Genomic DNA, 115343 nt, shown 5'->3' on the forward strand with positions numbered 1-115343 from the left:
TCTCGCATCCCAGGGCATAAGCGACTCCATAAACGGGTTCTTATGCCTCAGTTGTAAGTGTCTACCATGTCCCCGAACAAGTGTTCACTATGTCCCCGGACCGTACACCCCAGGGGAGAGGGTGTAATTGTTCCCTCTCCCTGTGGGAGAGGGTTAGGGTGAGGGCATCAGGCAGCGCAGTCGTTGCCTGATAGCCATTAACACCTCCTCCTCGTTTGTCCTGATTTCGTTATTCCAGAACCGTAGTATTTCCCAGCCGTTCGCATTCAAAAATTCAGTACGACGTGAATCATAGGTTTCGTTATTCTGATGTTGGCCACCGTCCAGCTCGATAATCAGCTTTGCCTTAAAACAGGCAAAATCCACGATATATGCACCAATCGGCATCTGGCGGCGAAACTTATAGCCAAAGAAGCGGCGTCCCCTGAGTAAATACCAGAGACGTAACTCTTCGGGCGTCATTTGTTTACGGAGTTGTTTTGATTTTTCCATCCCCATACTCTGCCAGCCTTTCCCTTAGCCGGCAGAACGGGATGCGAAATCCTGAATCAGCCTTCAGGAATCTTCAGCGAGGAACAGCTCAAGAAGGGAGTTTAAGAACAGCTTGCCGTGCTCGGTGATCTGCCAGCATTCCGCACTCTCGGTGAGATACCCCTTTGCCAGCGCTTCGTCAATCTGCGGACGAATCACCGATTCCGCCAGGCCGGTGTACAGCGAAAACTCCGCGCGCGGCGCGGCTTCCAGCAGGCGGAAACGGTTCATAAAGAACTCAAACGGCTTATCCGCCGCCTCAACGTCGTGCTGACGCTCAAGGTAGCGTCCTTCCATAAATCCGCGCGGGTGGCGGGTTTTGGCGGTGCGAAGGATGCGACCATCCGGGAAGGTCACCTTGCCGTGGGCGCCGCAGCCAATCCCCAGATAATCACCAAAACGCCAGTAGTTCAGGTTGTGCTGACACTGGAAGCCCGGCTTCGCGTAGGCGGACGTTTCATACTGCTGATACCCGGCAGCGGTCAAAAGCTTGTGGCCCTGCTCGAAGATATCCCACAGCGCGTCGTCATCCGGCAGCACCGGCGGGCGGGAGCCGAACAGCGTGTTTGGCTCGATGGTGAGCTGATACCACGACAAATGCGGCGGGTTCAGTTCAATTGCCTGGCGCAGATCGTCCAGCGCCTCTTCCAGCGACTGATCCGGCAGACCATGCATCAAATCGAGGTTAAAGCTGCGCAGCCCAAGCCCCGTTGCCAGGTTCGCCGCGCGCTTCGCCTCTTCCGGGCCGTGAATGCGACCCAGACGCTTCAGCTTCGGCTCGCTAAAGCTCTGCACGCCGATGGAGATGCGGTTCACGCCCGCGCGCTGATACTCGACAAAACGGTCGGTCTCAACGGTGCCGGGGTTGGCTTCCATCGTAATTTCCGCATCCGCCGCCAGGTTCAGGCGCGCACGCACGCCGTCCAGCAGCGTCTGCATTGCCGGGCCTGACAGCAGGCTCGGCGTACCGCCACCAATGAAAATGGTCTTAACTTCACGTCCCTGTGCGTACGGCACATCGGCGTCCAGGTCGGCCAGCAGATGCGCGACGTAGTCATCGTGCGGCACTTCGCCCTTCAGCGCGTGCGAATTGAAATCGCAGTACGGGCATTTCTGCACGCACCACGGGATATGAATATAAAGACTCAGAGGCGGCAAATTAGCCATTATGCAGTGCTTCCAGTAACAGTTTCAGCGCGCGTCCACGGTGGGAAATCGCACTTTTCTCTTCGCGGGTCAGTTCCGCAGCGGTTTTGCCCTCGGTCGGGACAAAGAAAATCGGGTCGTAGCCAAAGCCGCCGTTGCCCGCCGCTTCACGGGTAATCACGCCCGGCCAGCTGCCGTGACAGACAATCGGCGTCGGGTCTTCTGCATGACGCATGTAGACCAGCACGCAGTGGAACTGCGCGGTACGCTGTTCGTCGGGAACGTCCTTCAGGGCCACGAGCAGCTTTTCCAGATTCTGCTGGTCGGTGGCGTCCACCCCGGAATAGCGCGCGGAGTAAATCCCCGGCGCACCGCCGAGAAAATCCACGGCCAGACCGGAGTCGTCGGCAATCGCGGGCAGGCCGGTTACCTGCGCCGCATGGCGCGCTTTCAGAATGGCGTTTTCGATAAACGTCAGGCCCGTCTCTTCGGCGGACTCCACGCCCAACTCGGTCTGAGCCACCACGTCCAGCCCAAAATCATTTAATAGCGAGGCCAGCTCGCGCACTTTACCGGCGTTACCGGTCGCGAGAACAACTTTCTGCATGGTTTAGTCCTGTTCTGTCAGAGCCGCGACTTCCGTCGGGATAGATTGCGGATTAAGGATTTTTACCTGTTTATGCCGCCCAAGTTCACCTTTTTCAATGATGACCTGGCTTTTGGCGACGCGAAACTGTTTTGCCAGATATTTGGTCAGATGCGCGTTCGCCTGGCCATCGACCGGTGGGGCGGTGATGGCGACCTTTAGCTCGTCGCCATGCAGCCCAACAATACTGTCACGGCTGGCTTTCGGCTGAATATACAGCCGTAAAACCAGCCCGTCGGTGCAGGTGCTTACTGCACTCATAGCGCCATCCACAGCCCCGGCAGCAGCATATCGCCCGTAGACTGGAGCAGTTCGGCGATCCCCATGTTGATCACATAGAGCAGCAGCACCAGGATCATCGGGGAGAAGTCGATGCCGCCCATGGACGGGAGCAGGTTACGGATCGGACGCAGCAGCGGCTCGGCCAGCTGAATCAAGGCGTACTCTACCGGGCTACGTCCCTGGCTTACCCAGCTCATGATCGCCATCACCAGCAGTACCCAGAAGATCAGCAAACCGACGGTTTTGATCAGAATCAGAACGGCGGCAATCCAGATAATCGGCTGGAAGGTAATGACCATAAACAGCACGATGGCTTTGAGCACGCTCAGAATAAACGCCACCAGCAGCGAAGCGCTGTCGATGGGGCCCATGGCCGGGATAATACGGCGCAGCGGTCCGACAACAGGTTGCGTGATTTTCACGACAAACTGGGAGAACGGATTGTAAAAGTCACAGCGGGCCCACTGCATCCAGACGCGCAGCAAAAGCGCCATCGTGTACAGCTCAATGACCGTTGAGAGCAGGAAAGTCAACGTCTTCATGGCGTTCCTCAGGTTTCCTTATTATTTGGTGTAGTCGCGCGCACCGAAAATGGCTGTGCCGATGCGCACCATAGTGCTGCCTGCCGCGATGGCGGCTTCCATATCATCCGACATGCCCAGTGAAAGCGTGTCTACCGTTTCATAGCGCGCTTTAAGCGCCTCAAATGCTACAGCCATTTGCTGTGCCACGGCAAACTGCCTTTCATAACTTGACTCAGGTGCCGGAATGGCCATCAGCCCGCGCAGGGTTAAGCGCGGCAGGGCGGCCACCTCTGCGGCCAGCGCATCCAGCTCGCTCAGCGCAATGCCGGACTTGCTGTTTTCATCACTGATGTTGATTTGAATCAGCACGTTAAGCGCAGGCATCTCCGCCGGGCGCTGGTCGCTCAGACGGGAAGCAATACGCAGACGGTCGATGGTATGGCACCAGTCAAAGTGCTCTGCTACCAGACGGCTTTTGTTCGACTGCAGGGGACCAATAAAGTGCCATTGCAGATCGGACGTCTCCTGCTCCTGGAAGTAGCGAATTTTATCCACTCCTTCCTGCACGTAGTTTTCGCCAAACGCCCGGTGACCTGCAGCAATCGCTTCTGCGATGGCGCTCGCAGGCTTGGTTTTGCTGACTGCAAGCAACGTAATTTCTTCTGAAGCACGGCCGCAACGCGTTGCAGCGGCTGAGATTTTGTCCCGGACCTGTGCCAGGTTATGCGCAATGTCGTTCATTTTCCGAGGAGTAGTCTATGGATGTGGAAGAAATTGTGGCCCTTAGTGTAAAGCATAACGTCTCCGATCTACACCTGTGCAGTGATTCACCACCGCGCTGGCGCAGATTGGGCCGCCTTGAGCCGGCCCCGTTTCCGCCGCCGGATGTCGGGGCGTTGCTAAAGGCGTGGCTCAACGACGAACAGCAGGGCGCATGGTGGGCAAACGGGCAGGTCGATTTTGCCGTGACGGTCGCAGGAGACCAGCGTCTGCGCGGCAGTGCGTTTAAGCAGATGAAGGGCATCTCCGTTACCCTGCGGCTGTTACCGCGTTCCTGTCCGCAGCTCCCTTCGCTTGGGGTGCCGCGCGCTATTCCCGAACTGTTGTCCAGCGACAACGGGTTGATTCTGGTAACGGGAGCGACCGGCAGCGGTAAATCCACCACGCTGGCCGCAATGGTCGACTTCCTCAACCGCCATACTGACGGCCATATCCTCACGCTTGAAGATCCGGTGGAGTTTATGTACCAGAGTGAACGTTGCCTGATTCAGCAGCGGGAGATAGGCCAGCACAGCCCGTCATTTGCAGAAGCGCTGCGCAGTGCGTTACGCGAGGACCCGGACGTTATTTTGCTGGGGGAGTTGCGCGACAGCGAAACGATCCGCCTGGCGCTTACGGCGGCGGAGACCGGGCATCTGGTGCTGGCGACGCTGCACACGCGCGGGGCAGCACAGGCGATTGAACGGCTGATCGATACGTTCCCGGCGCAGGAGAAAGATCCGGTGCGTAACCAGCTGGCTGGCAGCCTGCGGGCAGTGCTGGCGCAAAAGCTGCTTCCCGATCTTCAGGGCGGGCGCGTCGCGCTGTACGAGCTGCTGGTAAACACCGCGGCGGCGGCGAATCTGATTCGTGAGGGGAAGACGTGGCAGTTGCCCGGCATCATTCAAACCGGCCAGCAGGCGGGAATGCAGAACTTTGACCAGAGCCTGGCGGAGAGACGGGCACAGGGGCGGCTGTAGGCCCCTGCGTTAAAAGCCCTGTTCGAAGTAGCTTTCGAGGATGATAACGGCTGAAGCGGAGTCTACGCTGCCTTTGTTGAGCGCCCGGAAGCCACCGTGTTCAAACAGGCCTGCACGCGCTTCGACGGTGCTGAGACGCTCGTCGTGAAGCTTCACGGAGACGCCAAAGCGGCCATGGATTTTATTGGCGAATTTACGCGCGCGGGCGGTAAGCGGTTGCTCGGTGCCGTCCATGTTCAGCGGCAGGCCGACAATCACGTCGTCCGGCTGCCACTCTTTGAGCAGGCGCTCAATAAGGTTCCAGTCCGGCGTGCCGTCGTTAGCTTTCAGCGCCGTGAGCGGGCGGGCGGTGCCGGTGATCCGTTGACCCACGGCGACGCCGATGCTTTTGGTGCCGAAGTCGAAGGCGAGAAGGGTGCCGCTCATTACGCGTGCCCCGCTACGCCAGGCATGGTCAGAATATCAATGCCAATCAGCTTTGCCGCGTCACGCCAGCGATCGGCAATAGGGGTTTTAAACAGAATATTCATGTCCGCAGGTGCGGTAAGCCAGGCGTTATCGAGGATCTCTTGCTCAAGCTGGCCTTTCTCCCACGACGAATAGCCCAGCGCCACCAGCACTTCGGAAGGCTGCTCAGCGGTGCCCAGCGTTTCAAGCACGTCGCGCGAGGTGGTGATCACGGTGTTATCGGAGATGCGAATGCTGGAAGAGAATACCGGCGGGGTATGCAGGATAAAGCCGCGATCTTCGGCAAGAGGTCCACCCAGCATCACCGGTTTATCAAGCCGGATTTCCGGCAGGCGCGCTTCAGCCGAGATTTTCAGCTTGTCCAGAATCCCTTCAACCTGCAGGTTTTCCAGCGGTTTGTTGATGATAATACCCATCGCGCCGTCTTCATTGTATTCACAAATATAAACCACGGCGCGGCGAAAAATCGGATCCTGGAGAGCAGGCATGGCAATAAGAAAGTGATGCTGTAAATTCATTGTCAGAGGTACTGTTTCCTGGTTTAAAAAGCGACAGCGCCCAGTATGGGGATAAACCCAGGCGCTGTCACAGTTTATTTCTGTAAACGTTTTTCGATAGCGTCCATCAGCATTCCGGTGATCGAGATCGGGAACTCCGCTTCGATTTCGCGAATGCAGGTTGGGCTGGTGACGTTAACTTCAGTCAGGCGATCGCCGATGATATCCAGGCCAACGAAGATCAGGCCTTTGGCTTTCAGCGTTGGGCCAACGCGGCGGGCAATTTCCCAGTCGCTTTCGGTTAGCGGGCGCGGCTCGCCGCGGCCACCTGCCGCCAGGTTACCGCGGGTTTCGCCACCCTGTGGGATACGCGCCAGGCAGTAAGGCACCGGCTCACCGTCCACGACCAGCACGCGCTTATCGCCATCTTTGATCGCTGGAATATAGTTTTGCGCCATGCAGTAACGCGTGCCCAGCTCGGTCAGCGTTTCGGCAATCACGCCAATGTTCGGGTCGCCGTTCTTCACGCGGAAAATAGACGCGCCGCCCATGCCGTCCAGCGGCTTCATGATGATGTCGCCGTGCTTCTGCCAGAATTCTTTCAGCTGCGCTTTGCTGCGGGTGACCAGCGTTTCCGGCGTCAGGTCAGAGAACCAGGCGGTGTAAAGCTTCTCGTTGCAGTCGCGCAGGCTCTGCGGCTTGTTGACGATCAGCGTCCCTTTCTCTTCGGCACGCTCAAGGATGTAGGTGCTATAGATGTATTCGGTGTCAAACGGCGGATCTTTACGCATCAGGATGACGTTGAGGTCGGCCAGGGCAATGTCCTGCTCGGTGCCGAATTCGTACCATTTGTCGTAGTTCTGCTCGACGTTAACGATGCGGGTGCGTGCGCGGGCTTCACCGTTGATCAGATAAAGATCGTTCATCTCCATATAGTGGAGCTCATAGCCACGACGCTGCGCTTCCAGCAGCATGGCGAAGCTGGAGTCTTTCTTGATGTTAATGTTTGCGATGGGATCCATCACGATGCCGAGCTTTATCATGTTCTTCTCCGTTAATACTTCAACCCAGATCGCCAAACCGTACCTGTAGCGCGGTTATGGCCGTGAGTGCCGTTGTCTCAGTGCGCAGAACGCGAGGTCCCAACAGAATATCAGTAAACTGGTAGCGCGCCGTCATCGCAATTTCGTCCGCCGACAGGCCGCCTTCGGGACCAATCAGCAGGCGTACGCGCTCAACGGGCAGCGGCAGCGTATTGATGCTGGCGCTGGCGCGCGGATGAAGATTGAGCTTCAGCCCGCTATCCTCTTCTGCACACCAGTCCTCCAGATCCATCGCCGGGCGGATCTCCGGAATACGGTTGCGGCCGCTCTGTTCGCAGGCCGCAATGGCGATTTTCTGCCACTGCTGGATCTTTTTGTTCAGACGTTCCGCATCCAGTTTAACGCCACAGCGCTCGGAAAAAAGTGGCGTAATGAGGCTTACACCCAGCTCAATGGATTTTTGAATGGTGAACTCCATCTTTTCTCCGCGCGACATCACCTGCCCAAGGTGGATGTGCAGCGGCGATTCACGGTCGTCCACTTCGCCGCGCAAGACATTCACATGCACGCTTTTTTTATCCGCCCGCGTGATTTCCGCGTCGAAAACCTGATTAGAGCCGTCGAACAACTGTATTGCCTGGCCAGCCCCCATGCGCAGCACGCGGCCAACGTGGTTAGCGGCGTCGTCAGACAGGGCGATTTCGCGGCCTGCGGTAATCAGTTCAGGGTGGTAAATGCGGGGAATGCGCATAGTCAAAAATTCCATATGTCATGCGGTATAAGCGAATTGCCGTAGTGTAGGTTAGCTCTTTTGCGCCTGGCAAGCCCGCTGGACGTAAGGGTTATGATTCCCCTGGACTCTGGCGATACGTTCGTCGCGCTGGCATTCCCATTCCGTCACCGGATACTGCTTATCCCAGGCATTGAACAGCTGCGTCTGCTGGCGTGAAAGGTTGAGGTCATAACGGTCACGCATGTAGAAGTAGGTGCGGGCGATGCTGCCGCGCGCGCGGGCAGGGGGCTCGGCGACTTTCTCTTTGAAATCTACCTTCATACCGCACTGGCCGTACTGGCCTTCGCCACCGTTCCACTGGCTGTACATGAAATTGCCGCGGTCGCCGTTCACTTCACCTACCGCAGGCTGCAGGTTATGCATGTCGCTTTCCATCTGGCGATAAACCGGATCTTTGGCGCAGTTTTTACGACCGCCGTCCTGCCAGCACTGGCGCTGGTGACCAAACTGCCAGGCCGGAACGACATGCTCCCACTCGATGCGGCTGGCGCGGTTTTCGTTTTTACGCACCTTATAGCCGCAGGATTCGAGGTCAACGACCCCTTTTTTGCCCTGCCAGTTAATTTTGCAGCCGCAGTAGAAATCGCCCGGCACATCGGCGTTCACCTTAACGCCTGCTGCCTTGGCCTGGGAAAAACTGTTGATACCGTCGGCCAGGGCCTGACCGGAAAGCGCCGTCGCCAGAAAAGCGACCGCGACAGAAACATTACGGGACATCTTACACTCCGTGTCAAAACGAGCCCGCAACGTAACGAATGTTGTTCCTGTATGCAATCAGTCAGATCAGGAAAGTTCCTGAAAGTTCAGGTGATTACTCTGCAATCAGCGGTTCGCCGCATTTGACGCAGCGGTAGGTCGCCTCGCCGCGCACCACGCGGTTATGGCGGCGGACGGTAAGCTGGTGCTGCTGGCACTGGCAGCGGTAGGGGAAGGTATTGCGGCGTACCGATTCCAGCTCGAACTGATGGGTACGGCGCGCCGGAACGCCGAGCACCGCCTCCATCATCCATTTCCACTCTTTTCCATGCGGCGCGACGCGGCCAAAATGCTTCCATACCAGAAGGTGCGCCAGCTCGTGCGGTACCACTTCTTCAATAAACGCCTGCTGGTTTTCCATCATCAGCACCGGGTTCAGGCGGATCTCGTACGATTCCAGCCAGGCGGTGCCGGCTGCGGTGCCGCGCTGCTGATAGACCAGCTTCGGTTCAGGGTAATTGCGGCCGAGTTTCAGATTCGCCTGGGCAAGTTTTTCCCGCAGGCTGCGCATAACGGCTTGCTGAATGGCGATGGGGAGACGGGGAGCTTTCATAGGGGCAGAGCATAAAGCGGGAAGCGGGGAGGCGCAAGAGGCGCCTCCCGCAAGAGGATTAGTCGTGGGCGCCGATTTCGCGCAGCGGACGACCTTTCATCAGGTTACGTTCAATATGTTCCAGAGAAACATGTTTGGTTTCTGGAACCAGCCAGATGGTCAGCACAATAAAGAAGATATTCAGACCGGCGTAGACCCAGAAGGTGTTGGCATTGCCCAGGGTGTTGAGCATGGTCAGGAACGTTGCGCCGACGATCATGTTGGCAATCCAGTTGGTTGCGGTAGAGCAGGTGATACCAAAATCACGCCCTTTCAGCGGCTGGATTTCAGAGCACAGTACCCAAATCAGCGGACCGGCGCTCATCGCAAACCCGACGATAAACATCAGCAGCATGCCCACCGCGAAGTACTGGGCGGTTGGGGAGTGAATGCCCACATGCATCATGGTGCCGAGGACGCCCATGCCCGTCGCCATCACCAGGAAGCCCAGGGTCAGGGTTGGCTTACGACCCCAGCGGTCCACCAGGCCGATGGCGATAAAGGTCGCCAGCACGTTGGTCAGGCCCACGATGACGGTCCCCCACATCTGCTCGGTGGTGTTGGTGTAACCCGCCAGTTCAAAGATTTTTGGCGCGTAGTACATGATGACGTTCATCCCGGTGAACTGCTGCATCACCTGCAGCAGCACGCCGAGGAACACCGCCCGACGGAAGTTGCTGTTCTCTTTAAACAGCGCCCAGCCGGACTGTTTTACCTTCAGGCTTTCGCGGATCTCTTCCAGTTCGTTTTTCGCTTCCGCGCTGGTATCGCGCAGGCGGAGCAGCACGCGTTCGGCATCAACGAAGCGGCGCTTGGCGGCAAACCAGCGCGGGCTGTCCGGCAGGAAGAAGACGCCAATCAGCAGCAGAATGGCCGGGATGATGATCACGCCGAGCATCCAGCGCCATGCGCCGCTGTAGCTGAACGCGGTATCGGACAGGTAAGCGCCGAGAATACCGATGGTGATCATCAGCTGGTACATGGAAATCATACTGCCGCGGATTTTCTCCGGCGCAATTTCGGAGAGGTAGAGCGGGGCGGTGTAAGACGCCACGCCCACCGCAAGGCCCAGCAGCACGCGGGAAAGAATAAGCACTTCAACGTTAGGGGCGGCAGCGGAGAAGAGCGAACCGGCGACGAAGAGAATCGCACCGATCATCAGGCTCTTTTTGCGTCCGAGCTTGAAGGAGAGCCAGCCGCTGCCGACGGCCCCAACGGCCGCACCGAACATCATGGAGCTAACCACCCATTCCTGGGTATGCGCGTTAATCTGGAATTCGTCTGCGATGAAGGGAAGAGCGCCGGCAATGACGCCGATATCCAGGCCAAAGAGTAATCCTGCCAGGGCGGCGAGGAAGCAGACGAAGAAAGTCATCGCCTTGTTGGACGTACGCCCCTGTTTTTTATTGTCAGGCATTATGCCCTCCAGTTGGGTTATCAGTTTTATTGATGATAAGGGTAGGTGAGCGACCCGTAAAAATATGTGAGATTAATCACAATGGTGTAATCGGTTACACTAACGTGCAACCGTAAAAATTATTAAAGCTTTGAAAATATAGAGGTAAACGAGGTGATGCGCATCGCGTTTGTTTGAATTTCAGACTTAACTGAAAGGAAATGTAACAGCAGAAGAAAGGCGAACATGCAAAGAGATTATTCTGAAAGCGGAGTGGTGCCGGTGCGGTGTAATCGCTTTCAGTTGTGCGGCTTTAGCCGCCACCCGACATAAAAAAAGCCAGCACAAAGGCTGGCCTGTTTAATACTCTCGGCTGTCGATTACTTCAGACCGGCAGCCTCACGCAGCAGAGCGGCTTTGTCGGTTTTTTCCCATGGGAAATGTTCACGACCAAAGTGACCGTATGCAGCGGTTTCCTGGTAGATTGGGTGCAGCAGATCCAGCATCTGAATCAGGCCGTATGGACGCAGGTCGAAGAACTCGCGCACCAGCAGGGTCAGCTGTTCTGAAGGCACTTTTTCAGTACCGAAGGTTTCCACCATGATGGAGGTTGGCTCAGCCACGCCGATAGCGTAGGAAACCTGAATCTCACAGCGGTCGGCCAGGCCGGCAGCAACGATGTTTTTCGCCACATAACGTGCAGCGTACGCGGCAGAACGGTCAACTTTAGACGGATCTTTACCGGAGAACGCGCCGCCACCGTGACGCGCCATGCCGCCGTAGGTATCAACGATGATTTTACGACCGGTCAGGCCGCAGTCGCCCATTGGGCCGCCGATAACAAAGCGTCCGGTTGGGTTGATGAAGAATTTGGTTGCTGAGCTCAGCCATTCGGTCGGCAGAACCGGCTTGATGATCTCTTCCATCACTGCTTCCTGCAGGGATTTCTGATCGATCTCTTCGGCATGCTGGGTAGACAGCACCACCGCGTCAATACCGACGATTTTGCCGTCGTCGTACTGGAAGGTGACCTGGCTTTTCGCATCCGGGCGCAGCCACGGCAGGGTGCCGTTTTTACGCACTTCAGCCTGACGCTGCACCAGACGGTGTGCGTAGGTCACAGGTGCTGGCATCAGCACGTCGGTTTCGTTGGTTGCATAACCGAACATCAGGCCCTGGTCGCCCGCGCCCTGTTCCAGCGGATCGGCACGGTCAACGCCCTGGTTAATGTCCGGAGACTGCTTGCCAATCGCGCTCAGTACCGCGCAGGAGTTGGCATCAAAGCCCATATCAGAATGCACATAGCCGATCTCACGCACCGTGTTACGGGTGATCTCTTCGATATCAACCCATGCGCTGGTGGTGATCTCACCGCCAACCAGAACCATGCCGGTTTTGACATAGGTTTCACACGCTACGCGCGCTTTAGGATCCTGCGCCAGGATCGCATCCAGCACCGCATCGGAGATTTGGTCAGCAATTTTATCAGGATGTCCTTCTGATACGGACTCGGACGTAAACAGGTGTTTTGCCATGTTTTATTTCACCTAAGAGGAATTTGGTTAGCTCAAGCTGCTGTGTGGAATAGCCAAAGGAGATAATTCTACCAAGGCCTGCAGGTTTTTGACACTGGCAGTATGAGTGTTAATCAGTATAGATGGATTAACATCTGGATGGCTATTTTAGGTCACTTCTTCGCCCGATTTCCAGTTTTTTTTGATTCATCTCTCACTGCGTTGAAATGGCTGCTGGAAATTTTTCCTGACGCTGCTGGCAACACGCGTATTTTTGTTTTGCTTTTTAGCCCCCTTCTCGGTATAAAACGCGGCGCGCGGCTCATATAAAATCAGCGCTCGATGAATACATCGTGTCGCCACTTCCAGCCGGGTTAAGCAGTGAACTTTTAGCTTTGGCTTGGGGTCCGTTTCATCAGAGGCGGCCGTGGAGGTGATACGAGATAATGAACCATCGTTTTCCGCTAATTCAGCGCTGCCGTTCTGGCGCGCCATTGATTCCCGCAACCCGCATTTCTAGTCTGCAAACCTGCCGATGTTATACCCATCTCGGCGCTTCTCAGGATTCAAGGGCCGGTTACGCTCTGTGAAAACTGAACAAGGGCGCTCTTGTTAATACAAGAGTTTTCTCGTGGTTTCGCCGAACCTTGTCATACAGAGTTCGGATACGTGTTTTACAATGATATGAATAAGAAACCGGTCGCACGGTCTGGATTTCAGCATACTCTGCTGGGAAACGGAGCCGTTTATGGGTTGTTATCGCCGTATAACGCTGCGATAGTAGTCAACTGTTTTACACTTAATACAAAGAGTTGAGGTTCGCTATGTCTGACGACATGTCTTCTTTTTCGCCTTCGTCAGCGGGCGAACAGGGTGTACTACGTTCTATGCAGGAGGTTGCGATGAGCTCCCAGGAAGCCAGCAAGATGCTGCGCACTTACAATATTGCCTGGTGGGGCAATAACTACTACGACGTCAACGAGCTGGGCCACATCAGCGTCTGCCCGGACCCGGACGTCCCTGAAGCGCGCGTGGATCTCGCTAAGCTGGTGAAAGCCCGTGAAGCGCAGGGCCAGCGTTTGCCTGCACTGTTCTGCTTCCCGCAGATCCTGCAACATCGCCTGCGTTCCATTAACGCCGCGTTCAAGCGCGCGCGTGAATCCTACGGCTATAAAGGCGACTACTTCCTGGTTTACCCGATCAAGGTGAACCAGCACCGCCGCGTAATCGAATCCCTGATCCACTCCGGCGAACCGCTGGGACTGGAAGCAGGCTCCAAAGCGGAGCTGATGGCGGTTCTGGCGCACGCGGGCATGACCCGGTCGGTGATCGTCTGTAACGGCTATAAAGACCGCGAATACATTCGTCTGGCGCTGATTGGCGAGAAGATGGGCCACAAGGTCTATCTGGTTATCGAGAAGATGACCGAAATTGCCATCGTGCTGGAAGAAGCCGAGCGTTTGAACGTCATTCCGCGCCTTGGCGTACGTGCGCGTCTGGCGTCGCAGGGTTCCGGTAAATGGCAGTCTTCCGGCGGTGAAAAATCCAAGTTCGGCCTCGCGGCGAACCAGGTGCTGCAGCTGGTGGAAATCCTGCGCGAGCGCGGTCGTCTGGACAGCATTCAGCTGCTGCACTTCCACCTCGGCTCGCAGATGGCCAATATTCGCGACATCGCCACCGGCGTGCGTGAATCCGCGCGTTTCTACGTTGAGCTGCACAAGCTTGGCGTGAATATACAGTGCTTCGACGTGGGCGGTGGCCTGGGCGTGGACTACGAAGGAACCCGCTCGCAGTCCGACTGCTCGGTGAACTACGGCCTGAACGAATATGCCAACAACATCATCTGGGCGATTGGCGATGCCTGTGAAGAGCACGGCCTGCCGCACCCGACGGTGATTACCGAATCTGGCCGCGCGGTTACCGCGCACCATACGGTGCTGGTGTCTAATATCATTGGCGTTGAGCGCAGCGAAATCACCGAAGCGACGCCTCCGCAAGATGATGCCCCACGTTCCCTGCAAAGCATGTGGGAAACCTGGCAGGAGATGCACGAGCCGGGCACGCGCCGTTCCCTGCGCGAATGGCTGCACGACAGCCAGATGGATCTGCACGATATCCACGTCGGCTACTCGTCAGGCACCTTCAGCCTGCAGGAGCGCGCGTGGGCGGAGCAGCTCTATCTGAATATGTGCCATGAAGTGCAGAAACAGCTCGACCCGAGCAACCGCGCGCATCGTCCGATTATCGACGAGTTGCAGGAGCGTATGGCGGACAAAATGTACGTCAACTTCTCCCTGTTCCAGTCGATGCCGGATGCCTGGGGTATCGACCAGCTGTTCCCGGTTCTGCCGCTGGAAGGGCTGAACCACGCCCCGGAACGTCGCGCAGTGCTGCTGGACATCACCTGTGACTCTGACGGCGCGATTGACCACTACGTTGACGGTGACGGTATCGCAACGACGATGCCAATGCCGGAGTACGATCCGGAGAACCCGCCAATGCTGGGCTTCTTTATGGTGGGTGCGTATCAGGAGATCCTCGGCAACATGCACAACCTGTTCGGCGATACCGAAGCGGTTGACGTGTTTGTCTTCCCTGACGGCAGCGTCGAGGTTGAGCTGTCCGATGAAGGGGACACCGTGGCGGACATGCTGGAATACGTGCAGCTGGATCCGAAAAAACTGCTCACCCAGTTCCGCGACCAGGTGAAAAACACCGGTCTGGACGATGCCTTGCAGCAGCAGTTCCTGGAAGAGTTTGAAGCGGGTCTGTACGGGTACACCTACCTGGAAGACGAGTAGTAAAACCTCCCTCTCCCGGTGGGAGAGGGTTGGGGTGAGGGCATCAGACCGCACAATGCCCTATACTCACTTGAACCCGTATGAATTACCGGCGATAATTCGCCCCAATATGCGATTTACGAATCAATCCCTTCCTCGTCGGGTTTAACGACGCGGAGGGGATTTTTTTTCATCTGTTTTTAATGTATCGACGTTAAAAGAGGTCAGGACATGAGCACTTTAGGTCATCAGTACGATAACTCTCTGGTATCTAACGCGTTTGGTTTTTTACGCCTTCCAATGAACTTCCAGCCGTACGACAGCGATGCGGACTGGGTGATCACCGGCGTACCGTTCGACATGGCAACCTCCGGTCGTGCGGGTGGTCGTCACGGCCCGGCGGCAATCCGTCAGGTTTCCACCAACCTGGCCTGGGAGCACAACCGCTTCCCGTGGAACTTCGACATGCGCGAGCGCCTGAACGTGGTGGACTGCGGTGACCTGGTGTACGCCTTCGGCGACGCGCGCGAAATGAGCGAAAAATTGCAGGCGCACGCAGAGAAGCTGCTGGCGGCCGGCAAGCGCATGCTCTCCTTCGGCGGTGACCACTTTGTCACTCTGCCGCTGCTGCGCGCTCACGCGAAGCACTTCGGTAAAATGGCGCTGGTGCACTTCGATGCGCATACCGATACCTACGCGAACGGCTGCGAGTTCGACCACGGCACCATGTTCTACACCGCGCCGAAAGAAGGCCTGATCGATCCGAACCACTCCGTGCAGATCGGCATCCGTACCGAGTTCGACAAAGACAACGGTTTCACCGTGCTGGACGCCGGCCAGGTGAACGATCGCGGCGTGGACGATATTCTGGCTCAGGTTAAGCAGATCGTCGGCGATATGCCTGTATACCTGACCTTCGATATCGACTGCCTGGATCCGGCATTTGCACCGGGTACTGGTACGCCGGTGATTGGCGGCCTGACGTCAGACCGCGCCATCAAGCTGGTACGTGGCCTGAAGGATCTGAACATCGTTGGGATGGACGTGGTAGAAGTGGCGCCAGCCTATGACCAGTCCGAAATCACCGCGCTTGCCGCGGCGACCCTGGCGCTGGAAATGCTCTACATCCAGGCCGCGAAAAAAGGCGAATAAGCCTTACGCGCTGATTGCTGCTGCGCGACGCATGCGCAGCAGCAACATTCCCCCGGCAAGCAGGTTGATTACCTGCGAGACGACCAGCACCGAAAAGCCTGAGCTGACCGACCCTACCGACCTCATCACCATCCCCATCAGCAGCGGAATAAACGCCGCGCAGATATTGCCGATCCCGTTGATAATGCCGTAAGCGCTGCCCACCGCTTCCCGCGCGGCGTGATGCTGGATCACCGCCGGAATAGCCGCCCCCTGTAGCCCCCAGAAGATATTCGCCGAGAGCATAAACAGCGCCAGCCAGGCAGGCTGATGGCTGAGCATCAGCGCGACCACGGACAGCGCCGTCAGCGCGCCGCCCACCACAAACAGCATTGGCGCCTGTTCCGGGCGCATTCTGTCGAGCAGCACCCCGCCGAGGAACTTCGAGCCCAGGCTCAGCAGGAAGGGAATGGCCGCAAGCATGCCCGTGGCGTGCAGCGAGAAATGATGCTCGTCGCGCAGCCACGCGGGCAGCCAGGCGCTGCTCCCCCAGAGATAGCTCAGGGTGGCAATCTCCACCAGCAGGATCCACCCGAGCAGCGGCGTTTGCCAGGCCAGCGAAAACGTCTCTGTAAAGCCCGGTTTTTTGATTTTCTCCGCACCCCGCGGCGCGGGCAGGAAGCGCCAGACAAGGCCGCCACCCAGCACCAGATTTAATACCGCCAGGGCATAAAACGATCCGGCCCAGCCGAGATGCGCCATCAGCCACGTTACCAGCGGAAAGCCCACGGCCAGCCCGAGCGAGACGCCCAGCGCGGTCACGGCGTTGGGTTTGCCGATCTCCTGCGCGCTAAAGTGATCGCTGATGAAGCGCGTTTTCAGCGAAAAGAGCGGCCCCTCAGCGATCCCCAGGATCGTGCGCGCGACGAGCATGCCCATCAGCGATCCGAGCAGCGGTGAAATGGCGCATACCGCTGCCCACATCGCTATGCTGATCAATAATCCCTGTCGATAATGGAGTTTGCTTTCAATAACCGGAGTTAATAATAAAGCTGAAAATCCATAACCCAGCAGAAAACAGGTCATAAGCATTCCCTGTAACATTCTGTTTTCATTTAGCTGAAAATGCTGAGCAAATTCCGGGTTTAAAATCATTACAGAAATATTCACCCGGTCAACGTAGGAAATAATAATCAGTAATAACAGTGCCACTGTGCCTTGCCATCTTGCCGTCATAACGCCTGCCTTATGTTTTCGCTTATTTCTATTTTTATGCGCGTGATTGTCACGTGGGTAAAATGGTTCACCTGTGAAACTCATTGTTTATTAAAGAAAAAATAAAACTAAGTTTCACAGGTGAAACACCATAATTTTCCCTTCTTTTATTTTTAAGGAACAAAAAGAAAAGAAGTCAATCACTGTTTATTAAAATTTAAGGCCATCGATAAATCGTATTCTTTCACACCGAAATAATGAAAATTTCATATCGCTGCATTTTTTCGTGATCCTTTGCACACTTAGTTAATTAATTGCCGTTTGATTAACAAATTCGTCACATTACGGCTTGACGAAACATTCATCGCTTTTATATTGACCGTATTAAATAAGAAACAGAGTTTCATATATGAAACAAAAGCCTGGAGGATCGTGATGAGCTGGATAGGCGTATGTGACGCAGAACAAGTACAGGAAGATTTCCCTTTTAGCGGCAACGTCGACGGTAAAGAGATCGGCGTGTATTTGATTGACGGTGAATATTACGCGCTGGAAGACGTATGCCCCCACGCCTATGCCCTGCTGAGCCAGGGCTTCGTGGAGGACGGCAAGGTGGAATGCCCGCTGCACGAGGCGGTATTTGACGTCAAAACCGGTCAGTGCCTGCACGGCCCCGGCGGGCGCAACCTCAACCGCTACCCGGTTCGGGTTTTTGAAAACCAGATTCAGATTACCTTCGTCGAGGAGACCGTGGCATGAGCGACACCCTGAACTACAACCCGGCGCTGCCGGAAAGCCGTCAGTTTGCCCCACCGGCTGAGGGCGGTAACGGTGCGATCCATAAGCCGGGTGATTACCAGAACCTGATCTGGCAGACCCGCAGCCGCGAGCCGGAACGCTGGGAAGTGAACCTCATCGCCACGCTGGAAGATCTCTTCGAGCAGGGGGTTGAAACCTTACCGGAGCTGGTGAACGGGCTGAACGCGGTGCGCATGCACGATCAGCAGGGCGAGCCGTGGAGCGAGGCCAGCTTCCAGGCATTCTTACAGGTTAACGGCTACTGAGGGCAACGCGATGACGACTACCGTACAACACTATCTCGATAAAGGTCTGCGCGGCCTCTGGTATCCGGTGCTGGCGAGCTGGGAGGTGCAGTCTGCACCGGTGGGCATTACCCGCCTGGGCGAACAGATTGTGGTCTGGCGCAACAAAGACGGCCAGGTGCGGGCGCTGGAGGACCGCTGTCCGCACCGCGGCGCACGCCTGTCGATGGGCTGGAACCTTGGCGACCGCATTGCCTGCTGGTATCACGGCGTGGAGGTCGCGGGCAACGGCGAGGTGAAAGACGTGCCCGCCGTGGACAAATGCCCGCTGGTCGGCCAGCAGTGCGTGCGCAGCTACAACGTGCAGGAGGCGCACGGCGCAATCTTCCTGTGGTTTGGCGTCACCGCGGACCAGCAGCCGGACGAGCTGACCTTCCCGGACGAGCTCGCCGATACGGACAGCTTCAGCAACTTCCTCTGCACCGCCGCGTGGAAATGCAATTACCAGTACGCGCTGGAAAACGTGATGGACCCGATGCACGGCACCTATCTGCACTCCTCCTCGCACTCGATGGCTGAAGGGGATCGCAAGGCCGACATGGTGCTCCAGCCGACCAAAACCGGCTTTATTTTTGAGAAGAAAGGGCAGAGCGGCGTCAACTTTGACTGGGTGGAGCTGGGCAACAGCGGCACCTGCTGGATGCGCCTCTCCATTCCGTACAAGAAGCGCTTCGGGCCGGGCGGCCACTTCTTTATCGTCGGCATGGTGGTGCCGGAAGATAACGACAACTGCCGCGTCTTCTTCTGGCGCATTCGCCGGGTGCAGGGCTGGCAGCGCGACATGTGGCGCTTCATGTACCGCAACCGTCTGGAAAAACTGCATTGGGAAGTGCTGGAGCAGGACCGCGTGGTGCTGGAAAGCCTGGCGCCAAACGCCCGCGACCATGAATACCTTTATCAGCACGACGTCGGCCTCTCGCGCCTGCGCCGCATGATGCAAAAGGCCGCCAAAGAGCAACTGGCGATGCGCGAAGAACAGCAGGGAGCCGCCTGATGAACGGGCTGCTGAGCGGCAAACGCATCGTCATAACCGGCGCCGCGCGCGGGCTGGGCTTTCACTTTGCCAAAGCCTGCGCGGAGCAGGGCGCGGCGGTGGTGATGTGCGACATCCTCAAGGGTGAGCTGGCCGAAAGCGCCCACGCCCTGAGCGAGCGGGGCTATGCGATCGAATCGCACGTTATCGATCTGGCCGATCCACAGTCCATTGAGCAGGTGTTCAGCGCGATTGGCGAGCAGGGTCAGATCGATGGCCTGGTGAACAACGCGGCGATGGCGACGGGCGTCGGCGGCAAAAATATGCTCGATTACGATCCGGATCTCTGGGATCGGGTGATGAGCGTCAACGTCAAAGGCACCTGGCTGGTAACGCGCGCCGCGGTGCCGCTGCTGTGCGAGGGGGCGGGCATCGTGAACGTCGCGTCCGACACCGCGCTGTGGGGTGCGCCGCGCCTGATGGCCTACGTCGCCAGTAAGGGCGCCGTGATTGCCATGACCCGCTCAATGGCGCGCGAACTGGGCGAAAAGCGTATACGCATTAATGCCATCGCGCCGGGGTTAACCCGCGTCGAGGCGACCGAATATGTTCCGGCCGAGCGCCATCAGCTCTACGAGAATGGCCGCGCGTTAACCGGCGCGCAGCAGCCGGAAGACGTCACCGGCAGCGTGGTCTGGCTGTTAAGCGATCTGTCGCGGTTTATCACCGGGCAGCTGATCCCGGTCAACGGCGGTTTTGTCTTTAACTAAGGTGTAGCGATTATGGCAAACGATCAGGAAGTGAAGTATCTGGTGCCGGGGCTGGAGCGCGGTTTACAGCTGCTGTTGGCCTTTGGCGAGCAGCATCGCGATCTGACCTTTGCCGAGCTGCACCGGCTGGTGGATATGCCGAAGGCGACCGCCTATCGCGTGGTGCAGACGCTGGAGTACATGGGCTTTCTGGAGCGCAACGCGCGCACCAATACCTTTTCGCTGGGCATGAACGTGCTGCGTCTCGGCTTTGAGTACATCGCCTCGCTGGACGTGGCGCAGGTCGGCCAGCCGGTGATTGAGCAGCTGCGCGACGTGAGCCAGTGCAGCAGCCATCTGGCGATCCGCGACGGGCGCGACATTATCTACATCGCCCGCGTCAGCGCCGCCGGGTCGCGCATCAACCAGGTCAGCATTGGCACCCGCCTGCCGGTGCACTGCACCTCGCTGGGCCGCATGCTGCTGACCGATATTTCCCGCGCCGATTTCGAACAGTTGTTCCCGCACGAGCGCCTGCCGGGCAACACGCCGGGGCAGCTTCACGACCGCGAGGCCCTGTGGCAGATGGTGCAGCAGGACAAAGCCCGCGGGTTTGTCATCGGCGAATCCTTCTTCCGCCACGGCATCTCCTCCATCGTCTACCCGGTGTATGACCGAAGCGGACGCGTGGCGGCGGTGGTCAGCATTCTGGTGCCGTCGGAGGAGATCCCGCAGACCGACCGCGAGCGGCTGCAAAACGAGGTTCGCCTCGCGGCGGATAAAATTTCTGGCTTCTTAGGCTATTTGTCACAGGCCAGCTAAATCAGTGAGTTAACGTCAGGCGCTTGACTGCGTCGGGCATGTTTTACGCCCAATTTGGGCCAGATGAGGCAACGAACGATGAGTGTAACCGGAATTGAAAAGCTGGAATTTGGCGTGGAAGACCTGACGCACTGCGCCAAATTTATGCGTGATTTTGGCCTGACGGGCGATGCCAGCGGCCAGCGTTTTACCACCCTGAGCGGCGCGCGCGTGGAGCTGAACCCCATCGACAGCCCCGACCTGCCGCCGGCGTTTGAAGCGGGCAACACCCTGCGCCGCATGACCTGGGCGGTTGCCGCACAGTCCGATCTCGACGCGCTGCGCCCGAAGCTTGCGCAGCAGCCCGGCTTTCGCGAAGTGGGCGACGCGCTGGAATGCCTCGATCCGAACGGCATGACCCTGCGCGTGCAGGTCAGCCAGCAGACCGACGTGGAGCTGAACGTTGAGCCGATCAACCAGTGGGGCGATGCCCGCCGTATCGACACGCCCAGCCCGGTTTACGATCGCGCGCAGCCGATCAACGTCGGGCACGTGGTGTTCTTCGTGGAGGAGCTGGCGGCGGTGGAGAAATTCTACCGCGAGGTGCTCGGCTTCCAGGTTTCGGACCGCTACATCAACCGCGCCGTGTTCCTGCGCTGCGGGGCGCGCGGCGGACATCACAACCTGTTCCTGCTGCAACTGCCGAACCGCAAGCGCGGCCTCAACCACGTGGCCTTCACCGTGCGCGACATCCACGAGGTGATCGGCGGCGGTATCGCGATGAATAAAAATGAATGGAGCACCTTTATCGGGCCGGGCCGCCATCCGGTGTCGTCGGCCTATTTCTGGTACGTCAATAGCCCGACCGGCGGCGCGTTTGAGTATTACACCAACGACGACTATCTGACCGAAAACTGGCAGCCGCGCGAGCTGGAGCACTCCCTGGTCTCCTTTACCGAATGGGCGGTAGAAGGCGGGATTGACCACGACACCCGCCGTCAGCAGAAAAAGCCGGAGGCGGTATGACGTCGCGCATTGTCATTATCGGCGGCGGTCAGGCGGGCGGCTGGGCGGCGAAAACCCTGCGCGACGAGGGCTTCGACGGCGAGATCTGCGTGGTGGCGGAAGAGGAGTGGGATTTCTACGAACGTCCGCCGCTGTCGAAAGCGTCTCTGCTGGAGCCGGACGCGGCGCTCCCGCGGCTGTTTAGCGAAGAAGCACAGCAGGCGCTGAACCTGACCTGGTACCGCCCGCTGCGTGCTGAATCAGTCGATCGTGAAGAGAAAACCGTGCGTTTAAGCAACGGCGAACGTCTTAGTTACAACATTCTTTTAATGGCCACCGGCGGGCGGGCGCGCCTGCCTTCGCAGGCGTGGGCGGCGCATCCGCAGGTCTACACTCTGCGCCACTGGCAGGATGCGCAGCGCCTGAAGGCGCGTCTGGCGGAAAGTAAAAGACTGGCGATTGTCGGCGGCGGCTGGATCGGCCTTGAGATTGCCGCTTCCGCACGCAAAAGCGGCGTAGCGGTCACGCTGTTCGAGCAGCAGCCCGCGCTGTGCATGCGCTCGGTGAGCGGCGAGGTGTCGCAGCGCTTAGAGGCCATCCACCGCGAGCAGGGGGTGGAGATCCGTACTGGCTGCGGCGCGCTGGAGCTGGAGGACGATAACGGCCTGCCGGTCATCCACTGCGACGGCCAGCGTGAAACCTTTGATGCGGTGGTGGTGGGGATCGGCGTCGATCTCAATCTGGAGCTGGCGCGCGATGCGGGACTTCGCACCGAGCGGGGGATCGTGGTGGACGCCCAGGGACGCACGTCCGATCCGTTCATCTTTGCCGCAGGCGACGTGGCGCAGCACCATCACTACGGCCTGTGCATTCAGTCCTGGGCCTTCGCCCAGAATCAGGCGGTGGCGACGGCGAAAGCGATGCTTAACCCCGATGCGCCAGGCTACGACGACGCGCCGTGGCTGTGGTCGGATCAATATCAGCACAACATCCAGATCCTCGGCATTCCGCAGCCGGGCAGCCGAACGATAGTGCGTGAAGAGGCGCTGTACTTCTCGCTGGACGACAACGGTCGGCTAACGCAGCTGGTGGCGTTCAACGATGCGCGCACCGTCAAGCTGGCGAAGCGCTGGATGGCGGCGGGGCGGGACCTGTCGGACGTACCGCTCGCCGACCCGACTTTTTCACTGATGTCACTGCGATAGCTAACCCGCACCCGTAGGGGGAGACATGACCACATTAGAGACCAACACCGCGCCCGTTGAGGCGAGCGGTGAGGGAACCCGCACGCCTGAAAAAGCGGTACGCTGGGCCATCCCGCTGTCGCTGCTGGCCTGCGTGCTGCTGGCGTTCTTCGACAAAATCAGCATTGCGGCGCTCTTTTCCGACACCCATTTCCAGCAGGCGATGGGCATCGATTTTGACACCACGCGCCTCGGCATTCTGATGAGCGCCTTCCTGCTGAGCTACGGCTTTTCGTCGGTATTTTTGAGCGGTTTAGGCGACAAAATCGCGCCGCTGCGCCTGCTCACCGGGATGATGGCGATCTGGTGCGTGCTGATGGTGGCGATGGGCTTTACCCATAACTACACGCTGATGATCGTCCTGCGTATTCTGCTGGGCGTGGCGGAAGGACCGCTGTTCCCGCTGGCCTTCGCCATTGTACGCCACAACTTCCCGCAGCATTTGCAGGCGCGCGCCACCATGCTGTGGCTGCTGGGCACCCCGGTGGGCGCGGCGATTGGTTTCCCGCTCTCCCTCTGGCTGCTAAACACCTTTGGCTGGCAGAGCACTTTCTTTGTGATGGCCATGCTTACCGTGCCGGTGCTTATCTTTGTGCGCGTTGGCCTGCGCGGGATCCGCCTGGAGGCAAAACCCGGTACCTCGCAGGCATCACAGGACGAGCGGCGCGCCGCACGGCGCGAGCTGTTTGTCAGCCCGCACTTCTGGATCATCTGCATCTTTAACATCGCTTTCCTGACCTACCTGTGGGGCATCAACGGCTGGTTGCCTGGCTACTTAATTAAGGGCAAAGGCATCCACCTGGAGCATGCGGGCTGGCTGTCGTCGATGCCGTTCATCGCCATGCTGGCAGGGGAAGTGATTGGCGCGTGGCTCTCTGACCGGGTCGATAAGCGCGCGGCGGCCTGCTTTATCTCGATGGCGGGGGCGGCGGTAGGCCTGGCGGCGGTGATGCACCTCGACACCCCGCTTGCCATCATCGCGGCGATGAGCTTCAGCACCTTTATGTGGGGCACCGGCGCACCCAACATTTTCGCTCTGCTGGCGAAGGCCACCCATCCCCGGGTGAGCGCCACGGCGGGCGGTATCTTCAACGGGCTGGGAAACTTTGCGGGCGCGCTGTCGCCGGCGGTGATGGGCGCGCTGATCGCTTTCACCCACAGCATGGATTCCGGGCTGATTTTTCTGGCGGTGATGGCGGCGGTGGGCTGCGTCCTGTTACTGCCGCTGCTGAGACGTTACTGAGGAGAGTGTCATGACTGATTCAACCGTAACCAACAAAACAGGCATCAAACCTGACCACCTGACGATGGAAGAGTGGGTCGAGTCGCGCATCGCGCGCTTCGAAGGCCGTAAATACGACTGGAACGCGCTGAAGTTCCAGGCCGATTTTGACCCGAAATACCGCCGGGCGCAGATGCGCTACATCGGCACCGGCGCAACTGGCGTGGCGAACGACACCAATACCGTGCAGGCGGACCATTTTACTTTCTCCACCATGGTGCTGCCGTCGAAGTGCGAAGGGCCGCTGCACCTGCACGACGACGTGGAGGAGGTGTTCTTCATGCTCAAAGGGCAGATCACGCTGATGATCCAGGACGGCGACAACTACACCGAAACCGTGCTGCGCGAGCGTGACCTGATCTCCGTCCCGCCGGGCATCTATCGCGGCCTGTTTAACCACGGGGAAGAAGAGGCGCTGATGTGCGTCATGCTGGGAACCAACAAGCCGGAAATCCCGACCTATCCCTCCGATCATCCGCTCTCAAAAGTGAAGCGGAACTAAGGAGGCGACATGACGGGTTTTCGTGAACAGGGAAGCGGCATCCCGCTGATGCTGCTGCATGGGATCAGCTCTGGCGCTGCGTCCTGGCATAAGCAGATGGCGCTGGAGGGCTTTCGCGTGCTGGCGTGGGACATGCCCGGTTACGGCGAAAGCCCGATGCTGGCGGTTGAGCGGGCGAACGCCGGAGATTACGCCGACGCGCTGGCGGCGATGCTCGACCGCGCAGGCGTCTGGCAGGCGGTACTGGTGGGCCATTCCCTGGGGGCGCTGGTGGCCAGCGCGTTTGCGGCGAAGTTCCCTGAACGCGTCATTCATCTGGTGCTGGCGGACGCCGCGCAGGGCTACGGTAATGCCGCGCCGGCGCAGCGAGAGCAGGTCTGGCGTAATCGCGAGCAGCAGATGGCGCTCGGCGGCGACATCCTCGCGCAGACCCGCGCCGCGAAGCTGCTGCGCCCCGGCGCGCGCGCAGAAGATATCGCCACCGTCGCGGCGGGCATGCGCAGGCTGCGCCCGGAAGGCTACCTCGCTGCCGCGTGGATGCTGGCGCATGACGACATTCACGGCTGGCTTAAGCGTTACGCCGGCAATTTTGAAGTCTGGTGCGGCGAGCAGGACGCGATCACGCAGCCCGAGCTGGTACAGGGGCTGGCGCTGCGCTACGGCATGCCGTTTACCGCGATTCCGCAGGCCGGACACGCGAGCTATCTCGATAACGACGCGTTTTTTAATCAACAGCTTTTACGCATTAACGAAGAGGTGCGCGATGAATGCACACATTGACGGCCGCGTAGCGGTCGTTACCGGCGGTTCGTCCGGCATTGGCTTTGAAACGCTGCGCCTGCTGCTGGGCGAAGGGGCGAGAGTCGCCTTCTGTGGCCGCGACCCGGACCGGCTCGCCAGCGCCCATGCGACGCTGCAAAACGACTATCCTGACGGGGAAATTTTCTCATACCGCTGCGACGTGCTGAACGCCGACGAGGTGCAGGCCTTCGCAGATGCGGTGCAGGCGCGCTTTGGCGCGGCGGATATGCTGATCAACAACGCCGGTCAGGGCTACGTGGCGCACTTCCATGACACCCCGCGCGAGGCGTGGCTGCACGAAGCCGAACTTAAACTGTTTGGCGTCATTAATCCGGTGCAGGCGTTTCAGCCGCTGCTGGAACGGTCCGATATCGCCTCCATCACCTGCGTGAACTCCCTGCTGGCGCTTCAGCCGGAAGAGCACATGATCGCCACGTCGGCAGCCCGCGCCGCGCTGCTGAACATGACGCTGACGCTCTCGAAAGAGCTGGTAGGCAAAGGGATTCGCGTCAATTCCATATTGCTCGGTATGGTCGAGTCCGGCCAGTGGCAGCGCCGCTTTGAAAGCCGGGCGGATAAAAGCCAGAGCTGGCCGGAGTGGACGGCGGAGATCGCGCGCAAGCGCGGCATTCCGATGGCGCGCCTCGGCAAGCCGCAGGAGCCCGCGCAGGCGCTGCTGTTTCTCGCCTCGCCGCTGGCCTCGTTTACCACCGGCGCGGCGCTGGACGTTTCCGGCGGCTTTTGCCGCCATCTGTAAGGACGCATCATGAAAAAGGTAATGTTAATTGGTTATGGCGCCATGGCGCAGGCGGTGATTGAGCGTCTGCCCGCCGGCGTGGCTATCGGCTGGATCGTGGCGCGCGCGTCTCACCATGCCGCCATTCGCGACCAGTTTGGCGATGCGGTCGAGGCGCTGACCTCGCCGATGGCGTGCGCACAAACGCCCGATCTGGTGCTGGAGTGCGCCAGCCAGCAGGCGGTTGCGCAGTACGGCGAAGCGATTCTGCGCCGCGGCTGGCATCTGGCGGTCATTTCCACCGGCGCGCTGGCGGACAGCGCGCTGGAGCAGCGCCTGCTCGCGGCGGGCGGAAAACTGACGCTGCTTTCCGGGGCGGTCGCCGGCATCGACGGGCTTGCGGCGGCGAAGGAGGGCGGGCTTGAGCGCGTCACCTATCAGTCGCGTAAAAGCCCGGCCAGCTGGCGCGGCAGCTATGCCGAGCAGCTTATCGATCTTAACGCGGTCTCAGAGGCGAAGGTCTTTTTTGAAGGGAGCGCCCGCGAGGCGGCGCGGCTGTTTCCGGCGAATGCCAACGTGGCGGCGACCGTGGCGCTCGGCGGCGTCGGGATGGATGAAACCCGCGTGCAGCTGATGGTTGACCCGGCAACGAAACGTAACACCCACACGCTGCACGTAGAAGGGCTGTTTGGCGAATTCCATCTGGAGCTGAGCGGGCTGCCGCTGGCGTCTAACCCTAAAACCTCCACCCTGGCGGCACTCAGCGCGGTGCGCGCCTGCCGCGAGCTGGCCCTGAGCTGAGGAGTGACGATGGACGATCTGAAGATTTTTATCGGCGGTCAGTGGCGACGCGGCGGCGGTAACCCGATGCAGAGCCACTTCCCGGCTGACGGGTCGCTCAATGCGACGCTGACCGCGGCAAACCTTGACGATCTGCACGACGCGATCGAGGCCGGCGAGCGCGCGTGGCGCGATCCCGCCTGGCGCAACAGCCTGCCGCACGTGCGGGCGAAGATCTTGCACAAGGTGGCGGATCTGATTGACTCCCGCGCTGACGAGCTGGCGCAGATGCAGAGCCGGGATAACGGCAAGCCGCTGGCGGAGGCGCGCGGGCTGGTGATGAGCGCGGCGGGAACGGCCCGCTACTTCGCCGCCGCCTGCGAGCTGCTGGAAGGGGAGCTGCCCACGCCGCGCCAGCCGGATCTGCTGACGCTAAGCCGCTATGAGCCGCTCGGCGTGGTGGCGGCCATCACGCCGTGGAACTCGCCCATTGCCAGCGAGATGCAGAAGGTCGCCCCGGCCATCGCCGCCGGGAACGCGGTGATCCTCAAGCCTGCCGAAGCCACGCCGCTGATGGCGCTGGAGCTGGCGCGCATTTTTGAACAGGCCGGGCTGCCCGCCGGGCTGCTGAGCGTGCTGCCGGGCAAAGGCTCGGTGATTGGCGACGCGCTGGCGCGCCATCCCCGCGTGCGAAAAATTTCCTTTACCGGCGGCACCGCCACGGGCCGCCATCTGGCGCACGTGGCTGCGGAAAAGCTTATTCCGGCGTCGCTGGAGCTGGGCGGTAAATCCCCGACCATCGTGCTGGAGGATGCCGACGTTGAGCAGGCCGCGCGCGGGATCTGCTACGGCATTTTCAGCTCAGCAGGGCAGGCGTGCATCGCCGGGTCCCGGCTGTTTATCCACGAAAGCCTGTACGCGCCGCTGATGGCGCGGCTGCTGGAATTAACTCGCGGGCTGCGCGTAGGGCACCCCTTCACTGACGGCGTGCACGTTGGGCCGCTGATCAATGAGAAACATCGCCAGAGCGTGCAGGAATACGTCGAGCTGGCGAAGCGCGAGGGGGGCCGGGTGCTGTGCGGCGGGGAGATCCCGGCAGATCCGGCGCTGGCAAACGGCAGCTTCTTCCAGCCGACCATTATCGAAGGGCTGACGAACGGCGCCCGCGCCTGCCAGGAGGAGATCTTCGGCCCGGTGCTGGTGGCGATGCCGTTTCGCGATGAAGCGGCGTTGATCCGCGAGGCGAACGACTCGGTTTACGGCCTGGCGGCAGGGATCTGGACCCGCGACACCGGGCGGGCGCTGCGCCTGAGCGAGCAGCTGGAGGCCGGTACGGTGTGGATCAACACCTACAAAGTTTTTGCGATTTCGACCCCGTTCGGGGGCTTTAAAGAGAGCGGTCTGGGCCGCGAAAAGGGCATTCAGGGGCTGAAAGCCTGGATGCAGCAAAAGAGCATTTATCTGGCGACGGGTAACAGCGTCAACCACTGGTGCGACTGAGAAAGGGTGAGCAATGAGCGAAATGATAACCGTCGGCGACGCCATCGCCAGAACGCTGGAGCAGTATCAGGTTGAGGCCCTCTACGGCGTCATCTCCATTCACAACCTGCCGATCGCGGACGCGGTAGGGCAGCGGGGCAAAATCCGCTTCGTGCCCGCGCGCGGCGAGGCGGGTTCCGTCACCATGGCCGACGCCCACGGGCGGTTTTCCGGCCTCGGCGTGGCGCTGACCAGCACCGGCGCGGGGGCGGGGAACGCGGTAGGCGCGCTGGTGGAGGCGATGAACGCCTGCACGCCGCTGCTGCATTTAACCGGACAGGTTGAAAAGGCCTGGCTGGATGCCGACACCGGGTTTATCCACGAGACCCGCGACCAGCTGACCTTCCTGAAGGCCAGTTCAAAACGGGCGTACCGCATCAGCAATGCCAGCCAGGCGATGGCCATCCTGCATAAAGCGATTCAGGAGGCGCAGACGCCGCCGTGCGGGCCGGTCTCCGTGGAAATCCCGATTGATATTCAGGGGGCTAAAATTCCGCTGTCTCTGGTGACCGCACCGGTGAAACCGGCTTCGGTTGCAGCTGTGGATCCCGCGATGGTGGATGCTTTATGGGCGCAGCTCAGGCAGGCTAAACAGCCGCTGCTGTGGCTGGGCGGCGGGGCGCTGGGAAGCGCTGACGCGGTGAAAAAACTGGCGGATGCGGGCATGACGGTGATCTCCAGCACCCACGCGCGCGGCGTGCTGCCGGACGGCCATCGTGCCAGCCTGCGGGCGTTCCACAACTCGCCGTCGGTTGAGGCGCTGATTGCACAGTGTGATTTTACGCTGGTCGCCGGTTCTCGCCTGCGCAGCAACGAAACCCGCTCCTGGACGCTGGAGTTGCCGTCTCCGCGGGTGCAGATAGATATCGACCCGGCGGCGGCGAGCCGTAACTACCTGATGGATAACACGCTGGTAGCCGACTGTTCAGCGCTGCTTGGCGCGCTGGCTGAAAAAGCGCAGGGCCGCGAGTGGGGCAACGCCCAGTGGGACGCGCAGGTGCAGCTGGTGGTCTCGCAGGCTGAACAGGGCCTGCGCGAGCAGTGCGGCGCCTATGCGAAGCTCAACGACGCCATTGAAAAAGCCCTGCCGCAGGACGGCCTGCTGGTGCGCGATATCACCGTTTCCGGCAGCCTGTGGGGCAGTCGTCTGTTCCGCGCTAACGGTCCGCTGATGAACATTCACTCTCTGGCCGGGGCGATTGGTATGGGGCTGCCGATGGCGATTGGTACCGCGATTGCTAACCCACAGCGTAAGGTGGTGGGGCTGGTGGGCGACGGTGGCCTGAGCTTGAATTTAGGCGAGCTGGCGACGCTTGCGCAGGAGAAAGCTAACGTGACGCTGCTGATCATGAACGACGGGGGCTACGGCGTGATGCGCGGCATTCAGGATAAGTACTTCGGCGGGCGACAGTATTATAACGAACTGCATACGCCGGACTTTACCCTGCTGGCACAGGCAATTGGCCTGCAGGCGTGGAGCGTTGAGCGGGCAGAGGATTTTGAAGCCGTGATGACGGAGGCGCTGGCGATGCCGGGACCGTCGGTAGTGGAAGTGCGGATGGGGCAGATTGGCGCGCTGAAGTTTGCCGGGCCGCCGCAGAAAACGCTTTACTAGCTGTTTTCCCTCTCCCACGGGGAGAGGGAGAAAACAGTAGTCCGGGTAAGGCGAAGCCGCCACCCGGCTTGTTTTATCAGAACACGTTAAACGGGTATTCCACGTAAGCGCGGATCTCGTCCCCGCCCACGTTATAGTCGCTGGCGTTGCTGGAGACGCGCAGCACGGAGTAGCGCAGTTTCAGCTTCAGATCTTTCGCCGGGCCGTCCTGCACCTGGTACTGGATCTGGTTAAACCACTCGTGCTCTTTGCCGTTGCTGGTTTCAGACGTCTTAATGTTGTCGCCGCGCACGTAGGCGGTGGTCCAGCTCAGGCCCGGCAGGCCGAGTCCGCCGAAGTCCAGGCCGTAGGATGCCTGCCATGAGCGCTCGTCTTCACCGTTAAAGTCAGACCAGTAGGAGTTCGCCAGCCAGATGGTGTTGCCGCCGTCACCCACGCCGCCCTTGTCGCGATAGCCGCCGTAGTTATAGCCGGTGCTGCCGCTGCTCTGCTGGTACGCCACTTTGAACGTGTGAATATCCCAGATGTAGCTCGCCGCCAGGCTCCAGATGGTGTTGCTGCGGCCCGTGTCGAGGCTGTCAGCGTAGCCCTGATCCAGACGCGAGTTATAGCCGTTAAAGTCGAGCACCAGCTGCTGCCCGGTGCTGAACGGCTGTTTGTAATTCAGCCCCAGGTACTGTTTGTTCATCACCTCTTCGTTATGAGAGGCGTATAGCGCGCCGCTGAACTGGTCGTTGAACTGGTAGCTTGCGCCACCGAAAGTCAGGCTTTTCAGGCCGCTGTCGTGGCGGTCGTCGCTTTTACGCTGCTCGTCGGTGAAATAACCGGCGTTCACTTCCAGGCCGTCGAGCTCTTTCGAGGTCAGCATGGCACCGGTGTAGCTTTCAAACAGCAGGCGGGAGCTGTCGGCGTTAACGATAGGCAGTTCAGGACGCTGGTTACCGTAGCTCAGCACGGTATTCGAGATCCGCATTTTGGCGGTAGCGCCAAATTTCGCTAAATCGGATTTGGCCCGGCCATCGTCTTCCTGTTTAAAGAAGTCGATACCGCCCGCGCCGCTCTTGCCGCGACCGCCGTCCAGGCGCACGCCGTACTGCGCGATGCCGTCCACGCCAAAGCCCACCAGCCCTTCGGTATAGCCGGATTCAAAGGTGGCGATGATGCCCTGACCCCATTCGGCTTTATCCTGCTGGCCCTGATGGTAGTCACGGCTGATATACGCATTGCGTAAAAACAGGTCTAAATGACTGTCGTCGATAAAACCCTTGCTGTCAGATTGCTGGCTTGCAGCGGCGGGTAATGCGGCGAATAAACTTAAAGCAATTAACGATAATTCTTTTTTCACGGAGGGAACGTCTCTGTCTTAATATATTAAATTGAATTACTGCGCGTTTGATAATTACCGGAAAGATTAACGATTGCAATAAATATGTGACCAGACGTTTCAGCCGGAAAGGGTAGATTTGACGGGGCTTTCAGAGGTGTTACCGATACGTGCGATTTAGTTAGCAATTCATGCGAAATAAAAAGGAGGCAAAATTGCCTCCTTCCAAAATTATTTAATTCCGTCAGCGGCCATTCGGTCGCGAATATGCTGTGCGCGCGCTTCTGAGGCCGGGTGATCGTCAAACATGGAGCTCTGGCGACCCGCTTCCAGTTTTGCCAGCTTTTCGAAGCTGGTGGCTAAACCGGATGGATTAATACCGCGTTTGCGCAACAGATCGTAGGAGTAGTCGTCCGCTTCGGACTCCTGACGCTGCGAGAACTGGGAGTTAACCAGTTTTTCACCTACGTCACCAAGCTGCGACTGGGACAGGCTGCCAACGATGCCGCCCGCAGAGGCCGCCGCCGCGCGAATGGCGTTGGTGCCTAAGGCAACCTGCATCCCTTTCTTCACGTGGCCGAGCGCAACGTGACCCATTTCATGACCGATAACCGCTTCCACTTCGTTGTCGGTCATCATATCCATCAGCCCGCTGTAGACGCGGATACAGCCGTTAGCCATCGCGAAGGCGTTGACGTCTTTCGCCATGTAAACCTTGTAGTTCACCGGCTGGCCGTTGATGTTATCGCCGAGCGCGGAAGCAATCTTATTCAGACGCTGTGTGTAGGTACTGTCAGCCGGCGCAAGCGTGGCTTTTCCGTCCATATCTTTACAGGCCTGATCGCTCAGCGCTTTAACCTGCGCGTCGCTCAGGGAGTAGGCCTGAAAGGCTTCTGCACCTGAGGTCATCAGACCGTTAGAGTCCATATTCTGACAGCCGCTCAGCACGAGCGTTGTACCCAGGGCCAGCACTATTGCACGCATTTTCATGAGGTTGCTTCCGTACTCGTTAAACTGAATAAAATCCGAAAAGTGCCCCCGCAACGAAGCCGGGGCGGGATAAGTATAAGGAATATCTACAGGCGCGGGCGAGCAGATTGCGCAACATGCGAGCATGATCCAGAGATTTCTTAACCTGCAAAAGAATGGTCCATGTACATGCCCTGCGGCTTGGGTTACATTGTTGGCACTTTTTTCCGGCGTAGCCCAAAACGCGCTGTCGTCAAGGGCATGGCCTTTAACAGTCCGATCTGGAGTTAAAATGTCCTCACGTAAAGAGCTTGCTAATGCTATTCGTGCGCTGAGCATGGACGCAGTACAGAAAGCCAAATCCGGCCACCCGGGTGCCCCTATGGGTATGGCTGATATCGCCGAAGTCCTGTGGCGTGATTTCCTTAACCACAACCCGCAGAACCCGGCATGGGCTGACCGCGACCGTTTCGTGCTGTCTAACGGCCACGGCTCTATGCTGATCTACAGCCTGCTGCACCTCACCGGCTACGATCTGCCAATCGAAGAGCTGAAAAACTTCCGTCAGCTGCACTCCAAAACTCCAGGTCACCCGGAAGTGGGCTACACCGCTGGCGTAGAAACCACCACCGGCCCGCTGGGTCAGGGCATTGCTAACGCTGTGGGTATGGCGATTGCCGAGAAGACCCTGGCGGCGCAGTTCAACCGTCCTGGCCATGACATCGTTGACCACTTCACCTACGCTTTCCTGGGCGACGGCTGCATGATGGAAGGCATTTCTCACGAAGTGTGCTCCCTGGCTGGTACCCTGAAGCTGGGCAAACTGGTGGCGTTCTACGACGACAACGGTATCTCCATCGACGGTCACGTTGAAGGCTGGTTCACCGACGACACCGCGGCACGTTTCGAAGCCTACGGCTGGCACGTTGTGCGTGGTGTTGATGGCCACGATGCTGACTCGATTAAACGTGCAGTAGAAGAAGCTCGCGCAGTCACCGACAAACCGTCCCTGCTGATGTGCAAAACCATCATCGGCTTCGGTTCTCCGAACAAAGCGGGCACCCATGACTCCCACGGCGCACCGCTGGGCGACGCGGAAATCGCACTGACCCGTGAAGCACTGGGCTGGAAACACCCTGCCTTCGAAATCCCGTCTGAGATCTATGCTCAGTGGGATGCTAAAGAAGTGGGCCAGGCGAAAGAAGCGGCCTGGAACGAGAAATTCGCTGCCTATGCGAAGGCGTTCCCACAGGAAGCGGCTGAATTCACCCGTCGTATGAAAGGCGATATGCCGTCTGACTTCGACGCGAAAGCCAACGAATTCATCACGAAGCTGCAGGCGAACCCGTCTAAAATCGCCAGCCGTAAAGCATCTCAGAATGCGATTGAAGCGTTCGGTCCGCTGCTTCCAGAATTCCTGGGCGGCTCCGCTGACCTGGCGCCTTCTAACCTGACCCTGTGGTCTGGTTCTAAGCCAATCAACGAAGACATTGCCGGTAACTACATCCATTACGGTGTACGTGAGTTCGGTATGACCGCTATCGCTAACGGTATCGCTCTGCACGGTGGTTTCCTGCCGTACACCTCTACCTTCCTGATGTTCGTGGAATATGCACGTAACGCTGTGCGTATGGCTGCGCTGATGAAACAGCGTCAGGTGATGGTCTACACCCATGACTCCATCGGTCTGGGCGAAGATGGTCCAACTCACCAGCCGGTAGAGCAGGTAGCTTCCCTGCGCGTAACCCCGAACATGAGCACATGGCGTCCATGTGACCAGGTTGAATCTGCGGTGGCGTGGAAATACGGCGTTGAGCGTCAGGACGGCCCGACCGCGCTGATCCTCTCCCGTCAGAACCTGGCGCAGCAGGAGCGTACCCCTGAGCAGCTGGCAAACATTGCCCGCGGTGGCTACGTGCTGAAAGATTGCGCGGGCCAGCCTGAGCTGATCTTCATCGCGACCGGTTCTGAAGTTGAACTGGCTGTAGCAGCATGGGAAAAACTGACTGCCGAAGGCGTGAAGGCGCGCGTGGTCTCCATGCCGTCTACCGATGCGTTCGACAAGCAGGATGCGGCTTACCGTGAATCTGTACTGCCTAAAGCGGTTTCCGCTCGCGTGGCGGTGGAAGCGGGTATTGCTGACTACTGGTTCAAATACGTGGGTCTGAACGGCGCTATCGTCGGTATGACCACCTTCGGTGAGTCTGCTCCGGCAGAACAGCTGTTCGAAGAGTTCGGCTTCACCGTTGAGAACGTGGTCGCTAAGGCGAAAGAACTGCTGTAATCGCCGTTTTGCCCGGTGGCGCTTACGCTGACCGGGCCTACAAATGGCTCAAAAGTAGGCCGGGTAAGCGCTAGCGCTTACCCGGCTTTTTTGCGTCATTATTCCAACGAAAATGTGACGCAAGTCATATAGCTCGCTTATTCATCTGGACAGACATTCCTTTTATTCCCCGATTCGCTTATTCTTGCTGAAGCGTTTCAGTCGATTAAATGTTCGACAATTGACCAATCAATCGCAGTTTGTGATAGCAAAGATTCCCCTTCGGGCGTCGCTGGATTACTCTTTCAGCCACCTCAAACTCAGGGATTGCTTTGCAGGAGATCTATGACCGTACGCGTAGCGATTAATGGCTTCGGTCGCATCGGGCGTAATGTGGTTCGTGCTTTGTATGAATCCGGACGTCGGGCGGAAATCACCGTGGTGGCAATCAATGAACTGGCGGATGCTGCTGGCATGGCGCATTTATTGAAGTATGACACCAGCCACGGACGCTTCGCTTGGGATGTGCGCCAGGAAAGAGATCAGCTTTTTGTGGGTGATGACGCTATTCGTGTGCTGCATGAGAACAGCATTTCCGGGCTACCCTGGCGTGAACTGGGTGTAGATGTCGTGCTTGACTGTACCGGTGTGTATGGCAACCGCGAACACGGCGAAGCGCATCTGACAGCAGGCGCGAAAAAAGTCCTGTTTTCTCATCCCGGAAGTAACGACCTCGACGCGACCGTCGTGTTTGGCGTCAACCAGCATGAGCTGCAAGCCGAGCACCGCATTGTTTCCAACGCCTCCTGCACCACCAACTGCATTATTCCGGTCATCAAACTGTTAGACGATGCGTATGGCATTGAATCCGGCACCGTAACCACGATTCACTCCGCCATGCACGATCAGCAGGTTATCGACGCCTATCACCCGGATTTACGACGCACTCGCGCGGCGAGCCAGTCAATCATCCCGGTGGACACGAAATTGGCTGCAGGGATCACCCGAATTTTCCCGCAGTTTAATGACCGTTTCGAAGCGATTGCCGTGCGTGTTCCGACGATAAACGTCACCGCAATCGATCTTAGCGTGACGGTGAAAAAACCGGTAAAAGCCTGTGAAGTCAACCTGTTGCTGCAAAAAGCGGCACAGGGAGCATTTCATGGTATAGTTGACTATACGGAATTACCGTTGGTCTCAGTAGATTTTAACCACGACCCTCACAGCGCCATCGTGGATGGCACGCAGACGCGAGTCAGTGGTGCGCACCTTATCAAGACGCTGGTCTGGTGTGATAACGAATGGGGCTTTGCTAACCGAATGCTCGACACCACGTTAGCCATGGCCGCAAAAGGTTTCAGGTAGAGCGCACCTTGCGCTTGCAAAACTTTAAGAATCAACGAGAGGATTCACCATGTCTGTAATTAAGATGACCGATCTGGATCTGGCAGGTAAACGCGTTTTCATCCGTGCCGATCTGAACGTACCGGTTAAAGATGGCAAAGTGACCAGCGACGCGCGTATCCGTGCATCTCTGCCAACCATTGAACTGGCTCTGAAGCAGGGCGCTAAAGTGATGGTCACCTCCCACCTGGGCCGTCCAACTGAAGGCGAGTACAACGAAGAGTTCTCTCTGCTGCCGGTTGTTAATTACCTGAAAGACAAACTGTCCAACCCGGTTCGCCTGGTGAAAGATTACCTGGACGGCGTAGACGTTGCCGAAGGTGAGCTGGTTGTTCTGGAAAACGTTCGCTTCAACAAAGGCGAAAAGAAAGACGACGAAACCCTGTCCAAAAAATACGCTGCACTGTGCGACGTATTCGTGATGGATGCATTCGGTACTGCGCACCGTGCGCAGGCATCTACCCACGGTATCGGTAAATTCGCAGACGTCGCGTGTGCGGGTCCTCTGCTGGCTGACGAACTGGAAGCACTGGGTAAAGCACTGAAAGAACCTGCTCGTCCAATGGTCGCTATCGTTGGTGGTTCTAAAGTGTCTACCAAACTGACCGTTCTGGATTCCCTGTCTAAAATCGCTGACCAGCTGATCGTTGGCGGTGGTATTGCGAACACCTTCGTTGCCGCTCAGGGCCACAACGTGGGTAAATCCCTGTACGAAGCAGACCTGGTTGACGAAGCCAAACGCCTGCTGGGTACCTGTGATATCCCGGTTCCAACTGACGTTCGCGTGGCGACCGAGTTCTCCGAAACCGCAACCGCGACCCTGAAATCAGTAAACGACATCAAAGACGAAGAGCAGATTCTGGACCTGGGCGACGTTTCTGCACAGAAACTGGCTGAAATCCTGAAAAACGCAAAAACTATCCTGTGGAACGGTCCTGTTGGCGTGTTCGAATTCCCGAACTTCCGCAAAGGGACTGAAATCGTGGCTAACGCAATCGCAGACAGCGAAGCGTTCTCTATCGCAGGCGGTGGTGACACCCTGGCAGCAATCGACCTGTTCGGTATCGCTGACAAGATCTCCTACATCTCCACTGGTGGCGGCGCATTCCTCGAATTCGTGGAAGGCAAAGTACTGCCAGCAGTAGCAATGCTCGAAGAGCGCGCTAAGAAGTAAGCCATTCAAGGGCAGGGAAACCTGCCCAATTTTCAGCGCGCTTTTAAGAGCTCGCACCTTTTCTAACGGCCGAAGATACAGGACTAAGCAACATGTCTAAAATTTTTGATTTCGTAAAACCTGGCGTTATCACTGGTGATGACGTACAGAAAGTGTTCCAGGTAGCTAAAGAAAACAACTTCGCTCTGCCAGCAGTTAACTGCGTAGGTACCGACTCCATCAACGCCGTACTGGAAACCGCTGCAAAAGTTAAAGCACCGGTTATCGTTCAGTTCTCTAACGGCGGCGCTGCGTTCATCGCAGGTAAAGGCGTGAAAACTGACATTCCTCAGGGTGCTGCTATCCTGGGCGCTATCTCTGGTGCGCACCACGTTCACCAGATGGCTGAACACTACGGTGTTCCAGTTATCCTGCACACTGACCACTGCGCGAAGAAACTGCTGCCGTGGATCGACGGTCTGCTGGACGCGGGTGAAAAACACTTCGCGGCAACCGGTAAGCCACTGTTCTCTTCTCACATGATCGACCTGTCTGAAGAGTCACTGCACGAAAACATCGAGATCTGCTCTAAGTACCTGGCGCGCATGGCCAAAATGGACATGACCCTGGAAATCGAACTGGGTTGCACCGGTGGTGAAGAAGACGGCGTGGACAACAGCCACATGGACGCTTCTGCCCTGTACACCCAGCCAGAAGACGTTGATTACGCTTACACCGAGCTGAGCAAAATCAGCCCACGCTTCACCATTGCAGCGTCCTTCGGTAACGTGCACGGCGTTTATAAGCCAGGTAACGTGGTTCTGACCCCGACCATCCTGCGCGATTCTCAGGAATACGTTTCCAAGAAACACAACCTGCCGCACAACAGCCTGAACTTCGTCTTCCACGGCGGTTCCGGTTCTTCTGCTCAGGAAATCAAAGACTCCGTAAGCTACGGCGTAGTGAAAATGAACATCGATACCGACACCCAGTGGGCAACCTGGGACGGTATCCTGCAGTACTACAAAGCGAACGAAGCTTACCTGCAGGGCCAGCTGGGCAACCCGAAAGGCGAAGACCAGCCGAACAAGAAATACTACGATCCACGCGTATGGCTGCGCGCTGCTCAGACGTCCATGGTGACCCGTCTGGAGCAGGCTTTCAAAGAACTGAACGCAATCGACGTTCTGTAATTTGAGCTGCTGACAGCATCAGAAGGCCCGCAAATGCGGGCCTTTTTTTATGTTTTTTCAATACCCTGTCAGACCTGTTTTTGTGATCTGTTTGGCAAAGCCGGTGCTTTTTGTTTACCCTTTACTGACCTGCCTGTCTCCATGGGGGATGGATTTTGTGTTTTGGTTTAACAAAAGGAAGAATAAATGGAACAACTCGATGTTGTAGACAGCATCAATAACGCCGGCAACTGGCTGGTGCGCAACCAGGCCCTGCTGCTGAGCTATGCCGTGAACATTGTCGCGGCGATTGCCATCATCATCGTCGGGATGATCGTGGCGCGTATCGTGTCGAACGCCGTCAACCGTGTGATGGTCGCGCGACACATTGACGCCACGGTGGCTGACTTCCTCTCCGCACTGGTGCGCTACGGCATCATTGCCTTTACGCTGATTGCCGCGCTGGGACGTGTTGGGGTGCAAACCGCCTCCGTGATTGCCGTTCTTGGTGCCGCCGGTCTGGCCATTGGTCTGGCACTGCAGGGCTCGCTTTCAAACCTGGCGGCGGGCGTACTGCTGGTGACTTTCCGTCCGTTCCGTTCCGGTGAATATGTTGACCTTGGCGGCATCGCCGGTACCGTGTTGCAGGTACAGATTTTCTCTACCACCCTGCGTACCGTCGATGGTCGTATTGTGGTGGTACCGAACGGGAAAATCATTGCGGGCAATATCATTAACTTCTCCCGCGAGCCGGTGCGTCGTAACGAGCTCATCATCAGCGTGGCGTATGATTCCGATATCGATCAGGTGAAGTCGCTGATCGCGAATATCATCGCCTCTGACGACCGCATTCTGAAGGACCGCGAGCAGACGGTTCGCCTGAACGAACTGGGTGCTTCCTCAATTAACTTCGTGGTGCGTATCTGGAGCAAAAGCAGCGATCTGCAAAACGTTTACTGGGATGTGCTGGAGCGCATCAAGCGCGATTTCGACGCCAACGGCATCAGCTTCCCTTACCCGCAGATGGACGTAAACGTCAAAAAAGTCAAAGAAGCAGAATAACGTCACCCGTAGGCCCGGTAAGCGCTCGCGCCACCGGGCTTTACTTTTATAAGCTCCGCTAATACCCAATTAATATTATCCATTTCCTCTAATGTGATTCGCGCAGTATAGTCAGCCTCCAGAACAACACTGCGAGAAAATCGTCATGCTATCTTATTATTTTCAAGGGCTTGCCTTAGGTGCGGCCATGATTTTACCCCTCGGCCCGCAAAACGCCTTCGTGATGAATCAGGGCATTCGTCGCCAGTATCATCTGATGATTGCCCTGCTGTGCGCGGTGAGCGATCTGCTGCTGATTTGCGCCGGCATTTTTGGCGGCAGCGCGCTGCTGATGCAGTCCCCCTGGCTGCTGGCGCTGGTGACCTGGGGCGGCGTGGCGTTTCTGCTGTGGTACGGATTCGGTGCCCTGAAAACGGCGATGAGCAGCAACATTGAGCTGGCAAGCGCCGAAGTGATGAAGCAGGGCCGCTGGAAGATTATCGTCACCATGCTGGCGGTCACCTGGCTAAATCCGCACGTCTACCTCGACACCTTCGTAGTGCTGGGCAGCCTGGGCGGACAGCTGGACGTTGAGCCGAAACGCTGGTTTGCGCTCGGCACGGTTAGCGCCTCTTTCCTCTGGTTCTTCGGTCTCGCCATTCTGGCGGCATGGCTGGCGCCTCGTCTGCGGACTGCCAAAGCCCAGCGCATTATTAATACCCTGGTGGGGCTGGTGATGTGGTTTATTGCTTTTCAGCTGGCAAAAGAGGGCATTCACCACGTCCAGGAATTGTTCAACTAATCCTTGTCTTATGGACAACTGAGCAAGACCCGCTAAGCTTGCTGGCATGAGCCCTGTTGTTAGGGCACTCTTCGCAACATGGAGGAATGACAGTGAAGTTTAAAGTGATGGCCCTCGCGGCATTAGTAAGTTTCGGTGCGGTGTCGGCGCAGGCAAGTGAACTGCCGGATGGCCCGCACATCGTCACGTCAGGCACCGCAAGCGTGGACGCGGTACCGGATGTTGCAACCCTGGCAATTGAAGTGAACGTGGCGGCGAAAGATGCCGCTTCCGCTAAAAAACAGGCAGACGATCGTGTTGCGCAATATCTCTCTTTCCTGGAACAGAACGGTGTTGCTAAAAAAGACATCAGCTCTGCGAACCTGCGTACCCAGCCCGATTACGACTACCAGAACGGCAAAAGTATCCTGAAAGGCTATCGCGCCGTGCGCACTGTGGAAGTGACCGTGCGTCAGCTGGACAAGCTGAACTCTCTGCTGGACGGTGCGCTTAAGGCCGGCCTGAACGAAATCCGTTCCGTGTCGCTGGGCGTTGCGCAACCGGAGAAATACAAAGACGAAGCGCGTAAAGCGGCGATTGATGATGCCATTCATCAGGCGGAACAGCTGGCGTCTGGCTTCAAGAGCAAGCTTGGTCCGGTATACAGCGTGCGTTACCACGTCTCAAACTACCAGCCAAGCCCGATGGTTCGGATGATGAAGGCGGACGCCGCGCCGGTTTCTGCTCAGGAAACCTACGAGCAGCCAACGATTCAGTTCGACGATCAGGTTGATGTGGTGTTCCAGCTGGAACCCGTTGCAGCACAGCCGAAACCTGCACAATAATCAATAGGCCGGGTAAGGCGTAGCCGCCACCCGGCTTTTCATTTTAATCCTGTCTCAACACCTTATGTCCAAACGCCAGCAGCGCATCAGTCACGTTGCGCATCATGCGGCTTTCTGGCGCAAAACGGTGCCAGTACAGCATCCGGCGCTGATACAGCCCCGGCGTCAGGTCAATCAGCTCACCGCTTTTCAACTCTTTCTCAATCTGTAAATGCGGGATCATGCAGCAGGTGGTGCCCTGACGCGCCAGCTGCACAAAGGCTTCGGACGAGTTAACGATATGACACGGCACGCTGCCCGGCGGCAGGTCGAAGTTTTGCTGCAAAAACGCCTGGTGCATATCGTCCAGATGGTCGAACGCCACGGCAGGCGCCTTCAGCAGCGCGGCGCGGGTGACGCCATTCGGGAAGTAGCGCTCCGCAAAGGCTTTTGAACCGACAAACAGGTAGTCGAGCGCGCCCAGCTGATCGACAAGACAGCTTGGCAGGGCCTGAGGCTGGATACTGACCGCCCCAACTACTTCGCCGCGACGCAGGCGCTCCTGGGTGCGGGTTTCATCTTCGACCTGAAGATTCAGGCGGATAGGGGAGTCGGCCAGCACCGGCGCAAGGGCCGGCAGCAGCCAGGTCGCCAGACTGTCGGCGTTCACCGCCAGCGAGAGCAGCAGCGGCGTGGAACCCGTTTGTTCGTCACCCAGCCACTCGTCTTCCAGCAGTTCAACCTGACGCAGCAGGGCGAGAAGCTTTTGCCCTTGCTCCGTTGGGCGCGGCGGTACGGTACGCACCAGCAGCGGCTGCCCGAACATGTTTTCAAGCTGTTTGATACGCTGTGATACGGCGGACTGGGTGATGCACAGCTTTTGCGCTGCGCGCTCAAAGCCGCGTTCACGAATAACTGCATCAAGTGCCTGTAGTGTTCTGTAGTCCGGACGTTTCATTGCTCTGGCTGACTCCTTAATTTTGCTTAATCTGCACTATGACACAATTTTCCCTTCCTGGCAGACGAAATCCATTCGACGTGTTCTATAATGCGCCCTGAGTTTTCACACCACAGGCAAAACGATCATGACGCAGGATGAACTGAAAAAAGCAGTAGGATGGGCCGCTCTCCAGTACGTACAGCCAGGGACCATTGTCGGTGTTGGTACGGGGTCAACGGCGGCGCACTTTATCGATGCACTGGGCACGATGAAGGGGCAGATCGAGGGCGCGGTTTCCAGCTCCGATGCGTCCACGGAAAAGCTGAAAAGCCTCGGCATTACCGTTTTCGATCTCAACGAAGTGGATCGTCTGGGCATTTACGTTGATGGCGCGGATGAAATCAACGGCCATATGCAGATGATCAAAGGCGGCGGCGCGGCGCTGACCCGTGAAAAGATCATCGCCTCCGTGGCGGACAAGTTCATCTGCATCGCGGATGCCTCCAAGCAGGTCGACATTCTGGGTAATTTCCCGCTGCCGGTTGAAGTGATCCCGATGGCGCGCAGTGCGGTTGCCCGTCAGCTGGTGAAGCTGGGCGGCCGTCCGGAATACCGTCAGGGCGTGGTCACCGACAACGGTAACGTCATCCTCGATGTTCACGGTCTGGAGATTCTCGACGCGATTGCGCTGGAAAACGCCATCAACGGCATTCCAGGCGTCGTCACCGTAGGGTTATTTGCCAACCGCGGCGCGGATGTGGCGCTGATCGGTACGGCTGACGGTGTGAAAACCATCGTAAAATGATCTGATGGGGGGAGTGCTCCCCCCGCTAAAAAATTTTTGAAAAGCTAAATTTGGTGACTTGTGTCACGCTTTTCCGCCTCTTTTGCCGATCCTGCCACGTTTGTAAATTTCCTCAGCATTTTACTCTGTCATTTTGCCCTGTATGACTTTTCTTCAGAGTGCCGACGCAAACGTTCATATTGCTGCAATAGTTTTTTTTGATATGTTGGCTACAGCGGATTTCAATCCAGCACAACATCAGTTCAGATAAAAACAGGGTCGGGGAAATGGCAAAGGTATCACTGGAGAAAGACAAGATTAAATTCCTGCTGGTCGAGGGCGTGCATCAGAAAGCGCTTGATAGCCTTCGTGCGGCGGGTTACACCAACATCGAATTTCACAAAGGCGCGCTGGACACGGAAGAGCTGAAAGCCGCCATCCGTGATGCCCACTTCATTGGCCTGCGATCCCGTACCCATCTGACTGAAGACGTGATTGCCGCGGCAGAAAAGCTGGTTGCTATTGGCTGTTTCTGCATCGGCACCAACCAGGTCGACCTGAACGCTGCCGCAAAACGCGGTATCCCGGTCTTTAACGCCCCATTCTCTAACACCCGTTCCGTGGCGGAGCTGGTGATTGGCGAGCTGCTGCTGCTGCTGCGCGGTATCCCGGAAGCTAACGCCAAAGCGCACCGTGGCGTGTGGAACAAACTGGCCGCGGGCTCATACGAAGCCCGTGGTAAAAAGTTGGGTATCATCGGCTACGGCCACATCGGTACCCAACTGGGGATCCTGGCGGAATCGCTGGGGATGCACGTCTACTTCTACGATATCGAAAGCAAGCTGCCGCTGGGTAACGCGACGCAGGTACAGCATCTTTCTGACCTGCTGAACATGAGCGATGTGGTCAGTCTGCACGTGCCGGAAAACGCCTCCACCAAAAACATGATGGGCGCGGAAGAGCTGGCGCTGATGAAGCCGGGATCTCTGCTGATCAACGCCGCGCGTGGTACGGTGGTCGATATCCCTGCGCTGTGCGATGCGCTGAAGCGTAAGCATCTGGCGGGGGCGGCCATCGACGTGTTCCCGACGGAACCGGCCACCAACAGCGATCCGTTTAACTCTCCGCTGTGCGAATTCGACAACGTGATCCTGACGCCGCACATCGGCGGTTCTACTCAGGAAGCGCAGGAGAATATCGGTCTGGAAGTGGCGGGTAAGCTGAGCAAATATTCCGACAACGGTTCAACGCTTTCTGCGGTGAACTTCCCGGAAGTGTCTCTGCCGCTGCACGGCGGTCGTCGTCTGCTGCACATCCACGAAAACCGTCCTGGCGTGCTGACCGCCATCAACCAGATTTTTGCCGAGCAGAGCGTTAACATTGCCGCCCAGTATCTGCAAACCAACTCGCAGATGGGTTATGTGGTTATCGATATTGAAGCCGATGAAGATGTTGCTGAGAAAGCGCTGCAGAGCATGAAGGCCATACCGGGAACGATTCGCGCGCGTCTGTTGTACTGATGGTGCGGTCTGTGGTGTCGGGTGGCGGCTACGCCTTACCCGACCTACGTTGAGCTTTTGTAGGCCGGGTAAGCGCAAGCGCCACCCGGCTTTATGCTACCAAAGCCACGTTTTACCTGGCGTTACCACCGCCGGCAGCGGCACATCCCATTTCTCCACCGGCAACGCCTCCACGCACTGACAATCATGCGCGTAGCCTACCGGCTGCAGCCTGTACTGCTGCCAGTTTTGCAGCGTTCGGTCATAGAACCCCCCGCCCATGCCTAATCGCTGGCCTTGCTCATCAAACGCCACCAGCGGCGTAATCAGCACGTCCAGCTCGGACAGCGGTAATACGTCGCGCACGTCGAGTTTCGGCTCGGTAATTTTCAGACGATTCACCACCAGCTCGCTGTGCGGATGGTAGTGCAGAAACAGCAGATTGCCCCGGCTGAACGGATGCAGTACCGGCAGGTAAACTTTTTTCCCGGCGCGCCAGAGCTGGTCGATAAGCGGCTGGGTGTCCAGCTCGCCGTCAAACGAGAGAAACAGCGCGACGGTGTTTGCCATCACCACGGGCGGATAGGCCATCATGCGGGCAGCGGCCTGCTGCGCAAAGTGTGCTTGTTGTTCGGACGTCAGGGCGCGACGACGCTGGCGAATGAGCTGACGGATGGCCTGGCGTGAAGCAGAAACTTCAGGGAATTGAGTCATGGTAGTCGGTAGAAGAAGAGAGAGGGAATCTCCGAGATGCCGCCGCAGGCTGTAACCCTTGAACCCTTGGTTCAAGGTGAATGTGTCGTCATAGTTTTAAGGCTTCTCGGACGAACCGAGCATGCTCACCAACCATGGAGCGCCACATTCTTGTGGTATGAAATATCGGCTCAGGGGACTGGCCCGCTTGCAAACATCTCAGAGAAATTTTGTCTTCACAGTTACTCTACCATAGTCAACTGCGAAGTGTTATTCAAACTTTGGTCCCGGTCTTTCGGGATTGCGACCTTGATCAAGCAACGCCTGTTCAATGGTCTGCTGGAGCATTTTAATGCGCTGCTCCATGCTAGCCGCGTAATCGCGGGTCTTCGCTTTTTCCTGAGTCAGTTCATAGCTGATGTTCAACGCGGCGATGAAAACCAGCTGCTCAGTATTTGTGACTCTAGTGCGTTCTTTTAGATCTTGCAACCGCTGATTCAAATCGTCCGCAGCCTGATTCAAAGCATCCCTTTGTTCAGGCGGACAATTCACTCGCAGTGAACGGCCAAAAATCTGGAGATCGACGGGTTGTGCAGACATGCCACCTTCCTGCTGATTGACTGCGCTGCCTTCGCTTACTGCCCCGGGGGCTGCGAAGGGGCGACACTATAGCTACCCTGATGTGAAGATACAAGCCCTTTTCTGGTATCACCAGGGTCCAAAGTGGTAGCATATCATGAATATCCTCCCTTTGATGACGAATGCGTATGTCTATACAGAACGAAATGCCTGGTTACAAGGATTTAAACCAGTTACTGAACCAGCAGGGAGTCGGTCTTACCCCTGCCGAAATGCACGGTCTGATCAGCGGCATACTGTGCGGCGGAAACAGCGACAGCTCATGGCAGCCGCTGATCCACGACCTCACCAACGAAGGGCTGGCGTTTGGCCACGAACTGGCGGAAGCGCTGCGAAAAATGCACGCGGCAACCAGCGATTCGCTGGAAGACGATGGCTTCCTTTTTCAGCTTTATCTGCCTGAAGGCGACGATGTCAGCGTCTTTGATCGCGCCGATGCGCTCGCGGGGTGGGTAAACCACTATCTGCTTGGCCTGGGCGTCACCCAGCCTAAGCTTGATAAAGTTACCGGCGAAGCGGGTGAAGCGATTGACGATCTGCGCAACATCGCCCAGCTTGGCTACGATGAAGAGGAAGATCAGGAAGAGCTGGAAATGTCTCTCGAAGAGATCATCGAGTACGTGCGCGTGGCGGCGCTGCTGTGCCACGACAACTTTACGCGCTCGCAGCCGACCGCGCCGGAAGTTCGCAAGCCAACCTTACATTAAGAAAAATAACGCACAGGAGGGTGTCATGGTTATCTCGCAACAAGAGTATTTGCGCCGTCGTCAGGCGCTGCTGGCAAACATGCAGCCGGGAAGCGCGGCGCTGATTTTTGCCGCGCCGGAAGTGACGCGCAGCGCCGACAGCGAATACCCCTATCGCCAGAGCAGCGATTTCTGGTACTTCACCGGCTTCAACGAGCCGGAAGCGGTGCTGGTGCTGATTAAGAGCAATGACACCCACAACCACAGCGTGATTTTCAACCGCGTACGAGACTTAACCGCTGAGATTTGGTTTGGCCGCCGCTTAGGGCAAGAGGCCGCCCCGGAAAAGCTGGGCGTTGACCGCGCGCTGGCGTTTAGCGAAATCAACCAGCAGCTCTATCAGCTGCTTAATGGCCTCGACGTGCTCTACCACGCGCAGGGCGAATACGCCTACGCCGATGAGATTGTTTTCAACGCGTTGGAAAAACTGCGTAAAGGCTCGCGGCAGAACCTGTCCGCGCCCGCCACCCTCACGGACTGGCGTCCGGTGGTGCACGAGATGCGTCTTTTCAAATCTGAAGAAGAGCTGAACGTGCTGCGCCGTGCGGGCGAAATCAGCGCCCTGGCGCACACCCGCGCGATGGAAAAATGTCGTCCCGGAATGTTTGAATACCAGCTGGAAGGCGAAATTCACCACGAATTTAACCGCCACGGCGCGCGTTATCCCTCCTACAACACCATCGTTGGCGGCGGGGAAAACGGCTGCATTCTGCACTACACCGAAAACGAAAGCGCGCTGCGCGACGGCGATCTGGTGCTGATTGACGCCGGTTGCGAATATCAGGGCTACGCGGGCGACATCACGCGTACCTTCCCGGTGAACGGCAAGTTTTCGCCAGCGCAGCGGGCGATTTATGACATCGTTCTCGAATCACTCGAGACGGCGCTGACGCTGTATCGCCCGGGCACCTCCATTCAGGAAGTGACCGGTGAGGTGGTGCGTATCATGATTACCGGGCTGGTTAAGCTTGGGATCCTCAAAGGGGATGTCGATACCCTGATTACCGAGAATGCTCACCGCCCGTACTTTATGCACGGCCTGAGCCACTGGCTGGGGCTGGACGTGCACGACGTGGGCGCGTACGGCCCTGAACGTTCGCGCGTGCTTGAACCGGGCATGGTGCTCACCGTCGAGCCGGGCCTGTACATCGCGCCGGATGCCGACGTGCCAGAGGAATACCGCGGAATTGGCATTCGTATTGAAGACGACATCGTCATCACCGAAACCGGCAACGAAAACCTGACCGCGAGCGTGGTGAAAAAAGCGGACGATATCGAGGCGCTGATGGCAGCGGCGCGCGTATGAGCGTGATTATCGTTGGCGGCGGCATGACTGGCGCCACGCTGGCGTTAGCCATCTCGCATTTGACGAAGGGGCAGCTTCCGGTACATCTGGTTGAAGCCGTCGCGCCGCAGGCGAAGAATCACCCTGGGTTTGATTCCCGCGCCATTGCCCTGGCGCAGGGCACCTGCCAGCAGCTATCCCGCATTGGCATCTGGCAGGCCATCGCCGACTGCGCTACCGCCATTAATACCGTGCACGTGAGCGATCGCGGTCATGCCGGGTTTGTGATGCTGGATGCCCATGATTACCGTATTGATGCGCTGGGTCAGGTCGTTGAACTGCACGATATTGGCCTGCGCCTGTTCCGCCTGTTGCATGACGCGCCGGGCGTCACGCTGCACTGCCCGGCACGCGTTGCCAGCTTCACCCGCAGTGAAGATGCGGTCAGCGTAACGCTGGACAATGGCACCGTGCTCGACGGACAGCTTCTGGTGGCGGCTGACGGGTCGCGCTCGGCGCTCGGCACCCAGTGCGGCGTAGCGTGGCGGCAGCAGCCTTACGGGCAGGTCGCAGTCATCGCGAACGTCTCGACCGCAGCAGAACACAACGGCCGGGCGTTTGAGCGCTTCACCCAGCACGGCCCGCTGGCGATGCTGCCGATGACGGGCGGGCGCTGCTCGCTGGTCTGGTGCCACCCGCAGGAAAAGGCCGAAGAGGTTAAATCCTGGTCCGACGAACGTTTTTGTACCGAGCTGCAGAAAGCCTTTGGCTGGCGGCTGGGGCGTATTACCCATGCCGGGAAACGTGCGGTCTATCCGCTGTCGTTAACCACGGCATCACAGTCTGTTTCTCACCGCGTGGCGCTGGTCGGCAACGCGGCGCAAACCCTCCACCCCATCGCCGGGCAGGGCTTTAACCTCGGCCTGCGGGATGTGATGAGCCTGGCCGAAACGCTTTCGCAGGCGTGGAGCGAACAAAAAGACTGTGGCGCTTACCCGGTGCTAAGCCATTACCAGACGCGACGTCAGGCTGATAAAGAGGCGACAATTGGCGTCACCGACGGCTTAGTCCATCTCTTTGCCAATCGCTGGGCGCCGCTGGTTGTTGGTCGCAACCTCGGGCTGATGGCGATGGAACTGTTCATTCCGGCACGTGACGTGCTGGCGCAGCGGACCCTGGGTTGGGTCGCGCGTTAAGGAGTTATCACTGTGCAAAATGTTGATGTTGCCATCGTTGGCGGCGGAATGGTTGGGCTGGCGCTGGCCTGTGGATTACAGGGCAGCGGCCTGCGCGTGGCCGTGCTGGAGCAAAAGCAGCCCCAGCCTGTCCCATCAGATGCCCCGCCGGAACTCCGCGTGTCGGCGATTAACGCGGCCAGCGAAAAGCTTTTGACGCGTCTCGGCGTCTGGTCAGATATCGTCGCCCAGCGCGCCAGCTGCTATCACGGCATGGAAGTGTGGGACAAGGACAGCTTTGGCCATATTGCCTTTGATGATGAAAGCATGGGCTATAGCCATCTGGGGCACATCGTTGAAAACGCGGTGATCCACCACGCGCTGTGGCAGAAAGCAGAGCAGTGCAGCGACGTGACGCTGGTTGCGCCTGCGCAGATCCATCAGGTGGCATGGGGCGAAAACGAGGCGTTTATCACCCTGCAAAGCGGCGACATGCTGACCGCGCGTCTGGTGGTCGGTGCCGACGGCGCTAACTCCTGGCTGCGCAGCAAGGCCGATATCCCGCTGACGTACTGGGATTACCGCCATCATGCGATGGTGGCAACGATCCGTACTGAAGAGCCGCACGGCGGCGTTGCGCGGCAGATTTTCCACAACGACGGCATACTGGCGTTTCTGCCGCTTGCCGATCCGCACCAGTGCTCGATTGTCTGGTCCCTGGTGCCGGAGAAAGCGCAGCAGATGCAGGATGCGACGCCGGAGGCCTTTAACCAGGCGCTGTGCGTGGCGTTTGATAACCGCCTTGGCCTGTGCACGCTTGAAAGCGAGCGGCTGGTTTTCCCGTTAACCGGCCGCTACGCGCGTCAGTTTGCCGCGCACCGTCTGGCGCTGGTGGGGGATGCGGCCCATACCATTCATCCGCTGGCCGGGCAGGGCGTTAACCTCGGCTTTATGGACGCGGCGGAACTGGTGGAAGAACTGCGTCGCCTGCACCGTGAAGGTAAAGATATCGGCCAGCATCTGTATCTGCGTCGCTACGAGCGCAGCCGCAAGCACAGTGCGGCGATGATGCTGGCAGGAATGCAGGGCTTCCGCGAGCTGTTTGCCGGGGCAAATCCGGCGAAAAAACTGCTGCGCGATATCGGCCTCAAGCTGGCCGACACCCTTCCCGGCGTCAAACCTCAACTTCTTCGTCAGGCAATGGGTCTTAACGATCTTCCCGACTGGTTACGCTAATCTCGATCCCCGTCACACTTTATTTTCCCGGCCTCTGCGCCGGGGAAATCCCCTCGTTTGAAATATTCTAATTCCACGCCATTTTTCGCATTAGTTATTCTCATGTCGTGATTTTTACGTGACGGAAATTCGGCCCGTTTTTCCGCACGAAATATCACCATGTGCTAAATCCTGTTAGTTCATTGTTAATTTTGTGCGGGGTTAATCGCATTTTTCCAGTGAATAACTCTGTAGGCTTTTCAGCGTTTTTTGGTCATAAGCTAATGTGATGACCCGTTTTAACTTATGGTTAACCGCCGGTTTCGGTGGTAAGTTCAGGTAAAAGAGAACGTTTGCGTCGGCATTCGGGAACGAGGCCGATACCGGGTTTCACGGTGAATTTTTCAACGAGGACAAGATGGCTCAACAGACTCCTTTGTACGAACAGCACGTGTTATGCGGCGCCCGCATGGTGGACTTCCATGGCTGGATGATGCCGCTGCACTACGGCTCGCAGATTGATGAGCACCACGCGGTGCGCACCGATGCCGGTATGTTCGACGTGTCCCACATGACGATTGTCGATCTGCACGGTAGCCGCACCCGGGAGTTTTTGCGTTATCTGCTGGCAAACGACGTCGCCAAACTGAAGACGCCGGGTAAAGCGCTCTATACCGGCATGCTCAATGCCTCGGGCGGCGTGATTGACGACCTTATCGTCTACTACTTCACCGAAGATTTCTTCCGCCTCGTTGTAAACTCCGCCACCCGCGAAAAAGACCTCTCCTGGATCACCCAACACGCCGAACCTTATGCCGTCGACATCACCGTCCGTGACGATCTTTCGCTGATCGCCGTGCAGGGGCCGAACGCGCAGGCAAAAGCCGCCTCTCTCTTTAACGACGAGCAGCGCACCGCCACCGAAGGCATGAAGCCGTTCTTCGGCGTGCAGGCGGGGGATCTGTTTATCGCCACCACCGGCTATACCGGTGAAGCGGGCTACGAAATTGCGATGCCGAACGAGAAAGCTGCCGATTTCTGGCGTGCGCTGGTAGAAGCGGGCGTGAAGCCTGCGGGTCTGGGCGCGCGCGATACGCTGCGTCTGGAAGCGGGCATGAACCTCTACGGTCAGGAAATGGATGAAGGCGTCTCTCCGCTGGCGGCCAACATGGGCTGGACCATCGCGTGGGAACCGGCTGACCGTGATTTTATTGGCCGTGAAGCGCTGGAGATGCAGCGCGAGAAGGGCACCGAACAGCTGGTGGGACTGGTGATGAAGGAAAAAGGCGTGCTGCGCGGCGAGCTGCCGGTGCGCTTTACCGATGCTGACGGCAATCATCGCGAAGGCGTGATCACCAGCGGTACCTTCTCCCCGACGCTGGGCTACAGTATTGCACTGGCACGCGTGCCGGCAGGCATTGGCGACACGGCGGTAGTGCAAATCCGCAACCGCGAAATGCCGGTCCACGTGACCAAACCGATTTTTGTTCGCGCCGGTAAGCCGGTCGCCTAACTATTTTTATCAGGAGAACTTCAATGAGCAATGTGCCAGCAGAACTGAAATACAGCAAAGAACACGAGTGGCTGCGCAAAGAGGCGGACGGCACTTACACCGTAGGGATCACCGAGCACGCGCAGGAGCTGCTGGGCGACATGGTGTTTGTTGACCTGCCTGACGTGGGCACGACTGTTAGCGCGGGCGACGACTGCGCCGTGGCGGAGTCCGTAAAAGCGGCGTCTGACATCTACGCACCGGTAAGCGGTGAGATTGTTGCGGTCAACGACGCGCTGAGCGATTCGCCAGAGCTGGTCAACAGCGAGCCTTATGAAGGCGGCTGGATCTTCAAGATCAAAGCCAGCGACGAATCGCAAGTTGCCGCGCTGCTGGATGCAACCGCGTACGAAGCACTACTGGAAGACGAATAACGTTGTGCCGGATGGCGCTGCGCTTATCCGCCTTACAGGGCCCGGTAAGCGGTAGCGCCACCGGGCAACAGCGTTACAGATAACTACGATTCACTGCACGTATCAGGAACCATCGCTCATGACACAGACTTTAAGCCAGCTTGAAAACCGTGGCGCCTTCATTGAACGTCACATTGGGCCGGATGCTCAGCAACAGCAGGAGATGCTGAAGACGGTTGGCGCGGATTCATTAGACGCACTGATCGGCCAGATTGTGCCAAAAGACATCCAGCTTGCCACGCCGCCTCAGGTAGGGGAAGCCACCACGGAGTTCGCCGCGCTGGCGGAGCTGAAGGCTATTGCAGGCCTCAACAAGCGCTATAAGTCTTACATTGGCATGGGCTACACCAACGTGCAGTTACCGCCGGTTATCCTGCGCAACATGCTGGAAAACCCGGGCTGGTACACCGCTTACACCCCTTATCAGCCAGAAGTCTCCCAGGGGCGTCTGGAAGCGCTGCTGAACTTCCAGCAGGTGACGCTGGATCTGACCGGTATGGATATCGCTTCCGCCTCTCTGCTGGATGAAGCGACCGCCGCTGCCGAAGCGATGGCGATGGCAAAACGCGTAAGCAAGCTGAAAAATGCTAACCGCTTCTTCGTGGCGGCGGACGTGCATCCCCAGACGCTGGACGTGGTGCGCACCCGTGCAGAAACCTTCGGTTTTGAGGTGATCGTCGACGACGCCGACAAAGTGCTGGATCACCAGGACGTCTTCGGCGTGCTGCTGCAGCAGGTGGGTACCACCGGCGAAGTTCACGACTACGGCGCGCTGATTGCCGAGCTGAAATCCCGCAAAGTGGTTGTCAGCGTTGCCGCCGATTTTATGGCGCTGGTGCTGCTGACGGCGCCGGGCAAACAGGGCGCGGATATTGTATTCGGCTCCGCGCAGCGCTTCGGCGTGCCGATGGGCTACGGCGGCCCGCACGCGGCGTTCTTCGGCGCGAAAGATGAATTCAAACGCTCCATGCCAGGCCGTATCATTGGCGTGTCAAAAGATGCTGCCGGTAATACCGCGCTGCGCATGGCGATGCAGACCCGCGAGCAGCATATCCGCCGCGAGAAAGCGAACTCCAACATCTGTACTTCCCAGGTACTGCTGGCAAACATCGCCAGCCTGTATGCGGTATTCCACGGTCCGGCTGGCCTGAAGCGCATTGCCAGCCGCATTCACCGCCTGGCCGATATTCTGGCCTGCGGCCTGCAGCAGAAGGGCCTCAAGCTGCGCCACGCGCACTACTTCGACACCCTGTGCGTGGAAGTGGCAGACAAAGCCGCCGTGCTGGCGCGCGCGAATGCAGCAGAAATCAACCTGCGCAGCGACATCCACAACGCGGTCGGCATTACGCTGGATGAAAGCACCACTCGCGACGATATCCTGAACCTGTTCAGCGTGTTGCTGGGCGACGCTCACGGTCTGGACGTTGATACGCTCGACAAAGAGGTCGCGCTCGACAGCCGCTCCATTCAGGAAAGCATGCTGCGCAATGACGCGATCCTGACTCACCCGGTGTTCAATCGCTATCACAGCGAAACCGAGATGATGCGCTATATGCACTCTCTGGAGCGCAAGGATTTGGCGCTGAACCAGGCGATGATCCCGCTGGGCTCCTGCACCATGAAGCTGAACGCCGCGGCAGAGATGATCCCGATTACCTGGCCTGAATTCTCCGAACTGCACCCGTTCTGCCCGCCAGAACAGGCGGAAGGCTATCACATGATGATCAACCAGCTTTCAGACTGGCTGGTGAAGCTGACCGGTTACGACGCGCTCTGCATGCAGCCGAACTCCGGCGCGCAGGGTGAATACGCGGGCCTGCTGGCGATCCGTCACTATCACGAAAGCCGTAACGAAGGTCACCGCGATATCTGCCTGATCCCAAGCTCCGCCCACGGCACCAACCCGGCCTCAGCCCAGATGGCGGGCATGGAAGTGGTGGTGGTCGCGTGCGATAAGAACGGCAACATCGATTTGGCCGACCTGCGTGCGAAAGCCGAGCAGGCGGGCGACAAGCTCTCCTGCATCATGGTGACCTACCCGTCCACCCACGGCGTGTACGAAGAGACCATCCGTGAAGTGTGCGAAGTGGTGCACCAGTTTGGCGGTCAGGTATACCTCGACGGCGCGAACATGAACGCTCAGGTGGGCATTACCTCTCCGGGCTTTATCGGCGCGGACGTGTCGCACCTGAACCTGCATAAAACCTTCTGCATTCCGCACGGTGGTGGCGGCCCGGGCATGGGACCAATCGGCGTGAAAGCGCACCTGGCGCCGTTTGTGCCGGGCCACAGCGTGGTGCAGATTGAAGGCATGCTGACCCGTCAGGGCGCGGTCTCTGCGGCACCGTTCGGTAGCGCATCAATCCTGCCAATCAGCTGGATGTACATCCGCATGATGGGCGCGGAAGGGCTGAAGCAGGCGAGCCAGGTGGCTATTCTGAACGCCAACTACATTGCGACTCGCCTGAAGTCTGCCTTCCCGGTGCTCTATACCGGCCGCGACGGTCGCGTGGCGCACGAGTGCATTCTGGATATTCGTCCGCTGAAAGAGCAGACCGGCATCAGCGAGCTGGATATCGCCAAGCGTCTGATCGACTACGGCTTCCACGCGCCAACCATGTCGTTCCCGGTTGCGGGGACGCTGATGGTGGAGCCGACCGAGTCTGAAAGCAAAGCCGAGCTGGACCGCTTTATCGACGCGATGCTGGCCATCCGCATGGAGATCGACCGCGTGCAGGACGGCGAATGGACGCTGGAAGATAACCCGCTGGTCAACGCCCCGCATACCCAGCACGAGATGGTGGCAGAGTGGAACCACGGTTACTCCCGCGAGCTGGCCGTCTTCCCGGCTGGCGTGGCAAACAAATACTGGCCGACCGTGAAGCGTCTTGATGACGTTTACGGCGACCGTAATCTGTTCTGCTCCTGCGTGCCGATGAGCGAATACCAGTAATTATTTGCCATACTGTAGGCCGGGTAAGCGTAAGCGCCACCCGGCTTTTTTTTATCTGGAGGTTGTGAATGGCAATTGCACTGGTCACCGGCGCGAGCCGGGGCATTGGGAAAGCCACCGCGCTGCAGCTGGCGCGTGAAGGCTACACCGTGGCGGTGAACTATCACCACAACATTAAAGCCGCGACGGACGTTATCAATCAGATCGTTGAGGCCGGCGGTAAAGCGTTTGCCGTGCGTGCGGACATCAGCGATGAAGCTCAGGTGCTGGCGATGTTTGACAGCATCGATCGTGAAGGTGAGCCGCTTCGCGCGCTGGTCAATAATGCAGGCATTCTCTTTGAGCAATCCACCATTGAGAATCTGTCCGCAGAGCGCATTAACCGCGTGCTGGCGACCAACGTCACGGGCTACTTCCTCTGCTGTCGTGAAGCGGTGAAACGCATGTCCATCAAGCATGGCGGCAAGGGCGGGGCGATTGTGAATGTCTCTTCCGCCGCGTCTCGTCTGGGCGCGCCGGGTGAGTATGTCGATTACGCTGCTTCCAAAGGCGCGGTAGATTCGCTGACAACCGGGCTATCGCTGGAAGTGGCGGCGCAGGGTATTCGCGTGAACTGCGTGCGGCCTGGGCTGATTTATACCGATATCCATGCTTCCGGCGGAGAGCCGGGGCGAGTGGATCGCGTGAAATCGTTACTGCCGATGCAGCGCGGCGGCCAGCCGGAAGAGGTCGCGCAGGCGATTGTCTGGCTGCTGAGCGAGAAGGCGTCTTACGTGACGGGCAGTTTTATTGAGCTGGCTGGTGGGAAGTAACCCTCTCCCAAAAGGGAGAGGGAACGGCACCCGGCGTTAAAGTTTCTCGCCGTTGCTGGCAATCACGCCTTTATACCACTCGAAGCTCTTCTTACGGGAGCGAGACATGTCGCCCGTGCCGTCGTCGTGCTTGTTGACGTAGATAAAGCCGTAGCGCTTGCTGTACTGACCGGTGGTGAATGACACGCAGTCGATGCAGCCCCACGGCGTATAGCCCATCAGATCCACGCCATCGTGCGTGACGGCTTTGATCATCTCCTCCACGTGGGCACGCAGGTAGTCGATGCGATAGTCATCGATGATGCTGCCGTCTTCTTCCACCTTGTCGTAGGCACCGAACCCGTTCTCAACGATAAACAGCGGTTTCTGATAACGCTCGTACAGTTCGCACAGGGAATAGCGCAGGCCCACCGGGTCAATCTGCCAGCCCCAGTCGGACGCCTTCACGTGCGGGTTCGGCACGCTGCCTTCAAAGCCGGAAATGGCGTCACCTGTGCCGCCTTCCGCCTTCACCGCGTTGGTCATGTAGTAGCTGAAGCCTAAGTAGTCGCAGGTACCTTCACGCAGGATCTGCTCGTCGCCCGCCTCCATTTTGATGGAAAAGCCGCGGCGCTCCCACTCGTTCAGCACGTAGGACGGGTAGTAACCACGCAACTGGACGTCGGTAAAGACATAGCGCTCGCGCATGGATTCCTGAGCGAACATCACGTCTTCCGGCTTGCAGGAGAACGGATAGAGCGCCACCATCGCCAGCATGCAGCCAACTTTCATCTCCGGGTTGATGCGGCGCGCGGCTTTCACCGCCAGGGCGCTGGCCACAAACTGGTGGTGCAGCACCTGGTACATGGTCTCTTCCGGGTTGTCATGTTCGGTGTAGACCACGCCCGAGCAGCAGTAGCCGAACAGCGGGGCGCGCCAGTTGCGCTGGTTGTTGATTTCGTTGAAGGTCATCCAGTATTTGACCTTGTGCTTGTAGCGCTCAAACACCACTTCCGCGAAGCGCACGAAGAAATCGACCACTTTGCGGTTGGTCCAGCTACCATACTCCTGCACCAGGTGGAGCGGCATTTCGAAGTGGGAGAGGGTGATCACCGGTTCGATGTTGTACTTCAGCAGCTCATCGAACATGTCGTCGTAAAACTTCAGCCCTTCTTCGTTTGGCTGCGTTTCGTCACCTTTCGGGAAGATGCGCGTCCAGGCGATAGAGGTACGGAAACACTTGAAGCCCATCTCGGCAAATAGCTTGATGTCTTCTTTATAGTGGCCGTGGAAGTCGATGGCTTCGTGGTTTGGGTAGTATTTACCCGGCACCACCTCCTGCGTGATTTCGCGGGGCACGCCGTGTGCGCCGCCGGTCAGCACGTCGCAAATGCTTGGCCCTTTGCCGCCTTTGTTCCAGCCGCCTTCAACCTGATGAGCGGCAACAGCGCCGCCCCATAAAAAATCTTTCGGTAAGGTTATTTTTTTCATCGCTGCTATTCTCATTAAATGGCTTATTGGCATTGAGTCTAGCAAAGCGAAATTGAATGTCACGATATAACAATTTGCGAAAATTGTGATTTGTCACATCGAAAAAACAGGGTGTTTTATTCCGTCAGTTTTTTCGCCAGCTTGCGTCCGAGAGATTCCAGAATATAAATGACGGGAATTTGCGTGGTGATATCGTAGACGCCGCCAATTCGCGTCTGGGGAACGTGCCAGGAGAGATTAAAGTCCGCCAGTTTTGCCAGGCGCGAGTGCTCGTGGCTGGTGATAGAGAGCACCTTGCAGTGATGCAGGCTGAACTGGCTGGCGAAGCGCAGGATCTCCTCGGTTTCGCCCGAGACGGAGAGCACAATCGCCAGCGCATTTTTCGCCATATCATTGGTGACCGGGAAATAAGGGTCATCAATATGATTACTGAATTTACCAATATTTGAAAAGAAGCGTGCGCCATATTTGGCCAAAGAGCCTGACGTGCCCGCCCCGACAAATATAATTCGCTCGGAAGACAAAATGATTTTTACCGCGTCATTTAATAGCGCGTCGAACTCTTCATTATTCACGCTTTTAAAGAAGCTGATAATTTCGCTGGCGCCGAAATTCGCCTGCTGGGGCTCGTTCTGCTCAAGATAGAGCTTAAAGCGCACGCGAAATTCAGAATACCCTTCGCAGTTGAGCTTGCGGCAAAAGCGCAGGATAGTGGTGGTTGAGACGCCGGCCGCATCCGCCAGCTCGCGGATGGTCATGTACATCACTTTGTCCCGGTTTTTGATGACATAGTTGTAGACCATCATTTCCAGGTTATTGAGACTGGCAATGGCGGAGTGGGTGAACATACTCACAGTGGCAAAACTCTCATTCAGACCTCATTTATCCATCATATCATGCAGCCAGACGGCAGGAGCCAATTTTATGCCATTGATTAGTAACGCTTAAATTTTTATGTGAACAAATGTCAGGTGAATTGTTCGCTTATGTTTTTGATTTTTATTATAAAAATTTACCTTAAAATTATTTTAGCTAACAGGTGTTCACTGGAATCATTCTCAGTTAGCATAGTCATGCGATGAATAATCATCTTTAGTTTTCCCGGAGTTTAGTATGGCGAGCAGACCATTAATCGCACAGGGATATTCGCTGGCTGAGGAAGTAGCCAACAGCATCAGCCACGGCATTGGCCTGGTGTTTGGGATTGTCGGTTTAGTGTTATTGCTGGTACAGGCGGTGGATACCAATGCCAGCGCGATGGCCATTACCAGCTATAGCCTGTATGGCGGAAGTATGATCCTGCTGTTCCTGGCCTCGACGCTCTATCACGCGATTCCGCATCAGCGGGCCAAAATATGGCTTAAGAAATTTGACCACTGCGCTATCTATCTGCTGATTGCGGGTACCTATACGCCTTTCCTGCTGGTGGGGCTAAACTCACCGCTGTCGCGCGGCCTGATGATTGTTATCTGGAGCCTGGCGCTGCTGGGGATCCTGTTTAAGCTGACCATTGCGCACCGGTTTAAAGTGTTGTCGCTGGTCACCTATCTGACGATGGGCTGGCTGTCGCTGATTGTGGTGTATCAGCTGGCGATTAAGCTGGCGGTCGGCGGGGTAACGCTGCTGGCGGTGGGCGGTGTGGTCTACTCGCTGGGCGTTATTTTCTACGTCTGCAAGCGCATCCCATACAACCATGCCATCTGGCACGGCTTTGTGCTGGGCGGCAGCGTGTGCCACTTTTTGGCGATTTATTTGTACGTGGGGCAGGTTTAGTTTGTTGTCGGGTGGCGGCTTCGCCTTACCCGACCTGGATTTGCACCCGTAGGCCCGGTAAGCGCAGCGCCACCGGGCGATACAGCATCACTCTTCCAGTGAATACGGTAGCGGCTCAATACTCAACGTATTCGCGTCGTCGCGCACGCGGAACACGCTGTCCGCTTCCATGTCGTTGTTCATTACAGCCTGTACCAAAAGACGGCCATCGTCCAGTTGGACTGCGGCTAACACGGTACCGGTGCGGCGCCAGTTGTCGCCCATCTTCAGTTCTAAATCTTCACCTGCTTCCGGTACGCGGCTGGCATGGCCTGCCAGTGTCCACAACGCGCGTTTGTTTGCCCCACGGAATTTTGCACGCGCGACCATTTCCTGACCGGTGTAGCAGCCTTTTTTAAAGCTGATGCCCCCCAGCGCCTGCAGGTTAGTTGCCTGAGGAATAAACTGCGCGCTGTTGGCTGCGTCAATTACAGGCAGACCCGCTTCGATGTTCAGCGCCAGCCACTGCTGGCTGTTGTTGAGCTGCGCTTCGCCGCGCAGCGCCTCGGTCACGCGTTCGGCTGTTGCGGCATCCGTAACTAACAGGAAGCGCTCTGCCGGGTGTTCAAACCACAGGATGGAAGTCGCGCCCTCGCTGACCACCTGTTTTTCTGCATCCGGCAGTTCAGCAAACAGGTTTTTCAGCGCCGCACGCGCCTGGAAGCCCGCCACGCCCAGCAGAACATGTTCGTCGTCCGGGGCGATGGTGACTTTGGAAAAGACCGCGTATTTTTTCAGTTCTTTGAGCTGCGCATCGCGCAGGCTGCGGCGCTCAATAAAGGCAAAACCGTCCTGACGGCGGAAGAGACGCAGGTTGCTCCACATTTTGCCCTTAGGATCGCAGTGCGCGGCCAGCAGATGCTGGTGTTCAGTCAACTGCGCAACATCCGCAGTCACCTGACCCTGCAAGTATTTTTCGGCGTCGGCGCCGGAGAGGGTTGCCAGCGCCCAGTCATCAAGAGAAATAAGCGTCAGCGGCAGACGCGCAGAGGCGGCGGGCTGGCGCGGAGAAAATGGTGTAAAGGCCATAACGGTATCCTGAATTGCTTAACGCTTTGATAATGCCTAATGGTAAAAGAGCCTGCAGGCATTGCAAGCGCTTTCAGCAGACCATTTGTGCCATAAACGGGTTATGCGTAGCGCTACGCAAAATAGTGTAATCCGCTGTCTATGTAGGGATTATTCTGGAAGCCAGCTCGTCAAACGCAATATTCCAGTAATGAAACGGTCAAAAACACGTTACACTAGCTGGTGTCCCCGTAGAGAAATTAAGAATAGAAAACGGGGTACCGACTGTGCCAAACGTAATGCAGGAAACTGAACATGGATATTAACAACAAGGCCCGTATTCACTGGGCATGCCGTCGCGGAATGCGTGAACTTGATATTTCCATCATGCCTTTCTTCGAATATGAGTACGACAGCTTAAGCGATGATGATAAGCGTCTGTTTGTTCGCCTGCTTGAGTCTGACGATCCGGATTTATTCAACTGGCTGATGAACCACGGCAAACCCGCCGACACCGAGTTGCAACGGATGGTGCAATTAATTCAAACACGGAATCGGGAACGTGGTCCTGTGGCAATCTGATCTTCGCGTCTCGTGGCGCTCGCAGTGGATGTCTTTATTGCTCCACGGGCTGGTTGCGGCCATCGTTTTACTCATGCCGTGGCCGCTCAGCTATACGCCGCTGTGGCTGCTATTACTTTCGTTTGTTGTTTTTGACAGCGTACGCAGCCAGCGTCGCATTAACGCGCGTCAGGGCGAGATTAAGCTGCTGATGGATTCCCGCCTGCGCTGGCAGGGAAAAGAGTGGGATATTCTCGGTGTGCCCTGGATGCTTAACGCCGGGATGATGCTACGGTTACGCAAAGTGGGGGGCGGACGTTGCCAGCACCTGTGGCTGGCGGCGGACAGTATGGACGCATCAGAATGGCGGGATCTGCGCCGGATGTTGCTGCAACAGCCGACGCAGGAGTAACGCGCGTTAGCTGAATTTTTCTGCCATTTCGCCGAGGATCTGCTCGCACCAGGCCTGCAGGCGCTCGTCGCTGAGATCGTACTGATTGGTTTCATCCAGCGCGAGCCCGACAAACAGCTCGCCATCGGCAATAATCGGCTTTTTACTGGTGAATTCATACCCTTCGGTTGGCCAGTAGCCGATAAACGCCGCCCCTTTTGGTGCCAGCTTATCGTGCAGCATGCCGAGTGCGTCCAGGAACCATTCGCCGTAGCCTAACTGGTCACCCATGCCGTACATCGCAATAATTTTACCGTCGAAATTGACAGAATCGAGCTGATCCCAGATGGCTTCCCAGTCTTCCTGTATCTCACCAAAGTCCCAGGTTGGGATGCCCAGAATCAGCACATCGTACTGCTCCATCAAGGCGACCGAGTCATCTTTCAGGTTATGCAACGTCACCAGTTCCGGGCCAATGATGTCGCGAATTTTCTCCGCCGCCATTTCGGTGTAGCAGGTGCTGGAACCATAGAACAGACCAATATTCATCGCGTAACTATCTCAATTCTTGCTATGACTTTGCGCGTAGTGTACCAGAAACCGGTCGCAATCAGGCATAATGGCCTGACTGCAAAATCAAAGGGGCTGATGTGGAAAAGGATCTCGCACTCGTTGAACAGTTTCTCGACGCGCTGTGGCTGGAGAAAAATCTGGCCGAGAATACCCTCAGTGCCTACCGGCGCGATCTCACCATGCTGGTGGAGTGGCTGGCGCGTCGGGAGCTATCGCTTGCGAGCGCGCAAAGCGACGACCTGCAGGCGCTGCTCGCTGAACGCGTAGAAGGGGGGTACAAAGCCACCAGCTCTGCACGCTTGCTCAGCGCCATGCGTCGGCTTTTCCAGCATCTTTATCGGGAGAAGATTCGCGAAGACGATCCCAGCGCGCTGCTGGCGTCCCCGAAACTCCCGCAGCGGCTGCCGAAAGATCTCAGCGAAGCACAAGTTGAGAGATTATTACAGTCACCGGCTGTTGACCTGCCGCTGGAGTTACGCGATAAAGCCATGCTTGAGCTATTGTATGCTACCGGCTTGCGCGTTTCGGAACTGGTTGGCCTGACGATGAGCGACATCAGCATGCGTCAGGGCGTAGTGCGCGTCATCGGTAAAGGAAACAAGGAAAGGCTGGTTCCGCTGGGAGAAGAGGCGGTTTACTGGCTGGAGACGTATCTTGAGCATGGTCGCCCCTGGCTGCTCAATGGCGCGTCTATCGACGTCCTGTTTCCGAGCCAGCGCGCGCAGCAAATGACGCGACAAACGTTCTGGCATCGCATTAAGCATTACGCCACACTGGCGGGTATCGACAGTGAAAAGCTTTCGCCGCACGTATTGCGTCACGCCTTCGCGACGCATCTGTTAAACCACGGCGCAGATTTACGCGTGGTGCAGATGCTGCTGGGACACAGCGATCTTTCAACGACGCAAATTTACACCCATGTCGCGACGGAACGCCTGCGGCAGCTACACCAACAGCACCACCCTCGTGCGTGAGTGCCGACAAATTGTAACAGGATCAATTATGAAAAAGTCTTTCGCGCTGTTCACCCTGCTGGCAGCCTCATTTACCGGCTTCGCCCATGCGGATGACGCCGCCATCAAACAGTCTCTGGCTAAGCTTGGCGTCACCAGCAGCGACATCCAGCCTGCGCCGGTTGCCGGTATGAAAACCGTACTGACCAACAGCGGCGTGCTGTACGTCACCGAAGATGGCAAACACTTTATTCAGGGACCGCTGTACGACGTGAGCGGTGCGCAGCCGGTGAACGTTACCAACCAGCTGCTGATGAAAAACCTGAACGCGCTCGAAAAAGAGATGATCGTCTATAAAGCGGCGCAGGAAAAACATGTGATTACCGTCTTCACCGACATCACCTGTGGCTACTGCCACAAGTTGCATGAACAGATGAAAGACTATAACGCGCTGGGCATTACCGTGCGTTACCTGGCCTTCCCGCGCGCAGGCGTACAGAGCAAGCCAGAGCAGGACATGAAAGCGATCTGGTGTGCCAAAGACCGCAACAAAGCGTTTGATGACGCGATGAACGGTAAAGACGTTAAGCCTGCCTCCTGCGACATCGACATTGCTAACCACTACGCGCTGGGCGTGCAGTTTGGCGTGAGCGGTACGCCAGCGATTGTCCTGAGTAATGGCTATGTTGTTCCGGGCTATCAGGGACCGAAAGAGATGAAAGAGTTCCTCGACGCGCACCAGAAACAGTTTGGTGGTAAATAATTCGCGTGAAAGCCCCCATCAAATTGCGCCGCCGCGAGGCGGTTGAACACGTTGATTTACCGGACGATCTCCCGCCGCTGCTAAAGCGCCTCTACGCCAGCCGCGGCGTGCGTCGCGCAGAGGATCTTGAGCGCAGCGTGAAAGGGATGCTGCCCTGGCAGCAGCTGAACGGTATCGAGAAAGCTACCGAAATGCTCTACAACGCGCTTCGTGAGGGAACGCGCATTGTGGTGGTAGGGGATTTCGACGCCGACGGCGCAACCAGCACCGCCCTGAGCGTGCTCAGCCTGCGCGCGCTGGGCTGCGATAATGTCACCTATCTGGTGCCGAACCGCTTTGAAGACGGCTATGGCCTCAGCCCGGAGGTGGTCGATCAGGCCCATGCCCGCGGTGCGCAGATGATCATGACCGTAGACAACGGGATCTCCTCCCATGCGGGCGTCGATCATGCTCACGCTTTGGGGATCCCGGTGCTGGTCACCGATCATCACCTGCCCGGCGATACGCTCCCCGCAGCAGAAGCGATTATTAACCCCAACCTGCGCGACTGCGATTTCCCGTCGAAATCCCTCGCCGGCGTGGGCGTGGCGTTTTATCTAATGCTGGCGTTGCGTACTCTCTTACGCGATAAGGGCTGGTTCGAATCCCGCGGCATTGCCGTTCCAAACCTGGCCGAATACCTCGACCTGGTGGCGCTGGGCACCGTGGCGGACGTGGTACCTCTTGATGCCAATAACCGCATTTTGACCTGGCAGGGCTTAAGCCGTATTCGCGCGGGCAAGTGCCGTCCCGGAATTAAGGCGCTGCTGGAGATTGCCAACCGCGATCCGCTTAAGCTAGCGGCAAGCGACCTGGGCTTTGCCCTCGGGCCGCGTCTGAACGCTGCCGGAAGGCTGGACGATATGTCCGTCGGCGTGGCGCTGCTGCTGTGCGACAACATCGGTGAAGCGCGCGTGCTGGCCAACGAGCTGGACGCCCTGAACCAGACCCGTAAAGAGATTGAGCAGGGGATGCAGGCCGAAGCGCTGACCCTGTGCGAAAAACTTGAGCGCAGCGGCGATACGCTGCCGGGCGGGCTGGCAATGTACCACCCCGAGTGGCATCAGGGCGTGGTCGGCATTCTGGCGTCGCGCATTAAAGAGCGCTTCCACCGCCCGGTGATTGCGTTTGCGCCTGCGGGTGACGGCACGCTGAAAGGCTCTGGCCGTTCGATTCAGGGGCTGCACATGCGCGATGCGCTGGAGCGTCTGGATACGCTTTACCCGGGTCTGATGATCAAGTTCGGCGGCCACGCGATGGCGGCAGGCTTGTCGCTGGAAGAGGCAAAGTTCGACGAGTTCCAGCGCCTGTTTGGCGAGCTGGTCACCGAGTGGATTGACCCGGCGCTGCTGCAGGGCGAAGTGGTCTCTGACGGTGAGCTGTCTGTCTCCGAAATGACGATGGAGGTCGCGCAGATGCTGCGCGATGCCGGTCCATGGGGGCAGATGTTCCCGGAACCGCTGTTCGACGGGCGATTCCGTCTGCTGCAGCAGCGTATCGTCGGTGAACGCCACCTGAAAGTGATGGTCGAGCCCGTGGGCGGCGGACCGCTGCTGGACGGCATCGCCTTCAACGTTGACACCTCCATCTGGCCGGACAACGGCGTGCGCGAGGTCGAGCTGGCGTACAAACTGGATATCAACGAGTTTCGCGGTAACCGCACCCTTCAGATCATCATCGACAATATCTGGCCAATTTAGCGGCAGTAATCTCTATAAAAAAGGGCGTGGATTCGGTACAATCCCGCTCTTATCACCGCATTTTGACAAGTCCATAAAAGAAAACAGACCATGTTTGAAATTAATCCGGTAAAAAACCGTATTCAGGACCTCACGGAGCGCTCTGACGTTCTTAGGGGGTATCTTTGACTACGATGCCAAGAAAGAGCGTCTTGAAGAAGTAAACGCCGAGCTGGAACAGCCGGACGTCTGGAACGAACCTGAACGCGCACAGGCGCTGGGTAAAGAGCGTTCCTCTCTCGAAGCTATCGTAGATACGTTGGATCAAATGGCCCAGGGGCTGGAAGATGTTTCCGGTTTGCTGGAGCTGGCCGTCGAAGCCGACGACGAAGAAACCTTTAACGAAGCCGTGGCAGAACTCGACGGGCTGGAAGAGAAGCTGGCACAGCTGGAATTCCGTCGCATGTTCTCCGGCGAATACGACAGCGCTGACTGCTATCTCGATATTCAGGCAGGTTCTGGCGGTACCGAAGCGCAGGACTGGGCCAGCATGCTGACGCGTATGTATCTGCGTTGGGCGGAAGCGCGCGGCTTCAAAACCGAAATTATCGAAGAGTCTGAAGGTGAAGTGGCCGGTATTAAATCCGTCACTATCAAGATCATTGGCGACTACGCCTACGGCTGGCTGCGTACCGAAACCGGCGTTCACCGCCTGGTGCGTAAGAGTCCGTTTGACTCCGGTGGCCGTCGTCATACCTCCTTCAGCTCTGCGTTTGTTTACCCGGAAGTTGACGAAGATATCGATATCGAAATTAACCCGGCGGACCTGCGCATTGACGTTTACCGCGCGTCCGGCGCGGGCGGTCAACACGTTAACCGTACGGAATCTGCGGTGCGTATTACCCACATTCCAACCGGGCTGGTAACACAGTGCCAGAACGACCGTTCCCAGCATAAGAACAAAGACCAGGCCATGAAGCAGATGAAAGCGAAGCTTTATGAGCTGGAGATGCAGAAGAAAAATGCTGAGAAACAGGCGATGGAAGACAACAAGTCCGACATCGGTTGGGGCAGCCAGATCCGTTCTTACGTCCTTGATGACTCCCGCATCAAAGACCTGCGTACCGGGGTTGAAACCCGCAACACGCAGGCGGTGCTGGACGGCAGCCTGGACCAATTTATCGAAGCAAGTTTGAAAGCAGGGTTATGAGGAACCAACATGTCTGAACAACAAGCACAGGGCGCTGACGCGGTAGTCGATCTTAACAACGAACTGAAAACCCGCCGCGAGAAGCTGGCAGCGCTGCGCGAGCAGGGCGTGCCGTTCCCGAACGATTTTCGTCGTGATCACACCTCAGACCAACTGCACGCTGACTTCGACGGTAAAGAGAACGAAGAGCTGGAAGCGCTGAACATCGAAGTGGCCGTTGCAGGCCGTATGATGACCCGTCGCATCATGGGTAAAGCCTCCTTCGTGACCTTGCAGGACGTGGGTGGTCGTATTCAGCTGTACGTTTCCCGCGACGACCTGCCGGAAGGCATCTACAACGAGCAGTTTAAGAAGTGGGACCTGGGCGATATCCTGGGCGCGAAAGGTAAACTGTTTAAAACCAAAACCGGTGAACTGTCTATCCACTGCACCGAGCTGCGTCTGCTGACCAAAGCCCTGCGCCCGCTGCCGGACAAGTTCCACGGCCTGCAGGATCAGGAAGCGCGCTACCGTCAGCGTTACCTGGATCTCATCTCTAACGATGAATCCCGCAAGACCTTCAAAATTCGCTCCCAGATCATGGCCGGTATTCGCCAGTTCATGGTCAACCGCGACTTTATGGAAGTGGAAACCCCGATGATGCAGGTGATCCCTGGCGGCGCGTCTGCGCGTCCGTTCATCACCCATCACAACGCCCTGGACCTGGACATGTACCTGCGTATCGCGCCGGAACTGTACCTGAAGCGTCTGGTGGTCGGTGGTTTCGACCGCGTGTTTGAAATCAACCGTAACTTCCGTAACGAAGGTATCTCCGTTCGCCATAACCCAGAGTTCACCATGATGGAACTCTATATGGCGTACGCGGACTACAAAGACCTGATCGAGCTGACCGAATCCCTGTTCCGTACCCTGGCGCAGGACATTCTGGGCACCACGCAGGTTCCTTACGGTGAAGAAGTCTTCGACTTCGGCAAGCCGTTCGAAAAACTGACCATGCGCGAAGCGATCAAGAAATACCGTCCGGAAACCAACATGGCGGATCTGGATAACTTCGACTCTGCGAAGGCCATCGCTGAAAGCATCGGCATCAAGGTTGAGAAGAGCTGGGGTCTGGGCCGCATCGTGACCGAGATCTTCGAAGAAGTGGCCGAAGCGCACCTGATTCAGCCGACCTTCATTACCGAATACCCGGCGGAAGTCTCTCCGCTGGCGCGTCGTAATGACGAGAACCCGGAAATCACCGACCGTTTCGAATTCTTCATCGGCGGCCGTGAAATCGGCAACGGCTTTAGCGAGCTGAACGATGCGGAAGACCAGGCGCAGCGTTTCCAGGATCAGGTTGACGCGAAAGCAGCAGGCGATGACGAAGCGATGTTCTTCGACGAAGACTATGTGACCGCGCTGGAGCACGGCCTGCCGCCAACTGCAGGTCTGGGTATTGGTATCGACCGTATGGTGATGCTGTTCACCAACAGCCACACCATTCGTGACGTGATCCTGTTCCCGGCAATGCGCCCGGTGAAATAAGGCGTTACGTTGCTAAAAAAGCCCCGAAAGGGGCTTTTTTATTGCGCCGCGAACGCTCTCAGCGCGTCTCGCGCGACCGTTGCTTCCTGCACCATCCACGGGCTAAAGCTCCATGGGGCGGCGTCCAGCGCGCGGAATAACGACTCCAGCGTCACCCATTCAAATGCCATCACTTCATCATGGTTAATTCGCAGTTCGCTGGTGACGCGGGCAGCGAAGACCGGGCAAATCTCGTTTTCCACGATCCCGGAAGGATCCGTTTCGCGGTAGCGGAATTCTGAGGCAACAGGCGTAATCGCAGTAATTTCTGCGCCAATCTCATCGCGGCAGCGACGGATAATTGCCTCTTCCGTCCGTTCACCAGATTGAGGGTGACCGCAGACGGAGTTCGTCCAGACGCCCGGCCAGGCTTTTTTACTTAGTGCGCGTCGGGTTACCAGACACTCGCCTTCGGCGTTAAACAGCCAGGATGAGAACGCCAGATGCAGCGGGGTTTGGGCAGTATGCGCGGCGTATTTTTCCTGAGTGCCAATCACCATTCCCTGGTCATTAACCAAAATAACGTGTTCTTGAATACTCATTCATGCTCCAGTGCCAACGATGCGGATGGTTCTGCACCATCAACAGGGAGCATTATACGGCAATCTTATACGAACGGTTTGTTTCCAGGAGCGGAAAAGGGCTGACCCATATCTCTCCGGGCTGGTATCATAGTGCGCCATTCACGCTGACCGAGGATCTGTTTTGTTTGCAGGAAGCCTGACGAGAAACCCCATCATCGCCATCTTTTGCCTGACGCTGACGCTATTCCTGGCTGGCTGTTCAGGAAGCAAATCGTCGGATATGGGTAGCTATTCCGGTGCGGTCTATACCGTTAAGCGCGGGGATACGCTGTACCGGATTTCGCGCGCAACGGGGACCAGCGTGAAGGATCTGGCGCGCCTGAATAACATCTCTCCGCCGTACACCATCGAAGTCGGGCAAAAGCTCAAGGTGAACGGCAGTTCGTCCTCGGGCAAAAAATCCTCATCGAAAGGCAAAACCGCCAAAGTGACGCCGTCCTATCAGGTACCGCAATCGTCATGGCCGCCGGTTGGACAGCGCTGCTGGATTTGGCCTGCCAGCGGTAAAGTGGTCGCCCCTTACTCACTCTCTGAAGGTGGCAACAAGGGTATTGATATCGCCGCTGCGCGCGGTACGCCGGTTTATGCCTCCGGGGCAGGGAAGGTGGTTTATGTGGGTAACCAGCTTCGCGGCTACGGTAACCTCATCATGATTAAGCATGGCGAAGATTACATCACCGCCTACGCGCATAACGACACGATGCTGGTCAACAACGGCCAGAACGTGAAGGCGGGGCAGAAGATAGCCACCATGGGCAGCACCGGTACCGATTCGGTGAAGCTGCACTTCCAGATCCGCTATAAGGCGACGGCCATCGATCCGCAGCGTTACCTTCCTGCGCCCGGCAGCAAACCGAAGTGCTAAGTGATTATTTAATCGCCGGTTAGTTGTGAAGAGGCTTGTATGAAGGTGCGTAAGGTCTATAATGCCTTACGCACCTCAAAGCGGGCGTAGTTCAATGGTAGAACGAGAGCTTCCCAAGCTCTATACGAGGGTTCGATTCCCTTCGCCCGCTCCAGATCTCCTGATAAAGCAATAAGTTATAACTTATCAGTTAGTTACGTAGCCCTGCTTTAGCAGGTACAACTTAAACTACCCATTGTTCTACGCCCGTACCTGTCGCATGATTGGTCTGTGGTACAAGGGAGCATATCTTCACGCTGGCGGTGGTTCCTGGTTCTTAACGCGACAGCACAACAACGAACAAAAAGCCGCATACCTGGCATAACTCCCGAACAGATTGATCATACGCATTTAAGCCCGATGTGTGGCCCTATGAGCCACGTGAACAGGTGAATAGTAATGCCCCGGTAGCTACAGATCCGGCTCTGCCAGCGCTTCGCTCACGCTCCGAAAGGTACACGAGCACCCTGATAAGGTGTGATCCCTCTGAACACTGATGTTTTCGCCTAACGGCTCCGCTTGACTCCTTACCACTAACGGGGCTTTATGGTTGCTATTGTCTGAAGTCTAAGCTATTCAATGGGTTTGGTATCCAGTGCTTGTTATGCCAAACTTTTATTGTGGTATGTATTTTGTGTCACCTTGATGGAAGGTGGTTTTTCAAGGTATGTTGCCAGCCTTCACTCGTTTTGTTTTTTTGCTTTTTTTTACTTTCTGTTTAATCTCCTTTAGTAAAGGTTCTGTATGTAGCTTGGAAAGTTCGCTGAAGATCCTGTCCTTCAGTGAAGCAGAAATTTGTGTCATTTGATAATTTCTTCCAGCCAGTGTCACATAGTTCTTATATACTCGGCACACAGCCCCATTGAACATGAATTCAATTATTGGCATATTTTCCTCTACGTTATTTCTGTTAAAAATCTTTGTTTGAAATTGCATCTTTCCACGCTGCGGGGATTTGCTCCCATCTCTGACGATACCGAGCTTTGACAAGTGGTGAGGGATGGTCTGATTCTGAAACATCATAACCACGAGCCTTTAGTCCTTTTTTCGCTTTCTGGGCCTGTTTCCCTACCAAAATTATGGTTTTCAGGTTGGGTAGTAATGGTAGTAGCTCATCTAGAATTTCAATGCCTTTACGGACATGTAGAGCCTGGTATGCTCTTGAGTTATCCCAAGCAGGAATGGTATTCCAAAGCAGCGTTCGTTTTCTATCCAAGCCTATACTTTGCATAAAGCAAAAAATTGCTTTGGCCGTGTCATCGTTATTATCACGTGAAATAAAACCAGAACCACCGTTTCTAAAGTCAGTTTGGGGGCCTGGTTTCTCGAAAAGGAAAATAAATTCGGCATTGATCCCACCATCTAAAGGATCAAAGTCAGGGATGAATACATTGTCACCAAGTCTTTCACGTAGGCTTTCGACATACGCTGTTAACGGCTGTATATGAGGAGCTGTGAGTAGGCTCTGTCTGTGGCATATGTTTGATTCATATTTGAGTGATTTTGGTTCCGTTGGAAGAACTGACTCCACAAACATTTTCAACCCCCATGGATACTTCGACTCTTTCTTGAGTCAGTTTACATCTTCCTGCTTAAAATATCCCCGGTTCTATTGGTGATCTGTTGAGTGGAACAATTAGCACCATAATAATTTCACGGGATCTCTGGCGAATATCATAGCGCTGCCAGTGAGTTACACAGGTTTGCTTGTGTTGCAATTTGCCTCGCAATTTTACAACAGGCGAAACACTGTCTTCCTGTAGTAAAAAGCCTTAATTTAAGGTAATACAGTATTGTAGTTTAATATATTATGGCATTTTATAACATCATGGAAAGGGGGATAAGATGGCGAACATAGGTTTCATCAGGGTAACAGCCTGATAAATTAATTTATGCGTAATATACTTTACTCATATTAATTACCGGAATGTATGGGCTCGAATGAGAATGGTCAGAATTTATATACAATGCGAAACCCGGAACGGCCTATTTCCTTTTTAAGTTTCGTAATTATTTAGAAATAATAAGTGTTTATTGCTGTGTTAAGAATAATCATTAATGAAATGATGCGTAAAAAGGCAAGGTTATTCAGGTTTTAATGGTCTTTTCTCCGTGGTTTTTCATGGGTTTTAAAGCAAGCACCAATAAATATCAGTTATATATCACTAATGTTCTGAGGGGAAATCCAAAAATAAACAAAATTTCTTTTTACTCATCCTTTTCCATCTGATATCACTTCTCCCTCATACTTGTCTGAGCCATGACCGCTGTAGTCTATAATGGCTATTACCCAACGCTAAAAGGTGGTGTCATGAATATTTTACCTCCCGTTCGGCCTGAACAATCTATTGAACGTCTTACTGCCATCCTTGAGCCGATCGCGGAAAAAGTGAAGCTCGTGCCGCGTAAACGGATCACCTGGAAACACAAAGGCCACCAGCAAATGTATCTTTTTCAGGAGGGTGAGCTTTCTTTGCTGCGGGCATCTGATGGTCTGCTCCTGGTGACCGTTTTTGAGCCTCATCTGTTCGGCATTGCCGAGATGATTCAGCCGACACAGGGGCATATTTTACGTGCAGAAAGAGAGTCTATCATTTTACGTGCTGATGCAGATGAAGCAGCTACGCTATTTCGTCAACAGGGCGTCTGGGAAGATGTTGCGGCCTTGCTGTCGTATCATACGGCGTATCTCATTTATCGTGATGCGCAGGTCGTGCAGCAACGTACCTATTCCGTGATTCGCAGTTATTTGCAGGAAATGGTATTATTGCCCGAAGAGGCGCGTATGCGAATCAGCATTCTGGAATATATTCAGGATCGTACGCTTCTTTCACGCAGCAGTATTCTCAACGTATTATCAGCCCTTAAGCAAGGTCAATATATCGCATTTAAGCGCGGCGGGTATTTAATGGAATTGGGAGATTTACCGGAGTCGTTCTAAATTTAAAATTAAACAGAAAAGTATTTCACGTTGTTCTCGTTTGTCGATATCGTTTGCTCACTGAAACTATTCAACGGAGTAAACGGGATTTGTATGAAGAAGACACTTTTTGCATTAATTATTGCTAACGCATTCACTGCCACAACTGCATTTGCAGCTGCGGATACAGGTACATGGTACAGCGGGGCTAAATTCGGCTGGTCACACTATTTTGACGCCAGCACCGGTTCAAAAGCGAGCGATAATAACAGTGGCTCCAGCCAGTATAATATCGATCATAATAACGTCGGTGGCGGGGTTTACGCTGGCTATCAGATGACACCCTGGCTGGCAGTAGAAGGTGGTTACGATTATTTAGGAAATATGCAGATTAAAGGCAATCATAGTGCGGGCGCACAAATGAAAAGCCAGGGGCTGCAGATGTCCTTAAAAGCCAGCTATGCCGTGACCGACAGCTGGGATATCTATGGGCGCGCCGGTGCGATGGCATATCGGGCAGAATCTGATGTAAGTGGTCACAATCGTTTCGATACAGGCGTTCGCCCGCTTGCCGCGGTGGGGACGGAGTATGCGTTCAACAAAAATTTGGCTGGTCGCCTCGAATATCAATGGGTAAGCAATGTGGGTAATGCCAACCAGATTGGCGTCAGCAGCGACGTAAGCTCCGTAACAGCAGGCCTGACATGGCGATTTGGACAGCACGATTGATCGTTGTTAGCCTCTCAATGATAAAAGCCCGACTGCTTAGCAGTTGGGCTTTTTGGTATTTAAGTAACTAAAGGATCAAGAGCAAGTTTAATCTTTTGCAGGCCAGTAACGTTTTTGTCTTTCAGGTATTGCTGATTAATCATTTCAAGCTGTTCTAGTTTTGTCAGCGAGGCGTAGACTGGCTGAACGGGACTATCTTTGGTAAAAATATCCTTCGCGGTAGCGTGCTGTAAATACTTTGATTTCAGTTGTGCCGATAATCTGTCTATCTGTACTTTATTCTCCTGATAAAGCGCTGCAATATGCGAGGCCGGAATGGAAGGCGGTTTATCTCCCGGTAGAACTAGCGGAACCTGCAGATGATGTATCTGTTCAACCTTATCCGGATGAGATGCGCTGCAGGCGGTAACTAAATTGAGGCTGAACAGCGCCAGTAATAATGACCGTGTCTTCATTGGACAACTCAGGGTTAATAAGCGGAACGGACATTATCGTAAACAACAGGAAGATCTTCAGAGTAAACTTGTTTAATTTTAAATAACTTAGCGGGTATGTTTAACAACGGCGTAGACATAAACGGTTGTTCACGCTGTTAAAGTAAAACAGGCTGCAGTACGCAGCCTTTTTTATCAGTTTTTCGGGAACACCCAAACATGCTTCTCCGGCAGTGAAAGATGGCAGTGCTGCGGATCCCGAACCTCATGCCCGTACGCGCGAATGACAAAATCATCTCCCGGCGTGCGGAACAGGTACTCCCAGCGGTCGCCAAGATACATGCTGGTGAGCAGCGGCAGCTCAAGCTGATTTTCCCCTGGCCCCTCAACCACCGCCACGCGCTCGACCCGGATCACCGCCGTAGCGTCATTACCGCTCTGTACCCCTTCGCCCGCCTGGCCCCACAGCACCCAGCCTTTCCCTTCGATACGCGCTCTGCCGTCGCGCACTTCGGTGACCTTGCCGTGCAGGCGGTTGTTGCTGCCCATAAACTCTGCGGTAAACAGCGTTTTCGGCGAGCCGTACATCTCCTGCGGCGTGCCCTGTTGCTCAATTTTGCCGTTGTTAAGCAGCAGGATGCGGTCGGATATGGACATCGCTTCGTTCTGGTCGTGCGTCACCATCAGCGCGGATAACCCGAGCTTGATAATCAGCTCGCGCAGGAACACGCGGGCCTCTTCGCGCAGCTTGGCGTCGAGGTTGGAAAGCGGCTCGTCCAGCAAAATCACCGGTGGGTTGTACACCAGCGCCCGGCCAATCGCCACGCGCTGCTGTTGCCCGCCGGAGAGCTGGTGCGGGTGACGTTTGCCAAGATGGCCCAGACCCAGCTGGTCCAGTACGTCCTGTACGCGCTGCTGGATCTCTTTGGCCGGAACTTTACGCAGCTTGAGCGGATAGGCCACGTTCTCAAACACGGTTTTGTGCGGCCACAGGGCATAGGACTGGAACACCAGCCCCAGGTTACGCTCTTCTGCCGGGATCTCACTGCGCGGCGTGCCGTCGTAAACTTTATTGTTGCCAATGACAATCGACCCCTGCGTCGGTTTTTCCAGACCCGCGACGGCACGCAGCAGGGTGGTTTTACCACTGCCGGAGGGGCCTAACAGTGAGACCACTTCGCCGCGCTTCAGGTTCATGGAGACACCTTTTAAAACAGGATTGTCGCCGTAGGTTAAGTGCAGATCGTCAACCGCTAATTCAATCATGTATTTTCACTCCGAAACGAAGGGCAATGCCCAGACCTACCACGACCAGCAGGATGTTAATGAAAGAGAGCGCCGCCACGATATCAATGGCACCCGCGGCCCAGAGGGAAACCAGCATTGAACCGATGGTCTCCGTGCCGGGGGAAAGCAGATACACACCCGTTGAGTATTCGCGCTCAAAGATCAGAAACATCAGCAGCCACGAACCAATAAGACCGTAGCGGGAGAGGGGAATGGTCACATGACGGGTGATCTGCCCGCGCGTCGCCCCGGTGCTGCGCGCGGCTTCTTCAAGCTCTGGCCCCACCTGCAGCAGCGTGGAAGAGATAAGCCTCAGCCCGTAAGCCATCCACACCACGGTATAGGCCAGCCAGACGCTGAAAATGGTGCTGCGCAGCGAACGCAGCCAGACGATGACGTTCTCGCGCATCCAGTCGGTCCATGCGAACCCGGAAAGCCAGCCGGATTTCAGCGAGTTGTCCAGCCACATCGGCAGGAACAGGAACACCCACAGGAACGCCAGACCGGCAAGCAGGCCAGGCACGGCGCGCGGCACCAGCACGCTGTAGTCCAGGAAGCGCGTGGTGTTATCCGGTTTACGGTGCATCGCAATCCCGACGAACAGGTAGCACGCCACGGCCAGCGCGCCGCCAATCACCCCAATTGCCATGGAGTTGACGATGGCGCGCAGCAGGTTGGGCTGTGCCCAGATGGTGCGGAAAGTGCTCAGCGAAAGCTCATCCCACAGCGAAACGCCCACACCCCAGTTGGAGATAAACGCGCGCAGCACCACGCCGAGCAGCGGCACGCCGATGGTGACGGTGAGCCAGAAGGCAACCACCGCCCCGGCAACCCAGCGCCATTTGCCCAGCGGTAACGCGCGAGCCTGTGAGGCTTTCCCTTTCATAGTGACGAAGCGGTTGGCGGTGCGCATCAGACGACGCTGGAGCATCACCAGCGGGATGGTGATGCAAATCAGCACCACGGCAACCGCCGCCATCAGGTGATATGATGGTGTGCCGAGCTTGTTTGTCAGCTGGTACAGGTAGGTTGCCAGCACCATATTGCCTTCCGGATCGCCGAGCACCAGCATCAGGCCAAACACTTCCAGCCCGAGGAAGAACAGCAGCACGATGGCGTACAGGATCGACGGGCGCACCATCGGCAGGCTGACGGAGGTCATCACCTGCAGCGGAGAGGCACCCGCAATGCGCGCGGCTTCTTCCACATCAGAGCCGACGCTGCGCAGCGCGGATGAAATATAGAGATAGGCATGCGGCACGTGCGTCAGGCCAGCAATGACCACGATGCTCGACATATCGTAGATGTTCCACGGCACAAAGCCGATCAGCGCCTGCGCCCACAGGGACAGAAAGCCCACGGGACCGGCAGCCACCACATAGCCAAAGCCGAGCACCATCGGCGATACGAAAATGGGTACCAGGATCAGCGGTTCAATCAGGCGGCGGCCGGGCAGGTCGGTGCGAACCATCAGAAACGCCAGCACGCCACCCAGCGGAATGGCGATGATGACCAGCCCGAAGGCGAGAATAAAGCCGCTTCTCAGGGCCTTATAGAAATCAGGGTCGGTGAAGATAAAGCCAAATGATTCAAGGCTCCACTCTTTTGCCGGAGAAAAGAACGGAGCGGACAGGAAGCTCTGTATCACGATAAATGACAGCGGCGTGTAGATAACCAGAGCGGTTATCAGCACGACGATGCCGCGCGGCAGGCTTTGCCACTTTCTGCGTAATGTATTCATGGGGTATCCCTGGTGTTGCAGCCCAATAAAACGAACTCAGTCGACAGGGAGCGCGACGGCGTGCGCCGCGCCCGAACGCTTATTTGGCGGCGGCTGCACGCCACTCTTTGATGTACTCCAGGCGTTTTTTCGGCTGCAGGTACTCCAGCAGCGTTTCATCAACCGGGATCGGCTTCAGCGCGTTACCGAGGATTTTGGTCAGGCCGTCAATATCATTTTTGCCTTCGATATCGTTACGGATGGAGGGAATATCCGCCTGACTGGCCAGAATGCTTTGCCCTTTTTCAGACAGCACATAGTCCAGCCACAGTTTTGCCGCATTGCTGTTTTGCGCCTGCTGGCTGATGAACGACACGCGCGAGAGCACCAGCGTGTAATCTTTCGGGTACGAAATGCCGAGAGAAGGATCGTTCTTCGCACGGGCTTCAGCATAGGATCCGAGGATGTTAAAGCCGATCAGGTTTTCACCGGAGGAAACCCTCTCCATCATGGTGCCCGTTGATGACTGCACCGCTAAGCCGCCTTTGGCGACGTCGGCCAGGGTTTTAAAGTAGTTTGGATCGGCCTTGTGATCCTGCACGGAAAGCATAAAGCCAAGACCCGATTTTTCGATGTCGTAGGTGGTGACTTTGCTCTTGAATTTGTCCGTCTGGCTGGCAATCAGCTTCGCCAGCGCGGCGTGAGAATCCGGCACGTCGCCAGCCGGGATCAGGCGCTTGTTGTAGATAAAGACCACTGGCTCATAGGTGGTGCCGTATGCCTTATCTTTCCAGACTGCCCATTTCGGCAGCTGACTTTGCTCCGGCGATTTGTACTCCATGGCGTAGTCGGTGGCGAGTTTCAGCCCGGTGTCCATTGAGGAGCTCCAGACCACGTCGCCGCTACCGCCACCGGAGGCCTGTTCGCTGATAAAACGGTTGTACAGCTCGGTGCTGTTCATGTCGTTGTATTCAACTTTGATGCCAGGGTAGGTTTTTTCGAAGCCCGCAATCAGCGGCCCGGCGGCTTTGGTGTCGGTGGTGGAGTAAATCACCACCTTGCCCTCTTTGGTGGCGGCATCGACAACTTTTTGATACTCAGCAGGATAGCCCTGCGGCAGGGCAGAGAGTGCAGAAGCAGAGAACAGGACAGTAGCGGTAAGCAGAGAAATTCGGAACGTGTTCGACATTATAGTTAACCTTTTAGTTACATTTGAGGAACTAATTGTCAACATAGCGTAAAGCGCGCCTCCGACAATAGGGAGGCGCGGGCAATGATTCCGAAGTGTGACTGTCACCATCGTTTCAGCAATTAACACCATAAAATCCGCGAACGTTTGCCTGCGAACGGTTTCGGATTACGGTTTATCGTCGGCTTTGCGGTATAGCCGCCGTGGATGACCAATATTGCCATACAGCATTTCGACGATGATTAACCCGCTCTCCACGCAGTATTCCAGGTAGCGACGCCCCGTGGTTTTGCTGATCCCCACGTTTTCCACCACCTCTTCAACCGACATCGCGCTGTCGGGATGTTCGGCGAACAGGCGTTTAATCCTTTCCAGCGTTTGGGGTTCAATGCCCTTTGTCGACGGCGTAATGGAGGCTTCCGCGGCAGGCAGATTAAACAGACGATCCAGCGCGTGCTGGTCGACCACCTTCACCTGCTGCACGGTGTGGACGAAGCGCATAAACCGCTCCAGCGAGGCGTGCAGGCGCTGGAAAAAGACGGGCTTGATCAGGTAGTCAAACGCGCCGCTGCGCATGGCATGGCTGCAGGTCTGCATATCGCTGGCGGCGGTGATGAAGATCACCGAGCATTCATAGCTTTTCAGCAGCGGGTTATCGATGAGCTCCACGCCTTTACCGTCCGGGAGATAGTTGTCCAGCAGGATAAGCCGCGGCTGATGCTGACGAATCAGGCGGCATGCCTGCTCAATCGACGCGGCGATGCCCACCACGCGCAAGTGAAAATTCTGCTCGATATACTCGCGATGCAGTTCCGCCAGGTGCGGTTCATCTTCAACGATCACAACGTCAAGTGGTTGGGTCATGCTGTTGTCCATTGGGAATAAACACAGAAAAAATGGTGCCCTGCGGCGTGTTGTCGGCGATCTCTATACTGCCGCCCGCTTTCCTGATATAGCCTGCCACCAGAAACAGGCCAATACCGTGCTCGGTACCCACAATGTCGTTTTCACTTTCCGGTTTGCTGCTGAACCCCTGGCGGAAAATGTGTGGCTTCACCGCCTCATCCACACCGCAGCCTTTGTCTGCCACCTCGATCAACAACTCCTGGTTGCGGTCAGAAATGTAGAGTTCCACCGGCGCGGGGACCGGTGCCTTAAGGGTCGCGTCCACCGCGTTATCCAGCAGGTTACCAATAATGGACATCAGCTCCGTTTCGTTGAGCGTGCCGGGCATGCGGGTGAGCTGGCAGGCGGGATCAAAAAGCAGTTCAACGCCTTTTTCGCGTGCGCTGACGTATTTTCCTAACAGCAGCCCGCACAGGGCCGGAGAGACAAAATGGGCGGAGACAAAATCCAGCACGCGCTGCGCGCCTTCTGACTGCACCTGGATGTAACGGATCGCCTCGTCATAATGTTTCATCTGCAGCAGCCCCACCAGCGTGGCGGTCCAGTTCAGCTGCTCGTGGCGCATAATGCGCAGGTTGTCCGCATAGCGCTTGATCTGGCTCAGTTGGCTGCTGAGGGTGTTAATGTCGTTTTTGTCGCGAAAGCTGTACACCCAGCCGCTTTCAACGCCGGGTTCGACCTCAATCGCCACGCGGTTAACAATCACCTCTCGCTGGTTAAGCACTGCGATTTGGTCGTGGCGACCAGCGCTTACCGAGGCGTAGCGCTGGGATAAAAAGCCCGGCGACGTCTGCAGAACGTCTTCCAGCGGTTTGCCGATAAGTTCTTTCTCACTTTGATGAATATCGAGCATCTCCCTGGCTGCCCGGTTAATTAAAATCAGCCGCTTCTCTTCATTGATGGCAAATACCCCCTCGTACATGGCTTCTAATAGCGCGCGTTGCTGCAAAACCAGCTGGGCGATATCTTTCGGCTCAAGGCGGAACATCTGCTTTTTAAGATTGCGGGTAAACAGCCAGGAGAAAATAAACAGCAACAGCAGAAGGGCAATACCGTACAGTCCAGCCTGCCAGAGAATGCGGGCGTTAATATTGGCGATATACGAGGTCAGATAGCCGACCGAGACGATGCCAATGACCTGATGCTGCGCATTAAAGATTGGCGCTTTGCTGCGCAGCGACACCCCAATCCCGCCCTGACGCACGGAAATAATGGTTTTGCCTTTTAACACCTCCGCATTATCCCCTCCAATCATCGGTAAATTAATGCGCTCCGGTGATTCCGAATGATAAAGGTGCTGTTCCCGGGTATCGCCAATCACAATATAGCTGGCATCGCTTTCGGCACGCAGCGGCTGTATTAAGCGGGCGATACCGGGGATATCTCTGGCTGCCACCATTTCCGCCAGACCCGGTATCAGGGCGATTTCACTGGCCTGAACCCGGGCGCGCTGGCCCAAATCGTGGTGTAGCTGTCGGTCAATAAAATGAAACAGGATCGTTCCCAGCAGAACTAACAGCAGGCAGGAGAAGCACACCAGCGCTAAAAACAGCTTTACCTGAAAAGAGAGTCTGCGTTTCATTCAACCTGTGCTAGCCCTATGAAAGTGAGAGATTTGCGGAGCCTGACATGTGCCAATAGCGGACGCAATCTGGCGAGAAAAGAGTTGTGACCTGGCTTTTCGTTTTCGGCGTTATAGCCATCAGGATCCCGTAAGGCTATGCTTCATTCAGCAAGATAATAATTACAGAGGCAATGTCATGGATAAAGAACTACTGGATGCGGGGTACCGGGCCTATACCGGCGAGAAAATTGACGTTTACTTTAATACCGGGATCTGCAAACACTCAGGTAACTGCGTGCGTGGGAGCGCAAAGCTGTTTAATCTGAAACGTAAGCCGTGGATCATTCCCGATGAAGTGGACGTTGAAACGGTTGTACGCGTGATTGATACCTGCCCGAGCGGTGCGCTGAAGTATCGCCAAAAATAAGCGAGGAACCATGGATATTCTGGAAGGCCATAACAAGTTTTACGTGAATGATGAGAACGGCAACCAGGTCGCAGAGATTGTCTTCGTGCCGACCGGCGAGCACCTGAGCATTATCGAGCATACTGATGTGGATGAGAGCCTGAAAGGGCAGGGCGTTGGTAAACAGCTGGTGGCGAAAGTGGTGGAGAAGATGCGCGGTGAGAACCGCAAAATTATTCCGCTGTGCCCGTTTGCGAAGCATGAGTTTGATAAGACGCGGGAATATGACGATATTCGGGCGTAAATAACGCGCCCGGCAGCACGCCGGGCACGAGTACGTCTAGCCAACAAACATCACCGACACGCACAGCACGCCGACGATCAGCGTCAGCAGGCTGCCAATTGAGCGGTACGGTTTCAGGGAAGGGATCAGATACGTCGACAGCGTCGGCATGATAAACAGGATCATGGCGATAAGCGGGCCGCTGATGGCGTAAATCATTGAGATGGCGTTCGGGTTAATGCAGCAGACCGCAAAGGTGATTAACGACACTCCCATAATGGAAATCGCGCGGTTAAAGGCGCGGCTCTTTTTAATCCCCACCTGATTAAGCGACGACTTCACGATCTCCGTCGCCCCTTCAATCACCCCAAAATAGGTGCCGAGGAACGATTTCGACATCGCTACGATCGCCACGATAATCCCGGAAATGCCGAGCCAGGCTGGGGAAGACGGCATCATCGACAGCGCTGACAGAATCGTCACCCCCTGCTCTTTGGCGGCCATAATATAGGACGGTGGGATAGAGAGCAGGCAGCTGAAGACAAAGAACAGCACGCTCAGGCAGATAATCAGGTACGCCACCTTCATGATCTTCTTGCATTTATCCATGGCACCGTCGGCAAATTTCTCGCGACGGTCAACGGCAAACGTTGAGATAATCGGGGTATGGCTAAAGGCAAACACCATCACCGGAATTGAAATCCATACCTGATGCAGCGTTTGGCGATCGAAAGCCATCTGGCTGGTGAGCAACGAGGGCTGCCAGCTTCCGGTGAGATAGATCGAGACAAACAGGAAATAGGCAATCAGCGGAAACACCAGGAAGCCCATCACTTTTATCGTGATATGCCGTCCCATCAGGAAAATCAGATTCAATACCAGCACCACCCCCAGGCTGACCAGCACGCGAACGGCGGTATCCACCGTCAGGTGTTTTGCCAGCTGCTCGGTTAACGAGTTGGTAATGGCCACCGCATAAATCTGCACCACCACAAAAAAGGCGATGAAATAGAGCGTGGTGATCAGATTACCAATCTTCTTACCATAGTAGTGGGAGACGGCGCCAGTGATCCCTTCATTACCTTTTGTGTTTGACGAGAGAATAAATTGCGCCAGCGCCCGGTGCGGCCAGTAGGTTAACGGATAGGCCACGAGGGCGGTGATAAACAGGACAATAGCGCCTGCGGAGCCCAGCTGAATGGGCAAGAACAGCGTTCCTGCACCCACGGCCGTGCCATAGAGAGCGAAACTCCAGAGAGTCTCATCTTTTGACCAAATTTTCGACATTAGAGCAACGTTTCAACTAACAAACCATCAGAATGGCGTGCAATTTACCATAGTTATGCCTGAAGAGCGCAGTTGCTTCGACGGAGTTTGGCCGGAACAGGCGTCCGGCCAGCGGGGGTTTAGCCTGCCAGAGCGCGTCGTTGCTGGCGACGCTTAAGGAATTTCTCACGCAGGTTATCGTATGCCCAGTTATAGAACATGGTGTATGGCAGGAAGAACAGGAAGAAACCAATTTCTAACGTGAATGCCTCAAGCAGGGTCACGCCCAGCACGGCGGCGACAATCGACACGCCGATTACAATAAACCCGCATTCGAACCCCAGGGCGTGCAGCGCGCGCACTTTTGCCGTACGTTTTACGCGCTGGACAGGCCAGAAACGGTCGAAGCCGAAGTTATAGATAATGTTCCAGAGCATGGCGGTGGTAGCCAGGATAATGGTTAACCCACCCATCTCCACCACCGAGCGCTGCATCAGCCATGCCGCCGTGGGGGCGAGAATTGCCGTGGCAATCCCTTCGAAACAGACAGCATGAAAGATCCGCTCCGGCAGCTTACGTTGGAGTGCATCCTGATGTTGCATAGTGTAGACCTCATTAATTCACCGGTATGGGCGTTGATGCAGCCTATTTTTATCGCTAAAGCTGATATATTAAAGATAGTATCCATCGATAAAGTAGATAGTTTATGCGCTATTCACCTGAAGCTCTTACCGCATTTGTTGAGACCGTTGCGGCAGGCTCTTTCTCTGCTGCCGCGCGCAGGCTGCGTAAAAGTCAGTCGACGATCAGCACCTCCATTGCCAACCTTGAAGCCGATCTGGGTTTCGAACTGTTTGACCGCTCGGCGCGCCAGCCGGTGTTAACGGTCCAGGGAGAACAGGTGCTGGGCTATGTGCAGGCCATTCTCGCCGCCAGCACGCGGCTGGATGAGCTGGCGGTGTCGTTAACGGCACAAACGGAGGCGCGTCTGACGTTTGTCCTCTCCGATACCCTCAACCCCGACGTGCTTGAAGATCTGATGAAGCAGTTTGACGCTCGCTTTCCCCACACGGAATTCGAATGCCTGATTGGCGAGGAAGAGGACGTGATCGATCTGCTGCAAAAGGAGCGCGCGCAGGTGGGGCTGACGGAAGCGCGAGACGGTTATCCTACGGATATTGGTGCTACCCGGCTGCCGGTGCAGACCCGAATGGCGATATATGCCGCGACCACGCATCCGCTCGCCGGACAACACGAGGTGCAGAGCGACGAGCTGCACGGCTGGCGGGAGCTGAGGCTCAGCACCTACCTTGAGCGCGAGGCTGAGATCGCGCGCGGGCCCGTCTGGTCAGCGCCGAACTACCTGTTACTGCTGAGTATGGCCGTCCAGGGGTTCGGCTGGTGCGTGCTGCCGTGCGCGCTGGTGGATGAATTCGCCGCCGCGAAGTCGCTGGTACAGCTCAATGTTCCCGGCTGGCCACGGGCGATCGGCATCGATCTGCTGTGGAATAAACGATCCCCTCCCGGCGTGGCCGGAAGCTGGCTGCGGCAGTATCTGCAGGATGCACGCTAATCCTTGTGATTAAACTCACTATTTTTAAACAATTAAGATAATTGCCAGTAACAATCCTCTACTATCGTCATGTCATTTAACACAGAGGTCGTGATGAAAGATGTCGTAATAGTGGGTGCGTTGCGTACGGCTATCGGCTGTTTTCAGGGAGCGCTTGCGCGTCACTCGGCGGTTGACCTGGGCAGCGTGGTCGTTAAAGCGCTGGTGGAACGTAGCGGGATCGCAGCCCATGAAGTTGATGAGGTGATCCTGGGGCAGGTTCTCACGGCCGGTGCCGGGCAAAACCCTGCGCGACAGGCGGCGCTGAAGGGTGGGCTGCCCAACACCGTCTCCGCCATTACCATCAACGACGTCTGTGGTTCAGGGTTAAAAGCGCTGCATCTCGCCACCCAGGCCATTCAGTGCGGTGAAGCGGATGTGGTTATAGCTGGCGGACAAGAGAACATGAGCCGCGCGCCGCACGTTCTCACCGATAGCCGAACCGGCGCGCAGCTGGGCAACAGCCAGCTGCTCGACAGCCTCGTGCATGACGGGCTGTGGGATGCGTTCAACGACTATCATATGGGCGTGACGGCAGAAAACCTGGCGCGCGAGTACGGCATTAGCCGCGAATTGCAGGACGCCTATGCGCTCAGTTCGCAGCAAAAAGCGCGTGCCGCGATTGATTCCGGTCGCTTTCGCGACGAGATTGTCCCGGTCAGCACGCAGCGTCAGAACGGCGAGGCGATCGTCGTCGATACCGATGAACAGCCGCGCACGGATGCCAGCGCGGAAGGCCTGGCGAGACTGAACCCCGCGTTTGAAACGCAGGGCTCGGTCACCGCGGGCAATGCCTCGTCCATTAACGACGGTGCCGCCGCCGTGATGATGATGAGCGAAAGCAAAGCCCTTGAGCTCGATCTCCCCGTGCTGGCCCGCATTAAGGCGTTTGCCAGCGTGGGCGTGGATCCTGCGTTGATGGGGATTGCGCCGGTCTACGCTACCCGTCGCTGCCTGGAGCGCGCAGGGTGGCAGCTTTCGGATGTCGAACTGATCGAAGTGAACGAAGCCTTTGCCGCGCAGGCGATCTCGGTCGGCAAAATGCTGGAGTGGGATCCGTTGCGGGTCAACGTGAACGGCGGTGCAATTGCGCTGGGTCATCCCATCGGCGCGTCCGGCTGCCGAATCCTGGTTTCGCTGGTCCACGAAATGAAAAAGCGAAACGCGCGCAAAGGGATCGCTACCCTCTGTATAGGCGGCGGACAGGGCGTGGCGCTCGCCATCGAACGTTAATTTCTCCCCACTTAAAAAACCTCCTTCGGGAGGTTTTTTTTTATCGTGTTCTTCTCTTCATGGGAAGTAATCGTGATCCGCGCGTCATTTCTGTTATAAACAAAAATAAAAAATGAAACGTTGTTTTAATTGCAATTGAAAACCCTATTTTATGCCGCTAGTATGTGTTCATCATAAAACGAAACGTCGTTTCGTTTAATTTCTGCCTTCGGGCATGACCACATCTGGAGGTTACCGTGGACGTCAGACAAAGCATCCACAGCGCGCACGCCAAAACGCTGGATACTCAGGGACTGCGCAGCGAGTTTTTAATTGAGCAGGTGTTCGAAGCCGATAAGTACACTATGGTCTATAGCCACATTGACCGCATTATCGTGGGCGGCATTATGCCGGTGGCGAAAACCGTCTCCGTGGGCGGTGAAGTAGGCAAGCAGCTGGGCGTAAGCTACTTCCTGGAGCGTCGTGAACTGGGCGTGATTAATATTGGCGGGCCGGGCACGATTACCGTGGACGGCCAGTGCTACGAGATTGGCCACCGCGACGGCCTGTACGTCGGCAAAGGGGCGAAAGAGGTGGTCTTTGCCAGCATCGACGGCAGTAAACCCGCGAAGTTTTACTACAACTGCGCCCCGGCGCACACCACTTATCCAACCAAAAAAGTAACGCCCGCAGACGTTGCGCCCGTGACGCTGGGCGACAACCTCACCAGCAACCGCCGCACCATCAATAAATACTTCGTGCCGGATGTGCTGGAAACCTGCCAGCTCAGCATGGGTCTGACCGAACTGGCCCCGGGTAACCTGTGGAACACCATGCCGTGCCATACCCACGAACGCCGCATGGAAGTCTACTTCTACTTCAATATGGATGAAGACGCCTGCGTGTTCCACATGATGGGACAGCCCCAGGAAACTCGTCATATCGTCATGCATAACGAGCAGGCGGTGATTTCACCCAGCTGGTCTATTCACTCCGGCGTGGGGACGAAAGCCTATACCTTCATCTGGGGGATGGTTGGAGAAAACCAGGTCTTCGATGACATGGACCACGTTGCGGTTAAGGATCTGCGCTAGTCGCGGGCAGTTAAGCATACATCTGCCTGTTGATGACAGGCGCTGAAAGAGTAAGGAACAAACATGATTCTGGATGCATTTTCTCTGCAGGGTAAAGTGGCCGTGGTTTCCGGGTGTGACACCGGACTGGGCCAGGGGATGGCGTTAGGCCTGGCGGAAGCGGGCTGTGATATCGTCGGGATTAACATCGTTGAGCCCACGGAAACCATCGAACGCGTAACCGCGCTGGGCCGCCGTTTTCTCAGCCTGACCGCCGACCTGCGTAAAATCGACGCCATTCCGGAGCTGCTGGATCGCGCGGTGGCGGAATTTGGCCATATCGACATTCTGGTCAACAACGCGGGGCTGATCCGCCGTGAAGACGCGATTAACTTCAGCGAGACCGACTGGGACGATGTCATGAACCTGAACATCAAGAGCGTGTTCTTTATGTCCCAGGCGGCGGCGAAGCACTTCATCGCGCAGGGCAAGGGCGGCAAGATCATTAACATCGCCTCGATGCTCTCCTTCCAGGGCGGCATCCGCGTGCCGTCTTACACCGCGTCGAAAAGCGCGGTGATGGGCGTGACCCGCCTGCTGGCGAACGAATGGGCGCAGCACAACATCAACGTCAACGCGATTGCGCCGGGCTACATGGCCACCAACAACACCCAGCAGCTTCGCGCGGACGAAGAACGCAGTGCGGCGATCCTGGAGCGTATTCCGGCGGGCCGCTGGGGGCTGCCGAGCGATCTGATGGGGCCGGTAGTGTTCCTGGCTTCCCCGGCATCGGACTATATCAATGGTTATACCGTCGCGGTTGATGGCGGCTGGCTGGCGCGATAACCTAACTTATGACAAATACCTCTGCTCTTCGGCGGAGGTTTTTTTTGCTTAAAATTTGTCAAAGTCCATATTGATAAACACGAAAAATCCATACTTAAAAATCATAGATGACTGCCATCACATTTTTATTATTGAAAAATTAATGCGTTAGTAAAATAAGGTGATTATCCAGCATTAGTTGAAATTGTAATGTCCATCACAGATCGCTATGCCATAGCGAAATAATCCATATCTTCACGAATTCCGGCCTGACACTTTTCCCCGCTATCTCGTAATTTCATTTAACGAATTTTGCTGTTGAGGCAGGAAAAATATGACATCTATAAATGACTCTACCCTGATGCCCGCCGCGCTGCGCGATACCCGCCGCATGAACCAGTTTGTCTCCATTGCGGCAGCCGTGGCCGGTTTGTTGTTCGGCCTGGATATCGGCGTTATCGCCGGGGCGCTGCCGTTTATTACCGATCACTTTACGCTGAGTAACCGCCTGCAGGAGTGGGTGGTGAGCAGCATGATGCTCGGCGCGGCCATCGGTGCGCTGTTTAACGGCTGGCTTTCGTTCCGCCTTGGGCGTAAATACAGCCTGATGGTCGGGGCGGTCCTGTTTGTTGCCGGGTCCATAGGTTCGGCGTTTGCCACTAACGTTGAAGTGCTGCTGCTCTCCCGCGTGCTGCTGGGCGTGGCGGTGGGGATTGCCTCCTACACCGCGCCGCTGTATCTCTCCGAAATGGCGAGCGAGAACGTGCGCGGCAAGATGATTAGCATGTACCAGCTGATGGTGACGCTGGGCATCGTGCTGGCGTTCCTGTCCGATACGTACTTCAGCTACAGCGGTAACTGGCGGGCGATGCTCGGCGTGCTGGCGCTGCCTGCGGTAGTGCTGATTGTTTTAGTGATCTTCCTGCCCAACAGTCCGCGCTGGCTGGCGCAAAAAGGGCGTCACGTGGAAGCGGAAGAGGTGCTGCGCATGCTGCGCGACACGTCTGAGAAAGCGCGTGAAGAGCTGAACGAGATCCGCGAAAGCCTGAAGCTGAAGCAGGGCGGCTGGTCGCTGTTTAAGGCTAACCGCAACGTGCGCCGCGCGGTGTTCCTCGGCATGTTGCTGCAGGCGATGCAGCAGTTCACGGGGATGAACATCATCATGTATTACGCCCCGCGCATCTTCAAAATGGCCGGTTTTACCACCACCGAACAGCAGATGATCGCCACGCTGGTGGTGGGGCTGACCTTTATGTTCGCCACCTTTATCGCGGTGTTCACCGTCGATAAGGCCGGTCGTAAGCCTGCGCTGAAAATTGGCTTTAGCGTGATGGCGCTCGGTACGCTGATCCTCGGCTACTGCCTGATGCAGTTTGATAATGGCACGGCGTCCAGCGGCCTCTCCTGGCTCTCCGTGGGCATGACCATGATGTGTATTGCTGGCTACGCGATGAGCGCCGCGCCGGTGGTGTGGATCCTGTGCTCTGAAATTCAGCCGCTGAAATGTCGCGATTTTGGTATCACCTGTTCCACCACCACCAACTGGGTGTCGAACATGATCATCGGCGCGACCTTCCTGACGCTGCTGGATGCGATTGGCGCGGCGGGAACCTTCTGGCTCTATACGGTGCTGAACGTGGCGTTTATTGGCGTGACATTCTGGCTAATTCCAGAAACCAAAGGCGTGACGCTGGAACATATTGAACGCAAGCTGATGAGCGGGGAGAAACTGCGAAATATCGGCGTGTAAGGGTTAATGCCGGGTAAGCGCAGCGCCACCCGGCGTTTTGTTAGCGTGATGCTGAATAACTACCAACTTTGATAGCAATTCCTCAGATAGTCCATTCTCGCGTTCAGATTATTCTTAGTTTCTTGTATTATCGGGCAACTGAACTCACCCGGCAGGAATTTACTGCACCTGAAACAGAAGAACGGCTATGTCAGCAATGGATTTCAAAAAAAACACGGACCTCGATTTTCCCTCATATGCCCCTCCAGCAGTCAGTTCAAAAGAGATCGATCTTCTGGGCCTGTTAGATATTCTGATTACCGCGAAAAAACGTATTGCCACCATTATCTTTGTTTTCGCGCTGGCAGGTCTGGCAATTGCGCTTCTACTGCCGCAAAAATGGACCAGTAAAGCGGTGATCACTCCGGCGGAACAGACACAGTGGAACCCGCTGCGCCAGATGATGGTTGCGCTGCAGGTTCTTGATGTGAAGGTGCCGGTTACCCGTCAGGAAGTCTTTGACCTGTTTATTAAAAAATTCCAGTCGCAGTCATTGCTTGAAGAGTATATGACCTCTTCCCCTTACGTGATGGCACAGCTCAAGAATGCGCAAGTGGACCCGCTTGAACTGCACCGTGCGGTTGTCAATATTGCAGACAAAATGAAAGCGGTGAATGATGTTCAGGGAAAAGATGCGGATAAAGCGCCTTTCGTCTCCTGGACATTGAGCTTCACCGCGCCGACCGCTGCCGATGCCCAATCCGTTCTGGAGGGGTATATCAACTATATCTCGGCAATTGTTGAGAAAGAGACGGTGCAGAATATCCGCAACCAGATCGCCCTCAAAACGAACGAGGTAGAGCAGCAGCTGACGCTCGACCGCGTTCGTCTGACCAATGTGCATAACACCAACCTGCAGCGGCTGAACTATTCGCTGGAAGTGGCGAATGCGGCGGGCATTAAGAAGCCCGTTTATAGCAACGGACAGGGGATAAAAGACGATCCGGATTACTCCGTTGCGCTCGGGGCTGACGGTATCGCGGAAAAGCTAAGGATTGAAAAAAATCTTAAGGATGTGACGGAGCTGAACGCGGACTTCCAGAACCGGGAATATTACCTGGCGCAGCTGAAAAAACTCTCCTTCGCAGACGTTAAGCTTGAGCCATTCAGGTATCAGCTTTCGCCATCGATGCCGGTGAAAAAAGACGGCCCGGGCAAAGGCATGATTGTCATTCTGGCGGCGATCCTTGGCGCTCTGTTTGCCTGCGGCAGCGTATTACTCCGTGAGGCCATGCTCAGCCGAAACCCATTGCCAGAGCCGGTAACGGAATAAATTCTGCACACATGAAGGCGCTGCAACAGCGCCTTTTTTATTTCAGGAAATCCTCGCGAACAGGCGTAAAGGTGTCCAGCAGCGTGCCGGCCCTGAGGCAGACGCAGCCGTGCATCACATGTGGTTGTTTGTAGAGGGTATCTCCCGCCGTTACGACATGCTTCTCTTCACCAATGGTAAACTCAAATTCACCAGAGAGAACATAGGTTAACTGTTCGTGCGGGTGGTTATGCAGTGGGCCAATCGCGCCCTGCTCAAACTGTACTTCAACCGCCATCATCCTGCCGCCGTGGGCCAGCACGCGACGCGTAACGCCATTCCCCAGATCTTCAGACGCGGTCTCTTTGTGGAACATAAACATGGCTTTGCCCTTCATAATAAAACAGTGTTTTATTTAATTTACATTGGCCAGCTTAAAAAGAAAACGACGTAATAAAGAACTGGAAACAGGATCACAAGTTTGCTTCACTGGCTTAAACAGATAAGGAGCGATGATGAAAACGATTGGCCTGATAGGTGGGATGAGCTGGGAATCGACAATCCCTTATTACCGCCTGATTAACGAAGGCGTAAAGCAGCGTCTGGGCGGCCTGCACTCCGCGAGCCTGCTGCTGCACAGCGTTGATTTTCATGAAATCGAAGCCTGCCAGTCGAGCGGCGAATGGGATAAAGCCGGAGAAATCCTGGCTGATGCCGCGCTGGGGCTGGAGCGTGCGGGGGCACAGGGCATTCTGCTGTGTACCAACACGATGCACAAAGTGGCCTCGCACATTGAAGCGCGCTGTTCGCTGCCGTTCCTGCACATCGCGGACGCCACCGGACGCGCCATTCGCGCTTCGGGAATGTCGCGCGTGGCCTTGCTGGGCACACGTTACACCATGGAGCAGGATTTCTATCGCGGGCGCTTGCACAGCGAGTTTGGGATTGAAAGCCTGATCCCGGATGAGGGGAACCGGGCGCGCATCAATCAGATTATCTTCGACGAGCTCTGCCTCGGAACCTTCAGCGAAACCTCCCGCGCATATTACGTCAGCGTAATAGATAAACTGGCGCAGCAGGGGGCTGAAGGGGTGATTTTCGGCTGCACGGAGATCGGTTTGCTGGTGCCGGCCGAACGAAGCCCCATCCCGGTGTTTGATACCGCGGCCATTCACGCGGCAGATGCCGTGGAATTTATGCTGTCATAACGGGTTTTGCAGGTCAGGTAAGCGAAGCGCCACCTGACGCGCATGCTCAACTAAGTGTTCGGTGAATGCGTCCACCAGCGCGGAAGCCGGACGGTGCAGCGGGCGGATAAGGCTTACGGTGAACGGGACGGAAACGCTAAAACGGCGGATGACGATCCCGCTTCCTGCATAGTCCAGCGCCGTAAGCGGATTGACGACCGCAACGCCAACGCCCGCGCGCACCATCGCGCATATTGACGCCGCGCTGTGGGTTTCAACGACCATCCGCCGCTTCACCTGATGCTCAGAAAAAAGCGTATCCAGCAGCTGCCGGTAGCTGTCCGTTTGCGACAGGCTAATGTAGTTTTCACCATGAAAATCTGTGGGCGTCAGCACTGCTTTGTGGGCAAGCCGATGCCCGGCGGGCAGAACGCACACTTCATCCAGCGCGAGCAGTTCCGTGCGCGCCGTTCCTGCGGGTGTCGAGAGGGTTTCGGTTAACCCGAGATCGTGCCGCTGTGCCGACAGCCACTCTTCAAGCAGAGGCGACTCCTGCGGCACGATGGTGAGATTGACCTCAGGATAGCGGGCCAGAAAAGGCTGGAGCAGCGTCGGTAAGAAGGACTGAGAGAAGACGGGCAGGCAGACAATCGACAGCTCGCCCTGACGAAACTCGCGCAGGCTTTCCGCCGCGCTGACGATTCTGTCCAGCCCGTACCATGAGCGCTGCACTTCCTCAAACAGGCGCAACCCCTGCACCGTCGGGTGAAGCCTGCCCCGGGCGCGTTCGAACAGCTTCAGCCCCAGCACTTTCTCGAAGCGCGCCAGCTCGCGGCTGACCGTCGGCTGCGAGGTATGCAGCATCTGCGCGGCTTCGGTGAGATTGCCGGCGGTCATCACGGCGTGAAAAATCTCGATGTGGCGTAAATTGACGGCGGGCATAGGGCACCTGAAAGCAAGGAACTGTCCATATCATTTTTGCATAGACTCGCGATAAAACGATATTTTTTATTCTGCTTCCGCTGTGGCGTAATCATAAAAAATGAATTGAACCGGAGAAGACCATGCCACGCCCGCTCAACCAGACGGATACCGATTTGAACGCTGAAAACCTGCTGCGCCTGCCCGCCGAGTTTGGCTGCCCGGTATGGGTCTACGACGCGCAGATCGTTCGCGAGAAGATCGCCGCCCTGCATCAGTTTGACGTGGTGCGTTTTGCCCAGAAGGCCTGCTCCAATATTCATATTCTGCGCCTGATGCGCGAGCAGGGCGTGAAGGTTGACTCCGTATCGCTGGGTGAAATCGAGCGTGCGCTGGCGGCAGGCTTTGATCCGAAAACCGATCCTGACGCGATCGTCTTTACCGCGGATGTGATCGACGACGCCACGCTTGCGCGCGTGCATGAACTGCAGGTGCCGGTGAACGCCGGTTCTGTGGATATGCTGGAGCAGCTTGGGCAGGTTTCACCCGGCCATCGCGTCTGGCTGCGCGTCAACCCGGGCTTTGGACATGGCCATAGCCAAAAAACCAACACCGGGGGCGAAAACAGCAAGCACGGGATCTGGTATGCCGATATGCCTGCCGCGCTTGAGGTACTGCAGCGCTACAGCCTGAAGCTGGTAGGCATTCATATGCACATTGGCTCCGGCGTCGATTACGGGCACCTGGAGCAGGTGTGCGGGGCGATGGTGCGCCAGGTTGTCGACTTCGGTCAGGATCTGGAGGCGATCTCCGCCGGTGGCGGTCTTTCCATTCCTTATCGTGAAGGGGAAGAGGCGATCGACACCGATCACTATTACGGCCTGTGGAGCGCCGCGCGCGATCAAATTGCCGCGCATCTGGGCCATGCCGTGAAGCTGGAAATTGAGCCGGGTCGTTTCCTGGTAGCCGAAGCCGGCGTGCTGGTGGCGCAGGTACGCAGCGTCAAAGAGATGGGCTCCCGCCACTTCGTGCTGATTGATGCGGGCTTTAACGACCTGATGCGTCCTTCCATGTACGGCAGCTACCATCACATTACCGCCCTGGCTGCCGATGGCCGCGATTTAACGCACGCGCCGCGCCGCGAGACGGTGGTCGCAGGCCCGCTGTGTGAATCCGGTGATGTGTTTACCCAGCAGGAAGGTGGCAAAGTAGAAACCCGCGCGCTGCCCGAGGTGAAGCCGGGCGATTACCTGGTGCTGCACGACACCGGGGCGTACGGGGCGTCTATGTCCTCGAACTACAACAGCCGTCCGCTGCTTCCGGAAGTGCTGTTTGATAACGGCAAGGCGCGGCTGATCCGTCGTCGCCAGACCATTCAGGAACTGCTGGCGCTGGAACTCGTTTGATTAAAGTACGGCCCCGTTGTGACCGAATCGCGTAATACCAGCGTGCCGGTAAACGGCGGGATCGCATCGACCGGCTGGTTCTTCGCCAGCCGGATCGCCTGATCGATAGCCGTGACGATCATGTTATCTATTGGCAGATAAACCGACGACAGCGCAGGCTCCAGCCACTTCGCGCTTGGGGCATCGTCAAAGCCGAACAGGGAGATATCCTGCGGGATCTTAAGCCCTGCCTGATGCAGCGCTTTGGACGCGCCCAGCGCCATATCATCGTTACAGGCAAATAGCGCGCTGAACGACACCCCTTCAGCAATCAGCTCCTTACACAGCTCATAGCCCCGCGTCATTCCCGCATCACCGTACTTTATTCGACGCTCGTCCAGACGAATGCCGTGCTTTTCAAGCGCCTTACGGTAGCCCATCAACCGTGCTTTACCCGTGGGGGTGTGGATCGGAACGGTAATGCAGGCGATCTCCCGGTGGCCCTGATTGATCAGGTAATCCACCGCCTTAAACGCGGCATCCTGTTGTTCGAAGAACACGCAGCGCTCCGGTGCCTGGCTGACTTCACGGTTGATGACCACCAGCGGCGTTTGCACGGTATTAATAAGCTTGATGATCGCTTTTTCGCTCATATAGCGCGTGTAAAGCACGATGGCATCGCACTGGCGGTCGGCCAGCATTTGCACCGCCTGCTCTTCCTGCTCTGGCGCGTCGTGACCGTCGGTGACGATCAGCTGTTTCCCGTGGGTTTCGGTCTGCCGCGACGCCTGCTGCAAAAGACGACCAAAGTAAAAGCCGTCGAAGGTAGAGACGACCAGACCAATGCTGTTGCTGGTCTGGTTAGCCAGCGAACGCGCGAGAAAGTTTGGGCGGTAGCCCAGCTCTTCCATCGCAGCAAAGACCTGCTGACGCGTGCTCTCTTTAACCTGACCTGTGCCGTTCAGCACGCGCGAGACGGTAGCCTTCGACACGCCCGCGCGCAGTGAGACATCCAGCATTGTTGCCATTCTACATTCCTGCTTCCACGTAATGGTTTGCAGTTTAACACAGACCTGACAGCGTATAAGCGATGCGGGAAGCGCAAAACTTCTGCCACGATCACGCTTTTTGGTCACGATTCGCCTGGCCTGCCGGAAGTAAAACTAAATAGTCTGAGTCTGGTAAAATAATCGCCAAACCGGGCTGGAGGCGTCAGGCCAGCATAATCATTAAAAACGCAGGTGAAACGTGAAAAAGACCGTCATTCTCCCGCTTTACGAGGCACCGCGCTATGCGGAGCAGGTCACCGACTGGCTCTGGCAGGCCTTTGGCGAGGGGCTTGCGCGGGATTTTTTCCATAGCATCGTGGAGCACAGCCAGACGCCGGGTGCCCTGCCGCTGACCTTTATCGCCGTAGAGGATGAACGGCTTCTCGGGACGGTGGGACTCTGGCGCTGTGATTTGATTACCCGTCAGGATCTCTGTCCGTGGCTGGCGGCGCTCTACGTTGACGACGCGGCGCGCGGCAAGGGGCTGGCAGGAAAGTTACAGCAGCATGTTATTCGCTTCGCCGCACGGGCCGGGTACGAGGAACTTCATCTCTGGTCTGCCTGCCGCGACTTCTATGAACGTTACGGCTGGCAGTATATTGGCGATGGGCTGGAGTATCCGGATAAAACGGTACACCTGTATCGCTATTCGCTCTGCGCGTCAGCGGGCGCAGCAACGGAGTGACGGCGCACTAACGTTGGACTGAAGAGATGGGTAATCTCCGGCGGCTGGCGTTGTTCGGCCAGCGCCAGCGCCAGCTCTGCGGCCTGGGTGGCCATCGTGATGATGGGGTAGCGTACGGTGGTCAGGCGCGGGCGCACGTACCGGGAGACCAAAACATCGTCGAAGCCAATCAGCGAGATTTCAGCCGGCACCTCGATCCCGTTGTCATTCATGACGCCCATTGCCCCGGCAGCCATCGAATCGTTATAGCTGGCGACCGCGGTGAAAGTCCGTCCGCGACCCAGCAGCTCCGTCATGGCCTGTTCGCCGCCGCTCTCATCCGGTTCACCGTAGGCCACCAGACGGTCATTGCACGGCAGACCGTTTTCGCGCAGGGCGTCGTAGTAGCCCTGCAGGCGGTCTTCCGCATCAGAAATGGGGTGATTGGAGCAGAGATAGCCAATCCGGGTATGACCCTGTTGAATCAGATGACGGGTCGCAAGCCAGGCGCCGTAGCGGTCGTCGAGGGCTACACAGCGTTTTTCAAAGCCGGGGATAATACGGTTGATAATCACCATGCCGGGCATTTGCTTCATCAGGTGAATTAGCTCGGCATCCGGGATCATTTTGGCGTGTACCACCAGCGCAGCGCAGCGGTGGCGGATCAGCTGCTCGATGGCCTGGCGTTCTTTTTGTTCATTATGATAGCCATTGCCGATCAGCAAAAAATTACCCGTCTGATAAGAGACCTGTTCAACCGCTTTTACCATGGCACCGAAAAAGGGGTCGGAAACGTCTCCCACCACCAGCCCAATAGTCTCTGTTGACTGCTGGGCGAGCGCCCGGGCGTTGGCATTCGGATGGTAGTTCAGGGTTTCCATGGCGCTTTGTACCGCCTGGCGTGATGCGTCACTGGCTTTGGGTGAATCATTAATCACGCGGGAGACGGTAGCTACCGACACACCTGCCAGACGAGCCACATCCTTTATTGTCGCCATTTATAACCTTCTTATTTGGGGTAAGCGTTTACACACTGAATAGTGTTGCGGAAAAGTGACGTCCATTCAAGGGAAGCCGGTTTCCGCGCGCCACAAACGTGACGTAGACCAACCCTGGTAGTGTAATCGTTACACGCCTGGTCATGTCAGAAGAATGTCATTCTGAACCTTTAGTTACACTTTGCCTCAGGCTGTTGCGATTGTCCGGTGGCGATGACGTTAAAGAGGTTGGTAGAGTCGAGATCCCAGAGGTATTGATAGGTGGAATCAACTCCGGTTGATTAACACGACTTACACCAGCCTGCGTTCTTACGCAGGTTTTTTTTTGCCTGATCGTTCAACCTGTAACAGCAAAAGAGAATATTCACACCTGGTTGCATTTCGGCTCATTCCCTTGCGTTTTCCTGCTGGCGAAGCGCAGGGTCAACAGCCACAATCAAGATCCCAGAGGTATTGATTGGTGAGAATTCTTAGTACGGTTTCGTACTCATCTCTTGCACCAACCTGCGCGGATGCGCAGGTTTTTTTTCGCCTCCATTTTTGCTGTCGCTCCCGTATCACTTCTCGTGTAATCTGCCACCATTTACTGTCAACCCACCACACTGTCTGGCAAAGGGAGTTGAGATGCTATTTGGGTTTTTCCGTACACTGTTCCGTATTCTTTTTCGCATCCGCGTCACTGGCGACGCCCAGGCGCTTCGTGGCGAGCGCGTTCTCATCACACCCAATCATGTTTCCTTTATAGACGGCATCCTGCTTGCGCTGTTTCTGCCCGTGCGTCCGGTGTTTGCGGTCTATACCTCCATCAGCCAGCAGTGGTATATGCGCTGGCTCACCCCACTGATCGATTTCGTACCGCTTGACCCGACAAAGCCGATGATGATTAAACACCTGGTACGTCTGGTGGAGCAGGGGCGTCCGGTGGTCATTTTCCCGGAAGGGCGCATTTCAGTGACCGGTTCGCTGATGAAAATCTACGACGGCGCGGGGTTTGTCGCGGCGAAATCAAACGCGACCGTAGTGCCGCTGCGCATTGAAGGCGCAGAGTTGACCCATTTCAGCCGCCTTAAGGGGCTGGTGAAGCAGCGTCTGTTCCCCAAAATCACGCTGCATATCCTGCCGCCAACGTCGTTACCGATGCCGGAAGCGCCGCGTGCCCGCGATCGCCGTAAAATCGCCGGGGAAATGCTGCACCAGATTATGATGGAAGCGCGCATGGCCGTTCGTCCGCGCGAAACGCTGTATGAATCCCTGCTTTCGGCGCAGTACCGCTACGGCGCGAAGAAAAACTGCATTGAAGACATCAACTTTACCCCGGATACCTATCGTAAACTGCTGACCAAGACGCTGTTCGTGGGCCGCATTCTTGAGAAGTACAGCAAAAAGGGCGAAAAGATCGGCCTGATGCTGCCAAACGCGGGCATCAGCGCGGCGGTGATTTTTGGTGCGGTTTCCCGTGGCCGTATACCGGCGATGATGAACTACACGGCGGGCGTGAAAGGGCTGACCAGCGCCATTACCGCCGCCCAAATCAATACCATCTTTACCTCCCGACAGTTTCTGGACAAAGGCAAGCTGTGGCATCTGCCGGAACAGCTGACCCAGGTACGCTGGGTCTTCCTGGAAGATCTAAAAGCGGACGTGACCACCGGCGACAAGCTGTGGATTTTTGCGCATCTGCTGGTGCCGCATCTGGCTCAGGTCAAACAGCAGCCGGAAGATGACGCGATTATCCTTTTCACGTCGGGTTCGGAGGGTAACCCGAAAGGCGTCGTCCACAGCCACAAGAGTATTCTGGCGAACGTTGAGCAGATCAAAAGCATTGCCGACTTTACCGCGAATGACCGTTTTATGTCGGCGCTGCCGCTGTTCCACTCCTTTGGCCTGACGGTGGGGCTGTTCACGCCGCTGCTGACCGGTGCCGAGGTGTTCCTCTATCCCAGCCCGCTGCACTACCGCATCGTGCCGGAGCTGGTGTATGACCGTAACTGCACCGTTCTGTTCGGCACCTCAACCTTCCTGGGTAACTATGCCCGTTTCGCCAATCCGTATGATTTCTTCCGCGTTCGGTACGTGGTGGCCGGTGCGGAAAAGCTGCAGGAGAGCACGCGTCAGATCTGGCAGGACAAGTTTGGCCTGCGCATTCTTGAAGGTTATGGCGTTACCGAGTGTGCGCCCGTTGTCTCGATCAACGTGCCGATGGCGGCGAAACCGGGTACGGTGGGGCGAATTCTGCCGGGGATGGATGCGCGCTTGCTGGCGGTGCCGGGCATTGAGGACGGTGGCCGCCTGCAGCTGAAAGGGCCGAACGTGATGAACGGTTACCTGCGCGTGGAAAACCCAGGCGTGCTGGAAGCGCCAACGGCGGAAAACGTCAACGGCGAGATTGAAACCGGCTGGTACGACACCGGTGACATCGTTCGTTTCGATGAGCAAGGCTTTGTACAGATTCAGGGGCGCGCAAAACGCTTCGCCAAAATCGCCGGTGAGATGGTCTCTCTGGAAATGGTTGAACAGCTGGCGACGGCCGTGTCCGCCGAGAAGATGCACGCCACGGTCGTGAAGAGCGATGCCAGCAAAGGCGAGGCGCTGGTGCTGTTTACCACTGATGCTGAGCTTAAGCGCGACAGGTTACTGAGCTATGCGCGTGAGCACGGTATTCCTGAACTGGCCGTGCCGCGCGATATCCGCCACCTGAAGCAGCTTCCGGTGCTGGGTAGCGGCAAGCCCGATTTCGTGACCCTGAAAGGTATGGTTGAAGAGGCGGAACAGCAAAATGCGTGAGTCAGTACACACTAACACCTCCCTCAGGTCGAAAGGCATGATGGCCGTCATCGCCGCGCAGTTTCTCTCTGCATTCGGTGATAACGCGCTACTGTTTGCCACGCTGGCGCTGCTGAAAGCCGAGTTTTACCCTGACTGGAGTCAGCCGATCCTGCAGATGGTGTTTGTGGGCGCTTACATTATCTTTGCCCCGTTTGTGGGGCAGGTGGCGGACAGCTTCCCCAAAGGCCGGGTGATGATGTTTGCCAACGGTCTCAAGCTGCTGGGCGCTGCCAGTATATGTTTTGGTTTTAATCCGTTTGTTGGCTATACGCTGGTGGGCATCGGTGCTGCCGCCTACTCCCCGGCGAAGTATGGCATTCTCGGAGAACTGACCACGGGCGATAAACTGGTGAAAGCCAACGGCCTCATGGAGTCGTCAACGATTGCCGCTATCCTCCTCGGCTCCGTCGCGGGCGGCGTGCTGGCCGACTGGCATGTTCTGGCTGCCCTGGGCGTGTGTGCAGTGGTGTATGGTGGGGCGGTCGTGGCTAACCTGTTTATTCCGAAGCTGCCGGTGGCTCGCCCGGGCCAGTCCTGGCGCTTTAAACCGATGACCGGCAGTTTCTTTAACGCGTGCCGCGTGCTGTGGCGTAACGGGGAAACGCGTTTCTCCCTGATGGGAACCAGTATGTTCTGGGGGGCGGGCGTCACGCTGCGCTTCCTGCTGGTTCTGTGGGTACCGGTGGCGCTGGGGATCACCGACAACGCGACGCCGACCTATCTGAATGCGATGGTGGCGATCGGGATTGTGGCTGGGGCGGGCGCGGCGGCGAAGCTGGTGACGCTTGAAACGGTTGCACGCTGCATGCCAGCGGGGATCCTGATTGGCCTCGTGGTGCTTATTTTCTCGCTGCAACATGCGTTATTGCCCGCTTATGCTCTGTTGATCCTGATTGGTATTCTGGGGGGCTTCTTCGTGGTACCGCTGAATGCGTTACTCCAGGAGCGTGGCAAGCAGACCGTCGGGGCGGGGAATGCCATTGCGGTTCAAAATCTCGGTGAAAACCTGGCCATGTTGTTAATGCTGGGGCTCTACTCGCTGGCGGTAAAAGTGGGTGTCCCGGTGGTGGCGATTGGCGTCGGATTTGGTGGGCTGTTCGCGGCGGCGATTGCGGGATTGTGGGTCTGGCAGCGTCGCCGTTAATAAGTAGCCGGGTGGCGGCTTCGCCTTACCCGGCAAAAGCATCAGCTACGGCGCAGGATAGGTATAAACCTGATGCACCGCTTCAATCTCGGCTAACACCTCTTCACTCAGGTTCAGATGGAAACTCTCAATGTTAGTTTTCAGCTGTTCCATAGTCGTCGCGCCAAGCAGGGTACTGGCAACAAACGGCTGACGGCGCACGAAGGCCAGCGCCATCTGCGCCGGATCCAGGCCGTGGCGCTTCGCGATATCCACATAGGCTGTAACGGCTTTCTGCGTCTGCTCGCCGCTGTAGCGGGTAAAGCGGCTAAAGAGGGTATTACGCGCCCCGGCCGGTTTCGCACCGTTCAGGTATTTCCCCGTCAGGGTGCCGAAACCGAGGCATGAATAGGCGAGCAGTTCCACTTCCTCATATTGCGTCACTTCAGCCAGCCCCACCTCGTAGCTGCGGTTAAGCAGGCTGTACGGGTTCTGGATGGTGACGATGCGCGGCAGATCGTGTTTATCCGCCAGGTGCAGATAGCGCATTACGCCAAAGGCCGTTTCGTTGGACACGCCAATGTAGCGGATTTTTCCCGCTCGCTGGCATTCGGTCAGCGCCTCCAGCGTTTCCAGCAGCGTAACGGCGGGGGCGCTCTCATTCCAGCTGTAGCCGAGCTTGCCAAAACAGTTGGTTGGACGCTGCGGCCAGTGGACCTGGTAAAGGTCGAGATAGTCGGTTTGCAGGCGCTTCAGGCTCGCGTCCAGCGCGGCGCGGATATTTTTGCGATCGAGGATTTGGTTTGGGCGGATCCCGGCATCGTTGTTTCGCGCGGGGCCACTCACTTTCGAGGCGATAACCAGCTTTTCTCGGTTACCGCGTTTTGCCAGCCAGTTACCGACGTAGGTTTCGGTAAGTCCCTGCGTTTCAGGGCGTGGAGGCACAGGGTACATCTCTGCGACATCAATCAGGTTAATCCCCTGGCTGACGGCATAATCGAGTTGTGCATGGGCATCGGCTTCGCTGTTTTGTTCACCAAATGTCATCGTGCCCAACCCCAGTTGACTTATCTCCAGAGCGCTGTGGGGGATACGGTGATAATGCATAGCCGGCTTCCTTCAATAGACATGTAGACCGCGTCAGGAACCTCCCGACAAAGGAATATAAACATGGCAGAGGGGAAGCAAAAGGGGAAGAAAAAAATCAAAAAGGCCAGTAGGCTACTGACCTCCGACTGTTATCGCTCAATAATTTGCGAGACTTCGTCGCGATTGATCTGCATTTTATTGCCTGCCTGGTCATGGTAGCTGACCAGACCGGTATCATCGTCGACTTCAGGTTTACCGTCAGTCAGGATCATCCGGCCGTCTTTCGTCGCCATGACGTAATCACTGCTGCAGCCCGAAACGGCAAACGCCAACCCGACTGCTGAAATTAACACCGCCCATTTTTTCATCGTTATCGTCCTCATCTGGCTCGTATCAAATCATAGTGTAGTATTAACCCGTTATAGCTACAGGGTGAAGCGGTAAAATCTTAAAAACCAGGCGATTATGTTTGTGAGCTCGCAAAATAAGTAAAAAACTATGTTTTAAGTAAGAAATGACGAGCAAGCAGCGCGCCGGTGAAATTTTTTTTAAGATAAAAACCGCGCGGCAGCGTCAGTATGGGTTCGCCCAAAGCGCCGATCGCCTCGGTAAGCGCTTTGCTGTTTGCCGCTTTCGGGCGCAGCTGTAACACTTCTCCGTGCCGGGCGGTAATTCGCTCGACCTGACCGAGCACAATCATGTCCATCAGTTCTTCCCAGTCCAGGCGCAACTGATGCTCCTCTTCTTCATCCGGGCTCCAGAGCAGCGGCGCGCCAACGCGGCGTTCAGCTAACGGGATCTGCCGTTCGCCTTCAACCGGAACCCAAAGCACGCGATTCAGCTTATGGCGCACGTGGCTGGTTTCCCACGTTACGCCGGTATTGCCGGTTAAGGGCGCAACGCAGACAAAGGTAGTCTCCAGGGGCCGACCCTGGCGGTCGATAGGAATAGTTTTTAACTCTACGCCAAGGGCCGCGAAATCTTGCTCTGGCTTGCTCCCGGCGCTTGCCCCCAGCCACAGCTCCAGAAGCATGCCGATCCAGCCCTTATCTCGTTTCAGATCCTTCGGGATCTGTAGCCCTGCCATCGCCGCAAGTTCGCCCAGCGAGAAGCCTGCAAGGCGCTGAGCCTGCTGTAGCAACTGGCTTTCGCTCGAAGGCGGTGAGAGCAAGGGTGAAAGCGGATGCATGACGATAACCTTTTGATTAAAAAATAAACGAAGAAACAGTCCCCTGTGGATAGAGTTTAACTTTTTCTGTACCAATATTCCATGTGCATGATTTATAGGTTTTTTTATGAAGTTTTCACGGTTTCATCAGGGACGCAAAACGGGTTGTTCAAATCTGGTCACTGACAATAAACAGGATCTTACACCATGTTATCCACAGAAAAATGGGATAACTGGGCATAACCCTGACTACTGTTTCAATTTACAGCCTTGACGTGCGACGAAAATCCAAATTTCAGACAAATTGTGCCTAACTTATTGGCACAATCTGTGGATAAAACCGACGCTGTTCGATCTTTCATCAGCACGACGATCCCTGCTGTGACGATCGTCACGCTATTCTGCATTTTGTTTGTCGATATGAATATAAGATAATGAAAAATATGGATTTATGTTGAAGGTGAGAAATGGGAGGGCAGAGGCCATTTCAGGTTGTTCATCGGTAATCAGACACTTCTTCACAACTATATCCACAGAAAAGGTGAATAAAATTGCCCTTGAGACCGCACATCTGTTTATAACTCTGCGCTTATTTGTGAGTTATTCAAATGTTATTAGGTTGCAGGCCTGTAAGAGAGTGGTTTACCGCCTCACTGTAGTGTGAAACAATCATTCATATATAAGGTTTAGTTTGGGGTAGTCCGGTGATTGATGACGATGGCTACCGCCCGAACGTAGGAATAGTAATTTGTAATCGTCAGGGCCAGGTCATGTGGGCCCGTCGATATGGTCAGCACTCCTGGCAGTTCCCGCAAGGCGGGATCAATCCGGGAGAGTCCCCAGAACAAGCGATGTACCGGGAGCTTTTTGAAGAGGTCGGTTTAAGCCGAAAAGATGTTCGCATCCTTGCCTCGACCCGCAACTGGTTGCGTTACAAGTTACCGAAACGTTTGGTGCGTTGGGACACAAAGCCGGTTTGTATCGGCCAGAAACAGAAGTGGTTTCTTCTGCAGTTGGTGGGCAACGATTCGGACATCAATATGCAAACCAGCAGTACGCCGGAGTTCGATGGCTGGCGCTGGGTGAGCTATTGGTATCCTGTTCGTCAGGTCGTGTCATTTAAGCGCGATGTTTACCGTAGGGTGATGAAAGAGTTTGCAAGTGTGGTGATGCAGCTTCAGGAGATCCCGCCTAAGCCGCAGAGCGCACCTGCCTGGCGACGTAAAAGAGGTTAAGCTACGCAAATCATGCTCACCCGCTTGCGAGAAATAGTCGAGAAGGTGGCCAGCGCTCCGCGCCTCAACGAGGCGCTGAATATTTTGGTCACTGACATCTGTCTTGCGATGGAGACCGAGGTCTGTTCGGTGTATCTGGCCGACCACGATCGGCGCTGCTATTACCTGATGGCGACTCGCGGTTTGAAAAAGCCGCGGGGGCGCACCGTAACGCTCGCATTTGATGAAGGTATCGTCGGTCTGGTTGGGCGGCTGGCTGAACCTATCAACCTTGCCGACGCGCAAAAACATCCCAGCTTTAAATACATCCCTTCCGTAAAAGAAGAACGCTTCCGCGCGTTTCTGGGTGTGCCGATTATTCAGCGTCGTCAGCTACTCGGTGTGCTGGTCGTCCAGCAGCGCGAGCTGCGTCAGTATGATGAAAGCGAAGAGTCCTTCCTCGTCACGCTGGCGACACAGATGGCGGCGATCCTCTCTCAGTCTCAGCTTGCTGCGCTCTTTGGTCAGTACCGCCATACGCGCATTCGCGCCCTTCCTGCATCGCCAGGGGTGGCGATTGCGGAAGGCTGGATGGACGCCACGCTGCCATTGATGGAGCAGGTCTACGAAGCCTCTACGCTTGATGAAGCGCTGGAGCGCGAGCGTCTTACCGCCGCGCTGGAAGAGGCGGCCAATGAGTTCCGTCGCTACAGCAAGCGCTTTGCCGCTGGTGCGCAAAAAGAGACGGCGGCCATCTTCGACCTCTACTCGCACCTGCTTTCCGACGCGCGTCTGCGCCGTGAGCTTTTTGCTGAGGTTGATAAAGGCGCAGTCGCGGAGTGGGCGGTTAAAAAGGTCATCGAAAAATTTGCCGAGCAGTTCGCTGCCCTGACCGACGGTTATCTGAAAGAGCGGGCGGGAGATCTCCGCGCGCTGGGACAGCGCCTGCTGTTCCACCTCGATGATACCATTCAGGGGCCGAATGCCTGGCCGAAACGGTTTGTGCTGGTGGCCGATGAACTTTCGGCAACAACACTGGCCGAGCTGCCGCAGGACAGACTCGCCGGGGTTGTCGTACGTGATGGTGCAGCGAACTCTCATGCCGCCATTATGGTGCGCGCGCTCGGTATCCCTACCGTTATGGGGGCGGATATTCAGCCCTCGGTGCTGCACCGTCGCACGCTGGTGGTTGATGGTTACCGCGGTGAACTGCTGGTCGATCCTGAGCCGGTTCTGCTCCAGGAATATCAGCGTCTCATCAGCGAAGAGAATGAATTAAGCAAGCTGGCGGAAGATGACGTTAACCTGCCCGCACAGCTGAAAAGCGGAGAGCGGATCAAAGTCATGCTCAACGCCGGCTTAAGCCCCGAGCACGAAGAGAAGCTTGGCAGCCGCATCGACGGGATCGGTTTATACCGCACTGAAATCCCCTTCATGCTGCAGAGCGGTTTCCCCTCCGAAGAGGAGCAGGTGGCGCAGTATCAGGGGATGTTGCAGATGTTCAACGACAAGCCTGTCACCCTGCGAACCCTGGATGTCGGGGCGGATAAACAGCTGCCGTATATGCCCATCAGCGAAGAGAACCCGTGTCTGGGCTGGCGCGGGATCCGCATTACGCTCGATCAGCCGGAGATCTTCCTGATCCAGGTGCGCGCAATGCTGCGCGCCAACGCCGCGACGGGCAATCTCAGTATCCTGCTGCCGATGGTCACCAGCATAGATGAAATCGACGAAGCGCGGCGCCTGATCGAACGTGCTGGTCGTGAAGTGGAAGAGATGATTGGCTATGCGATCCCGAAACCACGGATCGGCGTCATGCTCGAAGTGCCATCTATGGTCTTTATGCTGCCGCAGCTGGCAAATCGCGTTGATTTTATCTCTGTCGGTACCAACGACCTGACGCAATATATTCTGGCCGTCGACCGGAACAACACCCGCGTCGCCAGTATCTACGATAGCCTGCACCCGGCGATCATTCGCGCGCTGGCGATGATTGCCCGTGAGGCTGAACAGTACGGTATTGATCTCCGCCTGTGCGGTGAAATGGCCGGAGACTCGATGTGCGTCGCGATCCTGATTGGTCTGGGGTATCGCCATCTGTCAATGAACGGCCGCGCAGTAGCGCGCGTGAAGTATTTGTTGCGGCATATCGACATCAATGATGCCCGCGAGCTGGCTGAGCGCAGCCTTGAGGCGCAGCTGGCCGCAGAGGTTCGTCACCAGGTGGCGGCATTTATGGAGCGGCGCGGTATGGGCGGCCTGATCCGCGGTGGTCGCTAATCGTCTTTCGTCCTCTCCTTGTGGAGAGGGCGCCAGCGCGCACAAAAACCTATACACATCTTTTACATCTCTGGCGCATCCTCCGCGCCCGCCTTATGCTATGATTCGCAACTTTGGAGCCTCTGCTTAAGGCAGAATCGCATGTCTACCGCTGTCCACTTTCAGCGGAATAACAACATCTTGTGGTGACAGATGAACAGTGGTTATCTGCATTTTCCGGAGTTTGATCCGGTCATTTTCTCAGTAGGACCTGTTTCGCTTCACTGGTACGGTCTGATGTACCTGGTGGGCTTTATTTTTGCCATGTGGCTCGCGGGCCGTCGCGCCAGCCGTCCTGGCAGCGGCTGGACCAAAAACGAAGTTGAAAACCTGCTGTACGCGGGCTTCCTCGGCGTGTTCCTCGGTGGCCGTATTGGGTATGTACTGTTCTATAACTTCCCGGTGTTCCTGAACGATCCCCTCTACCTGTTCCGCGTCTGGGACGGCGGCATGTCCTTCCACGGCGGCCTGATTGGGGTGATCCTGGTGATGGTGATTTTTGCCAAACGCACCAAACGCAACTTCTTCCAGGTGTCAGATTTTATCGCACCGCTGATCCCGTTTGGTCTGGGGGCGGGTCGTCTGGGCAACTTTATTAACGGTGAACTGTGGGGCCGCGTTGACCCAAGCGTACCGTACACGATGCTCTTCCCGGGCTCCCGCGCGGAGGATATCGCGCTGCTGCCGTCGCACCCGGAGTGGCAGTCCATTTTCGATACCTACGGCGTGCTGCCGCGTCATATGTCCCAGCTGTATGAACTGGCGCTGGAAGGCGTGGTGCTGTTTATCATCCTCAACCTGTTTATTCGCAAGCCGCGCCCGATGGGAGCTGTTTCCGGACTGTTCCTGATTGGCTATGGCGCGTTCCGCATCATCGTTGAATTCTTCCGCCAGCCGGATGCGCAGTTTACCGGCGAATGGGTACAGTACATCAGCATGGGGCAGATCCTCTCCATTCCGATGATTGTCGCGGGTGCCATTATGATGATTTGGGCGTATCGTCGTCGTCCACAGCAACAACTTTCCTGAGGAACCATGAAACAGTATCTTGAATTGATGAAAAAAGTGCTCGATGAGGGCACGCCGAAAAACGACCGTACCGGTACCGGTACGCTCTCCATTTTTGGCCACCAGATGCGCTTCAATCTGCAAGAAGGCTTCCCTCTGGTGACGACGAAGCGCTGCCACCTGCGCTCGATCATTCATGAACTGCTCTGGTTCCTGCAAGGCGACACCAACGTTGCGTATCTGCACGAAAATAACGTCTCCATCTGGGACGAATGGGCAGATGAAAACGGCAACCTGGGCCCGGTTTACGGCAAGCAGTGGCGCGCATGGCCAACGCCTGATGGCCGCCATATTGACCAGATCACCACCGTGATGAACCAGCTGAAAAACGATCCGGACTCGCGCCGAATTATCGTTTCCGCCTGGAACGTGGGCGAGCTGGATAAAATGGCGCTTGCTCCGTGCCACGCGTTCTTCCAGTTCTATGTCGCAGACGGCAAGCTCTCCTGCCAGCTCTACCAGCGCTCCTGTGACGTGTTCCTCGGCCTGCCGTTTAACATTGCCAGCTATGCGCTGTTAGTCCACATGATGGCGCAGCAGTGCGACCTGGAAGTGGGTGATTTCGTCTGGACAGGTGGGGACACCCATCTTTACAGCAATCATATGGAACAGACGCATCTTCAGCTCACTCGTGAACCGCGCGCGCTGCCGAAGCTGATTATCAAACGCAAACCGGAATCGATCTTCGATTACCGCTTTGATGATTTTGAGATTGAGGGGTACGACCCGTACCCTGGCATCAAAGCGCCTGTCGCTATCTGATGCGGTAAAGCGTGACATAACCGGTGCTGTTTAGCGCCGGTTTTTTTTCGTCTTTATTCCGTTTTCCGAGGCGTTATCCAGAAAACGTGCAACGCGCTGCAACTCTCCTGATACTTCGGATAACGCCTCGGAAAACCATTATTCACCGCTCGCCACGCCCACGGCGAATCGCCACACTTCCCGCATGAAAAAAGAGAACGGCTTTACGCTTATCGAAACGCTGGTGGCAGTCTCGCTGGTTGTCATACTCAGCGCCTCAGGTCTGTACGGCTGGGACAGCTGGCAGCGGCAGCAGCGGCTGTGGCAAACCACCGGCCAGGTGCGCGACTATCTGGTGTTTCTGCGCAACCATGCCAACCGTTACAACCGCGACCATCAAATTAGCCTTCAGCGGTTGGGGGAGACAGAGTGTCTGGTGAGCTCTCCCGTGCAAGGCTGTGAGAAAGGCAGCCCCTTTGTTCTGATTCCACTCTGGCCAGAGGTCGCGGTGAGCGAGGTCACACCGTCATTAGGCTTCTATGGGTTAAGGGATACGGCATGGGCAGGGCGGATACGCGTGCAAAGCCGTGCCGGAGAATGGCTTATCCTGGTCTCAGACGGAGGGCGCATCAGAATGTGTAAGGTTTCACAAGGAGGTTCATGTCGATGAGACAACGCGGTTTCTCGCTGACAGAAGTTCTGATTGCTACAGCCATCAGTAGCCTGTTGTTGATTGGCGCATCGCGCTTTCTACCCGGATTGCATCAGGCGGTATTACTGCAATCCGGCCAGAGAGAGCTGGAAGAAGAGGTCTGGCAGCGCCTGTTTGCTCTCGGCAAACAGCTTCAGCGTGCGGGTTACTGTGCGGGGAACTGCGAGGGGCAAGGGCTGGCGATCGCAAGGCAGGGCAGCTGCGTCATTGTTCGGTGGGATGCCAACAGTAACGGTCGCTGGGATCGCAGTGCATCAGAAAACGACAGCACCGGTTTTCGTCTGGAATCGGGCGCGCTGGAAACGCTTCGTGGGGCAACCTCGTGTGAAGGTCAGGGATGGGAAAAGCTCACGGACCCGGACAGGCTCGCCATCGCGCATTTTGTGGTGAGGAAAGTAACACACACCGGGTTTGCGCCGGAGCTGAATATCGAACTGTCCGCCCTGCGCAACGGCGATCAAGGAGAGCCTTATCAGGCTTTGTATACGGTCACGGGGTACAACCTGTGAACCGTCAACGCGGTATGTCTTCGCTGGCGCTGGTTCTACTTTTACTGGTGCTTGGTACGCTGATCCTCACTGGCCTTAACCAGCAGCTGACAACGTTCAGCGCGCTCGTTGGCGGAGAGAGCCGTTCGCTGCAGCAGCAGGCTTCTGTACAGTCAGCGCTTGAGTGGGGACGCGTTCAGAGCTGGTCACCCGATCCTGAAGTCCAGTGCAAAAAGGCACCCGCCTGGCAAGTGTGTTTGCGGCGGCTGAGTGAGACCACTGTTTTACTGATTGCCGGAGTCAACGACCTGCTGCTCTGGCGTTCAGGAGAGATTATTGACGATAATATTCGCTTTTCGCCTCACGGCTGGAGTGATTTTTGCCCGCTAAAGGAACGTTCGCTATGCCAGCTGCCGTAAGCAAAGAAAAAGGATTTAGCATGGTTGAGGTTCTGCTGGCGATGATGCTTCTGGTCATCATCGTCACGGCACTGGCCGGCTATCATCGGGCGCTGGCGGCGCGGTTTACGCTGTTTAACCAGTATCGTCAGCTCTGGCACCACGCCTGGAATCAGGCTCAGCTCTCAACAAATGTTCTGCCCGCAGGCTGGCAGGCCAGTCGGGTGCAGACAACGCACGCAGGATGTGTCAGCATCACGGTTACACTTATTTCTCCTCTGGGGCGACGCGGTGAAATAACGCGTCTGCATTGCCCGGTTAGCCAGTAGTCGGGAGCGTCTATGTTAAGGGTCTACCACTCAAATCGTCTGGATGTGCTGGAAGCACTGATGGAATTTATCGTTGAGCGCGAGCGGCTCGACGATCCTTTTGAGCCTGAAATGGTGCTGGTGCAGAGCACCGGTATGGCACAGTGGCTGCAAATGTCGCTTTCCCGTAAGTTTGGCATTGCCGCGAATATTGATTTCCCGCTGCCCGCGAGCTTTATCTGGGAGATGTTTGTTCGCGTGTTACCGGACATCCCCGAGCAGAGCGCCTTCAACAAGCAGGGCATGAGCTGGAAGCTGATGGCGCTGCTGCCGGAGATGCTCCAGCACGATGAATTCGCCATGCTGCGCCACTATCTTAATGACGATACCGATAAGCGCAAGCTGTTCCAGCTGGCGTCGCGCACCGCCGATCTCTACGACCAATACCTTGTTTACCGTTCTGACTGGTTAATTCGCTGGGAAGCGGGCGAACTGGTTGAAGGGTTACCGGAGGCGCAAATATGGCAGGCACCGCTTTGGAAAGCGCTGGTCGAGCATACGGAGAAACTTGGGCAGCCTAAGTGGCACCGTGCCAACCTGTACGATCGGTTTATCTCCATACTCGAGAATGCGTCGGCGCGTCCAGCCCGACTGCCGTCACGCGTTTTTATCTGTGGGATATCCGCATTACCGCCTGTTTATCTGAAAGCGTTGAATGCGCTGGGTAAACATATCGATATTCATATTTTGTTCACCAACCCTTGCCGACAGTATTGGGGGGATATCCTCGACGAACGTTGGCTTGCGCGGCTGGTGACTCGCCAGCGAAAGCGCCTTTTTGAAGAACGATCCGTCCCGCTGTTTAAAGACGGCTCGACTGCCGGGCAGCTTTTTGATGAAGACGGCATCCAGAACCTGCCCAATCCACTGCTTGCCTCATGGGGGAAACTGGGGCGTGATTACATTCACATGCTCTCCGATATTACGTCATCAGGCGAAGGTGACGTTGACGCCTTTGTCGAGATCGCCCCGGATAGTCTGCTGCACAATATTCAGTTAGATATTCTGGATCTGGAGAACCGCGCCGTCATGGGCGTGACGGCGAAAGAGTTTGAGCGCAGCGACAGCAAGCGGAAGCTGGACGCTGAGGATCGCAGTATCACGATCCATGTTTGTCATAGCCCGCAGCGTGAGGTCGAAGTGCTTCACGATCGGCTGCTGGCGATGCTGCAGGACGACCCTGAACTGACGCCGCGCGATATCGTGGTGATGGTGGCGGACATCGACAGCTACAGTCCCTTTATTCAGGCCGTCTTCGGCAGTGCGACGGGTGAGCGATACCTGCCTTACGCCATCTCTGACCGTCGTGCCCGTCAGTCGCACCCGGCATTGCAGGCATTTATCACCCTGCTTTCACTGCCGGATAGCCGGTTTATCTCCGAAGATGTTCTGGCGTTACTGGATGTTCCCGTGCTGGCAGCCCGCTTCAACATCAATGAAGAAGGGCTGCGCTATCTTCGCCAGTGGGTAAACGAATCAGGCGTTCGCTGGGGCATCGATGACGATAACGTCCAGGAGTTCGAGCTTCCCCCAACCGGCCAGCATACCTGGCGGTTTGGCCTGACGCGTATGCTGCTGGGCTACGCCATGGAGAGCAGCCAGGGCGAGTGGAACGAAGTGCTGCCTTACGATGAGTCCAGCGGTTTGATTGCTGACCTGGTAGGGCATTTAGCTTCTCTGCTGATGCAGCTTAACCGCTGGCGACGTGAACTAATGCAGCCGCGTCAGCTTGAAGAGTGGCTCCCGGTGTGCAGGGCGTTACTTAATGATTTCTTCCTGCCAGACAACGACACCGAAGCGGCGATGGCGCTCATTGAAACGCAGTGGCAGGCTATCGTTGACGAGGGCGTGAATTCCCACTATCGCGAAGCGATTCCTTTGTCGCTGCTGAGAGATGAGTTGACGCAGCGCCTTGACCAGGAGCGAATCAGCCAGCGTTTCCTGGCAGGGCCCATCAATATCTGTACCCTGATGCCAATGCGCTCAATTCCCTTTAAGGTGGTCTGCCTGCTCGGCATGAACGACGGTATTTATCCTCGGGCCCTGGCACCGCTGGGGTTCGATTTGATGAACGCAGATCCAAAGCGGGGTGACCGTAGCCGTCGTGATGATGACCGCTATCTCTTCCTTGAAGCGCTCATCTCCGCTCAAAGTAAGCTCTATATCAGCTATATCGGTCGTTCCATTCAGGACAACAGCGAGCGCTTCCCCTCCGTTCTGGTGCAGGAACTGGTGGACTATATCGGCCAGAGCCACTATCTGGCTGGGGATGAGGCGCTTAACTGCGACGAAAGCGAGCAGCGGGTGAAGGCGCACATTACCTGTATCCACAGCCGCATGCCGTTTGACCCGGTAAACTATATTGTCAGCGAACAGCAGAGCTATGCCCGCGAATGGCTGCCAGCAGCGAAAAAAGAGGGGAGAGCCCATACGGATTTTATTCAGCCGCTTGATCCGCTGCCCATTAACACTCTGACTTTCGAACAGCTTCAGCGGTTTTGGGCGCATCCGGTGCGCGCCTTCTTCCAGCAGCGATTACAGGTCAACTTCCGCTCTGAAGAGAGCGAAATTCCTGATGCAGAACCCTTTACTCTGGAAGGGCTGGAGCGCTATCAGCTAAACCTCCAGCTGCTTAATGCGCTGGTTGAAGAGGAAGATGCAGACAAACTTTACCGCCGCTACCGTGCCGCAGGGCAACTACCTTACGGTGCGTTTGGGGAAATCGTCTGGGAGGCGCAGTGCCAGGAGATGACCGCTCTGGCGGAGCGCGTCAGGGAGCACCGCCAGCCCGGACACAGCATCGAAATCGATCTCAGCTGCAAGGGCATACAGCTCACGGGCTGGCTAACCCAGGTTCAGCCGGATGGGCTACTGCGCTGGCGGCCTTCTCTGCTCAGCGTTTCACAAGGATTGCAACTCTGGCTGGAACATCTTGTCTACAGTGCGGGTGGGAATAAAGGTGAAAGCCGGATCTTCGTGCGCAAAGAGGGCGAATGGCGCTTCCCACCCATGGAAGCAGAACAGGCGTTACGCTATCTGTCCTTGTATATTGAGGGCTATCTTCAGGGAATGAACAAACCCCTCCTGTTACTGCCCGAAAGTGGCGGTGCGTGGATAAAAGCCTGTTATGACGCGCAGAATGATGCGATGTTAACGGATGAGGCTTCGCTGCAGAAAGCGCGCAGTAAATTTATGCAGGCCTATGAAGGAAACATGATGGTACGCGGTGAAGGTGAGGATGTCTGGTATCAACGTCTATGGCGAACGCTTGAGCCAGAATACTTCGAGGCTATTACGGAAGAGGCACAGCGCTACCTGTTACCGTTGTTTAAGTTTAATCAGTCCTGAGCGCTGTATAAAAATTGCGCAGCATGGGGTGTTCATTTATGATGCACTTCTTATCACGGACTGATGTACCTAAATAAAGAGATGTTGGCGTGTCCAGCACGCAGTTTGTTAATGATGTTTGCCCTAAATAATTCGAGTTGCAGGAAGGCGGCAAGGGCGTGAATCTCCGGGAGCTTACATGAGTAAGTGACTGGGGTGAACGCATGCAGCCGACGCACATGCAACTTGAAGTATGACGGGATAGCCGTGATAAAGAGGTCGTAATGCCAGGCAGCACCTTGTTCAAAGCGTTTGTTTTGTTTGTCGCCCTTTGGGCTCCCGTCACTCAGGCAGACTCCGGTTGGCAACCCGTTCAGGAAACTATCCGTAAGAGCGAAAAAGATACCCGTCAGTATCAGGCTATCCGCCTTGATAACGGTATGACCGTGCTGCTGGTTTCCGATCCGCAGGCGGTGAAATCCCTCTCGGCGTTAGTGGTGCCGGTTGGATCGCTCGAAGATCCTGAGGCGCATCCGGGGCTGGCGCATTACCTCGAACACATGACGCTGATGGGCTCTAAAAAATATCCGCAGCCGGATAGCCTTTCTGAATTCCTGAAAATGCATGGCGGCAGCCACAACGCCAGCACGGCACCGTACCGCACGGCCTTTTATCTCGAAGTCGAAAATGACGCGCTGGCAGGGGCGGTTGATCGTCTTGCCGATGCTATCGCCGCGCCGCTGCTGGATAAAAAATACGCCGATCGCGAGCGCAATGCCGTCAATGCGGAGCTGACCATGGCCCGTACCCGGGACGGTATGCGTATGGCGCAGGTCAGCGCCGAGACCATCAACCCGGCGCATCCGGGCTCACGTTTCTCGGGCGGTAACCTGGAGACGCTGAGCGATAAACCGGGAAGCCCGGTCATTGACGCCCTGCATGCGTTTCGTGACAAATACTACTCCGCCAACCTGATGAAGGCGGTTATTTACAGCAACAAACCGTTGCCGGAGCTTACCGGACTGGCGGCACAAACGTTTGGCCGGGTGCCGAATAAAAATATTGACCTGCCGAAGATAGACGTACCGGTTGTCACGGACGCGCAAAAAGGGATCGTCATCCACTACGTTCCTGCCATGCCCCGCAAAGTGCTGCGCGTTGAGTTCCGCATTGATAACAACACAGCCCAGTTTCGCAGTAAAACCGACGAGCTGGTGACCTACCTGATTGGTAACCGCAGCCCGGGAACCTTATCTGACTGGCTGCAAAAACAGGGGCTGGTGGAAGGGATCCGCGCCGATTCCGATCCCGTGGTAAACGGCAACAGCGGCGTGCTGGCGATCTCCGCCACCCTGACCGACAAAGGTCAGGCCAACCGTGATGAAGTGGTGGCGGCTATCTTTAGCTACCTCTCTTTACTGCGCGAGAAAGGCGTCGATAAGCGCTATTTTGATGAACTGGCGCACGTGCTGGATCTCGATTTCCGTTACCCGTCCATTACCCGCGATATGGATTACGTGGAGTGGCTGGCGGATACCATGATCCGCGTGCCGGTGGCGCACACGCTCGACGCGGTCAATATTGCCGATCGTTATGATGCCGAGGCGGTAAAAGCGCGCCTGGCGATGATGACGCCGCAAAATGCCCGCATCTGGTACATCAGCCCGAACGAACCGCATAACAAGACGGCATACTTTGTTGATGCCCCTTATCAGGTAGACAAAATCAGCGACCAGACCTTCGCCGACTGGCAGAAGAAGGCCGGTGAGATTGCGTTGAAGCTGCCGGAGCTGAACCCCTATATCCCGGATGATTTCTCGCTGATCAAAACGACTAAGGATTATCCGCACCCGGAGCTCATTATTGATGAACCGACGCTGCGCGTGGTGTATACCCCAAGCCGTTATTTTGCGAGCGAGCCAAAGGCCGATGTCAGCGTGGTCCTGCGTAACCCGAAAGCGATGAACAGCGCCAAAAATCAGGTGATGTTCGCGCTCAATGACTATCTGGCCGGTATCGCGCTCGATCAGCTCAGCAACCAGGCGGCCGTGGGCGGGATCAGCTTCTCCACCAACGCCAACAACGGTTTGATGCTTAATGCAAATGGCTATACTCAGCGTCTGCCTCAGCTTTTCAAGGCCCTGCTCGAGGGTTACTTCAGCTACACGCCAACGGAAGAGCAGCTTGAGCAGGCTAAATCCTGGTATGCGCAGATGATGGATTCTGCAGAAAAGGGCAAAGCTTACGATCAGGCGCTTATGCCGGCACAAATGCTGTCGCAAATACCTTATTTCCAGCGTGAAGAACGCCGTGCCTTGCTGCCATCAATCTCATTAAAAGAGGTGCTGGCTTACCGTGACTCGCTAAAAACCAACACGCGCCCGGAGTTTCTTATCGTCGGCAACATGAGCGAAGATCAGGCCAAAACGCTGGCAGAAAATGTTCGCACGCAGCTCGGTTCGAAAGGGGACGAGTGGTGCCGTAACCAGGACGTGCTG

111 protein-coding genes, 1 tRNA gene and 1 other RNA gene (1 of these 113 running past the window's edge) are annotated in these 115343 nt (G+C 56.5%); 70 read left to right on the plus strand and 43 right to left on the minus strand.

The features are described 5' to 3' along the window. Positions 1 to 153 precede the first annotated feature (153 nt). The 6 genes from IM265_RS08650 to IM265_RS08675 all read right to left on the minus strand — a co-directional run bounded on the left by IM265_RS08650 (position 154) and on the right by IM265_RS08675 (position 3870). Positions 154 to 492, minus strand: a complete 339-nt coding sequence (locus tag IM265_RS08650; RefSeq protein ID WP_150145033.1) for an endonuclease domain-containing protein — start codon at positions 490 to 492, stop codon at positions 154 to 156. Positions 493 to 555: 63 nt separating this feature from the next. Continuing rightward, positions 556 to 1698 carry a radical SAM family heme chaperone HemW gene (hemW, locus tag IM265_RS08655; RefSeq protein ID WP_193031029.1) on the minus strand — a complete coding sequence of 381 codons (1143 nt, stop codon included), beginning with the start codon at positions 1696 to 1698 and terminating at the stop codon, positions 556 to 558. Further along, positions 1691 to 2284: an XTP/dITP diphosphatase gene (locus IM265_RS08660; RefSeq protein ID WP_193031031.1), complete on the minus strand. Its 594-nt coding sequence runs from the start codon at positions 2282 to 2284 to the stop codon at positions 1691 to 1693. The genes hemW and IM265_RS08660 overlap by 8 nt, the downstream gene beginning before the upstream one ends. A gap of 3 nt (positions 2285 to 2287) precedes the next feature. Further along, positions 2288 to 2584 carry a DUF167 family protein YggU gene (yggU, locus tag IM265_RS08665; protein WP_047364545.1) on the minus strand — a complete coding sequence of 99 codons (297 nt, stop codon included), beginning with the start codon at positions 2582 to 2584 and terminating at the stop codon, positions 2288 to 2290. Then, positions 2581 to 3147 (minus strand): YggT family protein, encoded by a 567-nt coding sequence (locus IM265_RS08670; RefSeq protein ID WP_045260768.1) that lies wholly within the window; start codon positions 3145 to 3147, stop codon positions 2581 to 2583. Before IM265_RS08670 ends, yggU begins: the two co-directional genes overlap by 4 nt. 21 nt (positions 3148 to 3168) lie before the next feature. Next, complete coding sequence (locus IM265_RS08675) at positions 3169 to 3870, minus strand: YggS family pyridoxal phosphate-dependent enzyme (protein WP_028014370.1); 702 nt, start codon at positions 3868 to 3870, stop codon at positions 3169 to 3171. A gap of 17 nt (positions 3871 to 3887) precedes the next feature. On the opposite strand from IM265_RS08675, the gene IM265_RS08680 reads away from it, so the two are divergent. Then, complete coding sequence (locus IM265_RS08680; RefSeq protein WP_193031033.1) at positions 3888 to 4868, plus strand: type IV pilus twitching motility protein PilT; 981 nt, start codon at positions 3888 to 3890, stop codon at positions 4866 to 4868. 9 nt (positions 4869 to 4877) lie between these two features. Here the strand turns inward: IM265_RS08680 and ruvX are convergent, their stop codons facing one another. From ruvX to IM265_RS22135, 9 genes are all read right to left on the minus strand, one after another. Then, positions 4878 to 5294 carry a Holliday junction resolvase RuvX gene (ruvX, locus tag IM265_RS08685; RefSeq protein WP_021242076.1) on the minus strand — a complete coding sequence of 139 codons (417 nt, stop codon included), beginning with the start codon at positions 5292 to 5294 and terminating at the stop codon, positions 4878 to 4880. Further along, positions 5294 to 5854: a YqgE/AlgH family protein gene (locus IM265_RS08690; protein WP_028014368.1), complete on the minus strand. Its 561-nt coding sequence runs from the start codon at positions 5852 to 5854 to the stop codon at positions 5294 to 5296. The genes ruvX and IM265_RS08690 overlap by 1 nt, the downstream gene beginning before the upstream one ends. Before the next feature lie 74 nt (positions 5855 to 5928). Continuing rightward, a complete protein-coding gene (gene gshB / locus IM265_RS08695; RefSeq protein WP_155026349.1) occupies positions 5929 to 6876 on the minus strand; it encodes a glutathione synthase in 948 nt (315 codons plus the stop codon). Between the two features lie 19 nt (positions 6877 to 6895). Next, positions 6896 to 7627: a 16S rRNA (uracil(1498)-N(3))-methyltransferase gene (gene rsmE / locus IM265_RS08700; protein WP_041908327.1), complete on the minus strand. Its 732-nt coding sequence runs from the start codon at positions 7625 to 7627 to the stop codon at positions 6896 to 6898. 51 nt (positions 7628 to 7678) lie between these two features. Continuing rightward, positions 7679 to 8386 carry a deoxyribonuclease I gene (endA, locus tag IM265_RS08705; RefSeq protein ID WP_193031036.1) on the minus strand — a complete coding sequence of 236 codons (708 nt, stop codon included), beginning with the start codon at positions 8384 to 8386 and terminating at the stop codon, positions 7679 to 7681. Positions 8387 to 8480: 94 nt separating this feature from the next. Continuing rightward, the gene (locus IM265_RS08710) at positions 8481 to 8978 is read right to left on the minus strand and encodes a SprT family zinc-dependent metalloprotease (RefSeq protein WP_028014364.1); all 498 of its coding nucleotides are present in this window, start codon (positions 8976 to 8978) and stop codon (positions 8481 to 8483) included. 58 nt (positions 8979 to 9036) lie between these two features. Further along, positions 9037 to 10434, minus strand: coding sequence for a galactose/proton symporter (gene galP, locus IM265_RS08715; RefSeq protein ID WP_045629996.1), 1398 nt, complete (start codon positions 10432 to 10434; stop codon positions 9037 to 9039). A 359-nt stretch (positions 10435 to 10793) separates the two neighbouring features. Continuing rightward, on the minus strand, positions 10794 to 11948 hold the full coding sequence (gene metK, locus IM265_RS08720) for a methionine adenosyltransferase (protein ID WP_041908329.1): 1155 nt from the start codon (positions 11946 to 11948) through the stop codon (positions 10794 to 10796). A gap of 186 nt (positions 11949 to 12134) precedes the next feature. Next, complete coding sequence (locus tag IM265_RS22135) at positions 12135 to 12422, minus strand: hypothetical protein (RefSeq protein ID WP_045260764.1); 288 nt, start codon at positions 12420 to 12422, stop codon at positions 12135 to 12137. 189 nt (positions 12423 to 12611) lie between these two features. On the opposite strand from IM265_RS22135, the gene yqgB reads away from it, so the two are divergent. From yqgB to speB, 3 genes are all read left to right on the plus strand, one after another. Next, positions 12612 to 12743: an acid stress response protein YqgB gene (gene yqgB / locus IM265_RS08735; protein WP_127312443.1), complete on the plus strand. Its 132-nt coding sequence runs from the start codon at positions 12612 to 12614 to the stop codon at positions 12741 to 12743. Positions 12744 to 12751: 8 nt separating this feature from the next. Then, complete coding sequence (gene speA / locus IM265_RS08740; protein ID WP_049001461.1) at positions 12752 to 14728, plus strand: biosynthetic arginine decarboxylase; 1977 nt, start codon at positions 12752 to 12754, stop codon at positions 14726 to 14728. A gap of 210 nt (positions 14729 to 14938) precedes the next feature. Then, positions 14939 to 15859: an agmatinase gene (gene speB, locus IM265_RS08745; protein WP_017382921.1), complete on the plus strand. Its 921-nt coding sequence runs from the start codon at positions 14939 to 14941 to the stop codon at positions 15857 to 15859. A gap of 3 nt (positions 15860 to 15862) precedes the next feature. On the opposite strand, the gene IM265_RS08750 is transcribed toward speB, so the two are convergent. Beyond that, positions 15863 to 17074, minus strand: coding sequence for an MFS transporter (locus IM265_RS08750; RefSeq protein WP_193031038.1), 1212 nt, complete (start codon positions 17072 to 17074; stop codon positions 15863 to 15865). A 414-nt stretch (positions 17075 to 17488) separates the two neighbouring features. Between IM265_RS08750 and IM265_RS08755 the strand changes: the two genes are divergently transcribed. The 14 genes from IM265_RS08755 (at position 17489) to IM265_RS08820 (ending at position 30183) form a co-directional block, all read left to right on the plus strand. Further along, positions 17489 to 17812: a non-heme iron oxygenase ferredoxin subunit gene (locus IM265_RS08755; RefSeq protein ID WP_003860044.1), complete on the plus strand. Its 324-nt coding sequence runs from the start codon at positions 17489 to 17491 to the stop codon at positions 17810 to 17812. Further along, a complete protein-coding gene (locus IM265_RS08760) occupies positions 17809 to 18117 on the plus strand; it encodes a recombinase-like helix-turn-helix domain-containing protein (protein WP_063438567.1) in 309 nt (102 codons plus the stop codon). Before IM265_RS08755 ends, IM265_RS08760 begins: the two co-directional genes overlap by 4 nt. Before the next feature lie 10 nt (positions 18118 to 18127). Next, on the plus strand, positions 18128 to 19150 hold the full coding sequence (locus IM265_RS08765) for an aromatic ring-hydroxylating dioxygenase subunit alpha (RefSeq protein ID WP_193031040.1): 1023 nt from the start codon (positions 18128 to 18130) through the stop codon (positions 19148 to 19150). Next, complete coding sequence (locus IM265_RS08770) at positions 19150 to 19899, plus strand: SDR family oxidoreductase (protein ID WP_049136404.1); 750 nt, start codon at positions 19150 to 19152, stop codon at positions 19897 to 19899. The genes IM265_RS08765 and IM265_RS08770 overlap by 1 nt, the downstream gene beginning before the upstream one ends. A gap of 12 nt (positions 19900 to 19911) precedes the next feature. After that, a complete protein-coding gene (locus tag IM265_RS08775; RefSeq protein WP_028014350.1) occupies positions 19912 to 20700 on the plus strand; it encodes an IclR family transcriptional regulator in 789 nt (262 codons plus the stop codon). 78 nt (positions 20701 to 20778) lie between these two features. After that, positions 20779 to 21705: a VOC family protein gene (locus IM265_RS08780; protein ID WP_047364532.1), complete on the plus strand. Its 927-nt coding sequence runs from the start codon at positions 20779 to 20781 to the stop codon at positions 21703 to 21705. After that, a complete protein-coding gene (locus tag IM265_RS08785; protein ID WP_193031042.1) occupies positions 21702 to 22889 on the plus strand; it encodes an NAD(P)/FAD-dependent oxidoreductase in 1188 nt (395 codons plus the stop codon). Before IM265_RS08780 ends, IM265_RS08785 begins: the two co-directional genes overlap by 4 nt. Before the next feature lie 25 nt (positions 22890 to 22914). Further along, positions 22915 to 24171, plus strand: coding sequence for an MFS transporter (locus tag IM265_RS08790; protein ID WP_063438562.1), 1257 nt, complete (start codon positions 22915 to 22917; stop codon positions 24169 to 24171). Between the two features lie 10 nt (positions 24172 to 24181). Next, positions 24182 to 24712: a cupin domain-containing protein gene (locus IM265_RS08795; protein WP_017382915.1), complete on the plus strand. Its 531-nt coding sequence runs from the start codon at positions 24182 to 24184 to the stop codon at positions 24710 to 24712. Positions 24713 to 24721: 9 nt separating this feature from the next. After that, the gene (locus tag IM265_RS08800) at positions 24722 to 25492 is read left to right on the plus strand and encodes an alpha/beta fold hydrolase (RefSeq protein ID WP_193031044.1); all 771 of its coding nucleotides are present in this window, start codon (positions 24722 to 24724) and stop codon (positions 25490 to 25492) included. Continuing rightward, positions 25476 to 26270: an SDR family oxidoreductase gene (locus tag IM265_RS08805; protein WP_041908339.1), complete on the plus strand. Its 795-nt coding sequence runs from the start codon at positions 25476 to 25478 to the stop codon at positions 26268 to 26270. Before IM265_RS08800 ends, IM265_RS08805 begins: the two co-directional genes overlap by 17 nt. A 9-nt stretch (positions 26271 to 26279) precedes the next feature. Beyond that, complete coding sequence (locus tag IM265_RS08810) at positions 26280 to 27050, plus strand: aspartate dehydrogenase (protein WP_041908340.1); 771 nt, start codon at positions 26280 to 26282, stop codon at positions 27048 to 27050. Between the two features lie 9 nt (positions 27051 to 27059). Next, the gene (locus IM265_RS08815; protein WP_063438560.1) at positions 27060 to 28529 is read left to right on the plus strand and encodes an aldehyde dehydrogenase; all 1470 of its coding nucleotides are present in this window, start codon (positions 27060 to 27062) and stop codon (positions 28527 to 28529) included. Between the two features lie 13 nt (positions 28530 to 28542). Next, a complete protein-coding gene (locus tag IM265_RS08820) occupies positions 28543 to 30183 on the plus strand; it encodes a thiamine pyrophosphate-binding protein (protein ID WP_193031046.1) in 1641 nt (546 codons plus the stop codon). Between the two features lie 76 nt (positions 30184 to 30259). Here IM265_RS08820 and IM265_RS08825 read toward each other — a convergent pair whose 3' ends face one another. Both IM265_RS08825 and IM265_RS08830 read right to left on the minus strand, forming a co-directional pair. Continuing rightward, the gene (locus IM265_RS08825; RefSeq protein WP_192971646.1) at positions 30260 to 31528 is read right to left on the minus strand and encodes an OprD family outer membrane porin; all 1269 of its coding nucleotides are present in this window, start codon (positions 31526 to 31528) and stop codon (positions 30260 to 30262) included. Positions 31529 to 31738: 210 nt separating this feature from the next. After that, positions 31739 to 32497, minus strand: a complete 759-nt coding sequence (locus tag IM265_RS08830) for a M48 family metallopeptidase (RefSeq protein WP_028014340.1) — start codon at positions 32495 to 32497, stop codon at positions 31739 to 31741. A gap of 271 nt (positions 32498 to 32768) precedes the next feature. Here IM265_RS08830 and tkt point away from each other — a divergent pair, with 271 nt between their 5' ends. From tkt to IM265_RS08865, 7 genes are all read left to right on the plus strand, one after another. Beyond that, the gene (gene tkt, locus IM265_RS08835) at positions 32769 to 34760 is read left to right on the plus strand and encodes a transketolase (protein WP_193031048.1); all 1992 of its coding nucleotides are present in this window, start codon (positions 32769 to 32771) and stop codon (positions 34758 to 34760) included. A gap of 324 nt (positions 34761 to 35084) precedes the next feature. Continuing rightward, positions 35085 to 36104 (plus strand): erythrose-4-phosphate dehydrogenase, encoded by a 1020-nt coding sequence (gene epd / locus IM265_RS08840; RefSeq protein WP_047367434.1) that lies wholly within the window; start codon positions 35085 to 35087, stop codon positions 36102 to 36104. Positions 36105 to 36153: 49 nt separating this feature from the next. Then, complete coding sequence (pgk, locus tag IM265_RS08845) at positions 36154 to 37317, plus strand: phosphoglycerate kinase (RefSeq protein WP_028014337.1); 1164 nt, start codon at positions 36154 to 36156, stop codon at positions 37315 to 37317. A 92-nt stretch (positions 37318 to 37409) separates the two neighbouring features. Beyond that, positions 37410 to 38489: a class II fructose-bisphosphate aldolase gene (fbaA, locus tag IM265_RS08850; RefSeq protein WP_008499731.1), complete on the plus strand. Its 1080-nt coding sequence runs from the start codon at positions 37410 to 37412 to the stop codon at positions 38487 to 38489. Between the two features lie 186 nt (positions 38490 to 38675). Then, positions 38676 to 39530: a small-conductance mechanosensitive channel MscS gene (mscS, locus tag IM265_RS08855; protein ID WP_003860082.1), complete on the plus strand. Its 855-nt coding sequence runs from the start codon at positions 38676 to 38678 to the stop codon at positions 39528 to 39530. A gap of 145 nt (positions 39531 to 39675) precedes the next feature. Continuing rightward, on the plus strand, positions 39676 to 40311 hold the full coding sequence (gene argO / locus IM265_RS08860) for an arginine exporter ArgO (RefSeq protein WP_047367435.1): 636 nt from the start codon (positions 39676 to 39678) through the stop codon (positions 40309 to 40311). 92 nt (positions 40312 to 40403) lie between these two features. Further along, on the plus strand, positions 40404 to 41135 hold the full coding sequence (locus IM265_RS08865) for an oxidative stress defense protein (RefSeq protein ID WP_028014336.1): 732 nt from the start codon (positions 40404 to 40406) through the stop codon (positions 41133 to 41135). Positions 41136 to 41178: 43 nt separating this feature from the next. Here IM265_RS08865 and argP read toward each other — a convergent pair whose 3' ends face one another. After that, positions 41179 to 42072, minus strand: coding sequence for a DNA-binding transcriptional regulator ArgP (gene argP / locus IM265_RS08870; RefSeq protein WP_003860089.1), 894 nt, complete (start codon positions 42070 to 42072; stop codon positions 41179 to 41181). 127 nt (positions 42073 to 42199) lie between these two features. Between argP and rpiA the strand changes: the two genes are divergently transcribed. Both rpiA and serA read left to right on the plus strand, forming a co-directional pair. Then, on the plus strand, positions 42200 to 42859 hold the full coding sequence (rpiA, locus tag IM265_RS08875) for a ribose-5-phosphate isomerase RpiA (RefSeq protein ID WP_003860091.1): 660 nt from the start codon (positions 42200 to 42202) through the stop codon (positions 42857 to 42859). Positions 42860 to 43125: 266 nt separating this feature from the next. Continuing rightward, the gene (gene serA, locus IM265_RS08880) at positions 43126 to 44358 is read left to right on the plus strand and encodes a phosphoglycerate dehydrogenase (protein WP_041908347.1); all 1233 of its coding nucleotides are present in this window, start codon (positions 43126 to 43128) and stop codon (positions 44356 to 44358) included. A gap of 96 nt (positions 44359 to 44454) precedes the next feature. Here serA and IM265_RS08885 read toward each other — a convergent pair whose 3' ends face one another. The 3 genes from IM265_RS08885 to zapA all read right to left on the minus strand — a co-directional run bounded on the left by IM265_RS08885 (position 44455) and on the right by zapA (position 45630). Next, a complete protein-coding gene (locus IM265_RS08885; protein ID WP_193031050.1) occupies positions 44455 to 45051 on the minus strand; it encodes a 5-formyltetrahydrofolate cyclo-ligase in 597 nt (198 codons plus the stop codon). 24 nt (positions 45052 to 45075) lie between these two features. After that, positions 45076 to 45259, minus strand: a non-coding RNA gene (gene ssrS / locus IM265_RS08890) — 6S RNA. A 41-nt stretch (positions 45260 to 45300) separates the two neighbouring features. Then, a complete protein-coding gene (gene zapA, locus IM265_RS08895; RefSeq protein ID WP_006811891.1) occupies positions 45301 to 45630 on the minus strand; it encodes a cell division protein ZapA in 330 nt (109 codons plus the stop codon). Between the two features lie 167 nt (positions 45631 to 45797). Between zapA and IM265_RS08900 the strand changes: the two genes are divergently transcribed. The 8 genes from IM265_RS08900 to IM265_RS08935 all read left to right on the plus strand — a co-directional run bounded on the left by IM265_RS08900 (position 45798) and on the right by IM265_RS08935 (position 55820). After that, on the plus strand, positions 45798 to 46376 hold the full coding sequence (locus IM265_RS08900) for a YecA family protein (RefSeq protein ID WP_028014333.1): 579 nt from the start codon (positions 45798 to 45800) through the stop codon (positions 46374 to 46376). 31 nt (positions 46377 to 46407) lie between these two features. After that, positions 46408 to 47721, plus strand: coding sequence for a Xaa-Pro aminopeptidase (pepP, locus tag IM265_RS08905; RefSeq protein ID WP_028014332.1), 1314 nt, complete (start codon positions 46408 to 46410; stop codon positions 47719 to 47721). Next, positions 47718 to 48896, plus strand: a complete 1179-nt coding sequence (gene ubiH, locus IM265_RS08910) for a 2-octaprenyl-6-methoxyphenyl hydroxylase (protein WP_182034312.1) — start codon at positions 47718 to 47720, stop codon at positions 48894 to 48896. Before pepP ends, ubiH begins: the two co-directional genes overlap by 4 nt. 12 nt (positions 48897 to 48908) lie before the next feature. After that, entirely contained in the window at positions 48909 to 50111 is a 1203-nt protein-coding gene (ubiI, locus tag IM265_RS08915) for an FAD-dependent 2-octaprenylphenol hydroxylase (protein WP_193031052.1), read from the plus strand. Positions 50112 to 50508: 397 nt separating this feature from the next. Further along, complete coding sequence (gene gcvT, locus IM265_RS08920; protein WP_069732738.1) at positions 50509 to 51603, plus strand: glycine cleavage system aminomethyltransferase GcvT; 1095 nt, start codon at positions 50509 to 50511, stop codon at positions 51601 to 51603. A gap of 23 nt (positions 51604 to 51626) precedes the next feature. Next, complete coding sequence (gene gcvH, locus IM265_RS08925) at positions 51627 to 52016, plus strand: glycine cleavage system protein GcvH (RefSeq protein ID WP_008499718.1); 390 nt, start codon at positions 51627 to 51629, stop codon at positions 52014 to 52016. 118 nt (positions 52017 to 52134) lie between these two features. Beyond that, positions 52135 to 55008, plus strand: coding sequence for an aminomethyl-transferring glycine dehydrogenase (gene gcvP, locus IM265_RS08930; RefSeq protein WP_041908353.1), 2874 nt, complete (start codon positions 52135 to 52137; stop codon positions 55006 to 55008). Positions 55009 to 55076: 68 nt separating this feature from the next. Further along, complete coding sequence (locus IM265_RS08935) at positions 55077 to 55820, plus strand: SDR family oxidoreductase (RefSeq protein WP_028014327.1); 744 nt, start codon at positions 55077 to 55079, stop codon at positions 55818 to 55820. A gap of 36 nt (positions 55821 to 55856) precedes the next feature. On the opposite strand, the gene bglA is transcribed toward IM265_RS08935, so the two are convergent. After that, the gene (gene bglA, locus IM265_RS08940; protein ID WP_059358111.1) at positions 55857 to 57290 is read right to left on the minus strand and encodes a 6-phospho-beta-glucosidase BglA; all 1434 of its coding nucleotides are present in this window, start codon (positions 57288 to 57290) and stop codon (positions 55857 to 55859) included. A 116-nt stretch (positions 57291 to 57406) separates the two neighbouring features. Further along, positions 57407 to 58138: a MurR/RpiR family transcriptional regulator gene (locus IM265_RS08945; RefSeq protein WP_047367439.1), complete on the minus strand. Its 732-nt coding sequence runs from the start codon at positions 58136 to 58138 to the stop codon at positions 57407 to 57409. A 265-nt stretch (positions 58139 to 58403) separates the two neighbouring features. On the opposite strand from IM265_RS08945, the gene IM265_RS08950 reads away from it, so the two are divergent. Continuing rightward, positions 58404 to 59063, plus strand: coding sequence for a hemolysin III family protein (locus IM265_RS08950; RefSeq protein WP_023331242.1), 660 nt, complete (start codon positions 58404 to 58406; stop codon positions 59061 to 59063). Between the two features lie 87 nt (positions 59064 to 59150). Here the strand turns inward: IM265_RS08950 and ygfZ are convergent, their stop codons facing one another. After that, positions 59151 to 60131, minus strand: coding sequence for a tRNA-modifying protein YgfZ (gene ygfZ, locus IM265_RS08955; protein WP_028014323.1), 981 nt, complete (start codon positions 60129 to 60131; stop codon positions 59151 to 59153). Between the two features lie 294 nt (positions 60132 to 60425). On the opposite strand from ygfZ, the gene sdhE reads away from it, so the two are divergent. Then, a complete protein-coding gene (gene sdhE, locus IM265_RS08960; RefSeq protein WP_010435322.1) occupies positions 60426 to 60692 on the plus strand; it encodes an FAD assembly factor SdhE in 267 nt (88 codons plus the stop codon). Next, positions 60673 to 61083, plus strand: a complete 411-nt coding sequence (locus tag IM265_RS08965) for a protein YgfX (protein ID WP_028014322.1) — start codon at positions 60673 to 60675, stop codon at positions 61081 to 61083. Before sdhE ends, IM265_RS08965 begins: the two co-directional genes overlap by 20 nt. A gap of 6 nt (positions 61084 to 61089) precedes the next feature. Here IM265_RS08965 and fldB read toward each other — a convergent pair whose 3' ends face one another. Then, positions 61090 to 61611: a flavodoxin FldB gene (gene fldB, locus IM265_RS08970; RefSeq protein ID WP_041908355.1), complete on the minus strand. Its 522-nt coding sequence runs from the start codon at positions 61609 to 61611 to the stop codon at positions 61090 to 61092. 101 nt (positions 61612 to 61712) lie between these two features. Here fldB and xerD point away from each other — a divergent pair, with 101 nt between their 5' ends. From xerD to lysS, 5 genes are all read left to right on the plus strand, one after another. Continuing rightward, positions 61713 to 62609 carry a site-specific tyrosine recombinase XerD gene (gene xerD / locus IM265_RS08975; RefSeq protein WP_193031054.1) on the plus strand — a complete coding sequence of 299 codons (897 nt, stop codon included), beginning with the start codon at positions 61713 to 61715 and terminating at the stop codon, positions 62607 to 62609. Between the two features lie 28 nt (positions 62610 to 62637). Next, on the plus strand, positions 62638 to 63351 hold the full coding sequence (gene dsbC / locus IM265_RS08980) for a bifunctional protein-disulfide isomerase/oxidoreductase DsbC (protein WP_049136419.1): 714 nt from the start codon (positions 62638 to 62640) through the stop codon (positions 63349 to 63351). Between the two features lie 5 nt (positions 63352 to 63356). Continuing rightward, a complete protein-coding gene (recJ, locus tag IM265_RS08985) occupies positions 63357 to 65090 on the plus strand; it encodes a single-stranded-DNA-specific exonuclease RecJ (RefSeq protein WP_041908356.1) in 1734 nt (577 codons plus the stop codon). A gap of 90 nt (positions 65091 to 65180) precedes the next feature. Further along, positions 65181 to 66279, plus strand: a protein-coding gene (prfB, locus tag IM265_RS08990) for a peptide chain release factor 2 (RefSeq protein ID WP_100170824.1) whose coding sequence is annotated in 2 segments (ribosomal slippage) — positions 65181 to 65255 and positions 65257 to 66279 — 1098 coding nt in all. Because the reading frame shifts where the segments join, the coding sequence is not laid out codon by codon here. Positions 66280 to 66288: 9 nt separating this feature from the next. Next, a complete protein-coding gene (gene lysS / locus IM265_RS08995) occupies positions 66289 to 67806 on the plus strand; it encodes a lysine--tRNA ligase (protein WP_014885130.1) in 1518 nt (505 codons plus the stop codon). 38 nt (positions 67807 to 67844) lie between these two features. On the opposite strand, the gene idi is transcribed toward lysS, so the two are convergent. Then, positions 67845 to 68387, minus strand: a complete 543-nt coding sequence (gene idi / locus IM265_RS09000; RefSeq protein WP_041908358.1) for an isopentenyl-diphosphate Delta-isomerase — start codon at positions 68385 to 68387, stop codon at positions 67845 to 67847. 163 nt (positions 68388 to 68550) lie between these two features. Here idi and actS point away from each other — a divergent pair, with 163 nt between their 5' ends. Then, entirely contained in the window at positions 68551 to 69294 is a 744-nt protein-coding gene (actS, locus tag IM265_RS09005; RefSeq protein ID WP_069732742.1) for an amidase activator ActS, read from the plus strand. A gap of 80 nt (positions 69295 to 69374) precedes the next feature. Then, positions 69375 to 69448: transfer RNA gene (locus tag IM265_RS09010), tRNA-Gly, on the plus strand. 795 nt (positions 69449 to 70243) lie between these two features. Here the strand turns inward: IM265_RS09010 and IM265_RS09015 are convergent. Then, a complete protein-coding gene (locus IM265_RS09015; RefSeq protein WP_082071013.1) occupies positions 70244 to 70870 on the minus strand; it encodes a uracil-DNA glycosylase in 627 nt (208 codons plus the stop codon). Positions 70871 to 71644: 774 nt separating this feature from the next. Between IM265_RS09015 and IM265_RS09020 the strand changes: the two genes are divergently transcribed. Both IM265_RS09020 and IM265_RS09025 read left to right on the plus strand, forming a co-directional pair. Next, complete coding sequence (locus IM265_RS09020; RefSeq protein WP_045260926.1) at positions 71645 to 72274, plus strand: helix-turn-helix domain-containing protein; 630 nt, start codon at positions 71645 to 71647, stop codon at positions 72272 to 72274. A 93-nt stretch (positions 72275 to 72367) separates the two neighbouring features. After that, positions 72368 to 72982 carry an outer membrane beta-barrel protein gene (locus tag IM265_RS09025; RefSeq protein ID WP_045260925.1) on the plus strand — a complete coding sequence of 205 codons (615 nt, stop codon included), beginning with the start codon at positions 72368 to 72370 and terminating at the stop codon, positions 72980 to 72982. A 59-nt stretch (positions 72983 to 73041) separates the two neighbouring features. Here IM265_RS09025 and IM265_RS09030 read toward each other — a convergent pair whose 3' ends face one another. The 6 genes from IM265_RS09030 to IM265_RS09055 form a co-directional block, all read right to left on the minus strand. Beyond that, the gene (locus IM265_RS09030) at positions 73042 to 73437 is read right to left on the minus strand and encodes a hypothetical protein (RefSeq protein WP_193031056.1); all 396 of its coding nucleotides are present in this window, start codon (positions 73435 to 73437) and stop codon (positions 73042 to 73044) included. Positions 73438 to 73611: 174 nt separating this feature from the next. Continuing rightward, positions 73612 to 74682 carry an ABC transporter ATP-binding protein gene (locus tag IM265_RS09035; RefSeq protein ID WP_028014309.1) on the minus strand — a complete coding sequence of 357 codons (1071 nt, stop codon included), beginning with the start codon at positions 74680 to 74682 and terminating at the stop codon, positions 73612 to 73614. Beyond that, positions 74675 to 76444, minus strand: a complete 1770-nt coding sequence (locus IM265_RS09040) for an iron ABC transporter permease (RefSeq protein WP_045260923.1) — start codon at positions 76442 to 76444, stop codon at positions 74675 to 74677. The genes IM265_RS09035 and IM265_RS09040 overlap by 8 nt, the downstream gene beginning before the upstream one ends. Positions 76445 to 76523: 79 nt before the next feature. Then, entirely contained in the window at positions 76524 to 77612 is a 1089-nt protein-coding gene (locus IM265_RS09045) for an ABC transporter substrate-binding protein (RefSeq protein WP_028014307.1), read from the minus strand. A 168-nt stretch (positions 77613 to 77780) separates the two neighbouring features. Beyond that, positions 77781 to 78476: a response regulator gene (locus IM265_RS09050; protein WP_120301907.1), complete on the minus strand. Its 696-nt coding sequence runs from the start codon at positions 78474 to 78476 to the stop codon at positions 77781 to 77783. Then, positions 78460 to 80100 (minus strand): sensor histidine kinase, encoded by a 1641-nt coding sequence (locus IM265_RS09055; protein ID WP_136485076.1) that lies wholly within the window; start codon positions 80098 to 80100, stop codon positions 78460 to 78462. The genes IM265_RS09050 and IM265_RS09055 overlap by 17 nt, the downstream gene beginning before the upstream one ends. A gap of 178 nt (positions 80101 to 80278) precedes the next feature. Here IM265_RS09055 and yjdI point away from each other — a divergent pair, with 178 nt between their 5' ends. Together yjdI and IM265_RS09065 are read left to right on the plus strand one after the other, a co-directional pair. Beyond that, a complete protein-coding gene (gene yjdI, locus IM265_RS09060) occupies positions 80279 to 80509 on the plus strand; it encodes a 4Fe-4S mono-cluster protein YjdI (protein ID WP_008499689.1) in 231 nt (76 codons plus the stop codon). A 10-nt stretch (positions 80510 to 80519) separates the two neighbouring features. After that, entirely contained in the window at positions 80520 to 80792 is a 273-nt protein-coding gene (locus tag IM265_RS09065) for a GNAT family N-acetyltransferase (RefSeq protein ID WP_028014304.1), read from the plus strand. Positions 80793 to 80828: 36 nt separating this feature from the next. Here IM265_RS09065 and IM265_RS09070 read toward each other — a convergent pair whose 3' ends face one another. Then, complete coding sequence (locus IM265_RS09070; protein WP_048960735.1) at positions 80829 to 82058, minus strand: amino acid permease; 1230 nt, start codon at positions 82056 to 82058, stop codon at positions 80829 to 80831. A gap of 119 nt (positions 82059 to 82177) precedes the next feature. After that, a complete protein-coding gene (locus IM265_RS09075; protein ID WP_041908370.1) occupies positions 82178 to 82639 on the minus strand; it encodes a multidrug/biocide efflux PACE transporter in 462 nt (153 codons plus the stop codon). 104 nt (positions 82640 to 82743) lie between these two features. Between IM265_RS09075 and IM265_RS09080 the strand changes: the two genes are divergently transcribed. From IM265_RS09080 to wzz(fepE), 6 genes are all read left to right on the plus strand, one after another. Beyond that, positions 82744 to 83610, plus strand: coding sequence for a LysR family transcriptional regulator (locus IM265_RS09080; RefSeq protein WP_045629969.1), 867 nt, complete (start codon positions 82744 to 82746; stop codon positions 83608 to 83610). Positions 83611 to 83703: 93 nt separating this feature from the next. Continuing rightward, the gene (locus IM265_RS09085; RefSeq protein ID WP_193031058.1) at positions 83704 to 84882 is read left to right on the plus strand and encodes an acetyl-CoA C-acetyltransferase; all 1179 of its coding nucleotides are present in this window, start codon (positions 83704 to 83706) and stop codon (positions 84880 to 84882) included. A gap of 236 nt (positions 84883 to 85118) precedes the next feature. Next, the gene (gene kduI, locus IM265_RS09090) at positions 85119 to 85955 is read left to right on the plus strand and encodes a 5-dehydro-4-deoxy-D-glucuronate isomerase (protein ID WP_048960734.1); all 837 of its coding nucleotides are present in this window, start codon (positions 85119 to 85121) and stop codon (positions 85953 to 85955) included. 63 nt (positions 85956 to 86018) lie between these two features. Continuing rightward, entirely contained in the window at positions 86019 to 86780 is a 762-nt protein-coding gene (gene kduD / locus IM265_RS09095) for a 2-dehydro-3-deoxy-D-gluconate 5-dehydrogenase KduD (protein ID WP_003862835.1), read from the plus strand. A gap of 313 nt (positions 86781 to 87093) precedes the next feature. Then, a complete protein-coding gene (locus tag IM265_RS09100) occupies positions 87094 to 88509 on the plus strand; it encodes a sugar porter family MFS transporter (RefSeq protein ID WP_028014298.1) in 1416 nt (471 codons plus the stop codon). A gap of 187 nt (positions 88510 to 88696) precedes the next feature. Then, positions 88697 to 89821, plus strand: a complete 1125-nt coding sequence (gene wzz(fepE) / locus IM265_RS09105) for an LPS O-antigen length regulator Wzz(fepE) (protein ID WP_136343738.1) — start codon at positions 88697 to 88699, stop codon at positions 89819 to 89821. A 37-nt stretch (positions 89822 to 89858) separates the two neighbouring features. On the opposite strand, the gene IM265_RS09110 is transcribed toward wzz(fepE), so the two are convergent. After that, positions 89859 to 90182, minus strand: a complete 324-nt coding sequence (locus tag IM265_RS09110) for a cupin domain-containing protein (protein WP_028014296.1) — start codon at positions 90180 to 90182, stop codon at positions 89859 to 89861. A gap of 133 nt (positions 90183 to 90315) precedes the next feature. Here IM265_RS09110 and IM265_RS09115 point away from each other — a divergent pair, with 133 nt between their 5' ends. Continuing rightward, a complete protein-coding gene (locus IM265_RS09115) occupies positions 90316 to 91008 on the plus strand; it encodes an aspartate/glutamate racemase (protein WP_063437492.1) in 693 nt (230 codons plus the stop codon). Here the strand turns inward: IM265_RS09115 and IM265_RS09120 are convergent. Beyond that, positions 91003 to 91929 (minus strand): LysR family transcriptional regulator, encoded by a 927-nt coding sequence (locus tag IM265_RS09120; protein WP_063155114.1) that lies wholly within the window; start codon positions 91927 to 91929, stop codon positions 91003 to 91005. The genes IM265_RS09115 and IM265_RS09120 overlap by 6 nt on opposite strands. A gap of 122 nt (positions 91930 to 92051) precedes the next feature. Between IM265_RS09120 and lysA the strand changes: the two genes are divergently transcribed. Further along, entirely contained in the window at positions 92052 to 93314 is a 1263-nt protein-coding gene (gene lysA / locus IM265_RS09125) for a diaminopimelate decarboxylase (RefSeq protein ID WP_045629967.1), read from the plus strand. Here the strand turns inward: lysA and IM265_RS09130 are convergent. Next, positions 93284 to 94321, minus strand: a complete 1038-nt coding sequence (locus IM265_RS09130; protein ID WP_028014292.1) for a LacI family DNA-binding transcriptional regulator — start codon at positions 94319 to 94321, stop codon at positions 93284 to 93286. The genes lysA and IM265_RS09130 overlap by 31 nt on opposite strands. Before the next feature lie 220 nt (positions 94322 to 94541). On the opposite strand from IM265_RS09130, the gene IM265_RS09135 reads away from it, so the two are divergent. Next, positions 94542 to 95027 carry a GNAT family N-acetyltransferase gene (locus IM265_RS09135; RefSeq protein ID WP_041908378.1) on the plus strand — a complete coding sequence of 162 codons (486 nt, stop codon included), beginning with the start codon at positions 94542 to 94544 and terminating at the stop codon, positions 95025 to 95027. On the opposite strand, the gene galR is transcribed toward IM265_RS09135, so the two are convergent. Further along, positions 94988 to 96004, minus strand: a complete 1017-nt coding sequence (gene galR / locus IM265_RS09140; protein ID WP_069732749.1) for an HTH-type transcriptional regulator GalR — start codon at positions 96002 to 96004, stop codon at positions 94988 to 94990. The genes IM265_RS09135 and galR overlap by 40 nt on opposite strands. Positions 96005 to 96628: 624 nt before the next feature. Here galR and aas point away from each other — a divergent pair. Both aas and lplT read left to right on the plus strand, forming a co-directional pair. After that, positions 96629 to 98788, plus strand: coding sequence for a bifunctional acyl-ACP--phospholipid O-acyltransferase/long-chain-fatty-acid--ACP ligase (gene aas, locus IM265_RS09145; RefSeq protein ID WP_063155111.1), 2160 nt, complete (start codon positions 96629 to 96631; stop codon positions 98786 to 98788). Next, entirely contained in the window at positions 98781 to 99974 is a 1194-nt protein-coding gene (gene lplT / locus IM265_RS09150) for a lysophospholipid transporter LplT (protein WP_059358098.1), read from the plus strand. The genes aas and lplT overlap by 8 nt, the downstream gene beginning before the upstream one ends. A gap of 45 nt (positions 99975 to 100019) precedes the next feature. Here the strand turns inward: lplT and IM265_RS09155 are convergent, their stop codons facing one another. The 3 genes from IM265_RS09155 to mutH form a co-directional block, all read right to left on the minus strand. After that, positions 100020 to 101060 (minus strand): NADP(H)-dependent aldo-keto reductase, encoded by a 1041-nt coding sequence (locus IM265_RS09155; RefSeq protein WP_193031060.1) that lies wholly within the window; start codon positions 101058 to 101060, stop codon positions 100020 to 100022. A 131-nt stretch (positions 101061 to 101191) separates the two neighbouring features. Further along, positions 101192 to 101410 carry a YgdI/YgdR family lipoprotein gene (locus IM265_RS09160; protein ID WP_014885085.1) on the minus strand — a complete coding sequence of 73 codons (219 nt, stop codon included), beginning with the start codon at positions 101408 to 101410 and terminating at the stop codon, positions 101192 to 101194. A gap of 128 nt (positions 101411 to 101538) precedes the next feature. After that, positions 101539 to 102231, minus strand: a complete 693-nt coding sequence (gene mutH, locus IM265_RS09165; protein WP_193031062.1) for a DNA mismatch repair endonuclease MutH — start codon at positions 102229 to 102231, stop codon at positions 101539 to 101541. A 683-nt stretch (positions 102232 to 102914) separates the two neighbouring features. Between mutH and rppH the strand changes: the two genes are divergently transcribed. The 10 genes from rppH to ptrA form a co-directional block, all read left to right on the plus strand. After that, positions 102915 to 103445, plus strand: a complete 531-nt coding sequence (gene rppH, locus IM265_RS09170) for an RNA pyrophosphohydrolase (RefSeq protein ID WP_013098553.1) — start codon at positions 102915 to 102917, stop codon at positions 103443 to 103445. A 12-nt stretch (positions 103446 to 103457) separates the two neighbouring features. Next, positions 103458 to 105704: a phosphoenolpyruvate--protein phosphotransferase gene (gene ptsP, locus IM265_RS09175; RefSeq protein WP_028014285.1), complete on the plus strand. Its 2247-nt coding sequence runs from the start codon at positions 103458 to 103460 to the stop codon at positions 105702 to 105704. 192 nt (positions 105705 to 105896) lie between these two features. Continuing rightward, positions 105897 to 106772, plus strand: a complete 876-nt coding sequence (gene lgt, locus IM265_RS09180) for a prolipoprotein diacylglyceryl transferase (RefSeq protein WP_028014284.1) — start codon at positions 105897 to 105899, stop codon at positions 106770 to 106772. A gap of 6 nt (positions 106773 to 106778) precedes the next feature. Then, a complete protein-coding gene (thyA, locus tag IM265_RS09185; RefSeq protein WP_047367463.1) occupies positions 106779 to 107573 on the plus strand; it encodes a thymidylate synthase in 795 nt (264 codons plus the stop codon). A gap of 184 nt (positions 107574 to 107757) precedes the next feature. After that, positions 107758 to 108222, plus strand: coding sequence for a prepilin peptidase-dependent protein (locus tag IM265_RS09190; protein WP_048960723.1), 465 nt, complete (start codon positions 107758 to 107760; stop codon positions 108220 to 108222). After that, the gene (locus IM265_RS09195) at positions 108213 to 108773 is read left to right on the plus strand and encodes a prepilin peptidase-dependent protein (RefSeq protein ID WP_048960722.1); all 561 of its coding nucleotides are present in this window, start codon (positions 108213 to 108215) and stop codon (positions 108771 to 108773) included. The genes IM265_RS09190 and IM265_RS09195 overlap by 10 nt, the downstream gene beginning before the upstream one ends. Beyond that, complete coding sequence (locus IM265_RS09200) at positions 108770 to 109171, plus strand: DUF2509 family protein (RefSeq protein ID WP_063155108.1); 402 nt, start codon at positions 108770 to 108772, stop codon at positions 109169 to 109171. Before IM265_RS09195 ends, IM265_RS09200 begins: the two co-directional genes overlap by 4 nt. Beyond that, a complete protein-coding gene (locus IM265_RS09205) occupies positions 109156 to 109479 on the plus strand; it encodes a prepilin-type N-terminal cleavage/methylation domain-containing protein (protein WP_048960720.1) in 324 nt (107 codons plus the stop codon). Before IM265_RS09200 ends, IM265_RS09205 begins: the two co-directional genes overlap by 16 nt. Before the next feature lie 12 nt (positions 109480 to 109491). Then, entirely contained in the window at positions 109492 to 112866 is a 3375-nt protein-coding gene (gene recC / locus IM265_RS09210) for an exodeoxyribonuclease V subunit gamma (RefSeq protein ID WP_193031064.1), read from the plus strand. Positions 112867 to 113129: 263 nt separating this feature from the next. Beyond that, positions 113130 to 115343 carry the 5' portion of a pitrilysin gene (gene ptrA / locus IM265_RS09215; protein ID WP_193031066.1) on the plus strand. Its footprint extends 669 nt past the window's final position, so only the first 2214 of its 2883 coding nucleotides appear in the window; it begins with the start codon at positions 113130 to 113132; its stop codon lies beyond the right edge, outside the window.

The organism is Enterobacter cloacae complex sp. P17RS, assembly GCF_014895885.1.
Taxonomy (GTDB): Bacteria; Pseudomonadota; Gammaproteobacteria; order Enterobacterales; family Enterobacteriaceae; genus Enterobacter; species Enterobacter bugandensis.

Bases quoted from the DNA above. Each gene is read 5' to 3' on its own strand.
- thyA (WP_047367463.1), top strand. From the start codon at position 106,779: ATGAAACAGTATCTTGAATTGATGAAAAAAGTGCTCGATGAGGGCACG.
- IM265_RS08900 (WP_028014333.1), top strand. From the start codon at position 45,798: ATGTCTATACAGAACGAAATGCCTGGTTACAAGGATTTAAACCAGTTA.
- yjdI (WP_008499689.1), top strand. From the start codon at position 80,279: ATGGATAAAGAACTACTGGATGCGGGGTACCGGGCCTATACCGGCGAG.
- speA (WP_049001461.1), top strand. From the start codon at position 12,752: ATGTCTGACGACATGTCTTCTTTTTCGCCTTCGTCAGCGGGCGAACAG.
- pgk (WP_028014337.1), top strand. From the start codon at position 36,154: ATGTCTGTAATTAAGATGACCGATCTGGATCTGGCAGGTAAACGCGTT.
- galR (WP_069732749.1), bottom strand. From the start codon at position 96,004: ATGGCGACAATAAAGGATGTGGCTCGTCTGGCAGGTGTGTCGGTAGCT.
- gcvP (WP_041908353.1), top strand. From the start codon at position 52,135: ATGACACAGACTTTAAGCCAGCTTGAAAACCGTGGCGCCTTCATTGAA.
- IM265_RS08770 (WP_049136404.1), top strand. From the start codon at position 19,150: ATGAACGGGCTGCTGAGCGGCAAACGCATCGTCATAACCGGCGCCGCG.
- IM265_RS08775 (WP_028014350.1), top strand. From the start codon at position 19,912: ATGGCAAACGATCAGGAAGTGAAGTATCTGGTGCCGGGGCTGGAGCGC.
- IM265_RS09035 (WP_028014309.1), bottom strand. From the start codon at position 74,682: ATGATTGAATTAGCGGTTGACGATCTGCACTTAACCTACGGCGACAAT.
- fldB (WP_041908355.1), bottom strand. From the start codon at position 61,611: ATGAATATTGGTCTGTTCTATGGTTCCAGCACCTGCTACACCGAAATG.
- IM265_RS08950 (WP_023331242.1), top strand. From the start codon at position 58,404: ATGGCGAGCAGACCATTAATCGCACAGGGATATTCGCTGGCTGAGGAA.
- IM265_RS09085 (WP_193031058.1), top strand. From the start codon at position 83,704: ATGAAAGATGTCGTAATAGTGGGTGCGTTGCGTACGGCTATCGGCTGT.
- kduD (WP_003862835.1), top strand. From the start codon at position 86,019: ATGATTCTGGATGCATTTTCTCTGCAGGGTAAAGTGGCCGTGGTTTCC.
- gcvH (WP_008499718.1), top strand. From the start codon at position 51,627: ATGAGCAATGTGCCAGCAGAACTGAAATACAGCAAAGAACACGAGTGG.
- rsmE (WP_041908327.1), bottom strand. From the start codon at position 7,627: ATGCGCATTCCCCGCATTTACCACCCTGAACTGATTACCGCAGGCCGC.
- ygfZ (WP_028014323.1), bottom strand. From the start codon at position 60,131: ATGGCCTTTACACCATTTTCTCCGCGCCAGCCCGCCGCCTCTGCGCGT.
- IM265_RS08785 (WP_193031042.1), top strand. From the start codon at position 21,702: ATGACGTCGCGCATTGTCATTATCGGCGGCGGTCAGGCGGGCGGCTGG.
- argP (WP_003860089.1), bottom strand. From the start codon at position 42,072: ATGAAACGTCCGGACTACAGAACACTACAGGCACTTGATGCAGTTATT.
- argO (WP_047367435.1), top strand. From the start codon at position 39,676: ATGCTATCTTATTATTTTCAAGGGCTTGCCTTAGGTGCGGCCATGATT.
- IM265_RS08710 (WP_028014364.1), bottom strand. From the start codon at position 8,978: ATGAAAGCTCCCCGTCTCCCCATCGCCATTCAGCAAGCCGTTATGCGC.
- IM265_RS09030 (WP_193031056.1), bottom strand. From the start codon at position 73,437: ATGAAGACACGGTCATTATTACTGGCGCTGTTCAGCCTCAATTTAGTT.
- IM265_RS08805 (WP_041908339.1), top strand. From the start codon at position 25,476: ATGAATGCACACATTGACGGCCGCGTAGCGGTCGTTACCGGCGGTTCG.
- galP (WP_045629996.1), bottom strand. From the start codon at position 10,434: ATGCCTGACAATAAAAAACAGGGGCGTACGTCCAACAAGGCGATGACT.
- metK (WP_041908329.1), bottom strand. From the start codon at position 11,948: ATGGCAAAACACCTGTTTACGTCCGAGTCCGTATCAGAAGGACATCCT.
- IM265_RS09065 (WP_028014304.1), top strand. From the start codon at position 80,520: ATGGATATTCTGGAAGGCCATAACAAGTTTTACGTGAATGATGAGAAC.
- bglA (WP_059358111.1), bottom strand. From the start codon at position 57,290: ATGAAAAAAATAACCTTACCGAAAGATTTTTTATGGGGCGGCGCTGTT.
- idi (WP_041908358.1), bottom strand. From the start codon at position 68,387: ATGAGTATTCAAGAACACGTTATTTTGGTTAATGACCAGGGAATGGTG.
- lysA (WP_045629967.1), top strand. From the start codon at position 92,052: ATGCCACGCCCGCTCAACCAGACGGATACCGATTTGAACGCTGAAAAC.
- IM265_RS08935 (WP_028014327.1), top strand. From the start codon at position 55,077: ATGGCAATTGCACTGGTCACCGGCGCGAGCCGGGGCATTGGGAAAGCC.
- IM265_RS08690 (WP_028014368.1), bottom strand. From the start codon at position 5,854: ATGAATTTACAGCATCACTTTCTTATTGCCATGCCTGCTCTCCAGGAT.
- IM265_RS08680 (WP_193031033.1), top strand. From the start codon at position 3,888: ATGGATGTGGAAGAAATTGTGGCCCTTAGTGTAAAGCATAACGTCTCC.
- aas (WP_063155111.1), top strand. From the start codon at position 96,629: ATGCTATTTGGGTTTTTCCGTACACTGTTCCGTATTCTTTTTCGCATC.
- IM265_RS08945 (WP_047367439.1), bottom strand. From the start codon at position 58,138: ATGTTCACCCACTCCGCCATTGCCAGTCTCAATAACCTGGAAATGATG.
- recC (WP_193031064.1), top strand. From the start codon at position 109,492: ATGTTAAGGGTCTACCACTCAAATCGTCTGGATGTGCTGGAAGCACTG.
- ruvX (WP_021242076.1), bottom strand. From the start codon at position 5,294: ATGAGCGGCACCCTTCTCGCCTTCGACTTCGGCACCAAAAGCATCGGC.
- IM265_RS09115 (WP_063437492.1), top strand. From the start codon at position 90,316: ATGAAAACGATTGGCCTGATAGGTGGGATGAGCTGGGAATCGACAATC.
- IM265_RS08885 (WP_193031050.1), bottom strand. From the start codon at position 45,051: ATGACTCAATTCCCTGAAGTTTCTGCTTCACGCCAGGCCATCCGTCAG.
- IM265_RS22135 (WP_045260764.1), bottom strand. From the start codon at position 12,422: ATGGCGCGCCAGAACGGCAGCGCTGAATTAGCGGAAAACGATGGTTCA.
- IM265_RS09205 (WP_048960720.1), top strand. From the start codon at position 109,156: ATGCCAGCTGCCGTAAGCAAAGAAAAAGGATTTAGCATGGTTGAGGTT.
- IM265_RS08650 (WP_150145033.1), bottom strand. From the start codon at position 492: ATGGAAAAATCAAAACAACTCCGTAAACAAATGACGCCCGAAGAGTTA.
- IM265_RS09015 (WP_082071013.1), bottom strand. From the start codon at position 70,870: ATGTTTGTGGAGTCAGTTCTTCCAACGGAACCAAAATCACTCAAATAT.
- IM265_RS09155 (WP_193031060.1), bottom strand. From the start codon at position 101,060: ATGCATTATCACCGTATCCCCCACAGCGCTCTGGAGATAAGTCAACTG.
- IM265_RS08830 (WP_028014340.1), bottom strand. From the start codon at position 32,497: ATGAAAATGCGTGCAATAGTGCTGGCCCTGGGTACAACGCTCGTGCTG.
- serA (WP_041908347.1), top strand. From the start codon at position 43,126: ATGGCAAAGGTATCACTGGAGAAAGACAAGATTAAATTCCTGCTGGTC.
- IM265_RS09110 (WP_028014296.1), bottom strand. From the start codon at position 90,182: ATGTTTATGTTCCACAAAGAGACCGCGTCTGAAGATCTGGGGAATGGC.
- IM265_RS09120 (WP_063155114.1), bottom strand. From the start codon at position 91,929: ATGCCCGCCGTCAATTTACGCCACATCGAGATTTTTCACGCCGTGATG.
- IM265_RS08790 (WP_063438562.1), top strand. From the start codon at position 22,915: ATGACCACATTAGAGACCAACACCGCGCCCGTTGAGGCGAGCGGTGAG.
- IM265_RS08780 (WP_047364532.1), top strand. From the start codon at position 20,779: ATGAGTGTAACCGGAATTGAAAAGCTGGAATTTGGCGTGGAAGACCTG.
- gcvT (WP_069732738.1), top strand. From the start codon at position 50,509: ATGGCTCAACAGACTCCTTTGTACGAACAGCACGTGTTATGCGGCGCC.
- IM265_RS09055 (WP_136485076.1), bottom strand. From the start codon at position 80,100: ATGAAACGCAGACTCTCTTTTCAGGTAAAGCTGTTTTTAGCGCTGGTG.
- IM265_RS09195 (WP_048960722.1), top strand. From the start codon at position 108,213: ATGTCGATGAGACAACGCGGTTTCTCGCTGACAGAAGTTCTGATTGCT.
- tkt (WP_193031048.1), top strand. From the start codon at position 32,769: ATGTCCTCACGTAAAGAGCTTGCTAATGCTATTCGTGCGCTGAGCATG.
- zapA (WP_006811891.1), bottom strand. From the start codon at position 45,630: ATGTCTGCACAACCCGTCGATCTCCAGATTTTTGGCCGTTCACTGCGA.
- IM265_RS09025 (WP_045260925.1), top strand. From the start codon at position 72,368: ATGAAGAAGACACTTTTTGCATTAATTATTGCTAACGCATTCACTGCC.
- gshB (WP_155026349.1), bottom strand. From the start codon at position 6,876: ATGATAAAGCTCGGCATCGTGATGGATCCCATCGCAAACATTAACATC.
- epd (WP_047367434.1), top strand. From the start codon at position 35,085: ATGACCGTACGCGTAGCGATTAATGGCTTCGGTCGCATCGGGCGTAAT.
- IM265_RS08760 (WP_063438567.1), top strand. From the start codon at position 17,809: ATGAGCGACACCCTGAACTACAACCCGGCGCTGCCGGAAAGCCGTCAG.
- dsbC (WP_049136419.1), top strand. From the start codon at position 62,638: ATGAAAAAGTCTTTCGCGCTGTTCACCCTGCTGGCAGCCTCATTTACC.
- IM265_RS08670 (WP_045260768.1), bottom strand. From the start codon at position 3,147: ATGAAGACGTTGACTTTCCTGCTCTCAACGGTCATTGAGCTGTACACG.
- IM265_RS09050 (WP_120301907.1), bottom strand. From the start codon at position 78,476: ATGACCCAACCACTTGACGTTGTGATCGTTGAAGATGAACCGCACCTG.
- IM265_RS09045 (WP_028014307.1), bottom strand. From the start codon at position 77,612: ATGTCGAACACGTTCCGAATTTCTCTGCTTACCGCTACTGTCCTGTTC.
- mutH (WP_193031062.1), bottom strand. From the start codon at position 102,231: ATGCATCCGCTTTCACCCTTGCTCTCACCGCCTTCGAGCGAAAGCCAG.
- sdhE (WP_010435322.1), top strand. From the start codon at position 60,426: ATGGATATTAACAACAAGGCCCGTATTCACTGGGCATGCCGTCGCGGA.
- IM265_RS09020 (WP_045260926.1), top strand. From the start codon at position 71,645: ATGAATATTTTACCTCCCGTTCGGCCTGAACAATCTATTGAACGTCTT.
- IM265_RS08765 (WP_193031040.1), top strand. From the start codon at position 18,128: ATGACGACTACCGTACAACACTATCTCGATAAAGGTCTGCGCGGCCTC.
- IM265_RS08800 (WP_193031044.1), top strand. From the start codon at position 24,722: ATGACGGGTTTTCGTGAACAGGGAAGCGGCATCCCGCTGATGCTGCTG.
- IM265_RS08815 (WP_063438560.1), top strand. From the start codon at position 27,060: ATGGACGATCTGAAGATTTTTATCGGCGGTCAGTGGCGACGCGGCGGC.
- IM265_RS09070 (WP_048960735.1), bottom strand. From the start codon at position 82,058: ATGTCGAAAATTTGGTCAAAAGATGAGACTCTCTGGAGTTTCGCTCTC.
- IM265_RS08755 (WP_003860044.1), top strand. From the start codon at position 17,489: ATGAGCTGGATAGGCGTATGTGACGCAGAACAAGTACAGGAAGATTTC.
- IM265_RS08820 (WP_193031046.1), top strand. From the start codon at position 28,543: ATGAGCGAAATGATAACCGTCGGCGACGCCATCGCCAGAACGCTGGAG.
- IM265_RS08795 (WP_017382915.1), top strand. From the start codon at position 24,182: ATGACTGATTCAACCGTAACCAACAAAACAGGCATCAAACCTGACCAC.
- IM265_RS09075 (WP_041908370.1), bottom strand. From the start codon at position 82,639: ATGCAACATCAGGATGCACTCCAACGTAAGCTGCCGGAGCGGATCTTT.
- IM265_RS09160 (WP_014885085.1), bottom strand. From the start codon at position 101,410: ATGAAAAAATGGGCGGTGTTAATTTCAGCAGTCGGGTTGGCGTTTGCC.
- IM265_RS09040 (WP_045260923.1), bottom strand. From the start codon at position 76,444: ATGAATACATTACGCAGAAAGTGGCAAAGCCTGCCGCGCGGCATCGTC.
- mscS (WP_003860082.1), top strand. From the start codon at position 38,676: ATGGAACAACTCGATGTTGTAGACAGCATCAATAACGCCGGCAACTGG.
- IM265_RS09080 (WP_045629969.1), top strand. From the start codon at position 82,744: ATGCGCTATTCACCTGAAGCTCTTACCGCATTTGTTGAGACCGTTGCG.
- lplT (WP_059358098.1), top strand. From the start codon at position 98,781: ATGCGTGAGTCAGTACACACTAACACCTCCCTCAGGTCGAAAGGCATG.
- ubiH (WP_182034312.1), top strand. From the start codon at position 47,718: ATGAGCGTGATTATCGTTGGCGGCGGCATGACTGGCGCCACGCTGGCG.
- fbaA (WP_008499731.1), top strand. From the start codon at position 37,410: ATGTCTAAAATTTTTGATTTCGTAAAACCTGGCGTTATCACTGGTGAT.
- IM265_RS08750 (WP_193031038.1), bottom strand. From the start codon at position 17,074: ATGACGGCAAGATGGCAAGGCACAGTGGCACTGTTATTACTGATTATT.
- IM265_RS08660 (WP_193031031.1), bottom strand. From the start codon at position 2,284: ATGCAGAAAGTTGTTCTCGCGACCGGTAACGCCGGTAAAGTGCGCGAG.
- hemW (WP_193031029.1), bottom strand. From the start codon at position 1,698: ATGGCTAATTTGCCGCCTCTGAGTCTTTATATTCATATCCCGTGGTGC.
- IM265_RS09100 (WP_028014298.1), top strand. From the start codon at position 87,094: ATGACATCTATAAATGACTCTACCCTGATGCCCGCCGCGCTGCGCGAT.
- IM265_RS08675 (WP_028014370.1), bottom strand. From the start codon at position 3,870: ATGAACGACATTGCGCATAACCTGGCACAGGTCCGGGACAAAATCTCA.
- IM265_RS08810 (WP_041908340.1), top strand. From the start codon at position 26,280: ATGAAAAAGGTAATGTTAATTGGTTATGGCGCCATGGCGCAGGCGGTG.
- yggU (WP_047364545.1), bottom strand. From the start codon at position 2,584: ATGAGTGCAGTAAGCACCTGCACCGACGGGCTGGTTTTACGGCTGTAT.
- lysS (WP_014885130.1), top strand. From the start codon at position 66,289: ATGTCTGAACAACAAGCACAGGGCGCTGACGCGGTAGTCGATCTTAAC.
- lgt (WP_028014284.1), top strand. From the start codon at position 105,897: ATGAACAGTGGTTATCTGCATTTTCCGGAGTTTGATCCGGTCATTTTC.
- yqgB (WP_127312443.1), top strand. From the start codon at position 12,612: ATGAATAAGAAACCGGTCGCACGGTCTGGATTTCAGCATACTCTGCTG.
- IM265_RS09130 (WP_028014292.1), bottom strand. From the start codon at position 94,321: ATGGCAACAATGCTGGATGTCTCACTGCGCGCGGGCGTGTCGAAGGCT.
- ptsP (WP_028014285.1), top strand. From the start codon at position 103,458: ATGCTCACCCGCTTGCGAGAAATAGTCGAGAAGGTGGCCAGCGCTCCG.
- speB (WP_017382921.1), top strand. From the start codon at position 14,939: ATGAGCACTTTAGGTCATCAGTACGATAACTCTCTGGTATCTAACGCG.
- endA (WP_193031036.1), bottom strand. From the start codon at position 8,386: ATGTCCCGTAATGTTTCTGTCGCGGTCGCTTTTCTGGCGACGGCGCTT.
- IM265_RS09190 (WP_048960723.1), top strand. From the start codon at position 107,758: ATGAAAAAAGAGAACGGCTTTACGCTTATCGAAACGCTGGTGGCAGTC.
- rpiA (WP_003860091.1), top strand. From the start codon at position 42,200: ATGACGCAGGATGAACTGAAAAAAGCAGTAGGATGGGCCGCTCTCCAG.